The organism is Amycolatopsis stemonae (assembly GCF_054781455.1).
This window is the reverse complement of sequence record NZ_BAAGUJ010000010.1, coordinates 111,631-224,676: the sequence shown is the minus strand read 5'-3', so window position 1 is coordinate 224,676 and position 113,046 is coordinate 111,631. Positions and strand designations below refer to the sequence as shown.

At 71.6% G+C, this 113,046-nt stretch carries 110 protein-coding genes, 1 tRNA gene, 1 pseudogene and 1 riboswitch (2 of these 113 cut by a window edge); of the genes and pseudogenes, 74 read left to right on the top strand and 38 right to left on the bottom strand.

The genetic code is table 11. The features are described 5' to 3' along the window. Positions 1–70, top strand: the final stretch of a protein-coding gene (recG, locus tag ACYVLJ_RS32890) for an ATP-dependent DNA helicase RecG (RefSeq protein WP_451975002.1). 2,084 nt of this gene lie to the left of the window's left edge; only the last 70 of its 2,154 coding nucleotides appear in the window; its start codon lies off the left edge, out of view; its stop codon occupies positions 68–70. Continuing rightward, a complete protein-coding gene (locus ACYVLJ_RS32885; protein WP_451975000.1) occupies positions 67–534 on the top strand; it encodes a GNAT family N-acetyltransferase in 468 nt (155 codons plus the stop codon). Before recG ends, ACYVLJ_RS32885 begins: the two co-directional genes overlap by 4 nt. Here the strand turns inward: ACYVLJ_RS32885 and ACYVLJ_RS32880 are convergent. Then, positions 494–1,129: a TetR/AcrR family transcriptional regulator gene (locus ACYVLJ_RS32880; protein ID WP_460441584.1), complete on the bottom strand. Its 636-nt coding sequence runs from the start codon at positions 1,127–1,129 to the stop codon at positions 494–496. The two genes, ACYVLJ_RS32885 and ACYVLJ_RS32880, sit on opposite strands and share 41 nt — an antisense overlap. A 31-nt stretch (positions 1,130–1,160) precedes the next feature. Between ACYVLJ_RS32880 and ACYVLJ_RS32875 the strand changes: the two genes are divergently transcribed. From ACYVLJ_RS32875 to ACYVLJ_RS32855, 5 genes are all read left to right on the top strand, one after another. Continuing rightward, positions 1,161–2,291: an erythromycin esterase family protein gene (locus ACYVLJ_RS32875; RefSeq protein ID WP_460441583.1), complete on the top strand. Its 1,131-nt coding sequence runs from the start codon at positions 1,161–1,163 to the stop codon at positions 2,289–2,291. A 54-nt stretch (positions 2,292–2,345) separates the two neighbouring features. Continuing rightward, positions 2,346–5,015, top strand: coding sequence for a caspase family protein (locus ACYVLJ_RS32870; RefSeq protein WP_460441582.1), 2,670 nt, complete (start codon positions 2,346–2,348; stop codon positions 5,013–5,015). A 43-nt stretch (positions 5,016–5,058) separates the two neighbouring features. Then, a complete protein-coding gene (locus ACYVLJ_RS32865; RefSeq protein ID WP_451975205.1) occupies positions 5,059–5,946 on the top strand; it encodes a S8 family peptidase in 888 nt (295 codons plus the stop codon). 133 nt (positions 5,947–6,079) lie between these two features. Then, positions 6,080–9,457 carry a pyruvate carboxylase gene (locus ACYVLJ_RS32860; RefSeq protein WP_460441581.1) on the top strand — a complete coding sequence of 1,126 codons (3,378 nt, stop codon included), beginning with the start codon at positions 6,080–6,082 and terminating at the stop codon, positions 9,455–9,457. Further along, entirely contained in the window at positions 9,454–10,248 is a 795-nt protein-coding gene (locus ACYVLJ_RS32855; protein ID WP_460441580.1) for an arginase family protein, read from the top strand. Before ACYVLJ_RS32860 ends, ACYVLJ_RS32855 begins: the two co-directional genes overlap by 4 nt. On the opposite strand, the gene ACYVLJ_RS32850 is transcribed toward ACYVLJ_RS32855, so the two are convergent. Together ACYVLJ_RS32850 and ACYVLJ_RS32845 are read right to left on the bottom strand one after the other, a co-directional pair. Beyond that, complete coding sequence (locus ACYVLJ_RS32850) at positions 10,236–10,598, bottom strand: GntR family transcriptional regulator (RefSeq protein ID WP_460441579.1); 363 nt, start codon at positions 10,596–10,598, stop codon at positions 10,236–10,238. The genes ACYVLJ_RS32855 and ACYVLJ_RS32850 overlap by 13 nt on opposite strands. Then, entirely contained in the window at positions 10,595–11,290 is a 696-nt protein-coding gene (locus tag ACYVLJ_RS32845; RefSeq protein ID WP_460441578.1) for a hypothetical protein, read from the bottom strand. The genes ACYVLJ_RS32850 and ACYVLJ_RS32845 overlap by 4 nt, the downstream gene beginning before the upstream one ends. Before the next feature lie 284 nt (positions 11,291–11,574). Between ACYVLJ_RS32845 and ACYVLJ_RS32840 the strand changes: the two genes are divergently transcribed. Beyond that, positions 11,575–12,852: a PucR family transcriptional regulator gene (locus ACYVLJ_RS32840; protein ID WP_460441577.1), complete on the top strand. Its 1,278-nt coding sequence runs from the start codon at positions 11,575–11,577 to the stop codon at positions 12,850–12,852. Between the two features lie 79 nt (positions 12,853–12,931). Here ACYVLJ_RS32840 and ACYVLJ_RS32835 read toward each other — a convergent pair whose 3' ends face one another. From ACYVLJ_RS32835 to ACYVLJ_RS32825, 3 genes are all read right to left on the bottom strand, one after another. Beyond that, the gene (locus ACYVLJ_RS32835) at positions 12,932–13,513 is read right to left on the bottom strand and encodes a DUF6801 domain-containing protein (protein WP_460441576.1); all 582 of its coding nucleotides are present in this window, start codon (positions 13,511–13,513) and stop codon (positions 12,932–12,934) included. 60 nt (positions 13,514–13,573) lie between these two features. Next, entirely contained in the window at positions 13,574–14,974 is a 1,401-nt protein-coding gene (locus ACYVLJ_RS32830; protein ID WP_460441575.1) for a DUF6801 domain-containing protein, read from the bottom strand. Between the two features lie 76 nt (positions 14,975–15,050). Continuing rightward, positions 15,051–15,689, bottom strand: coding sequence for a DUF6801 domain-containing protein (locus tag ACYVLJ_RS32825; protein WP_451974978.1), 639 nt, complete (start codon positions 15,687–15,689; stop codon positions 15,051–15,053). A gap of 423 nt (positions 15,690–16,112) precedes the next feature. On the opposite strand from ACYVLJ_RS32825, the gene ACYVLJ_RS32820 reads away from it, so the two are divergent. Then, complete coding sequence (locus tag ACYVLJ_RS32820) at positions 16,113–17,003, top strand: RCC1 domain-containing protein (protein WP_451974976.1); 891 nt, start codon at positions 16,113–16,115, stop codon at positions 17,001–17,003. Positions 17,004–17,049: 46 nt separating this feature from the next. Here the strand turns inward: ACYVLJ_RS32820 and ACYVLJ_RS32815 are convergent, their stop codons facing one another. From ACYVLJ_RS32815 to ACYVLJ_RS32755, 13 genes are all read right to left on the bottom strand, one after another. Beyond that, a complete protein-coding gene (locus ACYVLJ_RS32815; protein ID WP_451974974.1) occupies positions 17,050–17,694 on the bottom strand; it encodes a hypothetical protein in 645 nt (214 codons plus the stop codon). A gap of 53 nt (positions 17,695–17,747) precedes the next feature. Continuing rightward, on the bottom strand, positions 17,748–18,515 hold the full coding sequence (locus ACYVLJ_RS32810; protein ID WP_460441574.1) for a hypothetical protein: 768 nt from the start codon (positions 18,513–18,515) through the stop codon (positions 17,748–17,750). Further along, positions 18,512–19,015 carry a hypothetical protein gene (locus ACYVLJ_RS32805; protein ID WP_460441573.1) on the bottom strand — a complete coding sequence of 168 codons (504 nt, stop codon included), beginning with the start codon at positions 19,013–19,015 and terminating at the stop codon, positions 18,512–18,514. Before ACYVLJ_RS32805 ends, ACYVLJ_RS32810 begins: the two co-directional genes overlap by 4 nt. After that, positions 19,003–20,202, bottom strand: coding sequence for an Mce/MlaD family protein (locus ACYVLJ_RS32800; RefSeq protein WP_460441572.1), 1,200 nt, complete (start codon positions 20,200–20,202; stop codon positions 19,003–19,005). Before ACYVLJ_RS32800 ends, ACYVLJ_RS32805 begins: the two co-directional genes overlap by 13 nt. Then, positions 20,202–21,260, bottom strand: a complete 1,059-nt coding sequence (locus tag ACYVLJ_RS32795) for an MCE family protein (protein ID WP_451974966.1) — start codon at positions 21,258–21,260, stop codon at positions 20,202–20,204. The genes ACYVLJ_RS32800 and ACYVLJ_RS32795 overlap by 1 nt, the downstream gene beginning before the upstream one ends. Further along, positions 21,257–22,291 carry an Mce/MlaD family protein gene (locus tag ACYVLJ_RS32790; RefSeq protein ID WP_460441571.1) on the bottom strand — a complete coding sequence of 345 codons (1,035 nt, stop codon included), beginning with the start codon at positions 22,289–22,291 and terminating at the stop codon, positions 21,257–21,259. Before ACYVLJ_RS32790 ends, ACYVLJ_RS32795 begins: the two co-directional genes overlap by 4 nt. Then, a complete protein-coding gene (locus ACYVLJ_RS32785) occupies positions 22,288–23,271 on the bottom strand; it encodes an Mce/MlaD family protein (RefSeq protein ID WP_460441570.1) in 984 nt (327 codons plus the stop codon). The genes ACYVLJ_RS32790 and ACYVLJ_RS32785 overlap by 4 nt, the downstream gene beginning before the upstream one ends. Next, on the bottom strand, positions 23,268–24,272 hold the full coding sequence (locus tag ACYVLJ_RS32780; RefSeq protein ID WP_451974960.1) for an MCE family protein: 1,005 nt from the start codon (positions 24,270–24,272) through the stop codon (positions 23,268–23,270). The genes ACYVLJ_RS32785 and ACYVLJ_RS32780 overlap by 4 nt, the downstream gene beginning before the upstream one ends. Further along, the gene (locus ACYVLJ_RS32775; protein ID WP_460441569.1) at positions 24,269–25,543 is read right to left on the bottom strand and encodes an MCE family protein; all 1,275 of its coding nucleotides are present in this window, start codon (positions 25,541–25,543) and stop codon (positions 24,269–24,271) included. Before ACYVLJ_RS32775 ends, ACYVLJ_RS32780 begins: the two co-directional genes overlap by 4 nt. Continuing rightward, the gene (locus ACYVLJ_RS32770) at positions 25,540–26,397 is read right to left on the bottom strand and encodes an MlaE family ABC transporter permease (protein ID WP_460441568.1); all 858 of its coding nucleotides are present in this window, start codon (positions 26,395–26,397) and stop codon (positions 25,540–25,542) included. The genes ACYVLJ_RS32775 and ACYVLJ_RS32770 overlap by 4 nt, the downstream gene beginning before the upstream one ends. A 3-nt stretch (positions 26,398–26,400) precedes the next feature. Beyond that, on the bottom strand, positions 26,401–27,195 hold the full coding sequence (locus ACYVLJ_RS32765; protein ID WP_451974954.1) for an MlaE family ABC transporter permease: 795 nt from the start codon (positions 27,193–27,195) through the stop codon (positions 26,401–26,403). 362 nt (positions 27,196–27,557) lie between these two features. Next, positions 27,558–28,550, bottom strand: coding sequence for an LLM class flavin-dependent oxidoreductase (locus tag ACYVLJ_RS32760; protein ID WP_451974952.1), 993 nt, complete (start codon positions 28,548–28,550; stop codon positions 27,558–27,560). A 57-nt stretch (positions 28,551–28,607) separates the two neighbouring features. Then, complete coding sequence (locus ACYVLJ_RS32755) at positions 28,608–30,722, bottom strand: HelD family protein (protein WP_460441567.1); 2,115 nt, start codon at positions 30,720–30,722, stop codon at positions 28,608–28,610. Positions 30,723–30,845: 123 nt separating this feature from the next. On the opposite strand from ACYVLJ_RS32755, the gene rsmD reads away from it, so the two are divergent. The 12 genes and pseudogenes from rsmD to ACYVLJ_RS32695 all read left to right on the top strand — a co-directional run bounded on the left by rsmD (position 30,846) and on the right by ACYVLJ_RS32695 (position 39,388). Continuing rightward, positions 30,846–31,406: a 16S rRNA (guanine(966)-N(2))-methyltransferase RsmD gene (rsmD, locus tag ACYVLJ_RS32750; protein WP_460441566.1), complete on the top strand. Its 561-nt coding sequence runs from the start codon at positions 30,846–30,848 to the stop codon at positions 31,404–31,406. Between the two features lie 43 nt (positions 31,407–31,449). After that, a complete protein-coding gene (gene coaD, locus ACYVLJ_RS32745; protein WP_451974946.1) occupies positions 31,450–31,935 on the top strand; it encodes a pantetheine-phosphate adenylyltransferase in 486 nt (161 codons plus the stop codon). Positions 31,936–32,077: 142 nt separating this feature from the next. Continuing rightward, positions 32,078–32,779, top strand: a complete 702-nt coding sequence (locus tag ACYVLJ_RS32740; RefSeq protein ID WP_460441565.1) for a ribonuclease domain-containing protein — start codon at positions 32,078–32,080, stop codon at positions 32,777–32,779. Positions 32,780–32,888: 109 nt separating this feature from the next. Then, positions 32,889–33,617: a DivIVA domain-containing protein gene (locus tag ACYVLJ_RS32735; protein ID WP_451974942.1), complete on the top strand. Its 729-nt coding sequence runs from the start codon at positions 32,889–32,891 to the stop codon at positions 33,615–33,617. Between the two features lie 93 nt (positions 33,618–33,710). Next, the gene (locus ACYVLJ_RS32730) at positions 33,711–34,313 is read left to right on the top strand and encodes a YceD family protein (RefSeq protein WP_451974940.1); all 603 of its coding nucleotides are present in this window, start codon (positions 33,711–33,713) and stop codon (positions 34,311–34,313) included. A 71-nt stretch (positions 34,314–34,384) separates the two neighbouring features. Next, positions 34,385–34,567, top strand: a complete 183-nt coding sequence (gene rpmF / locus ACYVLJ_RS32725) for a 50S ribosomal protein L32 (protein ID WP_003090635.1) — start codon at positions 34,385–34,387, stop codon at positions 34,565–34,567. Between the two features lie 13 nt (positions 34,568–34,580). Beyond that, the gene (gene rnc, locus ACYVLJ_RS32720) at positions 34,581–35,330 is read left to right on the top strand and encodes a ribonuclease III (RefSeq protein ID WP_451974938.1); all 750 of its coding nucleotides are present in this window, start codon (positions 34,581–34,583) and stop codon (positions 35,328–35,330) included. A gap of 197 nt (positions 35,331–35,527) precedes the next feature. Then, positions 35,528–35,836, top strand: a pseudogene (locus ACYVLJ_RS32715) (choice-of-anchor Q domain-containing protein); the annotation flags it as partial. A 41-nt stretch (positions 35,837–35,877) separates the two neighbouring features. Then, complete coding sequence (gene mutM, locus ACYVLJ_RS32710) at positions 35,878–36,747, top strand: bifunctional DNA-formamidopyrimidine glycosylase/DNA-(apurinic or apyrimidinic site) lyase (RefSeq protein WP_451974936.1); 870 nt, start codon at positions 35,878–35,880, stop codon at positions 36,745–36,747. A 58-nt stretch (positions 36,748–36,805) separates the two neighbouring features. Then, the gene (locus ACYVLJ_RS32705) at positions 36,806–37,240 is read left to right on the top strand and encodes a helix-turn-helix domain-containing protein (protein ID WP_451974934.1); all 435 of its coding nucleotides are present in this window, start codon (positions 36,806–36,808) and stop codon (positions 37,238–37,240) included. Between the two features lie 412 nt (positions 37,241–37,652). Then, positions 37,653–38,222 carry a hypothetical protein gene (locus ACYVLJ_RS32700; RefSeq protein WP_451974932.1) on the top strand — a complete coding sequence of 190 codons (570 nt, stop codon included), beginning with the start codon at positions 37,653–37,655 and terminating at the stop codon, positions 38,220–38,222. Further along, the gene (locus ACYVLJ_RS32695; RefSeq protein WP_460441564.1) at positions 38,219–39,388 is read left to right on the top strand and encodes an MAB_1171c family putative transporter; all 1,170 of its coding nucleotides are present in this window, start codon (positions 38,219–38,221) and stop codon (positions 39,386–39,388) included. The genes ACYVLJ_RS32700 and ACYVLJ_RS32695 overlap by 4 nt, the downstream gene beginning before the upstream one ends. Before the next feature lie 60 nt (positions 39,389–39,448). Here the strand turns inward: ACYVLJ_RS32695 and ACYVLJ_RS32690 are convergent, their stop codons facing one another. Beyond that, positions 39,449–40,351, bottom strand: a complete 903-nt coding sequence (locus ACYVLJ_RS32690; protein ID WP_460441563.1) for an SMP-30/gluconolactonase/LRE family protein — start codon at positions 40,349–40,351, stop codon at positions 39,449–39,451. A 129-nt stretch (positions 40,352–40,480) separates the two neighbouring features. Here ACYVLJ_RS32690 and ACYVLJ_RS32685 point away from each other — a divergent pair, with 129 nt between their 5' ends. The 3 genes from ACYVLJ_RS32685 (at position 40,481) to ACYVLJ_RS32675 (ending at position 43,164) form a co-directional block, all read left to right on the top strand. Further along, positions 40,481–40,804, top strand: a complete 324-nt coding sequence (locus ACYVLJ_RS32685) for a PadR family transcriptional regulator (RefSeq protein WP_451974926.1) — start codon at positions 40,481–40,483, stop codon at positions 40,802–40,804. Continuing rightward, positions 40,801–42,027: an HAAS signaling domain-containing protein gene (locus ACYVLJ_RS32680; RefSeq protein ID WP_460441562.1), complete on the top strand. Its 1,227-nt coding sequence runs from the start codon at positions 40,801–40,803 to the stop codon at positions 42,025–42,027. Before ACYVLJ_RS32685 ends, ACYVLJ_RS32680 begins: the two co-directional genes overlap by 4 nt. Before the next feature lie 237 nt (positions 42,028–42,264). Continuing rightward, positions 42,265–43,164, top strand: coding sequence for an alpha/beta fold hydrolase (locus ACYVLJ_RS32675; RefSeq protein ID WP_451975202.1), 900 nt, complete (start codon positions 42,265–42,267; stop codon positions 43,162–43,164). Between the two features lie 166 nt (positions 43,165–43,330). On the opposite strand, the gene ACYVLJ_RS32670 is transcribed toward ACYVLJ_RS32675, so the two are convergent. After that, positions 43,331–43,855, bottom strand: a complete 525-nt coding sequence (locus ACYVLJ_RS32670) for a YflT domain-containing protein (protein ID WP_451974922.1) — start codon at positions 43,853–43,855, stop codon at positions 43,331–43,333. A gap of 230 nt (positions 43,856–44,085) precedes the next feature. Between ACYVLJ_RS32670 and ACYVLJ_RS32665 the strand changes: the two genes are divergently transcribed. From ACYVLJ_RS32665 to ACYVLJ_RS32650, 4 genes are read left to right on the top strand one after another with little or no spacing between them, the layout of a single operon-like run. Then, positions 44,086–45,432: a glutamine synthetase family protein gene (locus ACYVLJ_RS32665; RefSeq protein ID WP_460441623.1), complete on the top strand. Its 1,347-nt coding sequence runs from the start codon at positions 44,086–44,088 to the stop codon at positions 45,430–45,432. Then, on the top strand, positions 45,413–46,123 hold the full coding sequence (locus ACYVLJ_RS32660; protein ID WP_451974920.1) for a gamma-glutamyl-gamma-aminobutyrate hydrolase family protein: 711 nt from the start codon (positions 45,413–45,415) through the stop codon (positions 46,121–46,123). The genes ACYVLJ_RS32665 and ACYVLJ_RS32660 overlap by 20 nt, the downstream gene beginning before the upstream one ends. Further along, positions 46,120–47,484: an aldehyde dehydrogenase family protein gene (locus tag ACYVLJ_RS32655; protein WP_460441561.1), complete on the top strand. Its 1,365-nt coding sequence runs from the start codon at positions 46,120–46,122 to the stop codon at positions 47,482–47,484. Before ACYVLJ_RS32660 ends, ACYVLJ_RS32655 begins: the two co-directional genes overlap by 4 nt. Next, positions 47,484–48,251, top strand: coding sequence for a 3-oxoacyl-ACP reductase (locus ACYVLJ_RS32650; protein WP_451974916.1), 768 nt, complete (start codon positions 47,484–47,486; stop codon positions 48,249–48,251). The genes ACYVLJ_RS32655 and ACYVLJ_RS32650 overlap by 1 nt, the downstream gene beginning before the upstream one ends. On the opposite strand, the gene ACYVLJ_RS32645 is transcribed toward ACYVLJ_RS32650, so the two are convergent. Beyond that, positions 48,248–48,445, bottom strand: a complete 198-nt coding sequence (locus tag ACYVLJ_RS32645; RefSeq protein ID WP_451974914.1) for a hypothetical protein — start codon at positions 48,443–48,445, stop codon at positions 48,248–48,250. The genes ACYVLJ_RS32650 and ACYVLJ_RS32645 overlap by 4 nt on opposite strands. 75 nt (positions 48,446–48,520) lie before the next feature. After that, positions 48,521–48,901: a hypothetical protein gene (locus tag ACYVLJ_RS32640; protein WP_460441560.1), complete on the bottom strand. Its 381-nt coding sequence runs from the start codon at positions 48,899–48,901 to the stop codon at positions 48,521–48,523. Positions 48,902–49,005: 104 nt separating this feature from the next. Here ACYVLJ_RS32640 and ACYVLJ_RS32635 point away from each other — a divergent pair, with 104 nt between their 5' ends. The 7 genes from ACYVLJ_RS32635 (at position 49,006) to ACYVLJ_RS32605 (ending at position 58,577) form a co-directional block, all read left to right on the top strand. Next, positions 49,006–50,298 (top strand): helix-turn-helix domain-containing protein, encoded by a 1,293-nt coding sequence (locus ACYVLJ_RS32635; protein WP_460441559.1) that lies wholly within the window; start codon positions 49,006–49,008, stop codon positions 50,296–50,298. Positions 50,299–50,467: 169 nt separating this feature from the next. Then, positions 50,468–50,566: riboswitch (glycine riboswitch) on the top strand. A gap of 40 nt (positions 50,567–50,606) precedes the next feature. After that, a complete protein-coding gene (gene gcvP / locus ACYVLJ_RS32630; RefSeq protein WP_460441622.1) occupies positions 50,607–53,438 on the top strand; it encodes an aminomethyl-transferring glycine dehydrogenase in 2,832 nt (943 codons plus the stop codon). A gap of 2 nt (positions 53,439–53,440) precedes the next feature. Further along, complete coding sequence (gcvT, locus tag ACYVLJ_RS32625; protein ID WP_460441558.1) at positions 53,441–54,532, top strand: glycine cleavage system aminomethyltransferase GcvT; 1,092 nt, start codon at positions 53,441–53,443, stop codon at positions 54,530–54,532. A gap of 13 nt (positions 54,533–54,545) precedes the next feature. Beyond that, positions 54,546–54,923, top strand: coding sequence for a glycine cleavage system protein H (gene gcvH / locus ACYVLJ_RS32620; protein WP_460441557.1), 378 nt, complete (start codon positions 54,546–54,548; stop codon positions 54,921–54,923). Continuing rightward, on the top strand, positions 54,923–56,197 hold the full coding sequence (gene glyA, locus ACYVLJ_RS32615) for a serine hydroxymethyltransferase (protein ID WP_451974904.1): 1,275 nt from the start codon (positions 54,923–54,925) through the stop codon (positions 56,195–56,197). Before gcvH ends, glyA begins: the two co-directional genes overlap by 1 nt. After that, complete coding sequence (gene lipA / locus ACYVLJ_RS32610) at positions 56,194–57,195, top strand: lipoyl synthase (protein WP_460441556.1); 1,002 nt, start codon at positions 56,194–56,196, stop codon at positions 57,193–57,195. Before glyA ends, lipA begins: the two co-directional genes overlap by 4 nt. Before the next feature lie 14 nt (positions 57,196–57,209). Then, the gene (locus ACYVLJ_RS32605; RefSeq protein WP_460441555.1) at positions 57,210–58,577 is read left to right on the top strand and encodes a serine dehydratase alpha family protein; all 1,368 of its coding nucleotides are present in this window, start codon (positions 57,210–57,212) and stop codon (positions 58,575–58,577) included. Here the strand turns inward: ACYVLJ_RS32605 and ACYVLJ_RS32600 are convergent, their stop codons facing one another. Next, positions 58,578–58,805: a hypothetical protein gene (locus ACYVLJ_RS32600; protein WP_451974898.1), complete on the bottom strand. Its 228-nt coding sequence runs from the start codon at positions 58,803–58,805 to the stop codon at positions 58,578–58,580. A 130-nt stretch (positions 58,806–58,935) separates the two neighbouring features. Between ACYVLJ_RS32600 and ACYVLJ_RS32595 the strand changes: the two genes are divergently transcribed. After that, positions 58,936–59,655, top strand: coding sequence for a FadR/GntR family transcriptional regulator (locus tag ACYVLJ_RS32595; protein ID WP_460441554.1), 720 nt, complete (start codon positions 58,936–58,938; stop codon positions 59,653–59,655). Positions 59,656–59,730: 75 nt separating this feature from the next. After that, positions 59,731–61,620, top strand: a complete 1,890-nt coding sequence (locus ACYVLJ_RS32590) for a transglycosylase domain-containing protein (RefSeq protein ID WP_460441553.1) — start codon at positions 59,731–59,733, stop codon at positions 61,618–61,620. A 1-nt stretch (position 61,621) separates the two neighbouring features. Here the strand turns inward: ACYVLJ_RS32590 and ACYVLJ_RS32585 are convergent, their stop codons facing one another. Beyond that, complete coding sequence (locus tag ACYVLJ_RS32585; protein WP_460441552.1) at positions 61,622–62,278, bottom strand: O-methyltransferase; 657 nt, start codon at positions 62,276–62,278, stop codon at positions 61,622–61,624. A gap of 153 nt (positions 62,279–62,431) precedes the next feature. Between ACYVLJ_RS32585 and ACYVLJ_RS32580 the strand changes: the two genes are divergently transcribed. Together ACYVLJ_RS32580 and ACYVLJ_RS32575 are read left to right on the top strand one after the other, a co-directional pair. Beyond that, entirely contained in the window at positions 62,432–63,754 is a 1,323-nt protein-coding gene (locus ACYVLJ_RS32580; protein WP_460441551.1) for an aminotransferase-like domain-containing protein, read from the top strand. A 108-nt stretch (positions 63,755–63,862) separates the two neighbouring features. Further along, complete coding sequence (locus ACYVLJ_RS32575) at positions 63,863–64,987, top strand: FAD-dependent oxidoreductase (protein ID WP_460441550.1); 1,125 nt, start codon at positions 63,863–63,865, stop codon at positions 64,985–64,987. Here the strand turns inward: ACYVLJ_RS32575 and ACYVLJ_RS32570 are convergent. The 3 genes from ACYVLJ_RS32570 to ACYVLJ_RS32560 form a co-directional block, all read right to left on the bottom strand. Then, positions 64,984–66,765: a hypothetical protein gene (locus ACYVLJ_RS32570; protein WP_460441549.1), complete on the bottom strand. Its 1,782-nt coding sequence runs from the start codon at positions 66,763–66,765 to the stop codon at positions 64,984–64,986. The genes ACYVLJ_RS32575 and ACYVLJ_RS32570 overlap by 4 nt on opposite strands. Before the next feature lie 271 nt (positions 66,766–67,036). Beyond that, on the bottom strand, positions 67,037–69,016 hold the full coding sequence (locus ACYVLJ_RS32565) for an SDR family oxidoreductase (RefSeq protein ID WP_460441548.1): 1,980 nt from the start codon (positions 69,014–69,016) through the stop codon (positions 67,037–67,039). An 88-nt stretch (positions 69,017–69,104) separates the two neighbouring features. Further along, on the bottom strand, positions 69,105–69,308 hold the full coding sequence (locus ACYVLJ_RS32560; protein ID WP_451974876.1) for a hypothetical protein: 204 nt from the start codon (positions 69,306–69,308) through the stop codon (positions 69,105–69,107). Between the two features lie 205 nt (positions 69,309–69,513). Between ACYVLJ_RS32560 and ACYVLJ_RS32555 the strand changes: the two genes are divergently transcribed. Next, positions 69,514–70,737 carry an NAD(P)/FAD-dependent oxidoreductase gene (locus ACYVLJ_RS32555; protein WP_460441547.1) on the top strand — a complete coding sequence of 408 codons (1,224 nt, stop codon included), beginning with the start codon at positions 69,514–69,516 and terminating at the stop codon, positions 70,735–70,737. Here the strand turns inward: ACYVLJ_RS32555 and ACYVLJ_RS32550 are convergent. Then, positions 70,706–71,923: a multidrug effflux MFS transporter gene (locus ACYVLJ_RS32550; protein ID WP_460441546.1), complete on the bottom strand. Its 1,218-nt coding sequence runs from the start codon at positions 71,921–71,923 to the stop codon at positions 70,706–70,708. The two genes, ACYVLJ_RS32555 and ACYVLJ_RS32550, sit on opposite strands and share 32 nt — an antisense overlap. 203 nt (positions 71,924–72,126) lie before the next feature. Between ACYVLJ_RS32550 and ACYVLJ_RS32545 the strand changes: the two genes are divergently transcribed. Genes ACYVLJ_RS32545 through ACYVLJ_RS32520 form a run of 6 tightly spaced genes read left to right on the top strand, consistent with a single transcriptional unit; the run spans position 72,127 to position 78,631 of the window. Beyond that, entirely contained in the window at positions 72,127–72,978 is an 852-nt protein-coding gene (locus tag ACYVLJ_RS32545) for a fumarylacetoacetate hydrolase family protein (protein WP_460441545.1), read from the top strand. Positions 72,979–72,980: 2 nt separating this feature from the next. Beyond that, positions 72,981–74,285 (top strand): enolase C-terminal domain-like protein, encoded by a 1,305-nt coding sequence (locus tag ACYVLJ_RS32540; protein ID WP_460441544.1) that lies wholly within the window; start codon positions 72,981–72,983, stop codon positions 74,283–74,285. After that, a complete protein-coding gene (locus tag ACYVLJ_RS32535; protein ID WP_460441543.1) occupies positions 74,278–75,024 on the top strand; it encodes an SDR family NAD(P)-dependent oxidoreductase in 747 nt (248 codons plus the stop codon). The genes ACYVLJ_RS32540 and ACYVLJ_RS32535 overlap by 8 nt, the downstream gene beginning before the upstream one ends. A gap of 36 nt (positions 75,025–75,060) precedes the next feature. Further along, positions 75,061–76,101, top strand: coding sequence for a sugar ABC transporter substrate-binding protein (locus ACYVLJ_RS32530; RefSeq protein WP_451974865.1), 1,041 nt, complete (start codon positions 75,061–75,063; stop codon positions 76,099–76,101). Then, a complete protein-coding gene (locus tag ACYVLJ_RS32525; RefSeq protein WP_460441542.1) occupies positions 76,098–77,621 on the top strand; it encodes a sugar ABC transporter ATP-binding protein in 1,524 nt (507 codons plus the stop codon). The genes ACYVLJ_RS32530 and ACYVLJ_RS32525 overlap by 4 nt, the downstream gene beginning before the upstream one ends. Further along, positions 77,618–78,631: an ABC transporter permease gene (locus ACYVLJ_RS32520; RefSeq protein WP_460441541.1), complete on the top strand. Its 1,014-nt coding sequence runs from the start codon at positions 77,618–77,620 to the stop codon at positions 78,629–78,631. Before ACYVLJ_RS32525 ends, ACYVLJ_RS32520 begins: the two co-directional genes overlap by 4 nt. A gap of 28 nt (positions 78,632–78,659) precedes the next feature. Here the strand turns inward: ACYVLJ_RS32520 and ACYVLJ_RS32515 are convergent, their stop codons facing one another. Further along, positions 78,660–79,382, bottom strand: coding sequence for a FadR/GntR family transcriptional regulator (locus tag ACYVLJ_RS32515; protein ID WP_451974859.1), 723 nt, complete (start codon positions 79,380–79,382; stop codon positions 78,660–78,662). An 80-nt stretch (positions 79,383–79,462) separates the two neighbouring features. Here ACYVLJ_RS32515 and ACYVLJ_RS32510 point away from each other — a divergent pair, with 80 nt between their 5' ends. From ACYVLJ_RS32510 to ACYVLJ_RS32500, 3 genes are read left to right on the top strand one after another with little or no spacing between them, the layout of a single operon-like run. Next, entirely contained in the window at positions 79,463–79,801 is a 339-nt protein-coding gene (locus ACYVLJ_RS32510; RefSeq protein WP_460441540.1) for an L-rhamnose mutarotase, read from the top strand. Positions 79,802–79,806: 5 nt separating this feature from the next. Next, on the top strand, positions 79,807–80,775 hold the full coding sequence (locus ACYVLJ_RS32505) for an aldo/keto reductase (protein ID WP_460441539.1): 969 nt from the start codon (positions 79,807–79,809) through the stop codon (positions 80,773–80,775). After that, entirely contained in the window at positions 80,772–81,623 is an 852-nt protein-coding gene (locus ACYVLJ_RS32500; RefSeq protein WP_460441538.1) for an amidohydrolase family protein, read from the top strand. Before ACYVLJ_RS32505 ends, ACYVLJ_RS32500 begins: the two co-directional genes overlap by 4 nt. Before the next feature lie 31 nt (positions 81,624–81,654). Here ACYVLJ_RS32500 and shbA read toward each other — a convergent pair whose 3' ends face one another. From shbA to ACYVLJ_RS32480, 4 genes are all read right to left on the bottom strand, one after another. Next, a complete protein-coding gene (gene shbA / locus ACYVLJ_RS32495; protein ID WP_451974851.1) occupies positions 81,655–82,311 on the bottom strand; it encodes an RNA polymerase sigma factor ShbA in 657 nt (218 codons plus the stop codon). Positions 82,312–82,564: 253 nt separating this feature from the next. Continuing rightward, a complete protein-coding gene (locus tag ACYVLJ_RS32490; RefSeq protein WP_460441537.1) occupies positions 82,565–82,861 on the bottom strand; it encodes a DUF202 domain-containing protein in 297 nt (98 codons plus the stop codon). A 556-nt stretch (positions 82,862–83,417) separates the two neighbouring features. Continuing rightward, the gene (locus tag ACYVLJ_RS32485) at positions 83,418–83,771 is read right to left on the bottom strand and encodes a YidH family protein (RefSeq protein WP_451974847.1); all 354 of its coding nucleotides are present in this window, start codon (positions 83,769–83,771) and stop codon (positions 83,418–83,420) included. Between the two features lie 11 nt (positions 83,772–83,782). After that, entirely contained in the window at positions 83,783–84,253 is a 471-nt protein-coding gene (locus ACYVLJ_RS32480) for a GtrA family protein (RefSeq protein WP_451974845.1), read from the bottom strand. A gap of 153 nt (positions 84,254–84,406) precedes the next feature. On the opposite strand from ACYVLJ_RS32480, the gene ACYVLJ_RS32475 reads away from it, so the two are divergent. Continuing rightward, positions 84,407–84,817, top strand: coding sequence for a hypothetical protein (locus tag ACYVLJ_RS32475; protein ID WP_451974843.1), 411 nt, complete (start codon positions 84,407–84,409; stop codon positions 84,815–84,817). Between the two features lie 83 nt (positions 84,818–84,900). Further along, on the top strand, positions 84,901–85,197 hold the full coding sequence (locus tag ACYVLJ_RS32470) for an iron-sulfur cluster biosynthesis family protein (protein ID WP_451974841.1): 297 nt from the start codon (positions 84,901–84,903) through the stop codon (positions 85,195–85,197). A 56-nt stretch (positions 85,198–85,253) separates the two neighbouring features. Here the strand turns inward: ACYVLJ_RS32470 and ACYVLJ_RS32465 are convergent, their stop codons facing one another. The 4 genes from ACYVLJ_RS32465 to ACYVLJ_RS32450 all read right to left on the bottom strand — a co-directional run bounded on the left by ACYVLJ_RS32465 (position 85,254) and on the right by ACYVLJ_RS32450 (position 90,413). Next, a complete protein-coding gene (locus tag ACYVLJ_RS32465; protein ID WP_460441536.1) occupies positions 85,254–86,375 on the bottom strand; it encodes a glycerate kinase in 1,122 nt (373 codons plus the stop codon). After that, positions 86,372–87,310: a 2-hydroxyacid dehydrogenase gene (locus ACYVLJ_RS32460; RefSeq protein ID WP_460441535.1), complete on the bottom strand. Its 939-nt coding sequence runs from the start codon at positions 87,308–87,310 to the stop codon at positions 86,372–86,374. The genes ACYVLJ_RS32465 and ACYVLJ_RS32460 overlap by 4 nt, the downstream gene beginning before the upstream one ends. Positions 87,311–87,340: 30 nt before the next feature. Then, complete coding sequence (locus ACYVLJ_RS32455; protein ID WP_460441534.1) at positions 87,341–88,228, bottom strand: SGNH/GDSL hydrolase family protein; 888 nt, start codon at positions 88,226–88,228, stop codon at positions 87,341–87,343. 106 nt (positions 88,229–88,334) lie between these two features. Continuing rightward, positions 88,335–90,413, bottom strand: coding sequence for an alpha-galactosidase (locus ACYVLJ_RS32450; RefSeq protein ID WP_460441533.1), 2,079 nt, complete (start codon positions 90,411–90,413; stop codon positions 88,335–88,337). A 76-nt stretch (positions 90,414–90,489) separates the two neighbouring features. Between ACYVLJ_RS32450 and ACYVLJ_RS32445 the strand changes: the two genes are divergently transcribed. The 23 genes from ACYVLJ_RS32445 to ACYVLJ_RS32335 form a co-directional block, all read left to right on the top strand. Continuing rightward, positions 90,490–91,659, top strand: coding sequence for an ROK family protein (locus tag ACYVLJ_RS32445; protein ID WP_460441532.1), 1,170 nt, complete (start codon positions 90,490–90,492; stop codon positions 91,657–91,659). 12 nt (positions 91,660–91,671) lie between these two features. Then, complete coding sequence (locus tag ACYVLJ_RS32440; RefSeq protein ID WP_460441531.1) at positions 91,672–92,952, top strand: ABC transporter substrate-binding protein; 1,281 nt, start codon at positions 91,672–91,674, stop codon at positions 92,950–92,952. After that, complete coding sequence (locus tag ACYVLJ_RS32435; RefSeq protein ID WP_460441530.1) at positions 92,949–93,902, top strand: carbohydrate ABC transporter permease; 954 nt, start codon at positions 92,949–92,951, stop codon at positions 93,900–93,902. The genes ACYVLJ_RS32440 and ACYVLJ_RS32435 overlap by 4 nt, the downstream gene beginning before the upstream one ends. Continuing rightward, positions 93,902–94,735 carry a carbohydrate ABC transporter permease gene (locus tag ACYVLJ_RS32430; RefSeq protein ID WP_460441529.1) on the top strand — a complete coding sequence of 278 codons (834 nt, stop codon included), beginning with the start codon at positions 93,902–93,904 and terminating at the stop codon, positions 94,733–94,735. The genes ACYVLJ_RS32435 and ACYVLJ_RS32430 overlap by 1 nt, the downstream gene beginning before the upstream one ends. Before the next feature lie 25 nt (positions 94,736–94,760). Beyond that, positions 94,761–96,068, top strand: coding sequence for a glycoside hydrolase family 27 protein (locus tag ACYVLJ_RS32425; RefSeq protein ID WP_460441528.1), 1,308 nt, complete (start codon positions 94,761–94,763; stop codon positions 96,066–96,068). A 164-nt stretch (positions 96,069–96,232) separates the two neighbouring features. Continuing rightward, complete coding sequence (locus tag ACYVLJ_RS32420; protein ID WP_451974821.1) at positions 96,233–97,042, top strand: CoA transferase subunit A; 810 nt, start codon at positions 96,233–96,235, stop codon at positions 97,040–97,042. Continuing rightward, a complete protein-coding gene (locus tag ACYVLJ_RS32415) occupies positions 97,039–97,797 on the top strand; it encodes a CoA-transferase subunit beta (protein WP_451975193.1) in 759 nt (252 codons plus the stop codon). The genes ACYVLJ_RS32420 and ACYVLJ_RS32415 overlap by 4 nt, the downstream gene beginning before the upstream one ends. Continuing rightward, on the top strand, positions 97,794–98,975 hold the full coding sequence (locus tag ACYVLJ_RS32410) for a thiolase family protein (protein WP_460441527.1): 1,182 nt from the start codon (positions 97,794–97,796) through the stop codon (positions 98,973–98,975). Before ACYVLJ_RS32415 ends, ACYVLJ_RS32410 begins: the two co-directional genes overlap by 4 nt. 13 nt (positions 98,976–98,988) lie before the next feature. Then, complete coding sequence (gene pcaH / locus ACYVLJ_RS32405) at positions 98,989–99,726, top strand: peptidase associated/transthyretin-like domain-containing protein (protein ID WP_460441526.1); 738 nt, start codon at positions 98,989–98,991, stop codon at positions 99,724–99,726. After that, a complete protein-coding gene (gene pcaG / locus ACYVLJ_RS32400; protein ID WP_451974815.1) occupies positions 99,723–100,277 on the top strand; it encodes a protocatechuate 3,4-dioxygenase subunit alpha in 555 nt (184 codons plus the stop codon). The genes pcaH and pcaG overlap by 4 nt, the downstream gene beginning before the upstream one ends. After that, on the top strand, positions 100,274–101,077 hold the full coding sequence (gene pcaD / locus ACYVLJ_RS32395; protein ID WP_460441525.1) for a 3-oxoadipate enol-lactonase: 804 nt from the start codon (positions 100,274–100,276) through the stop codon (positions 101,075–101,077). Before pcaG ends, pcaD begins: the two co-directional genes overlap by 4 nt. Then, positions 101,074–101,478 (top strand): 4-carboxymuconolactone decarboxylase, encoded by a 405-nt coding sequence (gene pcaC / locus ACYVLJ_RS32390; protein WP_451974811.1) that lies wholly within the window; start codon positions 101,074–101,076, stop codon positions 101,476–101,478. The genes pcaD and pcaC overlap by 4 nt, the downstream gene beginning before the upstream one ends. Positions 101,479–101,488: 10 nt before the next feature. Further along, positions 101,489–102,322, top strand: coding sequence for an IclR family transcriptional regulator (locus ACYVLJ_RS32385; protein ID WP_460441524.1), 834 nt, complete (start codon positions 101,489–101,491; stop codon positions 102,320–102,322). A gap of 34 nt (positions 102,323–102,356) precedes the next feature. Next, complete coding sequence (locus ACYVLJ_RS32380; RefSeq protein WP_460441523.1) at positions 102,357–102,944, top strand: nucleotidyltransferase family protein; 588 nt, start codon at positions 102,357–102,359, stop codon at positions 102,942–102,944. Positions 102,945–103,112: 168 nt separating this feature from the next. Next, on the top strand, positions 103,113–103,982 hold the full coding sequence (locus ACYVLJ_RS32375; RefSeq protein ID WP_460441522.1) for an AAA family ATPase: 870 nt from the start codon (positions 103,113–103,115) through the stop codon (positions 103,980–103,982). Between the two features lie 261 nt (positions 103,983–104,243). Continuing rightward, a tRNA-Arg gene (locus ACYVLJ_RS32370) sits at positions 104,244–104,317 on the top strand. 23 nt (positions 104,318–104,340) lie between these two features. Then, positions 104,341–105,453 (top strand): vWA domain-containing protein, encoded by a 1,113-nt coding sequence (locus ACYVLJ_RS32365; RefSeq protein ID WP_451974804.1) that lies wholly within the window; start codon positions 104,341–104,343, stop codon positions 105,451–105,453. After that, positions 105,446–106,558, top strand: coding sequence for an XdhC family protein (locus ACYVLJ_RS32360; RefSeq protein WP_460441521.1), 1,113 nt, complete (start codon positions 105,446–105,448; stop codon positions 106,556–106,558). Before ACYVLJ_RS32365 ends, ACYVLJ_RS32360 begins: the two co-directional genes overlap by 8 nt. Before the next feature lie 261 nt (positions 106,559–106,819). Further along, on the top strand, positions 106,820–107,344 hold the full coding sequence (locus ACYVLJ_RS32355) for a (2Fe-2S)-binding protein (RefSeq protein WP_451974800.1): 525 nt from the start codon (positions 106,820–106,822) through the stop codon (positions 107,342–107,344). Further along, positions 107,344–109,785 (top strand): xanthine dehydrogenase family protein molybdopterin-binding subunit, encoded by a 2,442-nt coding sequence (locus ACYVLJ_RS32350; protein ID WP_460441520.1) that lies wholly within the window; start codon positions 107,344–107,346, stop codon positions 109,783–109,785. Before ACYVLJ_RS32355 ends, ACYVLJ_RS32350 begins: the two co-directional genes overlap by 1 nt. Next, positions 109,782–110,636 (top strand): FAD binding domain-containing protein, encoded by an 855-nt coding sequence (locus ACYVLJ_RS32345; RefSeq protein ID WP_460441519.1) that lies wholly within the window; start codon positions 109,782–109,784, stop codon positions 110,634–110,636. Before ACYVLJ_RS32350 ends, ACYVLJ_RS32345 begins: the two co-directional genes overlap by 4 nt. Positions 110,637–110,723: 87 nt before the next feature. Next, on the top strand, positions 110,724–111,443 hold the full coding sequence (locus tag ACYVLJ_RS32340; protein WP_460441518.1) for an SRPBCC family protein: 720 nt from the start codon (positions 110,724–110,726) through the stop codon (positions 111,441–111,443). A gap of 673 nt (positions 111,444–112,116) precedes the next feature. After that, on the top strand, positions 112,117–113,046 hold the 5' portion of the coding sequence (locus ACYVLJ_RS32335) for a GGDEF domain-containing protein (protein WP_460441621.1). The gene runs 297 nt beyond the window's last position; the window shows 930 of its 1,227 coding nt (coding positions 1–930); it begins with the start codon at positions 112,117–112,119; its stop codon lies off the right edge, out of view.

The window sequence follows — 113,046 nt, the reverse complement described above, 5'->3', positions numbered from 1 at the left end:
CCGCGGGCTGGCGCAGATGGTCGCCGACGTCGTCGACGTCGAGCGCGCGGAGTACCTGGAGAAGAGTTGATCCGCCCGGCGACGGCCGCCGACGCCGCGGCGATCGGCGAGGTCCACGTGCGGTCGTGGCAGGCGGCCTACGACGGGCTGATCCCGGCGGACTTCCTCGCCGGCCTCTCGGCGCAGGCGCGCGCGACATCGTGGGCCCGGCTCATCGGAGAGGGCAACCCGGTGCTGGTCGCCGAGGAAGACGGCGTCATCGCGGGCTTCGCGGCGTTCGGTCCCGGCCGGCTCTTCGCGCTGTACCTGCTGCCGGAGTACTGGGGACGCGGCCTCGGCCGGGCCCTGCACGACCGCGTCGTCGAGGAGATGTCCGGCGACAGCGCCGTCCTGTGGGTGCTCTCGACGAACGAGCGCGCGAAGGCCTTCTACGTCCGGCAGGGCTGGGTCGACGACGGCGTCACCCAGACCGAAACGGTCGACGACGGCCGCGTCACGCTCGAGGAGACGCGGTTCCGGCGTCCGCTGCCGTGAACACGCCGGCTTTCGCGGCGGCCGCGGCGGCTTTCGCGGCCAAGCCCGCGTCTTTCGGCGTCACGCCTTCCCGCGAAACGAACAGGCGGTAGAAGATCGGCCCGCACGCGACGCGCACGACCTCGACCGCGTCGGTGTCCGCCGGGACTTCGCCGCGCTCGACGGCCCGCTCCACGATCGCGGCCGAGCGGGCGTGGCGGTCGACGTAGAACTCGCGCAGGGCGTCCGCCGCTCTCGCGGAGAGGAAGGCCGCCGAGATCGACGCCGTCGGCAGCTCGCGCTCGCCCGGCGAGGTGAAGTAGTGCACCAGCTCCAGGTTGACCTCGCGCAGGTCGCCCTCCAGGGAGCCGGTGTCCGGCGCTGTCCACGGCTGCTCGGTGCCCATCAGCAAAGCGGCCGCGACCAGGCCTTCGGCGGACTCCCACCGGCGGTAGAGCGTCGTCTTGTGCACGCCGGAGCGTTCGGCGACCGCCTCGACCGTCAGCTCGGCGTACCCGCGCTCGCCGAGCAGCTCGAGGGTGGCGTTCAGGGCGGCGAGGCGAGTCCGCTCGGTGCGGCCGCCCGGCCGTCTCGTGCCGGAAATCTCGGTTGCCAACTGCTACTCCTGTTGCGTTAGTGTGCTCAGTATGTCAGAAACCGAGTCCATCGTCGCGTCCGTCGCCGAGCTGATCGGTGACGCCGAGGTCGTCGCCATCGGTGAGAACAACCATCACATCCGGGAGTTCGGGGCGCTGCGCGACCGGCTGCTGCGGCACCTCGTGACCGAACGCGGGTTCACCGTTCTCGGGTTCGAAGGCGGGTTTCCCGAAGGACACCTGGTCGACGCCTGGCTTCGCGGTGGCCCCGGCGAGGTGGCCGACATCGCGCGCGAGGGCTTCACCTTCGGTCTCGGCGACTCACCCGAGGTCCACTCGATGCTGACGTGGCTGCGGGGGCGCGGCGTCCGGTTCTCCGGGCTCGACCTGCCGAGTTCGGCGGGGTCGCCGGTGCCTTCGCTGGAGGCGGTCCGCGAAGTCCTGGCGCGGGTGGATCCCGCCAATGTGTCCCTTGTGGACGCCGCACTGGCGGCGTGTGAGCCGTACGCGTCGGTGAGCAGCGCTGTCGCGCCGGGGCGTTACGGCGCGATGAGCGCGGAAGCGCGTGATGCGGCGACGGTCGCGCTGACCGTCCTCAAAGGACATGTCGAGTCGCTGGCGCCCGAGGCCGCGCACCACGCGGAGGGCGCGCTGCGCGTCGACCTGTACCTGCGGGAGCTGGACGCGCTGATGGCCGGCCGCGCGCCGGAGCCGCAGAGTTCTTCGCGCGACACGTACATGGCGGCGACGGTCCGGCTGCTGCGGCGGCTCCACCCGGGCGAGAAGATCGTGCTGATGCTCCACAACGGACACCTCCAGCGTGTGCCGTTCTCGCCGATGCCGGGGATGACGGCACCGTCGGCGGGCACGCACCTGGCCGCCGAACTGGGCGACCGCTATTTCGCGCTCGCCTTGACCGCGGTTTCGGGGACGACCACCGGTCTCGCGCCCGACGCGGAAGCCCCGCTCGGGTTCCGCATGTTCGAACAGGCATTGGCGGCACCCGCGGAAGGCAGCGTCGAGGCGATGCTGGCCGCTCGGGCCCCGTGCGTGGTCGCGCACCCGGCGGCGTCGAGCATCCGGCACGCGCACATGACGCCCACGGTGGACGTCGCGGCCGCGTTCGACGCGGTGGTCTGCCTGAAAGGGCAGGAAACGATTTACCATTCCGCTGCTGAATAGGTGTGCCCATTCGGCTGCTTGCCGCACCGCGATTCCGGGCGTTTTCTACCCGGTATGGCCGGGCGGAGGCGGGCGCTGATCGTTGCCAACGGCGAGTACGACAACGCGGGGTTGCAGCAGCTGGGCTCACCCGCGGCGGACGCGGACGCCCTGGCCGGGGTGCTCGCCGACCGCACGATCAGCGACTTCGAGGTGCGCGTCGTCCGCAACGAAGCGTCGCACGTCGTGCAGGGCGAAATCGAAGACCTGTGCGCCGAGGGCCGCCCGGACGACGTCCTGCTGCTGCACTTTTCCTGCCACGGCCTGAAGGACGACGCGGGCGGGCTGTACTTCGCGGCCCGCAACACCCGCCCGGACCGCCTGCGGTCCACGGCGGTGCCCGCGGACTTCGTGCAGCAGTGCATCCGCCAAAGCCGTTCGCGCAGCATCGTCCTGCTGCTGGACTGTTGTTACGGCGGCGCGTTCGGCCAGGGCGTGGCGGTGCGTGCGTCGGGCGACGCGAACGTGCTGGACAGCTTCCGCGGCGGCCGCGGCCGCGCGGTCATCACGGCGTCGAACTCGATCGAGTACGCCTTCGAGGGAGCGGCGCTGGCTTCGGACGGCCCGGCACGGCCGTCGGTGTTCACGTCGGCGCTGGTGGAGGGCCTGCGCACGGGCGAGGCGGACCGCGACGAAGACGGCTGGATCGCGCTGGGGGAGTTGTACGAGTACCTGTTCGACCGCGTCCGCGAACGCAACCCGAAGCAGACGCCGAGCCGCGACATCGAGATGCAGGGCGAGCTGTACCTGGCGAAGAGCCGGCGCCGCCGCATCAAGCCGTCCCCGATCCCACCCGATCTGGCGGCGGCGATCGGCGCGGAGAACCCGTTCACCCGGCTGGGCGCGGTGGCGGAACTGCGCCGTCGCCTCTCGAGCGGCAACCTCCCGGTGGCGATGGGCGCGTTCGAGGCACTTCGCTCGATGGCGGCGACGGACATCGAGCACGTCGCCGCGGCGGCTTCCGAAGCGATGGGTTTCGCGGTGGTGCGGGTGGAACCGTCGGTGGTGCGGTTGTCCGCGGCGGCGGGCTCGGTGGCTTCGGCGGCTTTGCGGGCGGTAGGGCCGCCGGTGGCCCGGGAGGTGCGGTTCGAGGCCTCGCACGCGTGGATCGAGGTGGCGGAGACGGCTTCGGGAGCCTCGCTGTCGGTCGCGGCGGGGCCGGCAGGGGTGCGGCGGGGGAAGGTGGTGGTCACCGGGCCGACCGGTGACGTGGTGGTGGAGGTGGAGATCGAGGCCGAGCCGGAGCCGGTCATCGCACCGGAGCCGGATGGGGAGTCGGCAGGCGAGTCCGAATCGGACCGGGAGCCGGTGGCCGAGCGAGGGCAGTCAGCCGAGTCGGAGCCGATGGCTGGGTCGGCGCGGGCGGGCGAGGCAGTGGCCGGGGTGGAGCGGGCGGGCGAGGCTGCGGCTGCGGCGGAGCGGGCAGGCGAGGCAGTGGCTGGGTCGGCGCGGGCGGGCGAGGCAATAGCTGGGGTGGAGCGGGCGGGCGAGGCTGCGGCTGCGGCGGAGCGGGCAGGCGAGGCAGTGGCTGGGTCGGCGCGGGCGGGCGAGGCAATAGCTGGGGTGGAGCGGGCAGGCGAGGCTGCGGCTGCGGCGGAGCGGGCGGCCGAGGCCGCGGCTGGGGCGGACCCGGCGGCCGAGTTGATCCCCGAACCCAGGCCGGAGCAGGCGACCGCGCCGGAGGCGGTGGCTGAACCGGCTCCGGCGGCCGAGCTGGTCCCGGAGCCCAGGCCGAAGCCGCCCGAGTCCGGGGCGCCCGGTCCGGTGGTGCAGTCGCCCGGGCCGGTCGCCGGGCACCGTGAGCCCGCGGCCGTCGCACCTGAGCCGGCCGAGGATTCCCCGGCCGCCTCGGAAGCCGCCGAAAAACCGGCGACCGGCGCCCGCGAAACCGCAGCGGATCCGGTTGCCGGGACCGCCGCCATCCTGGCCATCGGGGGTGCGGTCTTCGCCCTCAGCGGCATGGGCCTGAACTACCGCTACGACGAGTACAACCTGGCCTCCTACCGCCCCGGCATGCCCGTCTACGTCGGGGTCGTCGCGGCCTGTGCGCTCCTCGCCGGCATCCTCACGCTCGTCCCCCGCACCCGGAGACGCGTCGGGCCCGCGCTCGTGCTCGGTACCGGCTTCGCCGCGGCGTTCGGCTTCCTGCGGTTCCTCGGCGAATTCGTCACCCTGTCCCAGCACAGCTCGACCAACCTGAACGCCGGGTTCGCCTTCGAACTGATCGCCCACACCGGGCTGGTCGTCGCCGGCGGGTGTGCGCTGGCCGCCCTGCGCCGGAGTTCCGCCGCGTCGTTCGGCAAGCCGCGACGCTGGGAAGCCTGGACGGCGATCGTGCTCGGAGCCGGGATCGCGGCCGGGTGGATCACCCAGCTCTCCGAACTCGCCGTCTACGACGACAGCGATGCCGGACGGGCGGCCGCCTACTACGTCCTCGGTGCGCTGCTCGCCCTCGCGCTGCCCGTCTTCGCCGCCGCACTGCGTCCGCGGCGGGCCGCCGTCGCCGTGCTGGCCGCGGGGACGCTCGGCCTGGCCGGTGTGCTCGGGCCGACCTTCGCACCGCTGTTCTACGACTCCTCGCTGACCGTCGCGGGGCAGGTGATCGCGACGGTCGGTCTCGTGTTGCTCGCGGCGCTCGTCGTCGTCTGGGGAATCCGGAATCAGCCGAACGGGCGACAGCCCTGAGTTGTCCCCGCCGGGCCCCCGGGGTACCACGACGATCATGAAGATGCTTCTCGCGGCCGTGGCCACCGTGCTCGCCGGGCAGACGGCGGCGGGCGGGGTCCAGGTCGATCCGCCCAGCTGGGGGCTCGACCGGATCGACCAGCGGACCGGGCAGGACCACGCCTACCACTACGCGAACGACGCCTCGGGCGTCTCGATCTACGTGATCGACAGCGGCGTCGACGCGAAGCACCCCGACTTCCAGGGCCGGGTCGCGCCCGGCCGGGACTTCCTCGCCGGCGGCTCGGACACCGCCGACACCAACGGCCACGGCACCCGCCTCGCCGGGATCGCCGCGGGCAAGGACTACGGCGTCGCGAAGGGGGCGCAGATCGTGCCCGTGCGCGTGCTCGACAAGGACGGCGGCGGCGCCACCGACCAGATCATCGCCGGGCTCGACTGGGTCGCGCAGAACGCCCAGCAACCGGCGGTCGCCGTGCTGGGCATCGGCGGCGTCCCCAACGACCAGCTCGACGCGGCCGTGAAGCGCCTGGCCGCGGTGGTCCCGATCGCCGTCCCGGCCGGGAGCGAGACGGCCGACGCGAGCGGGTTCTCCCCGGGCCGGGTCCCCGAGGCGCTGACCGTCGGGGCGACCGACGCCCAGGACCACCCGGACAAGGCGTCGAACTTCGGCCAGGACGTCGACCTGTACGCACCGGGTGTCGACGTCCCGAGCCCGATCGCGGGCGGCACCGGCGCGGGCCCGGAATCCGGCACGTCGGTGGCGGCGGCGTTCGCGGCGGGAGTGGCGGCGATCTACCGCGCCCAGCACCCGGAAGCGACGCCCGACCAGGTGGACCAAGCGCTTGTTCAGGCGGCGACGCCAAACGTGCTGCAGGGTGTCCCGGAGGGCACGGCCAACCGGCTGCTTTACGCCCCGCCTGGATCCTGAGAAGCTGCCCAGACGCGCTCCCGGCCAACCCTTCGCGGCGCATGATGTCCATCACCCGGGACTGAACTCCCGCAGAGCGGGAAGAACCGGGTAACGTGCGTTGACTTACCGATCCAAATGGGAAGGACCGGGCATGTTCCGCAAGGTGCTGGTGGCCAACCGCGGGGAGATCGCGATCCGAGCGTTCCGCGCCGGCTACGAACTGGGCGCGGGGACGGTCGCCGTGTTCCCGCACGAAGACCGCAACTCGCTGCACCGGCTGAAGGCCGACGAGGCGTACGAGATCGGCGAACCCGGTCACCCCGTGCGCGCCTACCTCTCGGTCGACGAGATCGTCGCCGCCGCGAAGAAGGCGAAGGCCGACGCCGTCTACCCCGGGTACGGCTTCCTCTCCGAGAACCCCGACCTCGCGCGCGCCTGCGAGGAAGCGGGGATCACCTTCGTCGGGCCCAGCGCCGAGATCCTCGAACTCACCGGCAACAAGGCCCGCGCGGTCAAGGCCGCGCGCGAGGCCGGCGTGCCGGTGCTCGGGTCGTCGGAGCCCTCCAGCGACGTCGACCAGTTGGTCGCCGCGGCCGAGGAGCTGGGCTTCCCGGTGTTCGTGAAGGCCGTCGCAGGCGGTGGCGGGCGCGGCATGCGCCGCGTCGAGGACCCCGCCCAGCTGCGCGAGTCCATCGAGGCCGCCGCGCGCGAGGCCGAGTCCGCCTTCGGCGACCCGACCGTCTTCCTGGAGAAGGCCGTCGTCGAGCCGCGGCACATCGAGGTGCAGATCCTCGCCGACGGCGCGGGCAACATCATCCACCTCTACGAGCGCGACTGCTCGGTGCAGCGGCGCCACCAGAAGGTCGTCGAGCTGGCCCCGGCGCCGAACCTCGACCCGGAGCTGCGTGACCGGATCTGCGCGGACGCGGTCAAGTTCGCGAAGCAGATCGGCTACCGCAACGCCGGCACCGTCGAGTTCCTGCTCGACAAGCAGGGCAACCACGTCTTCATCGAGATGAACCCGCGCATCCAGGTCGAGCACACGGTCACCGAAGAGGTCACCGACGTCGACCTCGTGCAGTCGCAGCTGCGGATCGCCTCCGGCGAGACCCTCGACGACCTCGGCCTGAGCCAGGACAAGATCTACCTGCGCGGCGCCGCCCTGCAGTGCCGCATCACCACCGAAGATCCGGCCAACGGCTTCCGCCCGGACACCGGGATGATCTCCGCCTACCGCTCGCCGGGCGGCTCGGGCATCCGGCTCGACGGCGGCACCGCCTTCTCCGGCACCGAGATCAGCGCCCACTTCGACTCGCTGCTGGTGAAGCTCACCTGCCGAGGCCGCGACTTCAAGACGGCCGTCGGCCGCGCGCGCCGCGCCGTGGCCGAGTTCCGGATCCGCGGCGTCGCCACGAACATCCCGTTCCTGCAAGCGGTTCTGGACGACGACGACTTCCGCAACGGGCGCGTCACGACGTCTTTCATCGAGGAGCGCCCGCAGCTGCTCACCGCGCGGCAGTCCGCCGACCGCGGCACGCGCCTGCTGACCTACCTCGCCGACCAGACGGTCAACAAGCCGCACGGCGAGCGCCCGAAGACCCCGGACGCCACGCTGAAGCTGCCGAAGCTCGCGAAGGACGCGCAGCCGGCGCCGGGCTCGAAGCAGAAGCTCGTCGAGCTGGGCCCGGCCGGGTTCGCCGAGTGGCTGCGGAAGTCGCCGCACATCGGCGTCACCGACACGACGTTCCGCGACGCGCACCAGTCGCTGCTCGCCACGCGCGTCCGCACGAAGGACCTGCTCGCGGTGGCGCCGGTCGTCGCGAACACGCTTCCCGAGCTGCTCTCGCTGGAGTGCTGGGGCGGCGCGACCTACGACGTTGCGCTGCGGTTCCTCGCCGAAGACCCGTGGGAGCGGCTGGCGGCGCTGCGCGAGGCCGTGCCGAACATCTGCCTCCAGATGCTGCTGCGCGGGCGCAACACCGTCGGGTACACGCCGTACCCGACGGAGGTGACCACCGCGTTCGTCGAAGAGGCCACGAAGACCGGCATCGACATCTTCCGGATCTTCGACGCGCTCAACGACGTCGAGCAGATGCGCCCGGCCATCGAAGCCGTGCGCGAGACCGGCTCCGCGGTCGCCGAGGTGGCGCTCTGCTACACCTCGGACCTGTCCGATCCGGGCGAGAAGCTCTACACGCTCGACTACTACCTCAAGCTGGCCGAGCAGATCGTCGGCGCCGGGGCGCACGTCCTGGCGATCAAGGACATGGCCGGGCTGCTGCGCGCGCCCGCGGCGACCAAGCTGGTCACGGCGCTGCGCAAGGAGTTCGACCTGCCGGTGCACATCCACACCCACGACACCGCGGGCGGCCAGCTGGCCACCTACCTCGCGGCGATCAACGCGGGCGCGGACGCCGTCGACGGCGCGGTGTCGTCGATGGCGGGCACGACCTCGCAGCCGTCGCTGTCGTCGATCGTGGCGGCCACCGACCACTCCGCCCGGACCACCGGGCTGGACCTGCGGGCGATCGGGGACCTGGAGCCGTACTGGGAGAGCGTGCGCAAGATCTACGCGCCGTTCGAGGCCGGGCTGGCCTCGCCCACCGGGCGCGTCTACGACCACGAGATCCCGGGCGGGCAGCTGTCGAACCTGCGCACGCAGGCCATCGCGCTGGGGCTGGGCGACCGGTTCGAGGACATCGAGGCGATGTACGCGGCCGCGGACAAGATCCTCGGCCATCTGGTGAAGGTCACGCCGTCGTCCAAGGTCGTCGGCGACCTCGCGCTGCACCTGGTCGGCGCGGGCGTCGCGCCGGCCGACTTCGAGGCGGAGCCGAACAAGTTCGACATCCCCGACTCGGTGATCGGCTTCCTGCGCGGCGAGCTGGGCGACCCGCCGGGTGGCTGGCCGGAGCCGTTCCGCACCAAGGCCCTCGAAGGCCGCGCGGCGGCGAAGCCGGTCGTCGAACTGTCCGAAGAGGACCGGACGGCCCTGGCGGACGAACCGCGCCGGACGCTCAACCGGCTGCTGTTCCCCGGCCCGACGAAGGAGTTCGAGGCGCACCGCGAGGCCTACGGAGACACGTCGGTGCTGCCCAGCAAGGACTACTTCTACGGGCTGCGGCCGGGGGAGGAGTACCAGGTCGACCTCGAGCCGGGCGTGCGGCTGCTCATCGAGCTGGAGGCGATCGGCGAGGCCGACGAACGCGGCGTCCGCACGGTGATGTCGACGCTCAACGGCCAGCTGCGCCCGATCCAGATCCGCGACCGCTCGATCGCTTCGGACATCCCGGCGACCGAGAAGGCGGAGAAGGGCAACCCGAAGCAGGTCGCGGCGCCGTTCGCGGGGGTCGTCACGCTGCAGGTTTCCGAGGGTGACACGGTCGAGGCCGGCGCCACCGTCGCGACCATCGAGGCGATGAAGATGGAGGCGTCGATCACGGCGTCCGCCGGCGGCAAGGTGGGCCGGCTGGCGATCAACTCCGTCCAGCAGGTCGAGGGCGGCGACCTCCTGCTCGTCCTGGAATGACGCTGGTCAACGCGGTCCCGCAGCGCCAAGGCGCCGTGGGACCGCGGGCGGCGGAGCTGCCGGACGGCTGCCTGGCGCTCGCGGAGCTGGCCGGGCACGTGCTCGGCCGGCCCGTGCACCACGTCCGGCAGACGCGCGAAGTGTCCGAAGTGGACAAAGGCGTCGCGTCGCGGGCCGTGCTGACCGGGCCGAACCGCGCGGCGCAGCTGGCTGCGCTCGAGGCGCCGGGCGGCCCGGTGCTCACGATCGGCGGCGACTGCGGTGTCGAGCTGGTCCCGATCGGCGTGGCCCGGTTCCGGTACGGGCCGGGCCTGGGTGTCGTGTGGTTCGACGCGCACGCGGACCTCAACACGGCTGAGTCGTCGCCCTCGGGCGCGTTCCACGGGATGGTGCTGCGGTCCCTGCTCGGCGAGGGTGATCCGGACTTCGCGGCTTCGCCCGCTCTCGAACCGGGCCGGGTGGCCCTCCAGGGCACGCGCGCGTTCGACCCGGAGGAACACGCGGCGGTTTCGCGGGGGCTCGCGGTCACGTCGGTCGATGCCCTGGCGGGCGTGGAAAAGCTGTACGTGCACGTGGATCTCGACGTCCTCGACCCGGCGGAGTTCGCGGGCCTCAACTACCCGGAGCCGGACGGCTGGACCATCCCGCGACTCGTGACGGCACTCGACGCCCTGGCCGCGTACGACGTCGTCGGCGCGGGAATCACGGAGTGCGTGGGCACCTACGCCGAGGTCGCCGTGCTGGAGCCGGTGCTGGCGGCCGTGGGACGGCTGCTCGCTCACGATTCGTAGGCCGCGCGGACCGCATCCAAGGCTGTGGCGAGGTCGGCGCCGAGGTCCCGGGCCTGCGTGGCGTACGCGGTCGCGGCGGTGTGGAGCACTGTGGCGGGGTCCGGCCGGGTCGGCGGGATCGTCACGACCGTGCCGCGGGCCCGGGCCGTCGCCACCCAGCCCGCGGCCTCCAGTTCGCGGTACGCGCGGGCCACCGTTCCGGACGCCAGTCCCAGGTCCCGGGCCAGCTGGCGGATCGGCGGCAGCCGCGCCCCCTCGGGCAGCGCGCCCGTCGTCACCGCGCGGATCACCTGGTCGTGCACCTGCCGCCAGGGCGCGAGCCCGTTCTCCGTGTCGACGACGATCTTCACGCGGCCGCCGGCTGCCGTTTCACCGGCGCGGTGACGGCGAGGAACGCGGCCAGCCCGACCACCACGACCAGCAACGAGACGAAGTCGCCGCCCGGCCAGCCGAGGGCGGCGCACGCCCCGATGCCCAGCCCGACCGCCACCCGCGCGCTGCGGCAGCGCAAAGCCACGTCGGCCCGCGGCGCCCCGGCCGGCGGGCGGCGCACGGCCAGCAGGGTGATCGCCGCGCAGAGCACGACGGTGCCCACGGCCACGGCCAGGAGCTGCCACTGGGCGGTCAGCGCGAGGTGCACGACCGACCCGGCCGCGGCGAGCACGCCGAGCACCAGTGCCCAGGCCGGGACGATGCCCAGCAGCGTCCGCGGGGCGAGCTCGGCCTCGCGGCGCGGGCCCCGCGCGGGCCGCTGGGCGAACAGTTCGGCGATCAGGCCGCCGAGCAGCAGCGTGGCGAAGATCGTGCCGGCACCGGTGTCGCCGAGGACCGGCGGGAGGATCAGGAACAGCCACGGGTACCAGATCCGGCGCCGCTTGAGGTACCGGACGGCCAGTGCCACCTCGGCGGCGTCCGGGTCCGGGACGCCCCAGCGTTCGAGCAGGCGTTTACCGTGCTTCTCGCCCGGCCAGAGCACGATCAGGACCGCCAGGCCGATCAGCCCGGTGAAGAGCGCCACCGCCAGCACGTTGTCCCACGGCATGCGGACCTCCCTCGCTTGTATCAAGCACATGATACAAGCGGCCTGGGTGGGCCGCGACCCGCTCGTCCGTTCGTACGCACGATCCGGAGCAGTCGGCGGGGTACTTGTCAGCCTCCTGCAGACGTGGTCCGTGAAATTGTCACAAGGATGACAAGAAATCGGTTTCTCTTCGAAGGGGTGACACATTCGGGACTGTTTTTTCGATGTGTCCGGTGTCACCCCGCACCAGGCGGGGTGTCCGGCCGTGCGTGCCGGGAGTCCCGGGGCGGAGCGAAGGAGCTGCGATGTCGGTGGAGCGCGGATTCGATCACGCTGCGCCCCCGGCCGCACTACCCCGCAAGCTCGCCGACATCCTGCGTCCCGAGCTGGCCAGCCTCGCCGCCGAGATCGTCGACGAGATCCGCGCGACCATCCCGGCCTACGCGCGCCCGCTCGACGGCCCCTACGGCAAGTCCATCCGGGCCGGCGTCGAGTACGCGATCACGTTGTTCGTCGCGCAGATCGCCGACCCGACGGTGTCCAAGGAGCAGTCCCACGAGGTGCACCACCGCCTGGGGCAGAACGAAATGCGCGAAGGCCGCAGCCTCGACACGCTGCAGTCGGCCTACCGCGTCGGTGCGCGTGTGTCGTGGCGGCGGATCATGCGCGTCGGCCGGAGAAGCGGGCTCTCGTCGGCGGTGATGTCCCAGCTGGCCGACGCGATGCTGGCGTTCATGGACGAACTCGCGTCCGTCGCGCTCGACGGCTACCTGGAGGCGAAGGCACGCACGGCGGGCGCGCTCGACACGTGGCGCCGCAAGCTGCTGCACCTGATCCTCGAGGCGCCACCCGCGTCGCCCAAGGCGATCGCCGAGCTGGCCCAGCTGATCGGCTGGCCGGTGCCGACCGACGCGACGCCGGTGGCGGTCAGCCCGGCCGACGGCGTCGCCCCGGCCCGCCGCCACGCCGGCCTGGACGCGGACGTCCTCGCCGAGCTCGACACCCCCGACCCGAAGCTGGTGGTCCCGGGCGAGCTCAGCGGCGCCCGGCTGGCGACGCTGCAGGTGGCCCTGCCGGACTGCCGGCTCTCGATCGGCCCGTGCGTCCCGCTCGCGTCGGTGGCGGATTCCCTGCGGTGGGCCCGCAACGCTCTTCACCTGGCCGAGCGCGGGGTGCTGGTGCCGCGCCCGGTGCTGCGCGCGGAGGAGCACCTGGCGACGCTGCTGGTCAACTCCGACACGGGCCTGGTCGGCACGCTGCGCCACCGGCTGTTCGCGCCGCTGGCGGACATGACGGGCAAGCAGCAGGAGCGGCTGCTGGAGACGCTGCGGGCCTGGCTCGACAGCCAGGGCAACGTGGTGGAGATCGCGGAACGCCTGGGCGTGCACCCCCAGACGGTCCGCTACCGCATGCGCCAGCTACAGGCGACTTTCGGCGAGAGCCTGCGCGACCCGGCGGCCCGGTTCGAGATGGAACTGGCGCTGCGCGCGGGGGCGGCGCCGCTGCCGCTGCGGTACCCGGTGAGCGAGATCCTGCCCTCGCCGCGGTCGGGCGCCACGCGTCCACAGTGGACGTCCAACTAGGGCCCGGTCCGCGGTCGAACGCCGGGCAGACTCAGGCGCGCCAGTTCGGCGTAGCCGGGTGTTTCGCCGGCCGGGCGGCTTACCCGATCGGCAGCGCCGGACCGAAGGGCGTGACCTGGCCGTCCGGCTGGGTGCAGGTGAGGTCCACGCCGGTCGGGGCGGTGCTGCCCGGCAGCCGGTGCAGGGACAGCTGCAGGGCGAGCGCCTTCGTGCGGCGGAACGTGATCTCCCCGGACGGTCCCGCGGTGAACGGCTGCCGCCCGCCGCGGAACGTGATCGTCGCCGGCCCGGTGCCCCACGTCGCCGGCTGGACCAGGCCGAGGGTGCCGGTCCCGGTGGCGGTGGCGTTCGCGGGCGTGACGATCATGGCGCTCGCCCCGGCGGCGGTGCCGTCGTAACCGGCGGCCGTCAGGGCGGCGAGCGCGCCGTCGGACAGCGTGACGGTCCCCGAGAGGTTCGTGAGGGTGAACACCGCGCCGGGCGCGGCCGTGTCCGGGCCGGTGAACTCCTCCGTCACGGTCACCGGCTGCACGGACTGGCCCGGGAACACGCACGTGTAGCCGGCCGAGCCGGACTGGAACAGCGTGCTCGCGCGGGCGGGCCCGGCCACTCCGGTGACGGCGATCGCGATGGCGAGCGCCGCGGTCAGGCGGGAGCGCATGTGATCCTCCACAGTGGACAGTCAGGCCACCGGTAACGGTCGGGGCGAGGGAGCTTCCGCTCAGTTCGAGTGCTTGACCGTCTTCTTCGCCGCCGCCTCCGGCGGGGGTCCGTCGGACCCCGGCGGGCACTGGGTGTGGTCCGGCTCGGTGCAGACGATCAGGTTGTAGGTGTCGACGAACGCCTGGTTGCCCGGTCCGGAGCTCATTCCGGACAGCAGCGGGCTCAGCTCCTGGCCGCCGGCGCGGCAGCCGGTGAACTTCGGGAGCTCGAAACCGGTGTCCTTGTCCGTCCGGATGTGGCCGACGCCGAACGCCTCGTACGGGCCGTTCAGCGTGAGCTTCACCGCGTCCTCCGTCACGCAGTCCGGCCCCAGGTCCAGCGGGACGCCGTTGACCTTCGCGTTGCTGAGCCGGGCCATCACCTGGAGCGTCGTGTTCAGGAACGTGGCCCCGGTGTCCGGATCCGTCGTGATCTTGCCGGCGATCTCGATGACCTTGCTGTTCCGGTAGTCGACGGGCAGGAACTCGACGGTCGCCGTCACCGGCACGAAACCGAAGCCCAGGAACGTCGCGGTCGACGGGGCGAACGTGGTCGACCCGGTGACCCGGGAGTCGTTGGTGACCAGGTTGAGGATGAACAGCCCGTTGAACAGGAACGCCGGGTCGGCCTTGACGGTCGCGCCGAGCTTCTTGACCGTCGACGTCGTCAAGATCGTGACGAGGCTCAGCGGGACCGCGAACTCGTCGTCGGTCGGGGGATCGCCCGGGCCGGGCTCGTCGGCGGCCGCGGCCTGCTGCTGCTTCGCCTTCTGAGCCGGGGTCGCCTTCGGCAGCACCAGCACCTTGCCCAGCGTGGTCTGCTGCCCGGGGTCCACCGCGCACGCGACCGGCTTCGCGGCCGGATCGGCGGGCGCCGGGACGGCGGCGAGCGCGAGGGAAGGCGCGGTGACGTCGAAGGTGACGGCGCCGACGGTGTTCAGCGCGATGTCGGGCACGGTGCCGGTGGCCGTCAGGGTGAGGTCCCCGGTCTCCGGCAGCGCGGTGGCCGGCACGGTGAGGGCGACCGGGACCTTGTCCGCGCGGTCGTCCTGATGCACGTCGAGGTCGAACCGCAGCTCGCCCGCCAGGGAACCGGTGGTGGCGCCGGCCGGCAGGTACGACAGCGCGACGTCGCGCGGGAGCGTGACCTTCGTGGCCGGCGCGCCGAGGGTCAGCGAGGTCCCCGTCTTCGCCTGGGCGGGCAGGGTGACCGACGTTTCGGTGGTGAGCGCGCGGGCGCCGAGCGGGTCGGCGAACGGGCAGGTCACCGAAACCGCCGCCGTCGCCTTGGTGTCCGGCGGGACCGCGGGCGCGGGGGCGGCCGAGCCGACCCCGGTCAGCGCGCCGTTCACCGCGGAGAGCAGGCCGACGGCCGCCAGCGCGGAAACGGCGAGGGTGCGGGGCCGGGCTCGACGTGGCATCAGGTTCCCTGGGTGCGTGCGGAAAGGACGGGAGTCCCGGTGCGGGCCAGGGGACGGGCCCGCACCGGGAATCCGGTCAGGAGACGGTGATGCTCGGGCTGAACGCCGTGTTCTGCGCCGGGCTGGTCACCTTCAGGGTGCAGTTCATCGTCCAGGGCGACCAGGCGCCGGTGGACTTCTTGTGGAACTCCAGGTTCGCCGACAGCCCGCTCGTCAGCGACAGGGTGGCGCTGCCCGCGGTGGCCGGGGCGGTCCAGTTCGGGATGCTGGACGTCGCGACCTGCGAGATGACCACCGTGATCGGCCCGCCGGTCGGGTAGATCACCTCCGGGATGTCCAGCCCGGAGGCCGACGGCTGCGACAGCGTGCCCGCCGACGCCGTCACCGGCACCGTCGCGTTGCCGCGGATGCCGTCGTAGCCGACCGCGGTCAGCAGCGAGTGGACCGTCGCGCTGATCGTGGCGGTGCCGCCGACGTTGGCGGGGGTGACGGTGCTGCCCGCCGCGACCGTGTCGGGTGCGTCCAGGTGCGCGGTGATCGCGACCGGCTGCGGCGAGATACCGGGGAAGGTGCAGTTGTAGGTGAGCCCCGCCGTGCCCCCGGCGGTGTAGGTGACGGTGGCGGCGGCCGCGGTGCCCGCGGTCAGCACCGCGATGGCGCCGATCGCGGTCGCGGTGGTGGCGATACCGGCGGACAGCCTGCTGAGTCGGGACATGCCTGTCATCTCCTTTGATTCAGTTCAGTCTCGGCTTTGGCTGATCGATTTCCCGCCGCCGTGAGCCCCCATCGCGCTCACCGTCCCCATTGCCCCGGGCGGCGGGTCGCGATTCATCGGCAGGCGAGGTGGAGGTCCATCTGCCGGAATTGAGGCTACTCGCCAGTTCAGTAAGGGACAAGACTTCGTGACTGCGCGGGGGATACGTCGTTCGGCGGTATCGGTTTCTTGTCCACGACGGCGTAGGCTCGCGTGCGGATTTGGCGGATTTTGACAAAGAACGGCCGCCGTGGCGAAGTGCCGAGTGTGCCGGTCTACCATTTGTGATCTTGCCGGAGCAATCCCGGATAACGAAACCGGAGAAATGAGGCTACCGTGCCGGGTACTTCCCGTTGTGGACGGGTGTCGACCAGAGGTGCCGCAGTGGCCGTGACGGTGGTGCTGGCCGCCTCGGCGTTCGCCGCGCCGGCGTCCGCGGCCACCGTCGGCGGCGTGATCGCCTGGGGGAAACCGGATTACGACGTGACGATCCCGCCGGCGTCCGCGCTGGACGGCGTCACCGCCGTGTCGGCGGGCAGCACGACCGCGCTGGCGCTCAAGGGCGGCGCGGTCCTCGCGTGGGGCGCGAACAACTGGGGCGCCAACGAAATCCCCGCCGCGGCGACGTCCGGGGTCAGCCAGATCGCGTCGGGCTGGGGCCACGAGCTGGCCCTCAAGAACGGCCAGGTCCTGGCCTGGGGGAACAACTGGTACGGCCAGACCACGCTGCCCGCGTCGGTGTCCAGCGGGGTCATCGCGATCTCGACGTCCAACATGCACAGCCTGGCGCTCAAGCAGAACGGGCAGGTGGTGAGCTGGGGGACGCGGACCGACGTGCCGGCGGCCGCCCAGTCCGGCGTCACCGCGATTTCCGCCGGGGGCGACCACAACCTGGCGCTCAAGAACGGCGGCGTGCTGGCCTGGGGGAGCAACACCTACGGCCAGGCGACCGTGCCGGCCGGGCTTTCTTCGGGTGTCACGGCGGTTTCCGCCGGGTTCAACCACAGCCTCGCGCTGAAGAACGGCCAGGTCTACGCCTGGGGTCGCGACAACTTCCACCAGACCGAGGTGCCGCCGGAGGCGCTGTCCGACGTCGCGGGCATCGACGCCGGGTTCAACCACAACGTGGCGTTCAAGACGGACGGCTCGGTGGTGGTCTGGGGATCGAACTTCGTCGGCGAGTCCGCTTTCCCTTGGTGCGGGCCGGTGTTCGCCGTTTCGGCCGGGGACAACGACAGCTTCGCGCTGAAGGAAAACCCGGCCGCGCCCTGCTGACGCCGTCGGGTGGCGGGCTTCGCGGCCCGCCACCCGCGGCCCGGCGTCAGGAAGCGTCGCTGGCCAGGTCGAGCGAAATGGTGTTGCCCGGCCCCGAAACCAGGGCGCCGAGGGCGATGTCGGCGATGAAGCAGTTGGTGAACTCGGGGATGGTGTAGGTGCCGGTCACCGTGATGGCCGGCGCGGTGATGTCGATGTCCTGCGCGGACAGCGTCAGGTCGAGCGGGGTCTTCGTCTTGCAGCTGCCCGGCACGGTCGGCAGCGGGATGACCGGGACGATCGGGCCGGCCCAGATGTCGTAGATCTCCATGCTGGCCTGGGCGTGCGTGGTCAGGTTGCCGTCGGCGATGGTGCCGGTGGCCGGCCCGAGCGGGGTCACCTTGACCTTCGCCTTGATGCGGAAGATGCCGGACAGCAGCGAGATGTCGGCCTGCGACGGCGGCAGCGCCAGGTCGGCGCTGAGCCCGACCGACCCGGTCTGGTCGTCGATCAGCAGGTTGCCCTTGAGCGAGCCGGGGCCGAGCTTCATGGCGCTGCCGGTCTTCTTCACCGTGGTGCTGCCGGTGACCTTGTAGGACACGGGGATCGGGATGACGTCGGCCGACGCCGGCGTCACCGCGACCCCGGTCAGCGTGAGTGCCGCCGCCGACGTGAGCACGGCCAGTCTCCTCAGCTGCGTTGCCACGGACATGGTTGTCCTCCTTGTGCGTTGCCCGTCCGTTCCCGGGTGTTCCCGGAAACGGTTCAGCGCGGTTCGAGTTCGGTGACGACCCAGCCGTCACCCGTGTGTTCCGCGGTCACGGAAAGCTGCGCCGCGGCGCTGTCGGTCGCATTGTTGTCAGCCCGGACGGCCGATTGGTCGAGAAAGACGAGTAACCGCGCGTGACCATTCCGGAGTTCTTGGACGGCAATCGCCGAAACGCGCGAAGTGAGCACGAGTTTCTGCTCGGGCGCTTTTTCCCGGACTTGCGCGAAGAGCTGGTCGTAAGAGGTCTTGGCGTCCCCGCGCAACACCGCCGCGGCGGCCTTTTCGGTGACGTCGGTCTTGTCGTAGGAATAGGAGAAGATCCGGTTCATCGCGAGGCTGACCGCGGAGGTGACGTCGGCGGTGGCCCCGACGTCGGTGAGGGCGAGGTTCCCGGCGGCGGGGTTGCTCGAGGCGGAGCGCGCTTCGAGGGTGAACCAGACGCCGGCGCCGGTGAGCAGGAGTGCGGCGGCGAGCAGGAGGGCGGGAAGGCGCAGCCAGCCGGGGCGGGTTTTGGCTGGAGCATGCTCGGCAGCGGCTTCACCTTCGGCTGGCTCGGACTCAGTGCGGGACTCGCCGACTTCGGTCTCGGCGATCTCGAGCCGCCCGGCACCGGCCGGGGCGGCCTCGGCGGGGCTGCTCGAGCCTGCGGTGGTGGCCTGGTCGGTCTCGCCGTCGGCGAGCGGCTCGGCCTCAGCGGGGCTGCTCGAGCCTGCGGCGGCGACCTCGGCCGCCGACTCTTCCGGGATCGCCCGGGTGCGGCTCATCGGGCACCCACCGGCAGCTGGTCGAGCGCACTCAACTTCCACCCCTCAGCCGTTCGCGACAACGCCGCCGCGAAACGGTTGCGCTTAACCGTCGGTGCCGCCCCTTGGCGGGTCATCGTGATCTCCACCGACGCCAGCATCTTCGCCGTCCCCGCGTGCTCGTCCAGCTCGCTCAACGCCGCGTCCAGGACCCGGCCCGTCGCCACCGTCGCGTTCGCCGTCAGCGTCTTCTTCGTCGTGTCGTCCGTGCGGGCCAGCTGGTCGTGCAACGGGCCCGTCGAGGCCGCCAGCCAGCGTCCCAGCCCGCCGTTCACGTCGTGGTAGTCCAGCGTGTTCAGCTCCGCCACCAGCGTCCGGCCGCTCGTCAACGCCTCGTCGCGCGCGACGCCGTACGTCAGCGCCGAGTCGTGCGAAGCCGCGTACCACGCGTAGCCCGACCAGCCCGCGAAGACCGTGGCGGCCGCGAAGACCGCTACAGCGCCGTACTTCACCGCAGCCACAGCATCTCCTCGAGGCTCGTCGACGTCGTCAGCCCGTCGAGTCCGGTCAGGCCGCCCGGCAGCGCCGGTGCCGGGACCGGCGGGTGCGGTGCGTTCTGCGCGCCGCGCACCGAACTCGGGTTGCCGTACGGCAGGGTGCAGGCCGCGTCCGTGTTGAACGGCAACGGCGAAAGGTCGTCGCTCGACCGGTGCGGCGTGCTTTCGTAGCCACGCACGCACGGCTGCGGGTTGTCGAAGTTGAGCACCAGTTCCATCCGCAGGGCGTCGCCCTGGGGGTTCAGCGCCGAGCCGACGCCCGCGACCGCGCGCGGCACGTTCGCCAGCAGCGTCTCCTCCGCCGCCGTGCGGGTGCCGAACACCCGCGCCGTCGTCAGCAGGTTGGCCAGCAGGATCGGCAGGCCCGGGTCGTTCTCCTTCAGCAGCGTCGAAAGCTCGGTCGCCGCCGGCGGGGCGGTCGCGATCAGCCGCCGCAGGTCGCCGTCCGACCGCGCGAGCTGCTGGGCGAAGACGCGGGCGTTGCCGCTGAACGAACGCCACTCCGACGACGAGCCGACCTGGGTCCGCAGCACCGTCGCGCCGTCACCGATGAGCTTCGACGTCTGGGGCAGGTTCGCGCTCGCCTGCTGGGTGAACGCGGTCGCCGAGTCCATCAGCGTCTGCAGGTCGGGGCCGGCGCCGCGCAGGGCGTCGTCGAGCTCGTCCACCACCGTCCGCAGGTCCTGCGTCGGCACCGACGCGGTGAACGAGTCCAGGTCGGTCAGCAGGCTGTTCACCGGCAGCGGCAACGTCGTCGACTCGCGCTGGATGACCGAGCCCGCCTCGAGGTAGGGCGCGTCGGCCGTGCGCGGCTGCAGGTCGACGTACTGCTCGCCGACCGCCGACCGGTTCGCCACCACCGCCGCGGAGTTCGCCGGGATGGGCGGGGCGCCGTCGTCGATCAGCAGGTCGGCCTCGGTGCCCGTGGTGGTCAGCCGCAGCTCGCCGACGCGCCCGACCGCGACGCCGCGGTAGGTCACCTCGCCGTTGGTGAACAGCCCGCCGCCTTCGGCGAGCTCGAGCTTCACCGTGTAGCTGCCCGAGCCGAACAGCCGGCCGAGCCCGGCGTAGTTGGCTCCGACGAACGCCGTCGTGGCCAGGGCGATCACGACGAACGCGACCACCTGGACCCGCACCCTGCGCGTCAGCATCACTGGCCTCCCGAACCGAGCGGGAGCGTCGGCAGGCCGGGCGGGACGCCTTCGCCGGGCGGCGGCAGCGGCACGCCGGCCGCCGGGATCATCGACGTGTACACGTTGACGTAGTCGCCCTTGATCGCCGGCAGCACCGAGTCGGGGAAGGGGAACGTCGGCAGCATCTGCAGCGACTTCGGCAGCTTGTCCTCCGCGTCGGCCAGCCGGCCGAGGATGGGCGCGAGCGCGCGCAGGTCCGCCACCATGTCGTCGCGGCTGCGGTTCACGACGTCCGTGGCCACCGACGAAAGCCGGTCGAGCGACTGCAGCATCGAGACGAGCTGGGTGCGCTGCTCGCTCAGGCTCTGCAACCCCGGCGTGAGGTCGGTCAGCGCGCCCGACACCTGCTCGTGCCGGTCCGCGAGCGTCGCGGACAGCCGGTTGAGCCCGTCGAGCGCCTCGGTGATGTCCGAGCGGTGGCTGTCCAGGTCCGTCATCAGCGTGGTGACACCGGAGAGGAACGAGCGGATCTGCTCTTCGTTGCCGTCCATCACCTTGGACAACTCGCGGTTGATCGTCTGCAGCTGCCCGATCCCGCCGCCGTTGAGCAGCAGGGAAAGGGCGCCGAAGATCTCCTCGAACTCGGGGTTGCGGTTGGTGCGCGACACCGGGATCGTCGCGTCGTTCGCGAGCCGCGGGCCGGCGTTCGCGGCTTCGCCGTCCGGGGCGGCCAGCTCGACGAACTTCTCGCCGAGCAGGCTCGACTGGCGCAGCCGCGCGACGGCGTCGGCGGGCAGCCGGACGTCGCCGTTGACGTCCAGCACGGCTTCGGCGGTCCAGCCGTCGGCGCCGAGCCGGATCTCCCGCACCCGCCCGACCGGGACGTCGCCGACCTTCACCGCGGCCTGCGGCACCAGGTCGAGGACGTCGGCGAACTGCGCGGTCACCGCGTAGGGGTGGTCGCCGAGGTCGGCGCCGCCGGGCAGCGGCAGGTCGTAGACGCCCTTGAACTCGCCCGAAGAGCAGCCCGCGAGCAGGAGGCAGCCGACGCCCACAGCCGCGAGGATCCGCTTCACCGCCCACCCCCGTTGGTGTAGACGTCGCCGCTGAGCGGCAGGGGCGTCGGCGGGTAGTACTCGAGGACGTTGCCGCGGCCGCGCAGCGCGCCGGTGTCCGGGTCGATCGCGTTGAGCACGTTCGTCACCGCCAGCGGCGCCCCGTCCAGGGTCTCGGCCAGCGACTGGCGCTGCTCGACGAGCGTCCGCGTCGTCACGACCAGGTTGTCCACATTGGACTTCAGGACGGTGCGGTTGTCCCGGATGAACGCCTGGACGTCGCCGAGCGCCTGGCCGAGGCTGTTCAGCGCGTGGCTCAGCTCGCCGCTGTTGGCGGCCAAGGTCCCCGAGATCTGCGACAGCTGCTGGTTGACGCCGCTGACCTGCTGGTCGTTGGTGGCGAGCATGGTCGTGAACCGCTGCAGCTCGTCGACGGTGCCGAACAGGTCGGTCGAGTTGCCCGCCAGCGTCCGGGCGAGCTGCGCGAAGTTGCGGACGCTGTCGTTGAACGCCTGCCCGTTGCCCTGCAGGTTCCGCGCGCCGGTCTTGAGCAGGTCCGACAGGGCGCCCTGGGAGTTCGCGCCGTTCGGGCCGAGGGCCTTCGACAGCGTGTCGAGGCTGGCGTAGAGCTGGTCGAGCTCGACCGGGGTCGCGGTGCGGGCCACCGGGATCGACGCGCCGTCGGGCAGCCGGGGCCCGCCGCGGGCCGGCTTGGCGAACTGGACGTAGCGGTCGGCGACGACGCTCGGCGCGATCACCAGCACCGTGGTGTCCTCGGCGATCCCGACCGAGCCGTCGACCGTCATGTCGACCTGCACCTGGTCGCCGCGCGGGGTGACGGCGTCGACCTGGCCGATCCGGACGCCGAGCACGCGGACGTCGGAGCCGGCGTAGACGCCGACCGCGCGCGTGAAGAACGCCGTGACGTGGTGCTGCCCGGTGCCGGAGAACACCCACCACAGCGCGGCCGTGACGGCGAGCGCGAGCAGGAGCGCGGCGGCGATGAACCGGCTGGTCAGGACCCCGGCGCGGGTGGTGGTCAGCGCGCTCACTTCGTACCTCCCGGCGCGGTGCACGGGCTGTGGTTCTCGGGCAGCAGCCCGCAGAGGTAGGCGTCGATCCAGCGGCCGTTTCCGGTGGTGTTGGTGACGACGCGGAAGTACGGCCCGGCCAGCTGCAGGCCCTTGGTGAGGTTGTCGTTCTGCCGCCTCAGCAGGTCGGTGACCTGGTCGAGCGCGGTCAGCGCCTTCTTGAGCTGGTCGCTGTTGTCGGCGACGAGCCCGCGCAGCTGGTCGGCCAGCCGCGCCGAGCCGGTCAGCAGGTCGTGGATCGCGTCGCGGCGGTTGTTCAGCTCGGTGAGCAGCAGGTTGCCGTCGTCGATGAGGTTCTCGAAGTCGTCGTTCGAGTTCGCCAGCGTGGTGGTCAGCTTCCGCGCGTTGGCCAGGAGTTCGGCGATCTCGCCGTCGCGGCTGGAGACGGTCTTGGACAGCTGGGACAGGCCGTCGAGCGCGCTGCGGACGTGCTCGGGGGAGGTGCGGAAGGTGTCCGACAGCGTGGTGAAGCTGTCCGCGAGCTGTTTCGTGTCGATCGCGCCGACCGTGTCCGCGAGGCCGTTGAAGGCGTCGGTGACGTCGTAGGGCGTGACGGTCCGGGTGCGGGGGATCGGCCGGTTCGGGTCCTGCACGCCGTCGCCGGTGGGGTTCAGCGCGAGGAACTTGCGGCCCAGCAACGTCTTGATCTTGATGTCGGCCGTCGTGCGGTCGCCGATCCAGGCGTTCTTGACCCGGAAGGCCACCAGGACGTGGTCGTCGTCGAGCGTGACGTCGCGGACCTCGCCGACCTTGATGCCGGCGATCCGCACCTCGTCGTCCGGCTGCAGGCCCGCGGCTTCGGAGAACTCCGCCCGGTAGGTGGTGCCGCCGCCGACGACCGGCAGGTTGTCGTAGTTGAACGTGACGGTGAGCAGCGCGGCGAGCGCGACGCTGCCGACCACGCCGAGGGTGATCGGGTTGCGTTCCTTGAAGGACTTCACGAGCCGCACCTCGCCGCCGGGACGTACACCCCGCGCTGGGGCGTGGTTTCGAGCGTGGCGCGGCAGAGGAAGAAGTTCATCCACGTCCCGTAGGAGGAGACCCGGCCGATCTCGGTGAACTTCACCGGCAGGTCGGTCAGGAAGCTGTCCACATCGGACTGGTTCTGGCCCAGCGTGCTCGCCACCTCCTGCAGCCCGGCGATGCTCTCCTTGAGCGGCGGGCGCGCCTGCTCGAACAAGCCGGCCGTGGACTGCGTCAGGTCGCCGATCCCGCTGATGGCGTCGCCGATCGCGGCGCGGTCGCCGGCCAGTCCGGACACCAGCTGCCGCAGCGTGGACACCAGGTTCGCCAGCGCGTCGCCCTTGCCGTTGACGGTCTTGAGGACCGAGTTGAGGTTCCCGATCACCTCGCCGATCACCTTGTCGCGCGAGGCGAGCGTGGTGGTCAGGGAACCGGTGTGGGCCAGCAGGCTCTCGACGGTGCCGCCTTCGCCCTGCAGCACCTGGACGATCTCGCCGGACAGCTCGTTGACGTCGGTCGGCGAGAGCGCCTGGAACAGCGGCTTGAAGCCGTTGAACAGGTCGGTGAGGTCCAGGGCCGGCGTCGTGCGGTCCAGCGGGATCTCGCCGCCCTCGGGCAGCAGGTCCCGGGTGCCGGTCGTGCCGCGCTCGAGGGCGACGTAGCGCTGCCCGACCATGTTGCGGTACTTGATGACCGCCTTGACGTCGGCGGGCAGCCGGCGGCCCCGGTCGAGGGAGAACCCGACGAGCGCCCGGTTGTGGTCGCTGATCTCGAGCGAGGAGACCTGGCCGACGCGCACGCCGGAGATGCGCACGTCGTCGCCGACGTTGAGCGAGGTGGCGTCGAGGAACTTGGCCGAGTAGGTCATGCCCGCGCCGACGCCGGAGTTCGTGATGGAGACGGCCAGCAGAGCCGTGGCGACGGCCGTCACGGCGATGAAGACCAAGCTCTTGATGAGCGGCGAAGCGACGTTCCTCACTTGAGCTTCACCTCCGTGCCGCGGTAGAGCGGGCCGACGAGCACGCTGCTCCACGCCGGGACCCGCGCGGCCGGCACGCCGATCGACGGCGCGACCAACGTGGACAGCAGCTGCTGCTCCTGCGGCGAGTTCGCGACGCCGAGGTCGCCCTCGCCGCCGGGCAGCAGCGGGTGCCCGGCGGTGCCAGGACCCGCCGCGGCGGTGCCGACGGTCGGGGCGACGCCGGAGGGGTAGCAGCGCGGCTCGCCGCCGCCGGTGTAGCGCGGGTCGTCCCTGCCGGGCAGGTACTTGCCGCTGTCGGCGGTCACCGTGACTTCGGCGTGCAGGCCCGGCTCGTTCCGGGTGGTGCCGAGGACCTTGTCCATCGAGTCCTTCAAGGCGCTCAGCGAGCCGATGGTGCAGGCGAAGCTGGGGGAGTACTTCGCGGCGATCTCCAGCGGCGCGCGGCTGTCGGCGGCCAGTGAGATCAGGTTGTCGCGGTTGTTCTGCAGGAACGTCGTGACCTCCTGGGACGACGACGTCACCTGCTGGTAGACCCCGGCGAGGTCGGCCTGCTTCTCCTTGACCGTGTTGAGCGTGACGGCCGACGAGCTGAGCGCGTCGAGCAGGTCGGGGGCGATGTCGCCGTAGAGGTTCGAAACCGTGGCCAGGTCGTGGATGTCCCGGGTGAGCGTCGGCACGTCCGGGGTGAAGTCCTTCAGGTAGCCCGCGGCCGTGTCGAGGGTCCGGCCGAGCTGCTCGCCGCGCCCTTGCAACGCCGTCGAGACCGCGGTCAGCGTGGTCGCGAGCTTCTGCGGCTGGACGGCCTTGAGCAGCGGCAGCAGGTTGTCGAAGACGCGTTCCAGCTCGATCGCGTTGGCCGAGCGGTCCTGCTCGATGACGTCACCCGATTTCAGGTGCGGAGCCCGGGCGGTGTCCGGAATGGACAACTGGACGTACCGCTCGCCGAACAGCGTCTTCGGCACGAGCAACGCGGAGACGTTGCGCGGCAGCATGTCCACTTTGCCCGGCTCCAGCGCAAGCGCTATCTCGGCGCCCTGCGGCGTCGCCCGGACCTCGCGGATCTCGCCGACGAGCACGCCGCGGGCCTTGACCTGGCCGCCCGGGGAGAGCTGGTTGCCGATGCGGTCCGCCTTGAGCGTCACCGGGACGACGGTGACGAAGTCCTTGTCGTACACCTTGATCGAGAGCGTCACGAGCACGCCCATCACCACCAGGAACAGCACGCCCGCGGTGCGGATCCCGGCCTTGCGGCGGGTCTCCCGTCTCATCCGGCCACCTGCACGGTGGTCGTCGCGCCCCAGATGGCCAGGGACAGGAAGAAGTCGAGCACGCTGATCGCGACGATCGCGGTGCGCACCGCACGGCCGACCGCCACGCCGACGCCCGCCGGGCCGCCGCTCGCGCGGAAGCCGTAGTAGCAGTGGGCCAGCACCACGACCACGCTGAACACCAGGACCTTCCCGAACGACCACAGCACGTCGCCGGGCGGCAGGAACAGCAGGAAGTAGTGGTCGTAGGTGCCCGCGGACTGGCCGAAGAACCACACGGTGATCTGGCGCGAGGCGAGGTAGCTCGACAGCAGCCCGATCGCGTAGAGCGGGATGACCGCGACGAAGCCGGCGATCACCCGCGTCGTCACCAGGTACGGGACGCTCGGGATGCCCATGACCTCGAGCGCGTCGATCTCCTCGGAGATCCGCATCGCGCCGAGCTGCGCGGTGAAGCCGCAGCCGACGGTCGCGCTCAACGCGAGCCCGCTCACCAGCGGCGCGATCTCGCGGGTGTTGAAGTAGGCGGAGACGAACCCGGCGAACGCCGACGTCCCGACCTGGTTGAGCGCGGAGTAGCCCTGCAGGCCGACGACCGTGCCGGTGGCGACGGTCATCCCGATCATCACGCCGATCGTGCCGCCGATGACGGCGAGCGCGCCGCTGCCGAAGCTGACTTCGGCCAGCAGGCGGACGATCTCGCGCAGGTAGCGGCGGAGCGCGCGCGGCACCCACGCGATCGCGCGCAGGAAGAAGAGGATCTGGTCGCCGAGGGTGTCGAGGAAGCCGAAGCTCCGGTCGACGGTTTCGCGGACCCGCGCGGATCTCGATCTCGGGACGTCGGTGGTCACCATGGCTCAGCTCCCCTTCGGCGGCACGAGCTGCAGGTACACGGTGGTGAGCACCAGGTTCAGCACGAACAGCAGCAGGAACGTGATGACCACGGACTGGTTGACGGCGTCGCCGACGCCCTTCGGCCCGCCCTTGGGGTTCAGCCCGCGGTAGGCGGCGACCACGCCGGCGACGAAGCCGAAGATGACGGCCTTGATCTCGCTGATCCACAGGTCGGGCAGCTGCGCCAGCGCCGAGAAGCTCGCCAGGTACGCGCCGGGCGTGCCGTGCTGCATGATCACGTTGAAGAAGTAGCCGCCGAGCACACCGACGACGCTGACCATGCCGTTGAGGAAGACGGCGACCCCCATCGCGGCGAGCACCCGCGGCACGATCAGCCGCTGCACGGGCGAGACGCCGAGGACCTCCATCGCGTCGATCTCTTCGCGGATGGTGCGGGACCCGAGGTCGGCGCACATCGCGCTACCGCCCGCGCCGGCGATGAGCAGCGCCGTGACGATCGGGCTGGCCTGCTGGATGATGGCGAGCACGCTGGCCGCGCCGGTGAAGGACTGCGCGCCGATCTGCGTGGTCAGCGACCCGATGTGCAGCGCGATGACCGCGCCGAACGGGATGGAGACCAGCGCCGTCGGCAGGATCGAGACGCTCGCGATGAACCAGAACTGCTGGATCAGCTCACGCAGCTGGAACGGGCGCCGGAAGGTCAGCCGGACGACGTCGAAGCCGAGCCCGTAGAGCCGCCCGGTCTGCCGCAGCGCGGCGGCCCCGGGGAACGACGCCGTCGTCGTCCGTTCGGCCATGCGTGTGCCTCCCCAGTGGTTCCGGCGGCACGCCGAATACACCCGAGATGAGCAAGGGGAAATGGTCCGAACGGCGTAAAAATTGTCGGCCATTCACGGTCTCGGGGGACACCGTGCCGGTTCCTACTGGTCGGTACGCTAACGACGGGCCTGCTGGGAGACAAGAACTTCAGCATGATCACGCGGTCACGGGCTGGTAACCGCGCATTTCTTGTCGAGCGCTGACAAACGGACCGGATCTTGTTGTCAAAGAAGGAAAAGAAAATACCGACCCGGCTGCCGGAAGTGACGGATGGGCACCTTTGTAGCACCGGACGCGCCGGAGGGCACCTCCACGGCGAAGGTGCCCTCCGGGGTGCTCGTCAGGACTTGAGGCCGGCGACCAGCTCGTACGAGCGGACGCGGTCCGCGTGGCCGTGGACCATCGTGGTGATCATCAGCTCGTCCGCGTCCGTGTCGGCCAGCAGCTGCTCGAGTCCCTTGTGGACGGTCTCGGGCGAGCCGATGATGCTCGAGCCGAAGCGGTCGGCGAGGAACGCGCGGTCGATCTCCGTGTACGGGTACTCCGCCGCCTCTTCGGGGGTCGGCATCGCGATCGGGCGGCCGCGGCGCAGGCTGAGGAACGTCAGCCCGGACGGCCCGGCCAGGAACCGCGCGCGGTCGTCCGTCTCGGCCGCGACGACCGAAACGCCGAGCATCACGTACGGCTCGTCGAGCACGCCGGGCCGGAAGTTCTCCCGGTACAGCTGCACGGCCGGGATCGTGTTCTCGGCCGCGAAGTGGTGCGCGAAGGAGAACGGCAGCCCGAGCCGGCCGGCGAGCTGGGCGCTGAAGCCGCTCGAGCCCAGCAGCCACACCGGCGGCTGGTTGCCCTCGGCCACCACCGCGTTGACGCCCCGCGCCTCGGAGTGGGTGAAGTAGCCGATCAGCTCCTGCAGGTGCTCCGGGAAGTTCTCCGCCGACAGCCCGCCCGGCCCGCGCAGCGCGAGCGCCGTCCGCTGGTCGGTGCCCGGCGCGCGGCCGATGCCGAGGTCGATGCGGCCGGGGTGGAACGCCTCCAGCGTGCCGAACTGCTCGGCGACCACCAGCGGCGCGTGGTTGGGCAGCATGATCCCGCCCGAGCCGACGCGGATGCGCTCGGTCGCGTCGGCGACGTGGCCGATCAGCACGGCCGTCGCCGAGCTGGCGATGCCGGGCATGTTGTGGTGCTCGGCCAGCCAGTAGCGGTTGAAGCCCAGCCGTTCCGCGGCGCGGGCGAGGTCCAGGGTGTTGCGCAGCGTCTCGCCGATGCTGTTCCCCTCCGAAACGGGGGACAGGTCGAGCACGGACAGCGGCACGTCAGGCAGTGAGCTCACAACCGGGGTCAACGCCCCGGTGCCGCCAAAGCTTCCCGCGCCGCCGCCCGGGCGTGTTCAGCGCGCGGGGAGCCAGTCGGGGTTCGAGGCCAGCACGGTCAGCTGCTGCGTCGCCCGGGTCAGCGCGACGTACAGCACCCGCCGCCCGGTCGTCGACTCGACGATCAGGTCGTTCGGCTCGACGAGCACCACGGCGTCGTACTCCAGGCCCTTCGAGTCCAGGCTGCCCACGACCTTCAGCCGCTCGTCCTCGTGGTCCGCCAGCCAGCCGGCGACCTCCGGCACCCGGTCCATCGCCGTGATCACGCCGACCGTGCCCTCGACCGCGCCCAGCAGCTCCTTGACCGCCGCCTGCGTCGCCGACGCCAGGCCGGCCGCCTCCACCGGGCGGACCTCCGGCACGATCCCGGTCTTGCGCACGGCCACCGGCAGCTCGCCGGCCTCCGCGTGCCCGGTCACGACCTTCGCCGCCAGGTCGAAGATCTCGGCCGAGTTCCGGTAGTTCGTGCGCAGCGTGAACCGGCGCCGCGCGGTCTTGAGGCCGAACGCCTGGTCGCGCGCCTGCGCCGCCTCGGCCGGGTCCGGCCACGAGCTCTGCACGGGGTCGCCGACCACCGTCCAGCTCGCGTACTTGCCGCGCCGGCCGACCATCCGCCACTGCATCGGCGAGAGGTCCTGCGACTCGTCGACGACCACGTGCGAGTACTCGTCGTAGTGCTCGGGCCGCGTCGGGGCGCCGCCGGAGCGGTCCGGCTCGACCTCGATCACCTGGCGGCGCTTGCGCTTCGGCGGCGGCCCGATCAGCACGCGCAGCTCGTCCAGCAGCGCGACGTCCGCGATCGACCAGCCCCGCGAGCGGTCCGCGAAGTCCGCGGCCAGCATCGAGATCTCCTGCCGGTTCAGCACGCCCTTCGCGACCGAGGCCAGCCGCTTCTCCTCGCCCAGCCACTTCAGGACCTGCGCCGGGTACAGGACCGGCCACCAGACGACCAGGAACCGGTGGAAGTCGATCCGCTCGCCGAGGTCGGTGACCAGCTCGGCGCGGTCGATCTGCTTGCCGTCGGCCTTCGCGTACTCCTCCGCCTTCGACGCCAGCGCGTCGAGCAGCAGCTCGGCCGCCCGGATCCGCGACCGGTTCGGCGGCGCGCCCTGCGTGTGGGCCTTGCGGCGGACCTTCTCCAGCTCGCGCGCGGTCAGCTTGAGGACCTCGCCGCGGTAGACGATCCGCATCTCCTCCGGCGCGTCCGGCGGGGTGTCGCGCAGCGCCCGCAGCAGGATCTTGCGCATCCGCAGCGACCCCTTGACGGCGGCGAGCGGCGCCGCGTCCTGCCGCGTCGCCTCCAGGCCGTCGAGGACCTCGCCGAGCGCGCGCAGTTCGACGTTCGTCTCCCCCATCGAGGGGAGGACCCGCGAGATGTAGCTGGTGAACACCCCCGAGGGCCCGATCACGAGCACGCCGGCCCCGCCGAGCTGGCGGCGGTAGCGGTAGAGCAGGTAGGCCGCGCGGTGCAGCGCGACGGCCGTCTTGCCGGTGCCCGGCCCGCCGGTGATCTCGGTGACACCGCGCCACGGCGCCCGGATGACCTCGTCCTGCTCCTTCTGGATGGTCGCGACGATGTCGCGCATCTTCTCGCCGCGCGAGCGCCCCAGCGCGGCCATCAGCGCGCCTTCGCCGACGATCTGCATGTCCTCGGGGACGGCGTCGGCGATCAGCACGTCGTCGTCGACGTCCAGCACGTTCTGGCCGGAGCAGCGGATCACCCGCCGCCGCACGACGTCCATCGGCTCCTCGGCCGTGGCCTGGTAGAACGCGGCCGCGGCGGGCGCGCGCCAGTCCGTGACGAGGTTGTCGAACTCGGCGTCGCGGATGCCGAGGCGGCCGACGTAGGTGCGTTCGCCCTCGCGGTCGTCGAGCCGGCCGAAGACCAGGCCCTCGTACTCGGCGTCGAGCGTCTGGAGCGTCTGGTTGGCGTGGTAGACCATCATGTCGCGCTCGAAGAGCATCGACGCCTGCTCGAAGATCGCCTCGCGCTGCGCGCCCTGGCCGATCTCGTAGCCCTTCGTGCGCATCGCCTCGGCTTGGGCGCGCAGTTCGTCCAGACGGGTGTACACGCGATCGACGTGGGCTTGCTCGATGGCGATCTCGGCCCGTCTGACCCGAGGTTCCGACACGCATGGCTCCTTGACAGCTCTGGATCGCCTCCGAGGGCGAAGAACGACTCTACGCGTTGGCTCCGGCGGGCACACCGATGTCCCGGTTCTGAGTGCCACGTGTCATCGGCTCACAATCAGGGGGTGACCAGGATCGTGGCCGGGACGGCGGGCGGGCGGCGGCTGAAGGTGCCGCCGAAGGGCACCCGGCCGACGTCGGAACGCGTCCGCGAAGCGCTGTTCAACGCCCTCGAAACGGCGGGTGAGCTGGACGGCGCCCACGTCCTGGACCTCTACGCCGGCTCCGGCGCCCTCGGCCTCGAAGCCCTCTCGCGCGGCGCGGCGGACGCCCTGTTCGTCGAGGCCGACCGGCGGGCGGTGGACGTCCTGCGCGGCAACGTCGCGGCGCTCGGCCTGGGCGGCACGGTCCGCGCCGGGCAGGTCGAGACGGTCGTCGCGGCGCCCGCGCCCTCGTCGTTCGACCTGGTCCTGGCCGACCCGCCGTACGCCGTGGACGCGGCGGCGCTCGGCAAGGTGCTCGCTTCCCTGGCGTCGGGGGGCTGGCTGGGTTCGTCGGCGCTGGTCGTCGTCGAGCGCGCGGCCCGCGACGGCGAGCCGGACTGGCCGGCCGGTTTCGAGCCTTCGCGCGCGAAGAAGTACGGGGACACGGCGGTCTTCTGGGCCGAATTCACGCCTGTGGCGTGAGCCACGCGGCGGAAACCGGGTCCGGCACGGTAGCGTCCGCGCCATGCGGCGTGCGGTCTGTCCCGGTTCCTACGATCCGGCCACCAACGGCCACCTCGACATCGTCGAACGGGCCAGCGTGCTGTTCGACGAGGTCGTCGTCGCGGTGGGGGTGAACAAGAGCAAGAAGGGCCTCTTCGAGATCGAAGAGCGCCTGGAGATGCTGCGCGAGATCACGGCGAAGCTGCCGAACGTGCGCGTCGACTCGTGGGAGGGCCTGCTGGTCGACTACTGCCGCGACAACGACATCGCGGCGGTCGCCAAGGGCCTGCGCTCGGTCAGCGACTTCGACTACGAGCTGCAGATGGCGCAGATGAACCGCGAGCTGACCGGCGTCGAGACGCTGCTGATGGCGAACAACCCGGCGTACGGGTTCGTGTCGAGCTCCCTGGTGAAGGAGGTCGCGGCCCTCGGCGGCGACATCGAGCACCTGGTGCCGCCGGTCGTCTACGAGCGGCTCACCGAGAAGTTCCCGAAGCTCGGCCGCTGAACGGTCCTGATCGGACTTCCGCAACCCGGGGCGCCCGGTTCCCTTCGTTCGGCCCCCTACGTTCGTCGGGACTTCCGGCCGGGCGTGCCGGAGTTCACGTTCTCGCCTTCTGACGATCATCCGATCGGGTTACGGTCCGAAAATGACCAACTACCGATCTCGCCTGGTCGCGGTCCTTTTCGCGCTCCTGGCCACGTTGTCCATGGGGGTCACCGCCGCCGAAGCGGTGACGGATTCACCGGCCGTCGCGGCCCAGAACTCCTGCGGGAACCTCTCCGGGTTCACGCACACGACGCTCCCGGCGCTGCCGGCCGAAGCGACGACGACGTACAACCTCATCCAGAAGGGTGGTCCCTTCCCGTACCCGCAGAACGACGGCGTCGTCTTCGACAACCGCGAGGGCGTCCTCCCGTCCTGCGCGTCGGGCTACTACCACGAGTACACGGTGCCGACGCCCGGCTCGAGCAACCGCGGCACGCGGCGCATCGTGACCGGATCGGGTGGCGAGTACTTCTACACCGGCGACCACTACGCCACCTTCCAGGTCATCGACGTCGGCGGTGGCAGCACGCCCGCGAAGTGCGGCGATCTGTCGAAGCTGACCGGCATCGGCTACTCGCAGCTCTCGTCGGCGGCCCGCACGGTCGTGGACAACGCCCGCAACGGCACCTCGGCCGGCACGGCGTACGAGAACCGCGAAGGCGTCCTGCCGGCTTGCGCGTCCGGCTACTACAAGCTGTTCCCGGTGGGCACGAACGACCGGGTGATCACGGGCAAGGCGGGCGAGGTGGCCTACACGCCCGACCACTACGCCACGTTCAAGCGCGTCGACCTGAACTCCTGAGCCCCGCGCCGGGCGTGGACCACGGGGACACGCCCGGCGCCGGTCGCGTGCACCGGTTCGGCGCCGGATGCGGGCAGACTGATCTCAGCGACAGGGGATTGGAGTTGCCGTGTACCGGGTTTTCGAGGCGCTCGACGAGCTCGTCACCATCGTCGAGGAGGCGCGCGGCGTCCCGATGACGTCCAGCTGCGTCGTGCCGCGCGGCGACGTGCTGGAGCTCCTCGACGACGTGCGCGACGCGCTGCCGGCGGAGGTCGACGACGCCCAGGACGTGCTCGACAAGCGCGACGACCTGATCCACGCCGCCCGCAAGGAGGCGGGGGAGACGGTCGCCGGCGCGAACGCCGAAGCCGAGCGCGCGATCGCCGACGCGACGGACGAGGCGGAGCGCATCCTGGCCGACGCCCGCGCCCGCGCCGAGCAGATGCTCGCCGACGCCCACGACCAGGCGGACCGCACGGTCGCGGCGGGCCAGGCCGAGTACCAGAACCTCACGGACCGCTCCCGCGCCGAGTCCGAGCGCATGATCCAGGCCGGTCGTGACGCCTACGACCGCGCCATCGAGGACGGCCGCGCCGAGCAGGCGAGGCTGGTGGCCCAGACGGAGGTCGTCCAGGCGGCCCACGCCGAGTCGGCCCGCATCGTCGACGAGGCCCACGCCGAGGCGGACCGCCAGCGCCAGGACTGCGACGCGTACGTGGACGGCAAGCTGGCGGAGTTCTCGGAGCTCCTGGCCACGACGCTGCGCACGGTGGACTCGGGCCGCAACCACCTGCGGTCGCCGGCGAACCTCCCGAACTCGGGCGGCCGGCCGACGCTGTACGACTACCAGGTGTGACGAGTCTCTCGGGCCCGCGCTCGCGCACGTCACGCCCGGACCCGGGAGGGACCAGCTCAAAAGGGGTGGCGACCAGTGCGTACCCTGGAGTGGATGTCCGAGAACAAGACCCCCCAGCTCGACGACCGCAGCCTCTGGGTGTTCGACACCCGTGAGCTCGGCCGTCACGCCGGCCTCAGCCGCGCCGTCCGGCGCAGCGTGCCGGTGGAGACGCCGCTCGGCGTCCCCGACGTCATCACGATCGAGGCCGGCTCGGAGCTGGAACTCGACCTGCTGCTCGAGTCCGTCGTCGAAGGCGTGCTCGTCAGCGGCACCGCGACGGCCGTGGCGAAGGGCGCCTGCGCCCGTTGCCTCGACCCGCTGACCGAAGAGGTCGAGGTCGAGGTCCAGGAGCTGTTCGCCTACCCGGGGTCGGCCACCGAGGAGACCACCGAAGAGGACGAGATCCCCCGGCTGGTGGACGACAAGATCGACCTCGAGCCGATCGTCCGCGACGCCGTCGTGCTCGCCCTGCCACTGGCGCCGCTGTGCACCGAGGACTGCGCCGGGCTGTGCGTCGAGTGCGGCGTCAAGTGGGCCGATCTCGAGCCCGGACACGGGCATGAGAAGATAGACCCTCGGTGGGCCGCACTCGTGGAGCGATTCGACGAGAATGCGGGCGAGAAGCCTGCGCAGGGCCCAGCTGAGCAAGCCTGACGAGCGCCCAGCTCGTTCCGGAGGAAAGTTCGCTCGCCACCGCGAGCAGACCGTCATAAGGAGATCTACTCGTGGCCGTCCCGAAGCGGAAGATGTCGCGATCCAACACGCGCTCCCGCCGCAGCCAGTGGAAGGCGGCTCCGGTGCAGCTGGTGCCCTGCTCCAACCGCGCCTGCAAGCAGCCGAAGCTCCAGCACGTCGCGTGCCCGTCGTGCGGCCAGCACAACGGCCGCCAGGTCGTCGAGCCCGCCTGATCGGGTAGCCGACATGGGGGGCAAGACGCCCGGGGGACCAGCAGCCGATCCGGCACCGTTGCTCGAAGCGCTCGGGGTCACCTTGGACCCCGAGCTGCTCCGGCTTTCGCTGACCCACCGCTCGTACGCGTACGAGAACGGGGGTCTGCCGCCGAACGAGCGGCTCGAGTTCCTCGGTGACGCCGTGCTCGGCCTGGTCGTCACCGACCACCTCTACACCACCCACCCCGACCTGCCCGAAGGTCAGCTCGCGAAGCTCCGCGCCAGCGTGGTCAACATGCACGCACTGGCGCGGGTCGCCCGCGGGCTCGGCGAGGGCGGGCTCGGGGCGCACCTGCTGCTGGGCAAGGGCGAAGAGCTCACCGGCGGCCGGGACAAGGCGAGCATCCTCGCCGACGGCCTCGAGGCCGTCATCGGTGCCGTCTACCTCGCGCACGGCATCGAGATCGCCCGCAAGCTCGTGCACCACCTCTTCGACGGGTTGCTCGCCGAAGCGCCGTTGCGCGGCGCGGGCCTCGACTGGAAGACGAGCCTGCAGGAGCTGACGGCGTCGGCCGGTCTCGGCGTGCCCGAGTACAAGGTCGAAGACACCGGTCCGGACCACCGCAAGGAGTTCACGGCCACGGTGCTCGTCGCCGGCCGTCCCCTCGGGCACGGCACCGGCTCGACGAAGAAGGAAGCCGAGCAGAAGGCCGCCGAGACGGCGTGGCGCTCGCTGTCCGCCGAGCTCGAAGCCGAGAAGAAGGACGACCCGGAGTCCTGATCACCGGGACCGTCGTCGACGGTTTCCCGGACCGCTCAGTGGCGTGTGGCCATCCGCCGCGTTCGTGCTCACCGAGAGGGTGGCGGATGCGTCTTTCCTTCGTTCCCCTGATCGTCGCGGCGCTGGTCGTCGTGCCCGGACATCGTGCTGCGCCACGGCAACCGCAGCACCGTCGAGGGCAACCTGCTCTTCGGGTCGGGGATCCGGTGACGCTGCCGAACGGGTCGACGGTCGAGTACGAGGGCACCATCACGTTCGGTGCCGTGGCGGGCATCCCGTCCCGTTCGGTGGACCCGAAGCTGGTGAAGGACGCGGCCGGGCTCTACCGGCTGGCCGCCGGAAGCCCGGCGATCGACGCCGGCGTGGGTTCGTGCCCGTACGCGGCGAAGGACTTCGACCTGCAGGCCCGCACGGGCCCGTTCGACGTCGGCGCCGACGAGTACCACGCGTTCGGCACGACCCGGGTTCCGTCGACGAAGGCCGACGTCGGACCGGCCGCTCCGTAGGGGTTCCGGAAACTGTCGTACCCGCCGGGCACAATGACCGCATGCCCGAACTCCCCGAGGTCGAAGTCGTCCGCCTGGGCCTCCAGGCGCACGTCGCCGGCCGGACGATCCGCGAGGCGGAGGTCCTGCACCCGCGCGCCATCCGCCGGCACGCGCTGGGCGCGGAGGACTTCACGCAGCGGCTGGCCGGCACGCGCGTCGAGGCGGCGCGGCGCCGCGGCAAGTACCTGTGGCTGGAGCTGTCCGACAAGGAGGCGCTGCTCGCGCACCTGGGGATGAGCGGGCAGATGCTCGTCCAGCCCGAGGGCGCGCCGGACGAGAAGCACCTCCGGGTGCGGCTCCGCTTCGCCGACGACGGCCCCGAGCTGCGGTTCGTCGACCAGCGGACGTTCGGCGGCCTGGCGCTGGACGACCTCCACGACACGGGCGGCGACGTCCTGCTGCCCGACACGATCGCGCACATCGGGCGTGACCCGATGGACCCGGCGTTCGACCTCGACGCGGCGGTCCGGGCGCTGCGGTCCCGGCGCACCGAGATCAAGCGGGCGCTGCTGGACCAGACGCTCGTGTCGGGCATCGGCAACATCTACGCGGACGAAGCGCTGTGGCGCGCGAAGCTGCACTGGGCGCGTCCGACGGAGAAGCTGACGCTCGCGAAGGGACGCGAGCTGCTGTCCGCGGCCTCGGACGTCATGACCGCGGCGCTGGGCGCGGGCGGGACGTCGTTCGACGCGTTGTACGTGAACGTCAACGGGCAGTCGGGGTACTTCGACCGGTCCCTGGACGCGTACGGCCAGGAGGGCCTGCCGTGCCACCGGTGCGGCACGGCGATCCGGCGGGAGCCGTTCATGAACCGGTCGTCGTTCTCGTGTCCACGGTGCCAACCGCGGCCTCGGGCCAACTTGCGTTGATAAATGGTGTTCAGCTTTCAGCTAGGATGAATGTGCCTGGCAGCTGAGGGAGTGCATCGTGGTCAAGGAGCCCGGAAAGTCGACGCTGGCCGACAAGATCGACCGGCTGTTCCACGTGGTCCGCAGGCCCGATCGGGAGCCGTACAGCAACGAAGAGGTCGCGAAGGCCTGCCGCGAGGCGACGGGCGAGAGCTTCTCGACGACCTACCTGTGGCAGCTGCGCACAGGCCGCCGCGACAACCCGACCAAGCGCCACCTGGAGGCCTTGGCCCAGTTCTTCGGCGTGCCCCCGGCGTACTTCTTCGACGACGAGCAGAGCAGGAAGATCGCGGAGGAGCTGGCCCTGCTGGGCGCCCTGCGCGACGCCGGCGTCCGGGACCTGGCCCTGCGAGCGGTGACCCTCTCGGCGGACGGGCTGGACACGATCAGCGACATGATCGACGCAATCGCCAGGAGGGAGGCCGGCCGCGGCGGACCGAAGAGGGAATCCTGAGGTGCGGGCCGCAGCGCGGTCCCTCACGCGCGAGGCGCCTTACGGCCTGGATAGTCTGCGGGGCATCGGGGTGAGTGGATCCCGCCGCGGGTCGCGTTGCGGCGGAGCTGCTGCCGGGTGTGCGGGGCGCCGGATTGCCTGCGGGGTGCGGTCGTGAGCAGTCAAGGGTGCGCCGCGGCGAAGCGACTGTCGAGCGGTGCCGCGAATCGCCGGGAGTGCGCGGCGCGGCGCAGTGCTCTCAGCGGCCGGTCCCGCGCAGCCGGGATGTGCCGCTCCGGGGTTCGGCTCGCCGGACGGGAACCGGCTTTCGCGGCCGGGCGCCGAAAAATGCCCCGGCCGCGCAACCATGCGGGCGGCACCGCGTTGATCCGGCTGGAGCCGTTCGGCCGTGGCGTGGTGAAGGAGGCCTGAGGTGGCGCGACCATCGTGGCGGCGGCGGCCGAGCCGCGCGCTGTGGAAGCGGGCGCGTGAAGTCGCCGATGCCGTCAGCCTGCCCGAGCCCTTCGATGCCCGCGCCTTCGTCGCGAGCCTGGCCGCCGATCGCGGCCGGCCGATCGAGCTCATGCCCGTCAGCGCCCCCGAAGGCGCGCCCTGCGGCCTGCTCATGAGCACCGAACGCGCGGACTACATCCTCTACCCGACCGACACCACCGCCCTGCACCGGCGCCACATCCTGCTCCACGAGGTCGGTCACCTCCTCTGCGGCCACACCGGCCCCGACGGCAGCGCGGACGGCGTCGCGATCGACGCCGCCGCCGGGCGTCAGCTCATGCCCAACCTCTCGCCCGAGCTGGTCCGGCGCGTGCTCGGCCGCACCACCTACACCGAGGTCGAAGAGCGCGAAGCCGAGCTCGTCGCTTCGCTGCTCGCGCAACGCGTCGTGCGCCCCGAAGAGCCGCGCGAACCCGCACCCGACGTCCCAGACGGCGTCCGGCGCTTCGACTCCCTCTTCGGCGGCCGTTCCCGCCGTCGTACGCCGTGATCGAGACGCTGGCCTACTACCTCTGCGTCGTGGGCTTCGCCGGCTTCGGGTACAAGCTCGTCGAAGCGCGGCACAGCCAGCCGGTGCGCACGATGTGGTACCTCGCCGGCTTCGGGATCTGCATCGCCACCGGCATCCTCGTGCTGACGCCGGCGATGACCGCCCTCGTCGGCCCGGGCCCGGTCGCGGAGTGGGTCCTGACCCTGGCCGGTGACGAGCTGAAGCTCGGCGCGATCGGTTTCGCCGTCGCCTTCACGCAATCGGTGTGGCGCGGCGAAGGCGCCCGGCTCGCTCCGCACGCGTTGTTCACCGTCGCGACGATGGCGCTGCTCGCGGTGTGCTTCACGCTTTCCGCGCCGAAACGCGTCGGCGACGACACGGTCTTCTCGGGCAGCGGCCTGCCCTTCGCCCTGGCCGACAAGGCGTTGTTCCTGCTCTACAGCCTGGTCAGCCTCGGCCTGCTGATCGCGATCTTCGCCCGCAGCGCGTGGCAGGCCGAGCCGGGACCGCTGCGCACCGGGCTGTGGCTGCTGGTGGTCGGCGTCGGCGCGGCGGTCGCGTGGACGTTCTGGGACATCGACGACGTCCGCCGGCTGGCGGAGACCGCGCGGATCGGCGCGCGTGAGGACCTCCCGTCGTCGGTCCTGGCCGCGGCGACGATCGGGTTCGTCACGGCCGGCGCGACGCTCAGCGCGTGGTCGCCGGCGGTGTCGTCGGTGCTCGGGCGGGTGCGCGCGTACCGGGCGTACCGCCGCATCGAGCCACTGTGGACGGCGTTGCGCGCGGCGGTCCCGGGCATCGCGCTCGACCCGGGCCGCGAGCTCGCGGGCGGCGCCGAGTTCGCGCTGTACCGCCGGGTGATCGAGATCCGCGACGGTCACCTGGCGCTCCGAGCCCACTTCGACCCGGAGCTCCCACCCCGAGCCGAGGCGGCGGCCCGCAGGGCGGGAGTCCGCGAAGCCGACCTGGCGGCCACGGTCGAGGCGGTGACCCTGGCGGCGGCGATCGAGGCGGGCCGCGCGGGCCGGCGCTTCGAGCGCGGCGAGATGACGGACCCGCTCCCGGACGCGGACGTGACCACGGAGGCGGCATGGCTGGTCCAGGTGAGCCGAGCCTGGCGCCGCGACGCGGTGGTCGAGCGGGTCCGGGCAGGCGTACTCGGTTGACGTGCTGCGATGTGGTGGTCGAGCGGGTCCGAACCGGCGCACTCGGCTGATCCGCACCGGCTAGCGCGGGTAGCGAGCCCCGTTCACCGTGACCCGCAGCGTGTACACCGAGCTGGATGCCGTGATGAACAGTTCGTTCCCCCGGGCGCCGCCGAAGGTGAAGTTCGAGCAGATCTCCGGGATGCGGAGCTTGCCGATCGCCGTTCCGTCCGGCGCGAAACAGTGCAGGCCGTCGTGGGCCGCTGCCCAGACCTGGCCTTCGCTGTCCACGCGGACTCCGTCGAACACGCCCGCGTCGCACGTCGCGAACACCGCGCCGCCCGTCAGTTTGCCCTCCGCGCCCACCTCGAAGACCCGGATGTGGCTCGGCTGCTGCCGGGTGTCCACTATGTACAGCAGGGACTCGTCGGCCGAGAACGCCAGGCCGTTCGGCCGCGAGAAGTCGTCCGCGACGATCCGCACCTCGCCCGACGGGGCGACGCGGTACACGTGGCACGCCCCGATCTCGCTCTCCGCTTTGTACCCCTCGTAGTCACTGTCGATGCCGTAGCTCGGGTCGGTGAACCAGATTGACCCGTCCGAGTGCTCGACGACGTCGTTCGGGCTGTTGAACCGCTTTCCCTCGAACTCCGACGCCAGCACGGTGATCGAGCCGTCGTGCTCCGTGCGCGTCACCCGGCGGCGGCCCTGCTCGCAGCTGATCAGCCGTCCGTGGCGGTCGACGGTGTGCCCGTTCGCGTACTCGGACGGCTGACGGAACACCCCGACCCGGCCGGTCGTCTCGTCCCAGCGCAGTGTGCGGTCGTTCGGGATGTCGCTGAACACCAGGTAACGCCCCGCCGGGAAGTACGCCGGCCCTTCCGTCCAGCGGCAGCCCGTGTACAGGCGTTGCATCCACTCGTCGCCGTTGACGCGCTCGAAGCGCTCGTCGATCACCTGGAAGTCCGTCTTGACCAGATCCATCACTCACCCCTAGCAGCAGGACGCGGTGCTCGGAGCCCGGACAACCCCCGACACGCCCGTTCGGCGGTCTGCCGTGCGCACTACTGTGCAATGCGTGGTACCTTTCCAAGCGTAAGACTGGAGGGTGCAGTGGAGATCAGTCAGCTGCTCAAAGGGGTGCTCGATCTCGCCGTGCTCGCGGTGCTCCGCGAGGAAGACGGCTACGGGTACGACGTCCTGCGAAGACTCAGGAGCGCCGGCCTGGACGAGGTGGGGGACGCGTCGGTGTACGGGACGTTGCGCAGGCTGTACAAGGCCGGCCTGCTCACCTCGTACGTGGTGCCCAGCGAAGAGGGGCCGCACCGCAAGTACTACAGCCTGAACGAACCGGGCAGGCTCCGCCTCGCGGAGTCGGGGAAGACCTGGCAGAGCTTCGCACGGACGATGAACGTGCTTTTGGGAGAGGCAGCATGAGCGACAAGCCGACCGCCGTGCGGGTGTATCTGGCGCGGGTCCGCACCGCGCTCGCCGACCTGCCCGCGAGCGAGATCGAAGAAATCCTCGAGGACGTCCGGCCGCACCTGGCCGAGCTCGAGGCCGAACTGGGGGAGGGCGCCCGCGTCGAGGCCCTGATCGAACGGCTCGGCACCCCGGAGAGCTACGCGGCCGAGCTGCGCGCGTCCGGCGGGTACCCGCCACCGGCCGAAGGGGCCACGCAGGTGCTCGCCACCGCCACGAAGACGCCGAGCCTCGCGAAGCCGCGGGTCGCGTTCTGGGGCCTGGCGCTCTGCGCGGTGGCGCTCGCGCTGTTCGCGTTCGGCTCGGCCGTCAGCCTCCGACCCGAGGTGCTCCTGGGTGCCGTGCTCTTCCTGCCGGTGTTCCTCGTCAGCCTGTTCCTGCTGCTGCGGGGCGGCGTCGAGCCGGTGCAGGCGCTGCCGGAGGTGGGGTGGCTGCGGCGGACGCTGGCCAAGGGGCGCGAGCAGGAGGACTCCGGGAAGGCGCTGAGCTACCTGGCTTCGCTGAAGCCGGCGTGGTGGATCGTCTGCGCCGTCGTGCTGATCGCCTTCGGGCTGCTGCTCATGCTGCGCTCGCGCGGCGCCGTGCTGCTGCTGCCGTTCCTGCTCGTCGCGGGCGGCGCGGCGGTGTGGGCGGGCCCGCGGCTGCGCGGCGACCGGCGGCTGCTGTGGGTGGCCGTGCCGATCTCGGCGTTCGTCATCGGCGGCATCCTGGGCGGGTTCGGCGCCGCGGTCGACCTGATCTCGCACCGGAACTCGTACTCGAGCTCGCCGTCGTACTACCCGTCGTCGTCCGACCGGTACGGCAACGACCAGCTGACGTACGGCGGCCACGAGGTCGAGAACGTCTACGCCTTCGACGCCGAGGGCAAGCCGCTGACCGAGGTCTACCTCTACGACGAGGCGGGCAGGCCGCTCACGCTGACCCGCTACGGCTGCGAACGCTCCAGCGGCACCAAGGAGAAGATCGGCGCGGACAACCGGTTCCCGCGGCCGCAGGTCGAGCAGGGCGTCACCGACGACCAGGGCAACTACAACGGCTACAACGGGTACCGCTCGGCGTGCCGCGAGAACGGGGGCGTCCCGTTCAGCGCGGCGATCCCGAAGGTGACGGCGCCGCCGGCGACCAGCACCACCCCGCCGTCGCCGTCCTCGACGACACCGGCGCCGCCGACCAGGTGAAAGCCACCAGGAGCGGAGGTCGGGGCCGCTCCTGACGCGACGAAGGCCGCCTCCGGAAACCGTCCGGGGGCGGTCTTCGGTCTTCCGGCGCGCGGGGTGTTCACCCGATCCCAACGTGCGCGAAACGCCCCGCGAACGCGAGCGTGCTGAGCTGGGCCCGTGCCACTCACGGAGTCCGGGGCGGACCCCCTCGCCCCGCGCACACGGGTCGTCCACGGGTACGAGCGCGCCTACCGGATGGCCGGGAGCGGGCCCGCCCTGCTGTTCCTGCACGGCATCGGCGACGACTCGGCGACGTGGCTGGAGCTGCTGGCGTCGCTCGCGGCCGACCACACCGTGATCGCGCCCGACCTGCTCGGCCACGGCGCGTCGGCCAAGCCGCGCGCGGACTACTCCGTCGCGGCCTACGCGTGCGGCATGCGCGACCTGCTGACCACGCTCGACGTCGACCGGGTGACCGTGATCGGGCACTCGCTCGGCGGCGGCGTCGCGATGCAGTTCGCCTACCAGTTCCCGGAACGCTGTGAACGGCTGGTGCTGGTCGGCTCGGGTGGCGTCGGGGCGAGCGTGCACCCGCTGCTGAGGCTGGCCGCCGCGCCGGGCGCGGGACTCGTGCTGCCCCTGCTGGGCGCGGCGCCCGCGCGGCCGGTGCTGCGCGGGTTCGCCGAACTGCTGCGGATCTCCGCGGGACTGGACGCGGACCTCGAGTACGTGCTCACCCGCTACGCCCGGCTGGTCGAGCCGAGCACGCGTTCGGCGTTCCTGCGGACCCTGCGGTCGGTCGTCGACTGGCGTGGCCAGGTGGTCAACATGCTGGACCGCTGCTACCTGACCGAGGGGATCCCGACCCTGCTCGTGTGGGGGACCGACGATCGGGTGGTGCCGAGCGGCCACGCCCTGCGCGCCCACCGGGCGATGCCGGGCAGCAGGCTGGTGCTCTTCGAGGGAGCGGGCCACTTCCCGCACCGGTCCGACCCGGAGCGGTTCCTGGAAATCCTGCGCGAGTTCCTGGCCGAGACACCACCGGCCCGCTACGACCGCGGCCGGTGGGGCGACCTGCTGCGCGCGGGCCGGGCGCCCCAGCTGCCGGACCCGGCGGAACTGCCGGACGTGCCGGCGGTGTCGTCGGGGACTTGAGGGGTGCCCGGTGGTGGGGGCTGGGGCTGAGGTGTGCGCGGGGAGCTGGGGGCGTGCTCGCGCTGTGGTCGGGTGAGGGGTGCCCGGTAGGGGAGGCTGCGAGCTGAGGCGTGCCCAGGCACGACGAAGGCCACCTCCCGGGGGAGGTGGCCTTCGGGTCTCGGCGTCAGTGGCCGAACGCGCTGCGCGCCGCGAGGTCCGCCAGGAGGGCGCGGCCCTTCTCGGCGTTGCGGGGCTGGGACAGGACGTCGTACCGGCGCGCGACCAGCTGGCTCTGGGAGACGAACCCGCGCTTGTTGCGGCTGGCCGCGTAGCCCAGTGCGCCGAAGAGCAGGTTGAACCCGAGCCCGGCGACCAGGCCGATCACGATCGGGACGAGGCCGGCGCCCGGGTTCAGCAGGCTCAGCACCAGGCCGAGGAACAAGCCGAACATCGCACCGGACGTCGCCGCGCTGCCGAGGACGCGGCCCCAGGACATCTTGCCCGCGATGCGCTCCACGAGCATCGGCTCGACGCCCACGATCGTGACGTCGGTGACCGGGAAGTCCGCGCCCGCGAGGTGGTCGACCGCGCGCTGCGCCTGCTCGTAGGACTCGTACGAACCGATCGGCCAGCCGGTGGGCAGGGTGGGCAACTGGGGCCGCGCCTGCTGCTGTCCGAGCGTGCTCTGCTGCGTGAATGCTGTGGTCATCGATCTCACCTCTCCTGCCCCGTTCAACGTGGGAGTACCCCGGATTCCTCCCGGTCGAGCGGAATTCACAGACTCTTCTCAGCCGGGCAAACGGGGCATACCGGCCGTCCATCCAATGGTTCAGCAAAATACCTTTGTTCCGGTTGACCGCGCGGGCGCCACCGGGTAGGAAGGACCCGCAAAGGATTCGCATCAAACCTTTGGGGCGGCTGATGGCACGCAGACGAGGCATGCTCACGCTCGACGAACTCCGGTCGCGCGTGGAAGCGGGCACGATCGACACGGTGCTCGTCGCGATCACGGACATGCAGGGCAGGCTGCAGGGCAAGCGCTGCTCGGCGGAGTACTTCCTGGACGAAGTGGTCGGGCACGCGACCGAGGCGTGCAACTACCTCCTGGCCGTGGACGTCGACATGAACACCGTCGACGGCTACGCGCTCTCCTCGTGGGAGAGCGGGTACGGCGACTTCGTGCTGCGCCCGGACCTCGACACGCTGCGGGAGATCCCGTGGCACGAGGGCACCGCGCTGGTCCTGGCCGACGTCGAGCGCGTGCAGGGCGGCCCGGTCTCGGTGTCGCCGCGCCAGATCCTGCGCCGTCAGCTCGACCGGCTCGCCGAGCGCGGCCTCGCCGCCTACGTCGGGACCGAACTCGAGTTCATCGTGTTCGACGACACCTACGAGGCCGCCTGGGACAAGCGCTACCACGGCCTCAAGCCGGCCAACCAGTACAACGTGGACTACTCGATGCTCGGCACCGCGCGGCTCGAGCCGCTGCTGCGCCGCATCCGCAACGAGATGTCCGGCGCCGGCCTGTACCCCGAGTCGGCCAAGGGCGAGTGCAACCCCGGCCAGCAGGAGATCGCCTTCCGCTACACCGACGCGCTGTCGACCTGCGACAACCACAGCGTCTACAAGAACGGCGCCAAGGAGATCGCCTCGCAGGAGGGCAAGAGCCTCACCTTCATGGCGAAGTACAACGAGCGCGAGGGCAACTCCTGCCACATCCACATCAGCCTGCGCTCCACCGAGGGGCGCGCGGTGCTCGCGGGCGACCACGACCACGGCTTCTCGACGCTGATGGAGCAGTTCCTCGCCGGCCAGCTCGCCGGGCTGCACGAGCTGACCTACTTCTTCGCGCCGAACGTCAACTCCTACAAGCGGTTCGTGCCCGGCAGCTTCGCGCCGACCGCGATCGCGTGGGGCACCGACAACCGGACGTGCGCGCTGCGCGTGGTCGGGCACGGCGAGTCGCTGCGCGTGGAGAACCGCGTGCCCGGTGGCGACGTCAACCCGTACCTGGCCGTCGCCGCGCTGATCGCCGCCGGGCTGCACGGCATCGAGAACGAGCTGGAGCTGGAAGAACCCTTCGCCGGCAACGCGTACAACTCCGACCGGGGCACCGTGCCGACCACCTTGCCCGAGGCGGCCGCGGCGCTGGCCGGCAGCGAGCTGGCGCGGGAGGCGTTCGGCGACGACGTCGTCGACCACTACCTGAACGCGGCCAAGATCGAGATCGACGCCTACAACGCCGCCGTCACCGATTGGGAGCTCGTCCGTGGCTTCGAGCGCCTCTAAACCGGTCATCGGCCTCACCAGCTACCTCGAACCCGCGAAGTTCCTGGTCTGGGAGACCGAAGCCGTGCTGCTGCACCGGGTGTACGTCGACTGCGTCGTCGCGGCCGGCGGCATCCCGGTGCTGCTGCCGCCGGTGTCGGCCGAGCACGACCGGCTCGTGTCCACAGTGGACGGCCTGGTGCTGACCGGCGGCGCCGACGTCGAGCCCGAGCGCTACGGCCGGGAGGCGCACCCCGCGACCTACACCCGGCCGGACCGGGACGCCTTCGAGTTCGGCCTGTTCGAAGCGGCCCGGCGCGCCGGAAAGCCGGTGCTCGGCGTGTGCCGGGGCCTGCAGGTGATGAGCGTCGCCCTCGGCGGCTCGCTGGTCCAGCACCTGCCGGAGGCGACGGGGGCCACCGAGCACCAGCCCGCGCCCGCGACGTTCGGCCGCGGCACGGTCACGCTCGCCGAGGGCAGCCGGGCGGCGGCGATCCTCGGCCCGGAAACCAAGACCCTGTGCTACCACCACCAGGCGATCGACCGGCTCGGCGCCGGCCTGGACCCGGTGGGCTGGGCGGCCGACGGCACGATCGAGGCCGCCGAAGTGCCCGGCGAGTTCACCCTGGGCGTGCAGTGGCACCCCGAGCAGGACAGCGACGACGTGCGGCTGTTCCAGGCCCTGGTCGAAGCGAGCAAGGAGAAGCGATGACGACGTTCGACGTCCGGAACCCCGCCACCGAGGAGGTGGTGCGGACCGTCCCGCTGACGAGCGCGGAGGAGACCGACGCGGCGATCGCCCGCGCGCAGGCGGCGTTCCCGGCCTGGCGCGACGTCACGCCCGGCGACCGCGCGCGGCTGCTGCGGCGCTTCGCCGACGCCGTCGAGGCCGACATCGAGCACCTCGCGCGGCTCGAGGTCGAGAACTCCGGCCACACCATCGGCAACGCCCGCTGGGAGGCGGGCAACGTCCGCGACGTCCTCAACTACTACTCCGCCGCGCCGGAACGCCTGATCGGCAAGCAGATCCCGGTACCGGGCGGGGTCAACGTCACGTTCCAGGAGCCGCTGGGCGTGGTCGGCGTGATCGTGCCGTGGAACTTCCCGATGCCGATCGCCGGCTGGGGCTTCGCGCCCGCGCTCGCCGCCGGCAACACCGTCGTCCTCAAGCCCGCCGAGCTGACGCCGCTGACCGCCGTCCGGCTCGGCGAACTCGCCCGTGCGGCGGGCATCCCCGAGGACGTCTTCCAGGTGCTGCCCGGCAAGGGATCCGTGGTCGGCCAGCGGTTCGTCGACCACCCGGGCGTGCGCAAGGTCGTCTTCACCGGCTCCACCGAGGTCGGCAAGCAGATCATGGCCGGCTGCGCGGCGCAGGTGAAGCGCGTGACGCTGGAGCTGGGCGGCAAGAACGCGAACATCGTCTTCGCCGACTCCGACCTGGAGAAGGCCGCGGCGACCGCGCCCTACGGCGTCTTCGACAACGCGGGGCAGGACTGCTGCGCGCGGTCGCTGATCCTGGTGCAGGCGAGCGCGTACGACCGGTTCATGGAGCTCCTGGAGCCCGCGGTGCACGGCGTCGTCGTCGGCGACCCCGGCGACGAGAAGACCGAGATGGGGCCGCTGATCTCGGCCGGGCACCGGGAAAAGGTGGCGTCCTACGTGCCGGACGACGCGCCGGTCGCGTTCCGCGGCAGCGCGCCCGCCGGGCCCGGCTACTGGTTCCCGCCGACCGTCCTGACCCCGCCCGACCTGCGGCACCCGGCCGTGGCGGAGGAGGTGTTCGGCCCGGTCGTCGCGGTCGTGCCGTTCGACGGGGAAGCCGACGCGATCCGGATGGCCAACGCGACCGAGTACGGCCTGTCCGGGTCGATCTGGACCCGCGACGCCGGTCGCGCGTTCCGCGTGGCGCGCGGCGTCGAAGCCGGCAACCTGTCGGTCAACTCGCACTCTTCGGTGCGCTACTGGACGCCGTTCGGCGGGTTCAAGCAGTCCGGCCTCGGCCGCGAGCTGGGCCCCGACGCCGCGGCGGCGTTCACCGAAACCAAGAACGTCTTTCTCAGCACGGAGGAGTAATGGTCCAGCGTTTCGAAGGCCGCGTCGCGGTGATCACCGGCGGCGCGAGCGGCATCGGCCTCGCGTCGGCCCGGCGCCTGGCGAGCGAAGGCGCGAAGGTCGTCATCGGCGACCTGACGCCGGATTCGGGCAAGGCCGCGGCCGACGAGGTCGGCGGCGCGTTCATCCAGACCGACGTCACCGACGCCGAGCAGGTCGAGAACCTGTTCCACAGCACGGTGGAGCAGTTCGGCTCGGTCGACGTCGCGTTCAACAACGCGGGGATCTCACCGCCCGAGGACGACTCCATCCTGACCACCGGCATCGAGGCGTGGGAGAAGGTCCAGCGCGTCAACCTGACGTCGGTGTACCACTGCTGCAAGGCCGTCCTGCCGCACATGCAGCGCCAGGGCCGCGGCTCGATCATCAACACGGCGTCGTTCGTCGCGGTGATGGGCGCGGCGACGTCGCAGATTTCGTACACGGCGTCCAAGGGCGGCGTGCTGGCGATGAGCCGCGAGCTGGGCGTGCAGTTCGCGCGGGAGAACATCCGCGTCAACGCACTGTGCCCGGGCCCGGTGAACACGCCGCTGCTCAAGGAGCTGTTCGCGAAGGACCCGGAACGCGCCGCGCGGCGCCTGGTGCACGTGCCGGTGGGTCGCTTCGCCGAGCCGGAGGAGATCGCGGCGGCGGTGGCGTTCCTGGCGAGCGACGACGCCAGCTTCATCACGGCGTCCCAGTTCCTGGTCGACGGCGGCATCTCGGGCGCCTACGTCACCCCGATCTAACGTTTGGTCGGTTTCTTGACGCCGTACACCTCCCGGAGGTAGGTCCAGGCGGCGTTGAGCTTCTTGCGCTCCTCGGAGACGAGCCGTTCGCGCCGCCGCAGCACGCGAACGGCGATCTCCGAGGCGAGAAAGGCGCCGGCGGCGAAGGTGAGCACGCCGACGATGAGCGTCAGGGCGATGATGGTGGTGGTCATGCTCACCAGCGTCGACGCCGAATGGGCGATTCGTCCCTGCGCAAAGCTAGCGGGTTTCGTCAGCTTCGTGCGGGCCTATTTGCGAGAGCAGACGTTCCGCTCCATCGACGCGACCAGCATGTCGGCCTTCGCCTTGTCGCCCACCGATACGGCGGTGTACCCGACGACCTCGCTTCGCGGCATGTGGGCGAGGTTGTCGCACGCGATGTCCGTGGACCGCTTCGAGCTGGGCAGGAGCTCCTGCACCTGGTCCGCCGAGGCCACGGTGCCGGGAAAGATGATCGACACCGTGTCGCGGACCACCGCTTCGTAGTCCGGCTCGCTCCTGGCGGGACCGGAGCTCCGGTCCACGGCCAGTGCGATCGACACCGCGATGACGACCACCGCGGCGACACTTACGAGCGCGAGACCGGCGACCACGAGTCGGCGTCGGGGGGCGCGGGGTTCCGTCGTCATAGCCGGTCTCCTTCCGCGGACGGGACTGGTGTCGCGCCATCGGGGGCCGGTGTTGCGTCGGCTGCTCGATCGTTACGAGCCAGGAGCTGCGTTAGCTTTGTGAGGTGACGCACTGGCGCGCCGACGAGTGGGCGGAAGCGGTCCGGACGGGCATCCGCGCGAAAGGCCTCTCCCTCGACGAGGCCGCCCGGCGGATCGGCGTCCCGACGTCGACGCTGCGCAGCTGGATCGAGCACCGGCACGCGCCGAAGGTGACCGTTTTCGATCACTGGGCTCAGCTCGCCGAAGTCACCGGGCTCGGCGAGGCCGACCTCCTGCGCGTTGCCGGGGTGCTGCCCGACTCCCTCGCCAGTCCGGTGCACGTCGCGCACGCCGCGAAAGCCCTTCGGGAGGGCATCGACCGGGCCGGGCAGTTCCTGCGGCAGGCCACCGCGCTCGTCTACTCCTCGCCCGGCACCCAGGTGGCCAACGCCATCGCCGCGTCGCCGGTCGACTGGGAGATGCGGATCCGGTCCGCCACCCGCGGGGACGAGGTCCGCGTCACCTACCACCACTACGTCGGGATCGTGCCGCCGCGGGACTTCCCGCACGACGACGCCGAGGTGCGGCGGATCCTCGAGCACGACATCCTCGGCGAGCTGTGGCGGCCGCTCGGGCTGTACTGGCGGGTCGCCGAGGTGCACGACTGGCACGAGCCGCCGCGGCTGGTCATCCAGGTGCCCGAGCAGGAGGCGACGCGCCCGCCTGCGCCGTCGCCGGTGGTCTCCGCGCCGCCCGTGGTGGTGCTGTCGCCGATCTGGGGCTACGGCGAACTGCTCGCGTCGCTGGTCGCCGACGGCCTCGGGTTCGGCAACGTCGACTTCCGCTACTTCGGCCTCCCGGACGCGATGGCCGACCGCGTCCGGATCACCGCCCGCGAGCTGGCCGGGCCCGCGCCGCGGCTGGTGCACTCGGTGCCGCCGATCATGCTGCTGCACGGCCTGGCCGTGCCGGACCTGACCGGCCGGCTCCCGGTCGTCGTCCGCTACGGCCCCCGCATGCGCGAGCGGGCAGCGCGGATTTACCGCGAGCCGCTGCTCGAAGCCGGGTTTTCCGACCCCGAGGAGGGCGCGAAGGCGATCGAGGACGCGATCTCGGTGCCGCCGGGCTGCGAGTACTTCGAGGTGACGCTCGCCGACGAGGACGTCTTCGACGGCGACCACCCCTCGCTCGACCGGCTCAACGACGCGGTGGCGTGGCTCGCCGAGCAGATCGTCGAGCAGGTGCTGCTCGGCGCCGGGCACCCGCCGGTGCCGCTGGGCGGGCCGCTGAAACGCCTGGTCCTGCCCTCGGGGCGGGTGCGGCGCCCGCCCGCGCTGGCCGGGAGCGTCGTGCGTCGAGCCGCGCTCGAAAACTGATGTGGCGTTGCCCGGGTGAAGTAGACGGACCTCGAACGGGCCGGGTACCGTAACCGCCACAACTGCAGATCGGGCCGTAGAGCCGGGGCGGGAGAGTCCTCACGACGTCAGTGGGGCACCGAAGGAGCAAACTCCCCAGAATCTCTCAGGTACCTGTTACCGCTTCGCGCGAGGCCACTCTGGAAAGCAGGCGCACCCGCGCCTCACCCAAGGTGAAAGCCGTGTCTCCCACGGTGAAACTCTCAGGTGCCATGACAGAGGGGGAGTTCCCAGCGCACCGCTGTGTGCCCAGGCCCGAGGAGCTCCCCATCACCTCAACGCAGTTCGACGCCCGCCACATCGGCCCGTCCGAGGCCGAACGCGCGAAGATGCTGGCCGAGTGCGGCTACGGCAGCCTGGACGCCCTCGTCGGCGCCGCCGTGCCGAGCGCCATCCGCGCGACGAAGGAACTCACCCTTCCGCCCGCCGCGTCCGAAGAGGACGCCACCGCGGAGCTGCGCGCCCTCGCCGCGCGCAACCGGCCGATGACGCAGATGATCGGCCTCGGCTACTCCGACACCGTCACCCCGGGCGTGATCCGCCGCAACGTCCTCGAGAACCCGGCCTGGTACACGGCGTACACGCCCTACCAGCCGGAGATCTCCCAGGGCCGGCTCGAAGCCCTCCTCAACTTCCAGACGATGGTCGCCGACCTGACCGGTCTGGCCACCGCGAACGCCTCGCTGCTGGACGAGTCGACCGCCGTCGCCGAGGCCGTCACGCTGATGCGCCGCGCGTCCAAGTCGAAGTCGAACAAGGTCGTCCTCGACGCCGAGTGCCTGCCGCAGACCATCGCGGTCGTCCGGACCCGCGTCGAGGCCCTCGGCATCGAGGTCGAGGTCCGCGACCTGCTCACCGGCCTGCCGGACGAGTTCTTCGGCGTCGTCGTCCAGTACCCCGGCGCGTCCGGCGTGCTGCGCGGCCGCGGCTTCTACCACGCGATTTCCGAGTCGGCGAAGGCCGCGGGCGCGCTGTTCACCGTCGCCGCCGACCTCCTCGCGCTCACCCTGATCACCTCACCCGGCGAGTTCGGCGCCGACGTCGCCGCGGGCTCGACGCAGCGCTTCGGCGTCCCGCTCGGCTACGGCGGCCCGCACGCCGGGTACATGTCCGTCCGCGCCGGGCTCGAGCGCTCGCTGCCCGGGCGCCTGGTCGGGGTCTCGGTCGACGCCGACGGCAATCCGGCTTACCGGCTGGCGCTGCAGACCCGTGAGCAGCACATCCGCCGCGAGAAGGCGACCTCCAACATCTGCACGGCGCAGGTGCTCCCGGCCGTGCTGGCCGCGATGTACGCGGTCTACCACGGCCCGGACGGCCTGAAGAAGATCGCCCAGCGCGTCCACGGCCTGGCCGCGGGCTTCGCCGAGGCGCTGCGCAAGACCGGCGTCGAGGTCGTCCACGAGTCGTTCTTCGACACGGTCGTCGCGCGCGTCCCGGGGCAGGCCGCCGAGGTCCACGCGGCCGCCCGCGAGGCCGGGATCAACCTCGGCCACGTCGACGCCGACCACGTCCGCGTCGCGTTCGACGAGGTCAGCACCCCCGCGATCACGGCGAAGGTCCTGCGCGCGTTCGGCGTCGAGGAAGAGGCCCAGGACAGCGTCGCGCTGCCGAACGGCCTGGCCCGCGAGAGCGGCTTCATGGGCCACGAGGTCTTCGGCACCCACCGCTCCGAGACGGCGATGCTGCGCTACCTGCGCAAGCTGTCCGACCTCGACTACGCGCTCGACCGCGGCATGATCCCGCTCGGCTCCTGCACGATGAAGCTCAACGCCACCACCGAGATGGAGCCGATCAGCTGGCGCGAGTTCGCCGGCATCCACCCGTTCGCCCCGGCCGAGGACGCCGAGGGCTACCACGTCCTCGTCGAGCAGCTCGCCGGCTGGCTGGCCGAGGTCACCGGCTACGACAAGGTGTCGCTCCAGCCGAACGCGGGCAGCCAGGGCGAGCTGGCCGGGCTCCTCGCGATCCGCGCGTACCACCGCGCGAACGGCGACGAAGCCCGGGACGTCTGCCTGATCCCGTCGTCGGCGCACGGCACCAACGCGGCTTCCGCGGTGCTCGCCGGGATGCGCGTGGTCGTCGTGAAGTGCACCGATGAGGGCAACGTCGACCTCGCCGACCTGCGGTCCAAGGTGGACACCCACCGCGACACCCTCGCCGCGATCATGGTCACCTACCCGTCCACGCACGGTGTCTACGAGCACTCGATCGACGAGCTGGCCAAGATCGTCCACGACGGCGGCGGCCAGGTGTACGTCGACGGCGCGAACCTCAACGCCCTGCTGGGCCTGGCCAAGCCGGGCGAGTTCGGCGGCGACGTCTCGCACCTGAACCTGCACAAGACCTTCTGCATCCCGCACGGCGGTGGCGGCCCGGGCGTCGGCCCGGTCGCGGTGCGCGCGCACCTCGCGCCGTACCTGCCGAACCACCCGCTGCTCGACGCCGCCGGTCCCGGGACCGGCGTCGGCCCGATCAGCGGCGCGCCGTACGGCTCGGCGTCGATCCTGCCGATCTCCTGGGCCTACGTCCGGATGATGGGCGCGCCCGGCCTGACCGCCGCGACGAAGGTCGCCGTGCTGGCCGCGAACTACGTCGCCTCGCGCCTGGCCCCGCACTACCCCGTGCTCTACACCGGCCAGGACGGCCTGGTCGCGCACGAGTGCATCCTCGACCTGCGCCAGCTCACCAAGGAAACCGGCGTGACGGTCGACGACGTCGCGAAGCGGCTCATCGACTACGGCTTCCACGCGCCGACCATGTCGTTCCCGGTCGCGGGCACGCTGATGGTCGAGCCGACCGAGTCCGAGGACCTCGGCGAGATCGACCGGTTCATCGCCGCGATGATCGCCATCCGCGCCGAGATCGACGAGGTCGCTTCCGGCAAGTGGAGTGCGGAGGACTCGCCGCTGCGGGGAGCCCCGCACACCGCGGAGACGCTGGTCGGGGAGTGGGACAAGGCCTACGACCGCGAGCTGGCCGTGTACCCGGCCGGGGTGTCGCGCAAGCACAAGTACTGGCCGCCGGTCCGCCGCATCGACGGCGCCCGCGGCGACCGCAACCTCGTCTGCTCCTGCCCGCCCCTCAACGCTTACGAAGGCTGACAGTGTCGAAGGAAACCTCCCTGCACGGAGTCCACAAGGGACTCGGTGCGCTGTTCACCGACTTCGCCGGCTGGTCCATGCCGGTCCGCTACGCCAGCGAGCTGGCCGAGCACAAGGCCGTCCGCGAGGCGGCCGGGCTGTTCGACCTCTCGCACATGGCCGAGATCCACGTCACCGGCAAGCAGGCGGCCGACGTCCTGGACTTCGCGCTGGTCGGCAACCTGACCGGGGTCAAGCCGGGCCGCGCGCGGTACACGATGATCTGCGACGCTTCCGGCGGGGTCCTGGACGACCTGGTCGTCTACCGGCTCGCCGACGAGCACTACCTGGTCGTCGCGAACGCGGGCAACGCGCAGGTCGTCGCGGACGCCCTGGCCGAGCGGGTCGCGGGCTTCGACGCCGTCGTGGACGACAAGTCCGAAACCACGGCCCTGATCGCCGTCCAGGGCCCGAACGCCGCGGCGATCCTCGGCGCGGTGACCGACGCCGACCTGGCCGCGCTCAAGTACTACGCGAGCGTCCCGGCGGTCGTGAAGGGCCACGAAGTCCTGCTCGCCCGCACCGGCTACACCGGCGAGGACGGCTTCGAGCTGTTCGTGCCCGCGGACGAGGCACCGGCGGTCTGGCGCATCCTCACCGAGGCGGGCGAGGGCCACGGCCTGGTCCCGGCCGGCCTGGCCTGCCGCGACACGCTGCGGCTGGAAGCCGGGATGCCGTTGTACGGCAACGAACTCACCCTCGACCAGAGCCCGTTCGAAGCCGGGCTCGGCCGCGTGGTCAAGTTCGAGAAGCCGGGCGACTTCGTCGGCCGCGCCGCTCTCGAGGAGCGGTCAAAGGCCGACGTCCCGCGCGTGCGGGTCGGGCTCAAGGGCGCGGGTCGCCGCGCGCCGCGGCACGGCTACAAGCTGCTGGCCGACGGCGTCGAGATCGGCGAGGTCACCAGCGGCGCGCTGTCGCCCACGCTGGGGTACCCGATCGCCATGGCGTACGTCGATCGGGCGTACACCGAGCCCGGCACCGAGCTGTCCGTCGACATCCGGGGCAGGATCGAGCCCGTCGAGGTCGTCGCCCTGCCCTTCTACTCCCGCGCGTAAAGGACCCCCAGCTGTGAGCATCCCCGAGAACCTGAAGTACACCAAGGAACACGAGTGGCTGTCGGTCGAGGACGGCGTCGCCACCGTCGGCATCACCGCCTTCGCCGCCGAGTCGCTCGGTGACATCGTGTTCGTCCAGCTGCCCGACGCCGGTTCGACGGTGACCGCGGGCGAGGTGTTCGGCGAGGTCGAGTCGACCAAGTCGGTCAGCGAGCTGTACGCGCCGGTCTCCGGCGAGGTCGTCGAGGTGAACGAGGCCACATCGGACCGCCCCGAGGTCATCAACGAAGACCCGTACACGGAAGGCTGGCTGCTGAAGGTGCGTCTCTCCGGCGACGTGCCGGAACTGCTCGACGCCGCCGCCTACGCCGCGCTCACCCAGGAGAACTGATGACGACCTTCGACGCCCACCTCGCCGACGTCGACCCCGAGGTCGCGGCGGCCGTCGCCGACGAGCTCACCCGCCAGCAGTCCACCCTGGAGATGATCGCCTCCGAGAACTTCGCCCCGGTGGGCGTGCTCGAGGCGCAGGGCTCGGTGCTGACCAACAAGTACGCCGAGGGCTACCCCGGCCGTCGCTACTACGGCGGCTGCGAGCACGTCGACGTCGTCGAGCAGCTCGCCATCGACCGCGCGAAGGCCCTCTTCGGCGCCGAGCACGCCAACGTCCAGCCGCACTCGGGTGCGCAGGCCAACGCGGCCGCGATGTTCGCCGTGCTCAAGCCGGGCGACACGATCCTCGGCCTCGACCTGGCGCACGGCGGCCACCTGACGCACGGGATGAAGATCAACTTCTCGGGCAAGCTGTACAACGTCGTCGCGTACCACGTCGACAAGGAGACCGGGATCGTCGACCTGGCCGAGATCGAGCGGCTGGCCGTCGAGCACGAGCCGAAGCTGATCATCGCCGGCTGGTCCGCCTACCCGCGTCAACTCGACTTCGCCGAGTTCCGCCGCATCGCGGATCTCGTGGGTGCCCGCCTGATGGTGGACATGGCGCACTTCGCCGGGCTGGTCGCGGCCGGTCTGCACCCGTCGCCGGTGCCGCACGCCGACATCGTCACGACGACCACGCACAAGACCCTCGGTGGTCCCCGCGGCGGGCTCATCCTCAGCCGCGAGGAGCTGGCGAAGAAGATCAACTCGGCGGTGTTCCCCGGCCAGCAGGGCGGCCCGCTGGAGCACGTCATCGCGGCCAAGGCCGTCGCGCTGAAGATCGCCGCGAGCGACGAGTTCCGCGAGCGCCAGGAGCGCACCCTCGAGGGTTCGCGCATCCTGGCCGCGCGGCTGTCGCAGGCGGACTGCGCTGACGCCGGTGTGCGCGTGCTGACCGGCGGCACCGACGTCCACCTGGTGCTCGTCGACCTCGTTCAGTCCACTCTGGACGGTCAGCAGGCCGAGGACCGGCTGCACGAGGTCGGCATCACGGTCAACCGCAACGCCGTCCCGTTCGACCCGCGCCCGCCGATGATCACCTCCGGCCTGCGGATCGGTACCCCGGCACTCGCCACGCGCGGCTTCCGGGCCGAGGACTTCACCGAGGTCGCCGACGTCATCGCCGAGGCCCTGAAGCCGGACTTCGACGACGCCGTGCGCTCGAAGCTGCGCGACCGCGTCGAGACCCTCGCCAAGAAGCACCCCCTGTACGCGGACCTTTCGCGATGAGCGCGCTGCCCGAGGGGCGGAAGCTGCTGCGTCTCGAGGTTCGCAACAGTGAGACGCCGATCGAGAAGAAGCCGTCGTGGATCAAGACGCGGGTGCGGATGGGTCCGGAGTTCACCGAGCTCAAGGGTCTGGTGCGTCGCGAAGGTCTCCACACGGTGTGTGAAGAGGCGGGGTGTCCCAATATCTATGAGTGCTGGGAGGACCGTGAGGCCACGTTCCTGATCGGTGGGGATCAATGCACGCGTCGGTGTGACTTCTGCCAGATCGACACCGGCAAGCCCGCCGCCCTTGACCGGACCGAGCCGCGGAAGGTCGCGGAGTCGGTGCAGGCCATGGGGCTGCGGTACTCCACGGTCACCGGCGTCGCCCGTGATGACCTTGAAGACGGTGGCGCGTGGCTGTACGCGGAGACTGTGCGCCAGATTCACGCGTTGAACCCGGGTACCGGTGTGGAGCTGCTGATCCCGGATTTCAACGCCGATCCCGCGCAGCTGGGTGAGGTGTTCGGCTCGCGGCCGGAGGTCTTGGCGCACAACGTGGAGACGGTGCCGCGGATTTTCAAGCGGATCCGTCCCGGGTTCCGCTATGCGCGTTCGCTGGAGGTCATCACGGCGGCGCGTGAGGCCGGTTTGGTGACGAAGTCGAACCTGATCCTGGGTATGGGTGAGACCCCGGACGAGGTGGCTCCGGCGATGCAGGACCTCGTCGACGCCGGGTGCGAGATCCTGACGATCACGCAGTACTTGCGTCCCTCGCCGCGGCATCATCCGGTGGATCGGTGGGTGAAGCCGGAGGAGTTCGTGGAGCATTCGAAGGCGGCGGAGGCGATGGGCTTCGCGGGTGTGATGGCCGGTCCGCTGGTGCGATCGTCGTACCGCGCGGGACGGCTCTACGCCCAGACCAAGGGCTACCGTGGGGAGGAGCTGCCGGACAACCTGCGGCACCTCGCCGACCAGGGCCCGGCCGCGCAAGAAGCCAGCTCCCTGCTGGCGCGATAGGAAGGGGCGGATCAATGGCGATCAGCGTCTTCGACCTGTTTTCGATCGGGATCGGGCCGTCGAGCTCGCACACCGTCGGGCCGATGCGGGCCGCCCGGACCTTTGTGGACGGACTCGGCGACGACCTCGGCCGCACGGCCCGCGTCCAGGCCGAGCTGTTCGGCTCGCTCGGCGCGACCGGCTTCGGCCACGGCAGCGACAAAGCCGTCCTGCTGGGACTTTCCGGTGACCGGCCCGAAGAGATCGACACCGACACCGTGCCGGGCCGCATCGCGGCGATCCGCGAGTCCGGGCGCCTCCTCCTGGGCGGCACGCACGAGATCGCGTTCGACGAGGACAACGACCTCACCATGCACCGCCGCAAGTCGCTGCCGGCGCACCCGAACGGCATGGTGTTCCGCGCGTTCGACGCGTCCGGTGGCCTGCTGCGGGAGCGGACGTACTACTCGGTCGGCGGCGGCTTCGTCCGCGACGAGTCGTACGAGACCGACACGGTATTCGTCGAGGACTCGACGCCGGTGCCGTACCCGTTCCGCACCGGCGCGGACCTGCTCGGGCACTGCGCGGAGACCGGGCTGCCGATCAGCGAGATCATGCTGGCGAACGAACTGTCCTGGCGTTCGCGCGAGGAGGTGCGCGACGGGCTGCTGGCGATCTGGGCGGTCATGGCGGAGTGCGTCCGCAACGGCTGCACGCACGAAGGCGTCCTGCCGGGTGGCCTGAAAGTGCCGCGGCGCGCGCGTTCGCTGTACGAAAAGCTCCTGGCCGAGGACGGCGCGGACGACCCGCTGTACGCGATGGACTGGGTGAGCCTGTACGCCTTGGCCGTCAACGAGGAGAACGCCGCGGGCGGCCGCGTGGTCACCGCGCCGACCAACGGCGCCGCGGGGATCATCCCGGCCGTGCTGCACTACTACCAGCGGTTCATCCGGCACTCGTCGGACGACGGCATCGTGACGTTCCTGCTCACCGCGGGCGCGATCGGCTCGATCCTCAAGCAGACGGGCTCGATCTCCGGCGCCGAAGTCGGCTGCCAGGGCGAGGTCGGTTCGGCGTCGGCGATGGCGGCAGCGGGCTTGACCGAGGTCCTCGGCGGCTCGCCGGCCCAGGTGGAGAACGCGGCGGAGATCGGCGTGGAGCACCACCTCGGCCTGACGTGCGACCCGGTCGGCGGACTGGTCCAGATCCCGTGCATCGAGCGCAACGCGGTGGGAGCGTCGAAGGCGATCCACGCGGCGAGGATGGCGATGCGCGGCGACGGCAGCCACGTGGTGACCCTGGACAAGGCGATCAAGACGATGCGCGAGACGGGCGCGGACATGAGCGTCAAGTACAAGGAGACGGCCCGCGGCGGCCTGGCGGTGAACGTCATCGAGTGCTGATCAGCTCCGCCGTTCGTCCTCCGTGGCCAGCTTCAGCCCCACCTCCACGAGGGTCCAGCCGAGCTGCTGCTTCCTCGTGCCGATCCGTCTGAGCGGCGCCTCCCGGCCGGAGGCGTCGCTGCGCACGCCGTGGCGCAGCTCGTCCTCGCGTTCGTGCACCAGGTCTTCCGCCATCAGGAAATGCACCGGATCGCCCCCTGCGTCGATGTTCGGTGTCGGTCGTCCCATGGTCGCCGACCGTGGCCGTCCGGTTCCACCGGTTTTCCGCAGCGCGAACGTTCGCCGCTGACATCGTCGACACAGTGTGACTGTCTCGCGTTCCCGGCACCACTCCGTGAGTGCGGCCTAAACTCGCGGGATGGAGTCGACGTCGGTGGTGAATGCCGGGGAAGCGCTGTTCCGGCCGGTCCGCGCGGGCAACGCCTTCGAGGAGACCGTCGAGCGGCTCCTGCAGGCCATCCGGCTCGGGGTGGTCGGCGCGGGGGAGCGGCTGCCGTCGGAACGCGAGCTCGCCGAGCGGCTCGGGGTCAGCCGCGTGACGCTCCGCGAGGCCATCCGTGCCCTCTCCGACGCCGGTTACGTCGAGTCACGGCGAGGGCGGTACGGCGGCACCTTCGTGAACGACACCCTGCCCGGCCCGCCCGAGCCCGACGGCGAGATCGACGCCGTCGGCCTGGAGGACGCGCTGTGCCTCCGGTACGTCCTCGAGACGGGGGCCGCGGAGATGGCCGCCGCGCGCTCGCTGAGCCCGGCCGACCGGCAGCACCTCACCGGCACGCTCGCCGAGGCGTCGGGCGCGAACCTCGACGACTACCGCCGCAGGGACTCCCGCCTGCACCTGGCGATCGCCGAGGTCACCGCCTCCGGCTCGCTGACCACGGCGATGGCCGACGCGCGCACCCGCGTCAACCAGCTGCTCGACCGCATCCCGCTGCTGCCGCCCAACCTCGAGCACTCGAACGCCCAGCACGAAGCGATCGTCGACGCGATCCTGGCCGGCGACGCGGTGGCCGCGCGGCAGGCGATGGCGGAGCACATCGAAGGCACGGCGTCGCTGCTTCGGGCCTTCCTGGCCTGAGTCGTCTTGACAGGATTCGAACAACCTCGTTAGTTCTCCACAGAACCTTCTCACCCGTTCGGCCGTCATCCGTTCGTGACCTTGGTGACCGAGGAAAACGACGAAGAAGCCGAACAGCCGGACACCCCGCGCCGACGGCGGTGGCGGCGGATCCGGCGGATCGGGTACTGGACCTCCGGGCTGCTCGTCGGCGTCCCGCTGATCGCCTTCTGGGTCGCCTACCTCGTCCTCGACGTCCGCAGCCCGCAGGAAGTCCTCGCCGGGCTCGACAAGACCGTCGTGCTCGAGTATTCCGACGGGTCCGAGCTGCTCAAGGTCATCCCCGCCGACGGCGACCGGACCTTCGTGCCGTACGCGCAGGTGCCCGAGAAGCTGCGCGACGCCATCATCGCGACCGAAGACCCGACCTTCTGGGACAACCAGGGCTTCGACCCGACCGGCATCGGCCGCGCGTTCCTCACCGGCGTCGGCGGCGGGTCCGGGATCACGCAGCAGTACATCAAGAAGTCCACCGGCGACGACGACGCCACGATCGGGCGCAAGTTCGCCGAGCTCGTGCTGGCCACGAAGATCACCCAGGAACAGAGCAAGGAACAGATCTTCGAGAGCTACGTCAACATCATCTCCTTCGGCCGCGGCACGTTCGGGCCCGCCGCGGCGATGAACGCCTACTTCGGCAAGCGGCTCGACGACTCGATCACCTGGAGCGAGGCCGCCTTCCTGGCCGGGATGATCCAGTCGCCGTCGGTGCACGACCCCGCCGCGTCCGGCGACGCCCACGCCGCGCGGCGCTGGGAGTACGTGCGCGACAAGCTCAAAACCCGCGGTTACGTGAAGAGCGACGAGCCGATGGCCTACCCCGGCGCCGGGATCCAGCCGCCGTCGGAGACCCGCGCGGGCCGCCTCACCTACGACGAGTTCCACATCAAGCAGCAGGTCCTGGCCGAACTGGAGCAGGACGGCTTCCCGCTCGGTCGGCTGCAGCAGGGGAACATGACCGTCGAGACGACGCTCGACCGCGGCCTGCAGGACGCCGCCCGCAAGACCCTGCAGGACCGGCTGAAGGGCGAACCGAAGGAGTTCCGAGGGGCCGTCGTCTCCGTCGACCCGAAGAGCGGCGCCGTCCGCGCCTACCAGGGCGGCGACCAGGGCGTCCGCGACTACGCGAGCACCCCGCACGCGGCCGGCTCGGCGTTCTACCCCTTCACGCTCGCCGCCGCCCTGCGCCGCGGCTACGGCCCGGACGTGCCGGTCCCGGCGCCGGAGGAACAGGAGTTCCTCGGCGAGAAGTTCAAGTACCCCGAGGTCTGCGGCCCGAAGTGCACTCCGCGCGTGGCGATGCAGGCCCACGCCGACGGCCCGTTCGTCGCGCTGGCGAAGAAGCTCGGCCCGGACGCGCTGAGCGACGCCGCGCGCCAGGCCGGCATCCCCGAGACCGTCGACGGCACGCCGACGATGCGGGAGAAGGACGGCTACCTCATCGGGGCCGGCATCGCGATCGGCCGGTACCCGCTGCGGCCTCTGGACATGGCGGGCGCCTACGCGACCTTCGCGAACGACGGGCAGCGCACGACGCCGCACCTGGTGGCGCGGGTCCGGGACGAGAGCGGCGCGGTCGTCTGGGAGCACACCGACACCGCGCGCCCCGCCTTCGACGAAACCGGCGACGACAGCCGCCGCATCGCCGAGGACGTCACGGGCACGCTGACCACGGGCGGGAGTGCCGCACTGCGCACCGGCGAGGCCGAGCACGGCACCAGCCCGGACTTCCAGGACGCCTGGGCCGTCGGCTACACCCCGCAGTTGGCGACGGCAGTCTGGATCGGCTCCGACGACGACCGGCGGCTGACCGACGCGAACGGCGCCAAGCTGACCGGCGACGTCGTCCCGGCCGACGTCTGGCGCGGCTTCATGGCGGCGGCGCACCAGGGCCGGCCGGTGCCCGTGGTGCGGCCGCCGCGGTGAGTCAGCGGACGATGCCGAGCACGAACCCGTCGTGGCCCTTCGAGCCCACGGTCTGGACGGCGGTCGCGTCGATCCGGTCTTCGGCGGCGAGGAGATCGAACATCTCCCGCGCGCCGACGACGTTCGGGTCCGTGCTCGCCGCGTCGGCGACGGCACCCTGCCGGACGACGTTGTCGACCACGATCGTCGTGCCCGGCCGCGTAAGCGGGAGCACCGCGCGCACGTAGTTGGCGAGGTTGTTCTTGTCGGCGTCGACGAAGACGAAGTCGAACGGCCCGCTCAGCCCGGGCAGCGTGTCGAGCGCGGCGCCGACCCGGATGTCGACGACGTCCTCGCCGAAGCCCGCCCTGGCCAGGTTGGCCCGCGCGACTTCGGCGTGCCGTGGCTCGTATTCGCAGGTCACGAGCTTGCCGCCGGACGGGAGCGCGCGGGCGAGCCAGATCGTGCTGTACCCGCCGAGCGTGCCGATCTCGAGGATCGAGCGGGCGCCGGCGAGGCGGGCGAGCAGGTTGAGCAGTTTGCCCTGGTTGGGGGCGACGGCGATGTGAGGCAACCCGGCGGCGGCCGAGTCGGCGAGCGCGGCGTCGAGCACCGGGTCGGCGGCGAGCAGCGCGCCGGTGAGGTAGTCGTCTACTTCGGCCCAGGTCTTGTCGGTCATGGCACCTCCACCGCCAACTTAGCGGCTGAGCACGCCGGGTACAGGGGGACGGCAGCGTGCTGCGGTGGACGTGCAGGGCGGCCGCGGGTCCGTGTCCCGCCGGTTCCAGCGTGAGATCATGCTGACCGACGGACCGCAGGCGGAAGGGACACAGTGGACGACTACCGCGTCGTCGCGGACGCCCTCGCCGCCGACATCGAGGCCGGCCGGCTGCGGCCCGGCGACCGGCTCCCGCCGCAACGCCGGTTCGCGCGCCAGCGCGGTATCGCCGGCTCGACCGCGGCCCGCGTCTACGGCGAGCTCGTCCGGCGTGGCCTGGCCGTCGGGGAGGTCGGCCGCGGCACGTTCGTCCGGGCCGCGAAACCGGCACCCGAGCCCGCGCTCGCCGAGCCCGGTGACGCCCGCGTCGACCTCGAGCTCAACTTCGCGGTCCTGCCGGACCAGTCGGCGCGGCTGGCGAAGGCGCTGGAACCGTTGCTGCGCACTGATGTCCTCACCGCGGCCCTGCACCCGATCGGCGCCGCGGGCACCCCGGCGGCCCGCGACGCGGCGGCCGCGTCGCTCACCCGCGGCGACTGGCGGCCCGACCCGGCGACGGTCCTGTTCACCGGCAACGGCAGGCAGGCCATCGCGGCGGCGATCGCCGCGTTCGTGCCGGTGGGGGAGCGGCTCGCGGTGGAGTCGCTGACCTACCCGGTGGTCAAGGCGCTCGCCTCGCGCCTCGGCGTGGAGCTGGTGCCGATCGAGACCGACGAGTCCGGCCTGGTCCCGGCCGCCCTCGCCGCGGCCGGCCCGGTCCGCGCGCTCTACGTCCAGCCGACCCTGCACAACCCGCTCGGCACGACCATGCCGCCCCGGCGCCGCGAGGAGCTCGCCGACGTCGTCGCCCGGCTGGACCTGCCGGTCATCGAGGACGGCATCTACACGTTCCTGCGCGACGACGTCCGGCCGTTCGCGGCGTACGCGCCGGAGCGGACGGTGTTCGCCGACAGCCTGTCTAAGCGCGTCGCACCCGGCCTGACCGCGGGATTCCTGGTGACGCCGCCCGCGTGGACCGCGCGGCTGGCGTCCTCGGTGCGTTCGGGCGCGTGGGCCGCGTCGCGCTTCTCCGTCGAGGCGGCGACGCAGTGGATCGTCACCGGAACGCTGGCCGAGGTCGAAGCCGCGAAACGCCGGGACGCCGCCGGACGCGCGTCGGTCGTGGCCGCGAAACTGCCGTGGCTGCGCGGCGACGCGGCGTCGTACCACCGCTGGTGGGAGCTGCCGGAGCAGTGGCGCGCGGAGACGTTCGTCGCGGCGGCGGCCCGCCGGGGCATCGCGCTGCTGCCGGCGGCGGCCTTCGCGGTCCTGCCCGGCCACGCGCCGAACGCCGTGCGGATCGCGGTGTCCGCGCCGCCCATGGAGATCCTCGGCCCGGCCCTCGACGTCCTCGCGACGCTGGCGAGCGGCAGCCCGGACGACCTGCTCGCCGACTGACAGAGCCGGCTGACAGGGCCTGCCAGCGGCGTGCCAGCGCGGTGTGCGGCCCGCACCAGGCAGCAGCGCCACTCTTCGGTTGTCGCAGCACGAACCGAAGGAGCACCCATGAACGTCACGATCATCGGCGCCGGCCTCGGCGGCCTCACCCTGGCCCGGGTCCTGCACGTCCACGGCATCCCGGCCACGGTCCACGAAGCCGAGGACTCGCCGATGGCGCGGATGCAGGGCGGGATGCTCGACATCCACGACTACAACGGCCGGCTCGCCGTCGAAGCCGCCGGCCTGGTGGCCGGGTTCCGGGACCTCGTGCTCGAGGGCCGCCAGGCGTTGCGGATCCTGGACCAGGACGGGAACCTGATCTTCGAGAAGGCCGACGACGGCACGGGAGGCCGTCCCGAAGTGCAGCGCGGGGAGCTGCGGCGGATGCTGCTCGACGCGCTCCCCGCAGGCACCGTCCGGTGGGGCCACAAGGTCAGCGGCACCCGCACGCTCGACGACGGCCGCCACGAGGTGACCTTCGCCGACGGGGGCACGGTCGTCACGGACCTGCTCGTCGGCGCGGACGGAGCCTGGTCGAAGGTCCGGCCGCTGCTCACCGCCGCCACGCCCGAGTACACCGGTGAGGCCTTCGTCGAGACCTACCTCTTCGACGTCGTCGCGAAGCACCCCGCCACCGCGGCGGCGGTCGGCGGCGGGTCGATGGTCGCGCACGGCGGCTCGCGCGACGACGGGATCAACGCCCACCGCGAAAGCGGCGAGACCGTGCACACCTACGTGGTGCTCAACCGGCCGCTGGACTGGTTCGCCGCCATCGATTTCACCGACCCCGCGGCGGCCGCCGCGCGGATCGCGGCGGAGTTCGAAGGCTGGGCCCCGGAGCTGCTCGCGCTGATCACCGACGGGGACACCCCGCCGGTCTTCCGTCCCCACTACACGCTGCCGGCCGGGCTGCGGTGGGACCGCGTGCCGGGCGTGACCCTCGTCGGCGACGCCGCCCACCTCACGGCGCCGAACGGCGAAGGCGCCAACCTGGCCATGCTCGACGGCGCGGAGCTGGGCCAGGCCCTCGCCGCGCACCCGGGCGACGTCGAAGGCGCGATCGCGCAGTACGAAGAGACCATGTTCCTGCGCAGCGCGAACCCGGTCGACGACGCCGTCGTCCTCGAGAGCCTCTTCGGCGACGACGCTCCGGAGAGCCTGCTCGCCCTCGTGCGGGGCGAGGAGAGCTAAGGCGCGTACTTCCCGACGAAGCTGCCGCAGGTGACGGCCCGTCCGGTGAGCCGGCCCTGGATCGCCTTCTCCAGGCCCAGGTAGTCGAACACCGGCGTGTCGGGCGGGATCGACTCCGGCACCGGGCCGCCCGTGGCGAGCATCCGGATCGAGTCCGTCTCGAACAGCACGAGGTAGCCGCCTTGGCGGTTGAGCTCGTCGGCCGTGGCGAGCATGCGCTCGGGCGCGTCGCCGACGATCTCCAGCGGCAGCGGCCACTCCAGCGGGAACGGGTTGCGCAGGCCGAACGCCGGGTAGGCGAACGGGCTGTCCGGGAGGATCGCCGTCCGCGCGGCGGGGAAGCGGTCGAGGCAGTCGCGGATCTGCCGGACGAACGTGTGCGTCGAGGGGTTCGTGCGGATGCCCGCCATCGCCGGGGTGACGTCGCCGAGGTCCTCGGTCAGCCGGTCGTGCCCGACGTCGAGGTAGGCGGCGCGGTCGTGCTGCGCGACGACGAGCCAGCCGCACAGGGCCACCGCGGTGAGGCCGGCCGTGGCGGTCACCCAGCGGCGCGTGAGCCGCGGCCGCGCCGGGACGACCTGGCTGAGCAGCAGCAACGCCGTCAGGGCGAGGGTGCCGGTGAGCAGCGTGGGGGTGTCGTTGCCCCACGACAGGCTGGTCATGAAGCCCGTGGCGAGCACGAGCAGCCCGGCCCACGGCACCTTCCGCCGCACGGCCGCGTTCACCGGCACGCTGACCGCGACGATCCACCACAGGACGTCCGCCCAGCGCGAGGAACCGGTGAACCGGCCGTCGACGACCGTCCAGGCCACCGCCGCGGCGCCGGCGAGCACCAGCACCCAGGACGCGGCGCGCCCGGCCGCGCCGAGCCGGTCGCCGGGCAGCCGGACGGCCAGCAGCACGACGGCGATCGCGGCGAAGAAGGTCAGCTCGCGCACGGGCGCGCGGGTCAGCGCCTCGGGGTCTTCGAGCCAGAGCCCGAGCAGCCGTTCGCCGTAGGCGGGCACGCCGCCGGTCAGCTGCTCGACCATCTCGGCGAACCCGCCGCCGAGGCTCACCCAGGCGACGTAGAGCAGCCCGGGCGCGCCGAGCGCGAGGAGGTCGAGAACGAACCGGAGCCCGCGGCGCGTCCCGGCGCGGGTGGCCGGGTGCAGCAGCAGCCACAGCACGCCGATGACCGCGGCCAGCACGAAGCTCTGCTTGACGAACACCGCGCAGCCGAGGAGCACCAGCCCGCCGCGGCGGGCGACCGCGAGGTTCTTGGTGAGACCGGCGTCGAGCGCCCAGGCGCCGCACGCGGTGAGCGCGATGCCGTCGACGGTGTGCCAGGCCATCAGCGGGAAGGCGTTGAGGTTGATCAGCGACGCCGCGGCGACCATCGCGGTCAGGCCCGGCCCCCAGGTGAGCACCCGGCGGCGGGTGACGAGCGCGGCGAAGGCGATCGTGGCGACGATGATCTCGATCATCGACAGGAAGCTGGAGCCGAAGAACAGCGGCATCGGCAGCGCGAAGTCGACGACGTGCAGCACGGCGGACCCGAGCGGGCGCGCCGAAATGATGTCGGCGTGCGGGACTTCCCCCTGCAGCACGCGCCAGGCCTGGGCGAGGATGAAGCCCTGGTCGGAGGGGTGGAAGCCGAACCGGCCGACGCGCAGTTCGGTGGCGAGGGCGAGCAGCACGACCCAGCCGGCGTGCAGGCCCCACCGCAGCAGCGGCCGGGTGGTTTCGGCGGGCCGGGGCTCCGGCGCGGCGGTGCGCGCAGGACTCGCCACGTCCACGCCTGCCCGCCTTCCGCTCCCGATCACACCCGGACAGCGATGGTAGCGGCCGTGGCCGTCACCGGCATGAACCCCACCACCCGGCCGCGGCAGCGCCGGCTACCTGGCGGTGCCGATGGCGGCCGGCTCGTCGGCGTCGGCGGTTCGTTCCCCAGCGTGGTTGACGGACATTGCGAACTCCCCAGTTCACGCCCGCACCGGTGTGCGGGACTTGCGCGAGGGTAGAAGTACCGTCGTCGTGAAGCCAGCGTTCGGGCGGGATTCGCGGGGATCAAGCACGACGGCGCCAAATCAGGCGGGTCACCGCCGACGCGACGGACGCGGACGCGGGCCGGCGGGGCAGGGCGCGGGCCTCCGGCGCGGACTCCCGCATCGCGCGGTACGCGAGGTGCGCGGTGAACCGGGCGAGCTTCGGCGCGGCGAGCGTCGCCAGCTCGGCGGCCCGGCCTTCGGGCAGGCTGAGGATCTCCGGACGCTCTTCCAGGGCCTTCACCACGAGCGCGGCCGCGCGTTCGGGGCTGCTCGACGGGATGCCGCGGTAGCCGGTCGGCGCGATCATCGGTGTCCGCACCAGCGGCATCCGCACGGACGTGAACGTGATCCCGTCCGAGAGCGTCTCGCGCCCGGCCGTCAGCCCGAACTCCTCCAGCGCCGCCTTCGACGCCAGGTACGCGGAGAAGCGCGGGGTGTCGGTCTGCAGGCCCTGGGTCGTCACGTTGACGACGTGCCCGAACCGCCGCTGGGCCATCGACGGCAGGAAGCCGAGGATCAGCCGCACCGGGCCGAAGTAGTTGATGGCCATCGTGCGCTCGTAGTCGTGGAAGCGTTCCGTGGACAGCGCGACCGAGCGCCGGATCGACCGGCCCGCGTTGTTCACCAGCATGTCCACCGCGCCGTGCTCGCCCAGGACGTCCTTGACCAGCGCGTCGACGGCGTCGCCGTCGGTGAGGTCGCACGGGTACGCCGCCGCGACGCCGCCGGCCGCGGTGATCTCGTCGCGCACCTCGTCGAGTTCCGACGCGCGGCGCGCCACGAGGACCACCTTCGCGCCCTTGCGGGCCACGGCGAGCGCCGTCGCCCGGCCGATCCCGGACGACGCGCCGGTGACCAGCACCGTCCGCCCGGCCAGGCCGTGCCCGCGGCGCGCGCGGTCGGGGTCGAGGTGGGCCTGCCAGTACCGGTAGAGCGGCGCCGCGTAGTCCCGCAGCTCGGGCAGTTCGACGCCGCTGCCGAACAACGCCGTCGTGGTGCGCGCGGTGTCGAAGACGACGTCCATCGTCAGGTGCGGCAGCACTTCGAGGGGGATGCCCAGCTCTTCCAGGACGGCGGCGCGGGCGGCCCGCCCGCCGGGCACGCGGTCGACGCCGGACGCCGCCGCGTGCGCGAGCCGGGTGCCGGCGCGCCGCACCACGCCGGACGGCCGCGCCGGCAGCACGGCCCGGATCACCGGCCCGCCCGCGGCGCGCGCGAAGGCGTTGTAGACGGAGTTGAGCGGCTGCGGCCGCGCGGCGGCCAGGTGGTAGGTCGCCCCGGACGGCGCGTCCCGGTGCATCAGGTGGTCCATCGCCTCGACGACGTAGTCGACCGGCACCAGGTTCGTCGCGCCGAGGCCGGGCGCGGCGAGCGGCAGCCGCGCGGGCAACGCGGAAAGCCGGGAGATCGCGGGGAGGAAGTAGTACGGGCCGTCGACCTTGTCCATCTCGCCCGTGCGCGAGTCGCCGACGACGGCCGAAGGCCGGTAGACGCGGAAGGGCAGCGACTGCTCGCGGACGAGCTTCTCGGCCTGGAACTTCGTCGCGTGGTACGGCGAAGGGAAGTGCTGCCCGAGGTCGAAGTCGGCCTCGGTGAACCGGCCGGCGTGGTCGCCCGCGACGGCGATCGAGGACACGTGGTGCACCAGCCCCGCCCCGGCCGCGGCGGCGAAGGCGAGCAGGTGCCGGGTGCCCTCGACGTTGGCACGCCGGTTGGCCTCTTCGCCGGCCGTGAGGTCGTAGATCGCGCCGAGGTGGACGACGTGGTCGAGGTGCGGCAACCCGGCGGGGTCGACGCCGAGCCGCGGTTCGGTGAGGTCGCCGACCACCGGGTGCAGCTTGTCCGCGCCCGGCCAGTCCTGGGCCGGCGTGGCCAGGCGCTCGCGGGAGGTTTCGCGGACCAGCGCGTACACGGCGGACGTCTCCGGCCGCCGCAGCAGGCGCGCGACCAGGCGCTTCCCGATGAAGCCCGTCGCGCCCGTCACGAAGTAGGTCGTCATGGCCGGTCCCTTCCGTCGTGGGCCGACTCTAACCTACTGGAAAGTAGGAACGGTAGTTGTCAGTGTTGTCCGGGGGTCGGACCCCCGGTCAGGTTTCGGCCTTGTCGTCCGCCGTCGCCACGACGGCGTCGCGCAACGCCGCTCGCAGCCGCCCGACGTCGAGCGGGCCCAAGACGGCCGCCTCGCCCGGCGGCGCGACGAGCACCACCTTGTCCTGGCTGACGAACACCGTCACGTCCCTGCGCCTGCCGGCCAGATCCCGGCAGCCGATCGACCACTCGCCCCGACTCATGGTCGCCGCCCTCCGATTTCTCCTCGTGGTCCTGCTCCGTGCGGGGATGGGAGGGCGCCGCCCCGGGGCTATGACGCCGGTTCACCCGATCTGCCTACTCGCGGGTTTTCTCTTGCGCTTCGCGGATTTCCGGCGTATCCCCCGGTCGTGGCCGGGCTCGTTCGGGAGTACCGTCCGCCCCACGAACCGTCGTGGGAGGTCTGGGATGTCGGAGCCGCGGAAGATCGTCATCGTCGGGGCGGGCCTGGGCGGCGCGTCCGCCGCGGCCGCGTTGCGCGAGCGCGGCTATCCGGGCGAAGTGCTGCTGATGGGCTCGGACCCGCACCGGCCGTACGAGCTGCCGCCGCTGTCGAAGGGCGTCCTGCTGGGCACCACCGACGAACCCGACTGGGTGCACGAAGAGAAGTTCTACGCCGAGAAGGACATCCGGTTCACCCCCGGCGTCACCGCGACCCGGATCGAACTGGGCGCCCGCCTGGTCCTCGACGACGCGGGCGGCGAGCACCGCTACGACCGCCTCGTCCTGGCGACCGGCTCCCGGCCGCGGTCGATCCCGGTGCCCGGCGGCGACCTGCCCGGCCTGTACACGCTTCGCAGCCTCGACGACTCCCTCAAGCTGCGCTCGGCCTTCGCCGAGGCGGAACGCGTGGTGATCGTCGGCGCCGGCTGGATCGGCTCCGAAGCCGCCGCGGCGGCCCGCGTGCACAACGCCGACGTGACGGTCGTCGACCCGGTTGCGGTGCCGCTGGCCACGGTCATCGGCGAGACGGTCGGCGGGGTGTTCCGGGACCTGCACACGGAAAAGGGCGTCCACTGGCGCCTGGGTGAGCAGGTCACGGAGATCACGGGCGGCCCGGACGGCGTCCGCGGCGTCCGGCTCGGCAGCGGCGACGAGCTCACGGCAGACGTGGTCCTGATCGCGGTCGGCGCGGCCCCGCGGGTCGAGCTCGCGCACGCGGCGGGCCTGGAGCTGTCCGACGACGGCGGCGTCTGCGTGGACGCGGGCCTGCGCACGGCGGCCCCGGACGTCTACGCGGTCGGCGACATCGCGGCCCACTTCCACCCGCGCTACGGCCACCGCATCCGCGTGGAGCACTGGTCGAACGCGAAGGAGCAGGGCACGCACGTGGCGCAGAACCTGCTGGGGGAGAACGAGCCGTTCCTCGCCTCGCCGTACTTCTTCACCGACCAGTACGACCTCGGCTGCGAGTACCGAGGCCTGGCCGACCCGGCGACGGACGAGCTGGTGGTCCGCGGCGACCTGGGGTCGCGCGAGTTCACGGCGTTCTGGCTGCGTGACGGCGAAGTGGCGGCGGCGATGAACGTCAACACGTGGGACGACGGCGATGCCTTGTCGGCACTGGTGGACGGCCGCGCGAAGGTGACGGCGGACCAGCTCAAGAACGCGGATCTGGCGTCGCTGGCCTAGCCAGGACGAGGAACGCCACCAGCGCCAGGACCGCGAACCCGGCCATGGTCGCGGCCATCGGCACGGCCGTTCCCGGGCCGCCGAGGCCGACCAGCGGGGTCGCGACCGCGCCCACGACGAACTGCAGCACGCCCAGCAACGCCGACGCGGCCCCGGCCGAGCGGGCGTGCTCCGCCAGAGCGAGCGAACTCGCGTTCGGCATGACCAGCCCGATGCTCGACACCAGCAGGAACAACGACACCAGAAGGAAAGCCAGCGGCGCCCGGGTCAGCGCGGCGGTCAGGACCGCGGCGCCGCCGAGCACGCCCAGCGAAAGCCCCCAAGCCAGCAGCACGCGCTCGCGGACCCGGCCTACCAGCCGTCCGTTGAGCTGGCCCGCCAGCACGATCCCGACGCCGTTGGCCCCGAACACGACGCTGTACGCCTGCGGGCTGAGCCCGTACACGCCCTGCAACGCGAACGAAGAACCCGAGATGTAGGCGAACATCGACGCGAACAGCAGCCCGGCCGACAGCGCGTACCCGGCGAACGACCGGTCCCGCGCCAGGCGCCCGTAGGTGCGCATCACCTCACCGAGCCGCGCGGGGGTGCGGACCGCGGACGGCTCGGGCAGGAAGAAGACCACCACGACGAGCAGCAGCGCGCCGAACGCCGTCAGGACCACGAACACCCCGCGCCACGACGTCCAGTTCAGCAGCTGCCCGCCGATCAGCGGGGCCAGGATCGGGGCCAAGCCGCTGACCAGCATCAGCGTCGAGAAGAACTTCGTCATCGCGGTGCCGGAGAACAGGTCCCGGACCGTCGCGCGGGCGATCACGATGCCGGCCGCCGCGCCGACGGACTGGACCAGCCGGGCCGCGACCAGCAGCCACGCGTCCGGGCTCACCGCGCACAGCACCGAGCCTGCGACGTACAGCACCAGGCCGGCCAGCAGCGGGCGGCGACGGCCGAGGGAGTCCGACAGCGGGCCGATGACCAGCTGGCCCAGCGCCAGGCCGACGATGAACGCGCTGAGGGTCAGCTGGACGGTGGCGTCCGCCGCGCGGAGGTCCTCCGCCATCCGCGGCAGCGCGGGCAGGTACATGTCGATCGACAGCGGCCCGAACGCCGTGAGCCCACCCAGGACGAGGACGAACTTCAGCTGCGCCCGTCTGCTCGTCGCGGTACCTTCCGCCGTGGTGGTCATGCGCCTCCTAGTGTCCCTGAACCGACCAGCGACGTCGTGACCTGCGCTATTCCGGCTGTGATCGGTGACACCCCGTGCTCATCTGAGCACTGAACCGGTACTGATCCGATCAATTTTCCGGCCGATTGGGCCACGGCTCTGGATCGAGACTCCCGACTGCGATATACATCGGATGTCTGGTCGGGCGGGTGAAGGGAAAATCCGTGCAGCTTGTGCGCCTCGGGGAGCCGGGAAGTGAGCGTCCGTTCGTGCGTGCCGACGACGGCACGACCTACGAGCTCGGCGGGCTGACCGCCGACATCGACGGCGGTTTCCTCGCCGCGGACGGCATCGCCCGCGCGGCCGCCGCGCTCGCCGCCGGGGACCTGCCCGTCGCCGCCGAAGCCGGACTCCGGGTCGGCCCGCCGATCGCGCAGCCCGGCAAGGTCGTCTGCATCGGCATGAACTACCGCCGCCACGCGGAGGAAACGGGCGCGACGCCGCCCACCGAGCCGGTCGTCTTCATGAAGGCGCCGGACGTCGTGGTCGGCCCCGCCGACGACGTCCTCATCCCGCGCGGCTCGGCCAGCACCGACTGGGAAGTCGAACTCGGCGTCGTCATCGGCAAGACCGCGCGCTACCTCGACAGCGTCGAAGACGCCTTGGACCACGTCGCCGGCTACGTCGTCTCGAACGACGTTTCCGAGCGCGCATTGCAGTTCCGCACCGCGCAGTGGGACAAGGGCAAGTCGTGCGAGAACTTCAACCCTTTGGGGCCGGTGCTCGTCCCCGCGAGCGAGGTGCCCGATCCGCAGGACCTCGGCCTGCGCCTGTGGATCAACGGCGAAAAGAAGCAGGACTCGTCCACCAAGGACATGATCTTTTCCGTGGCCGAGATCATCCACCACCTGAGCCAGGTCATGGTGCTGCGGCCCGGCGACCTGATCAACACCGGCACGCCCGAAGGCGTCGCGCTCGGCCAACCCGACCCGAAGCCGTACCTGCGCGACGGCGACGTCATCGAGCTGGAGATCGACGGGCTGGGCCGCCAGCGGCAGACCGCGAGGCAGGCCTGACCATGGCGAAGATCATCGGCATGGAGGTCCTCGACGTCCGGTTCCCGACGTCGAGGGAGCTCGACGGCTCGGACGCGATGAACCCCGACCCGGACTACTCGGCCGCCTACGTCGTGTTGCACACCGACGGCGGCCCGGACGGCTACGGCCTCGCGTTCACCATCGGCCGCGGCAACGACGTCCAGGCGGCCGCGATCCGCGCGCTCGCCCCGCACGTCGTCGGCCGCGAAGTTCCGGAGGACGCCGCCGCGCTCGGCGACCTGTCCCGCACGCTCGTCGGCGACTCGCAGTTCCGCTGGCTGGGCCCGGAAAAAGGCGTCGCGCACATGGCCGTGGGCGCGATCGTCAACGCCGCCTGGGACCTCGCCGCCCGCCGCGCGAACCTCCCGGTCTGGCGGTTCGCGGCGCGCATGACGCCCGAAGAACTCGTCTCGCTCGTGGACTTCCGGTACCTGTCCGACGCGCTCACCGAAGCCGAGGCCCTGGAGATCCTGCGCGCCGCCGAGCCCGGCCGCGAGGAGCGCGCGAAGCAGCTCGAAGCGCACGGCTACCGCGCCTACAGCACGTCGCCCGGCTGGCTCGGGTACGCGGACGCGAAACTCGTGCGGCTCGCCGAACAGGCCGTCGCCGACGGCTTCGAGATGATCAAGCTCAAGGTCGGCGGGAACCTCGAGGACGACGTCCGGCGGATGAAGCTCGCCCGCGAGACGGTCGGCCAGGACGTCCGGATCGCCGTCGACGCCAACCAGCGCTGGGACGTCCAGGCCGCGGTCACCTGGATGACCGCGCTCGCGCCGTACGACCCGTACTGGATCGAGGAACCGACATCCCCGGACGACGTCCTCGGGCACGCCGCCATCGCGAAAGCGCTTGCGCCGATCCGGGTCGCCACCGGCGAGCACGTCCAGAACCGCGTGATCTTCAAGCAGCTACTGCAGGCGAACGCGATTTCCGTGCTGCAGCTCGACGCCGCCCGCGTCGGCGGGTTCACCGAGAACCTGGCGATCCTGTTGCTGGCGGCCAAGTTCGGCGTGCCGGTGTGCCCGCACGCCGGTGGCGTCGGGCTCTGCGAGCTCGTCCGGCACCTCTCGATGTTCGACTTCGTGGCGGTCTCCGGCACCGACGCGGACCGGTCCATCGAGTGGGTCGACCACCTGCACGAGCACTTCACCGACCCGGCCGTCGTCGAGCGCGGCCGCTACCTCGCCCCGACCGCACCCGGGTTCTCCGCGCGCATGCACGACGCGACGCTGCGCCGGTTCCGCTTCCCGGACGGTCCCGAGTGGACGGAGACCGCAAGTGAGTGAATTCGAGGGCCTGGTGGCCGCCGTCACCGGAGGCGCCTCGGGTATCGGCAAGGCCGTCGCGGACCTGCTGGCCGAACGCGGCGCGCAGGTGGCGGTGCTGGACCTGAAGCCGGGCGACGACGGCATCCGCTGCGACGTCTCGTCGGACGACGAGGTCCGGTCGGCGATCGACGCCGTCGTGGAGCGCTTCGGGCGCCTCGACATCCTGGTGAACAACGCCGGGATCGGCGCGCAGGGCGACGTCACGGCCAACGACGACGACGAGTGGCACCGCGTGTTCGACGTCAACGTCGTCGGCATGGTCCGGCTCGCCCGGGCCGCGCTGCCGCACCTGAAGAACTCGCCGTCCGCGGCGATCGTCAACACCTGCTCCATCGCGGCCTGGGCCGGCCTGCCCAGCCGCGCGCTGTACTCGGCCAGCAAGGGCGCGGTGCTCTCGCTGACCTTGGCCATGGCGACCGACCACCTGCCCGACCGGATCCGCGTCAACTGCGTGTGCCCGGGCACGGCGGACACCCCCTGGGTGGGCCGGCTGCTCGACGCCGCCGACGACCCGGCGGCCGAACGCGCGGCCCTCGCGGCCCGCCAGCCGATGGGCCGGCTGGTCACCGCCGACGAGGTCGCGAACGCGATCGTCTACCTCGCCAGCCCGCTGTCCGCGTCCACCACCGGGACCGCCCTCGCGGTCGACGGTGGCATGTACGGCCTGCGCCCGCGCGGTCCCGTGAACCACGACTAGAAGACTTGATTCCCCGCCGTCATCAAGGAGGATGCTGTGCGCACGAAGGTGATCAAGGTGGCCGCCGTCGCCGCCTGCGGCCTGGTTCTGGCCGCCTGCGGGTCCACTAAGGACAATGCGTCGGCACCCGCGGCGGGCGGTGGCTCCGGCGGCAAGGTCGGGGCCACCCTGCCGCTGCTGACCTCGCCGTTCTGGCAGGCCTACAACAACTACGTGCCGCAGATGGCCAAGCAGGAGGGCGTCGACGTCCTCCCGACGGTCAACGCGGACAGCGACCCGGCGAAGCTGATCACCGACATCGGCACCTTCCTCAACCAGGGCGTCAAGGGCCTGGTCGTGACGCCGCTGGACTCCGCCGCGATCGTCGCCGGGCTCAAGCAGGCCGAGAACAAGGGTGTCCCGGTCGTCGCGGTCGACGTCGCCCCCGAGAGCGGCAAGGTCGCCATGGTCGTGCGCGCCGACAACAAGGCCTACGGCACCAAGGCGTGCGACGCGATCGGCGAGAAGGTCAAGTCCGGCAAGGTCGTGCAGATCATGGGCGACCTCGCGTCGGTCAACGGCCGCGACCGCTCGGAAGCCTTCCGCGACTGCATGAAGCAGAAGTACCCGGGCATCCAGGTGCTGGAGATCCCGGCCGAGTGGAAGGCCGACAAGGCGTCTTCGGGCCTGGACAGCATGCTGACGGCGAACCCGGACATCAAGGGCGTCTACATGCAGGCCGGCGGCGTCTACCTGGCCCCGACCGAGCAGGCCCTCAAGCGCAAGAACCTGTTCTTCCCGGTCGGCGACCCGAAGCACATCGTGCTCGTGTCGAACGACGGCATCCCGCAGGAACTGGCCGCGATCCGCGCCGGCGAGCTGGACGCCACCGTGTCCCAGCCGGCCGACGCGTACGCGAAGTACGGCCTGTACTGGCTGAAGAAGGCCATGGCGGGCGAGACGTTCAAGCCGGGCCCGACCGACCACGACAGCACCATCGTCGAGATCAGCCCCGGCATCCTCGAGGACCAGCTGCCCGCGCCGGTCATCACCAAGGCCAACGTGGACGACAAGGCCCTCTGGGGGAACAACCTGTGACCGCGCTGCCCGCCGGCGAATCCGCCGTCCCGGTGGTCAGCGCCGTAGGTGTCGGCAAGCGCTACGGCCCCACCGTGGCGCTCCACGACGTCAGCCTCACCGTGCACCCGGGCGAGTCACACGCGCTCGTCGGGCGCAACGGGGCCGGCAAGTCGACGCTCGTCTCCATCCTCACCGGCCTGTCCGCCACGGACACCGGGCACGTCGAGTTCGGCGGCGAGCCGGCCCCGCCGCTGTCCAAGCAGGACGACTGGAAGGCGCGCGTGGCCTGCGTGTACCAGCACGCGATGGTCGTCCCGCAGCTCACGGTCGCCGAGAACCTGTTCCTCAACCGGCAGGCGGGCGGCGGGTTCGCCATCGGCTGGAAGTCGTTGCGGCGCAAGGCCCGCGAGCTGCTCGACTCGTGGGACGTCCACGTCGACGTCGAAACGCCCGCGGGGGAGCTGTCGGTCGAGGACCGGCAGTTCGTCGAGATCGCCCGCGCGCTGTCCTACGGCGCGAGGTTCATCGTCCTCGACGAGCCGACCGCGCAGCTGGACAGCCAGGCCATCGAGCGGCTCTTCGAGCGGATGCGCCAGATGCAGGCGGGCGGGGTGACGTTCCTGTTCATCTCGCACCACCTGCACGAGGTGTACGAGGTCTGCCAGGCCGTCACGGTCCTGCGGGACGCGAAGCACGTGCTCACCGCACCGGTGGCCGAGGTCGGTCGCGCGGAACTCGTCGACGCGATGACCGGCGAACCCGGCGGCCTGTCCGTCCGCGACGCCGCCACACGCGAGTCCCTCGAAGCGGACGCCGCGGAAATCCTCTCGGTCGACGGCCTGTCCGGCGACGGCTTCCGCGACGTCTCGTTCCGGCTGCGCCGCGGCGAGGTCGTCGGGCTCGCGGGCAGCAACGCCAGCGGGAAGCACCAGGTCGCCGAGACGGTCTACGGCCTGCGGACACCGTCGGCGGGCACGGTCCGCGTCGACGGCTCGCCGTTGCGGCCGGGCGACATCCCCGCGGCGCTGCGCGCGGGCATCGGCTGCGTGCCGCGCGACCGGCACCACGAGGGTCTCGTGCTGGAGCACTCCATCGCGGACAACACCACGCTGTCCATTTTGGACCGAATGGGCCGCCACGGGATCGCGTCGCCCACCGCCCGGCGCGCGAAGGCGTCGCAGGCTTTGAAGGACTACGACATCGTGGCCGCGAGCGCCGAGCAGCCCGTGTCGGACCTCTCGGGCGGCAACCAGCAGAAAGTGGTGCTGGCGCGGGCCCTGATCGGCGATCCGCGGGTCGTGGTGCTGATCAACCCGACCGCCGGCGTGGACGTGAAGTCGAAGGAGGCGCTGCTCGCGGTCGTCGACCGGGTGCGCGCCGAAGGCAAGGCGGTGCTGATCGTCAGCGACGAGCTCGACGACCTGCGCCTGAGCGACCGGGTCCTGGTGCTGCGCGCCGGGGCCGTGGTCGCCGAACACCAGGCCGGGTGGTCCGACGGCGACCTCGTGGCCGACATCGAAGGAGTCGAGCTTTCGTGACCGACGTGATGACCTCTCCGCAGACGGAGCTGCCCGCCCCACCCCGGCGTCGCAAAGCCGTCTGGCTGCGTGAACTCGCCCTGCTGCCCGCCCTGGTCGTCGTGTTCGTCATCGGCGGCCTGGTCGACGACACGTTCGTCGGCTGGAGCAACATCGTCAGCATCCTGACCGCGTCGGCGGCGCTCTCGCTGGTCGTGCTCGGCGAGTCGCTCGTGCTGATCACCGGGAAGTTCGACCTGTCGCTGGAATCCACGATGGGCCTGGCGCCCGCGCTCGGTGCCATGGTCGTGATCCCGGCGGCGTCGGCGGGCTTCGGCGTCGAACTGCCCGCCGCGGTCGGGCTCCTGGTGATCCCGCTGTGCGGCGCGCTGGTCGGGTTCGTCAACGGCTTCCTGATCGTGAAGCTGAAGCTGAACGCCTTCATCGTCACCCTGGCCATGCTCACCGTGCTGCGGGGCGTGCAGGTCGGCTCGACCAAGGGCAAGACGCTGTTCAACCTGCCGGACTCGTTCACGAACCTCGCGACGACCACGTTCGCCGGGCTGCCGATGTCGGTCTGGCTGGCGGCGGTGCTGTTCGCGGCGGCCGGCTGGGTGCTGCGCTACCACCGCGTCGGCCGGGCGCTGTACGCGATCGGCGGCAACCGCGAAGCCGCGCGGGCGGCGGGTGTGCGCGTCGACCGGATCGCGTGGGCGGTGTTCGTCGTCGCCGGGATCCTCGCCGCGATCGGCGGCCTCGCCTACACGGGTTACGTCGGGGCCTTGGGCGCGAACCAGGGTTCCGGCATGATCCTGCAGGTGTTCGCGGCGGCGGTGATCGGCGGCGTCTCGCTCGACGGCGGCAAGGGCACGCTGGTCGGCGCGCTGACCGGCGTCCTGCTGCTGTCCTCGGTGTCGAGCCTGCTCAACTACGCGCACGTCACGGCGGAGTGGCAGGGCGCGATCTACGGCGCCATCATCCTGGTCGCGCTGATCATCGCCCGGTACGCGGGCGGGAAGCCCCAGACCTGATGGTCAGCCTGTGATCATCGGATCACTGTCAGGAAGCTGCCGCGGCCGGCCCGTCGTCCGCCGTCGGGTCGTCCGCGGTGCCGAGGGCGTTGCGCAGCCACTGCTCGACGCCCGCGACGTGCACGGTCGCCCACGAGCGCGCCAGCTCCGGCTCGCGCGCCGCGATGGCCTCGTAGATCGCCGTGTGCTGCTCCCGCGTCTTCGCGACCGCGCCCTCCTGGGTGAGGCCGCGCCAGATCCGGGCGCGGGCGGTCGGCCCGGAGAGGCTGTCGAGCAGCGAGCAGAGCACGGGGTTGCCGGAGCCGTCGGCGATCTTGCGGTGGAACTGCAGGTCGTTGGCGACCAGCGCCTCGACGGTCGGCGAATCCTCCAGCTCGCCGAGCAGCTGGCCCAGCTCGGTGATGTCGTCGTCGCTCATGTGCAACGCGGCCAGCGCGGTCGCGGCCGGCTCGAGGATCCGCCGCACGGCGAGGAAGTCGAGCACGGTGTCGTCGCGGTGGAAGTCGACCACGAACGTCATCGCGTCGAGCAGCAGGTTCGGCTCGAGGCTGGTGACGTAGGTGCCGTCGCCCTGCCGGACGTCGAGCACCCTGATCAGGCACAACGCCTTCACGGCCTCCCGCAGGGAGCTGCGCGAGAGCCCGAGCCGCTGGGCCAGCTCGGCCTCCTTCGGCAGCCGGTCGCCCGGCGCCAGCTCGCCGGAGATGATCATGTCCTTGATCTTGTCGATCGCGACATCGGTGACGGGCATCGCGTCCGCCCTCCCTGCAACAGACCTCTGATGTTTCGGTGTTCCTCCCCAGCGTGCCATGCCCCGGCCAAGGAGTGGTGATGACCCACCAACGCGAACCACAAAGGGTGGCTCTGCACACCCGGCTCAAGCCCGGCAAGGAAGCCGAGTACGAGACCGTCCACGCCGTCATCCCGCCCGAGCTGGACACGGCGCTGCGCGAAGCCGGCGTCCGCACCTGGCGGATCTGGCGTAACGGTCTCGACCTCTTCCACGTCGTCGAAGTCGACGACTACGCGGCGATGCGGGCGGCGTTGCGGGACCATCCCGCCAACGTCCCGTGGCAGGCCAGGATGGTCGAGCTGCTGGCCGTCGAGGACGACTACTCCGGCGACGACACCGGCATCGGGCTGGTCTGGGAACTGCCGGAAAAGGAGTGACGGCGTTGGAACTCTCCCTGTCCCCGCTGGGTCTCGGCTGCGCGCAGCTGGGCAACCTCTACCACGCGATCAGCGACGAAACCGCGGCCGCGACCGTCCGCCGCGCGTGGGACGAGGGCGTCCGGTACTTCGACACCGCGCCGCACTACGGCCTCGGCCTGTCGGAGACCCGGCTCGGCGCGGCCCTGGGTTCGTTCCCCCGCGACGAGTACGTGCTCTCGACCAAGGTCGGCCGCGTGCTGGAGCCCAACCCCGACGGCGCGGGCGCGCGGGACGACCAGGGCTTCGCGGTCCCGGCCGCGTACAAGCGCCGGTGGGACTTCAGCCGCGACGGCGTCCTGCGGTCCCTCGAGGACAGCCTGACCCGGCTGGGCCTCGACCGCGTCGACATCGTGTACGTCCACGACCCGGACGACCACTTCGAGGACGCCCTGCGCGGCGCCTTCCCGGCGTTGCGCGAGCTGCGCGAGCAGGGCGTGATCGGAGCGTTCGGCGCCGGGATGAACCAGGCGCCGATGCTCGCGGAGTTCGTCCGCCGCACCGACCTCGACGTGCTGCTGGTGGCCGGCCGGTACACGCTGCTCGACCAGCCGGCCCTCGACGAGTTGCTGCCGCTCTGCCTCGACCGCGGCGTCTCGGTGGTGGCCGGCGGCGTGTTCAACGGCGGCATCCTCGCCACGGCCGAACCGGGCCGCGTCTACGACTACGCCGAAGCACCGCCGGAGCTGGTCGAACGGGCCGGGCGCATCGCCGAGGTCTGCGCGCGCCACGGTGTCGAACTGCCGGAAGCCGCGCTGGCCCTGCCCATGGCGCATCCCGCGGTGGCATCGGTCGTCGTCGGCGCGCATGATCCTTCGCAGGTCAGCGTCAACGCCCGGCGGGCGCGGGCGGTGGTGCCACCGGAGCTGTGGACCGAGCTGGTCGACGCGGGACTGCTGCGCGCCGACATCGTGATCGCCGAAGGAGTCTCATGATCGACGCGCACCACCACCTGTGGGACCCGTCGCGGCGCGAGTACCCGTGGATGGCGGGGGAGGCGCTCGACCCGATCCGCCGTCCGTACACCGTGGACGACCTGCGCGCGGTGACCAAGGCGGCCGGCGTCCGCGCGACGATCCTGGTCCAGACGGTGTCGTCCGCCGAGGAGACCGCGGAGTTCCTCGCGACCGCTTCGGCCGAGCCGGTCGTCGCGGGCGTGGTCGGCTGGGTGGACCTCGCGGCACCGGACGTCGCGGACCGGCTGGCCGCGCTGGACGGTCCGCTGGTCGGCATCCGGCACCAGGTGGAGTCCGAGCCGGACGACGACTGGCTGCTGCGCCCGGAGATCGTCGCCGGACTGAGTGCGGTGGCGTCGGCGGGCCTGGCCTGCGACCTGCTGGTGCGCGTCGGCCAGTTGCCCGCGGCGGCCGAGCTGGCCCTGCGTCAGCCCGAGCTGCGCCTGGTGCTGGACCACGCGGCGAAGCCCCCGATCGCGTCGCGGGAGTGGGAGCCGTGGGCGTCGGGGGTGGCCGCGCTGGCGGCGCACGAAAACGTCGTGTGCAAGCTGTCGGGCCTGGTGACCGAAGCGGACTGGTCCGGCTGGGAGGTCGGGCACCTGCGCCGCTACGTCGACCACGTCCTGGACGTGTTCGGCCCGCCGCGGCTGCTGTTCGGCTCGGACTGGCCGGTCTGCGAACTGGCCGCGTCCTACGAGGTGGTCCTGGACGCGGCGATCGCGCTGACCGGCTCGCTGTCCGACGCCGAGCGGCTGGGCGTCTTCGACCACAACGCCCGCCGCGTCTACGGCTTGGATGCGAGCGGGGAAACCTCTTCCAGGGGGTAAAAGAGGTTCCCCCGCCCGCCGCTGGGGTGGCTCAGAACTCTTCGTCGCGGATCATGGCGCGCAGCCGGGTGAGCGCCCGGTGCTGCGTCACGCGCACGTTCCCGGCGGAGATGCCGAGCGCTTCGGCGGTTTCCTGCGCGGAGAAGCCGACCGCGATGCGCAGGGTCAGGATCTCCTGCTGCACCCGCGGCAGGGAGGCGAGCAGCCGGCCCAGGCGGGCGCCGAGGTCGAGGTGCAGGGCGTGCGTCTCGGGCTCGTTGCCGTTGGCGAGCGGGCGCTCCGGGAGCTCGGGGACGGGCTCGGAGCGGTCGCGGGCGACGGCGCGGTAGGCGTCGGCGACCTTGTTGGCCGCGATCGCGTGCACGAGGTAGAGGAAGGAGCCGCCGCGGTCCTGGTAGTCCGGCAGCGCCTTGAGGACCGCGAGGCAGACCTCTTGGGCGACGTCGTCGGCCGACAGGTAGGACAGGTCGCGCCCGCCCATGCGCGCGCGGCAGTAGCGGACCACCACGGGCTCGATCATCTGGAGCAGGTTGTGGATCGCGGCGGGGTTGCCCTCGCCCGCGTCCTTCACCAGAGGGTCGAGGTCCTCCTTCGTCAGGCGTCCGCCCGGCCTCGGAGATGACTCCAGAGTGCGATAATCGCGAACGTCGGAGGCGGGTTCCTCGGTGATCCTCGGCGGTGCTGTCATGGTCGTCTCCCCGGCCGACCCTCGACCGTCGCTGCCGGGGGCTCCACTCTCCGTGACTTTTCGGTTGCAGATACTCCGGGAGAATCCGGCTGACCTGCGCTCCGTGCGACGCTGGGTAATCGTAAGCACCTCATGGCGGATCAGTCCAGATTTCAACGACCAATACCCCATAAGCAGGAGCGACCGTGATGTTCCCGCGACCAGCCCCCGCACATTGCGATTAATCGGTTTCAGGATGTGCCGAGTTCACCCGTCAGTGGAGGATGGCCACGGAAGCGGCAGTCGCGGTCACGGCGAGCGACGCGATCGCGGCCAGCGCGGGGTGCATCGCAGCGGGCCGCCCGGCCCGTAATGCCCGTTCCCGGCGTACGGCCACCGCCGCGAGCAGGGCGGATGTAACGCCGGAGAGCAGAACGGGGACCAGAGTGGTACCCCAGTGCCGCTGGGCGGCGGAGTGCAGGAGCAGCGCGGTGCAGGCGGTGGCGGCGAGCGCGGTCCGCCGCCACGCGAGCCCGGTCCGTTCGGCCTGAGCGCCGGCAGGGGTGGTCACGGAACATTCCGGGGGGCCATGACGGTACTTCTGACGTCGCGATAATCGCGAAGCCGCGGTATTCGAGGGCGGCGGCGAGGCCCGGCGGTGCTGCGCCGAACGGCCTGAACCACGTCCGGGCGAGTGCCGGTGAGCCGTTCGGGTGGGGTAGCGGTGAGTGTCCACGCGTGCGACCCGGGTTGGCGCAGGCGCTGGGCATGGAGGTGCCGAGCGGTGGGCGTGGTCGTGGGCCGGGTGGGGCGAATAATCGCGGAGGCTCGCGAGTCGGGGGCCGGTCGCCTGGGGCGGACCCCGGTGGCGCTGGTGCGGGTCGGTCGGTTGGGTCGAACCCTGGTGGCGAGGGTGCGGGTCGGTCGGTTGGGTCGAACCCTGGTGGCGCTGGTGCGGGTCGGTCGGTTGGGTCGGACCCCGGTGGCGCTGGTGCCGGTCGGTCGCCTGGGTCGGGCCTCGGGGGCGAGGGTGCGGGTCGGTCGGTTGGGTCGGACCCCGATGGCGTTGGTGCCTGCCAGCCGGTCGCGTCCGGGCCTGGCAGCTCGCCCGGCCGCCACCCGGCCGCTCACGACAGCACCAGCAGCACCGCCGCCGCGACGATGAGCAGGAGCAGGCCGGCCGTGAGCACCACGATCATCCAGCTTCGCGGCAGCGGCTCGCCCGCGCGCATCGCGATCTGCACTCGCCGCCACCGTGGGTACGCCGTCGCCGCCAGGACTGCCGCCAGCACCACGCACAGCGCCGCCAGTACCGCGCTGGCCGCCGCCGGGGCGGGCACCAGCTGGTGCACCGCGACGCCGCCCGCCACCAGGCCCAGCGCCGTCCTGAGCCAGGCGAGGAACGTCCGCTCGTTGGCCAGCGTGAAGCGATAATCCGGTTCGGTGCCGCCCGAGTGGGGCGTGATGTCTTCCCGGTCCACGTCCGCAGACGCTAGCGGGCGGGCGCCGGCTCGGCTCGGTGCGCGAACACCCACCAGCGCAGCACCGCGAACCGCACGAAACCGCCGACCAGGCTCGCCAGCAGCAGCGTGCCGGTCTCCTCCCACGACGTCGGCCGCTCGACGACCGCGTCGAGGATCGCCAGCACCGCCGAGCCGTACCCGGCGTAGAAGGCGAACGTCAGCAGGTCCTGCAGGTGCCGCTTGCCCGCGTTGCTGCGCCGCCCGGCGAAGGTGACGCGACGGTGGAACTCGGTGTTCCCGAGCGTCGTGAGCGCGATCGCGACCAGGTTCGCCAGCTGGGCGCCGAGCCGGTCGCGCAGCAGGAGGAACAGGAGGGCCTGGACGCCCGTCGTCACCACGCCGGCCACGACGTACCACGCGGCGTGCGTGCCGAGCTCGTGGTGCCGGTCGGGGTCGGTGGCGAGCAGCCGGTGCCCCGGTGCGCACCTGGTGGTGGCCATGATCAGAACCTACTCTGCGTTCACAAACTTGTGAATATGTTAAACCAGTTGAAGAAATGTGATCCCGGCGACACCGCCCGGGTTTGAGGCCCCCGGCGAGCCGGGTAGGTCACCGACGACGACCTATTGCTGCCTACGCGCCGGGAGAGACCAGTGAGTGACCGTGACGCGGCCGAACCGGAAAGCTTGGCCCCCAGTGAGGCGCTGGACGAGGACGAGCTGCGCGTCGACCCGCTCGAGGCGGGCGTCGAGCCGCCCGAGCGGTGGAGCGCCGCCGACCGCTACGGCACCACGCCCAGCGAGGTCCGCGAAGGCGAGCCGATGGACCAGCGCCTCGCCGAAGAGGTGCCGGACACCGAGCCGGAGCCGGTGCCGGAACGGCCGATCGCCGCGACGCCGGCCGACGAGCTCGACGAGACCGTCGAGGACGCGCCGCCCGACTACGAGCAGGTGTCCCCGGACGACGAGCTGCCGCACCGGCACGCCGACCCGGATCCGGGCGAGCGGGCGGACTTCGCCGGCGGATCGGTGGCCGACGCCATCCGCGAGGCCCGGCAGGGCTGATCCGCTCAGGCTGCACACCCGAACGGACGCCCCTAGCGTGGGTGGCCACAGTGCATCGGACCGCGACGAAGGGAAGGCCGAAGATGCTGACCGTCACCGAAGCCGCCGCCGAGGCGATCACCGCGTTGACCAGCCAGGGCGAAGGCGATGCCGGACTCCGCCTGGCGGTTCAGAACGCCGATGGCGAAAGCGCCCAGCTGGCGCTCTCGGTCGCCCCGGAACCCACCGAGGGCGACCGCGTGCTCGGCAACGAAGAGGGAGGCCCGAAGGTCTTCCTCGAGCCCCAGGCTGCGGCGTTGCTCGACGACAAGGTGCTCGACGTCCAGGAAGACGAGGCCGGCGGGGTGGCTTTCGCCGTCCTGCCGCAGCACACCAGCTGACCGCGGCGGACGGGCCTTTCGCAGTGTCGCGGGAGGTCCGTTCGCGGCGTGCCGCCTCAGCGACCACCCCATTCCCGCACCAGGACCGCCGCGCGCGCCCGCAGCAGTTCCGCGGCGTGCGCCCGCGCGTGGTCGAGCGACGGCGCGTGGTCGATCAGCGCGCTGCTCCCCACCACGCCCAGCCGGTCCAGTCCGGCGGAATCGAGCTGGATCCGGCCCGCCAGCGCGAGCAACGGCACTCGACGCGGCCGCGCTCGCTCGGCGATGCCCGCGGGCGCCTTGCCGTTCAGGCTCTGTTCGTCGAGTGATCCTTCGCCGGTGATGACGAGGTCGGCGCCGTCGAGCGCCCGGTCGACCCCGGTCAGCCCGGCGATGAGGGCGAACCCGGATTCGACGGTCGCGCCGACCGCGATCGCACCTGCGGCGACACCGCCGCCGGCACCCGCGCCCGGCACGCGCGTGACGTCCGGAGCGCCGCCCACCTGCAGCGCGTGCGCCCACCTCGTCAGCGCGTCGTCCAGCACCGCCACTTCCGACGGCCCCGCGCCTTTTTGTGGCCCGAACACCGCCGCCGCGCCGTCCGGGCCCAGCAGCGGGTTCGTGACGTCGGTCGCGACGGCGACGCGCACACCGTTCAGCCGCTCCCGTACCGGCGTCAGCTCGCTTGAAGCGACGCGCGTGAGCGTGCCGCCGCCCAGGCCGACCGGTGCGCCGAACGCGTCCAGCACCCCGGCCCCGAGCGCGCCGAGCATCCCGGCGCCGCCGTCGGTGCTGGCCGTGCCGCCGACCGTGAGCACGAGCCGCGTCGCGCCGTTCGCCAGCGCGTGCCCGAGCAGTTCGCCGACGCCCCAGGTGTGCGCGGCGAGCGCGGTTTCCGGGCTGGGGTCGACGAACTCGATCCCGCACGCGCGCGCCGACTCGACGTAGGCCGTGCCGTCCAGGACCGCGTACCGGGCCTCGACCTGGTCGTCGAGCGGGCCGCGGACGGACAGCCGGACGATCCGCGCGCCCGCCGCTTCGAGGACGTCGAGGGTGCCTTCGCCACCGTCGGCGACCGGGCACGAGACGATTTCGGCGTCCGGCAACGCGTCTCGCACACCGAGTGCGATGGCCTCCGCGGCCTCGACCGCGGTGAGACTGCCCTTGAACTTGTCGGGCGCGATGACGACCCTGGTCACGGTTTCACCTCCGTCAGCGGGGGACGCCCGGCGAGCACCGCCGCGACGTTGCGCGCGGCCAGCACGGCCATCGCGGTGCGGGTTTCGACCGTGGCGGACCCGAGGTGCGGGCTCAGCACGACGTCGTCGCGGCCGAGCAGCCGCGGCTCGACCTCCGGCTCCTTCTCGAACACGTCGAGCGCGGCGCCGGCGATCTCCCCGGCTTCGAGCGCGTCCGCGAGCGCGGCTTCGTCGACGACCGGGCCGCGCGTGGTGTTCACCAGGTAGGCGCCGGGTTTCATGGCCCGCAACGCGGCCGCGTCGATCAGGTGCCGTGTCTCGGGTGTCAGCGGACAGTGCAGGGAGACGACGTCCGAGCGCGCGAGGAGCTCTTCGAACGACACGTGCCCGCCGCCGCGGTTCGTCCGTCCTGAGTAGACGACCTCCATGCCGAACGCCTCGGCCCGCTTCGCCATCGCCCGGCCGATCTGCCCGAGCCCGACGATGCCGAGCGTCTTGCCCTGCAGCCCGGAGCCGAGCAGGAAGCCGAGGTGGAACGACCACGGCGCGCGCGAGCGCAGCAGCCGTTCGCCCTCGCCGATCCGCCGCGTGACGGCGAGCAGCAGGCCGAACGCGAGGTCGGCGGTCGCGTCCGTGAGCACGCCGGGCGTGTTCGTGACGACGACGCCGCGTTCGGCCAGCGCCGGGACGTCGACGTTGTCGTAGCCGACCGCGACGTTCGCCACCACGCGCAGCCCCGGCCCGGCGGCGTCGGCCAGCGCGCCGTCGAGCCGGTCGTGCAGCATGCCGACGACGGCGTCCGCGCCGGCCACGAACTCGTGCAGCTCGGCGGGCGTGAGCGGCCGGTCGGCCGCGGACACCTCGACCTCGCCTGCCTCGGCCAGGACCTTCACCGCGTCGTCGGGAATCCATCGGGTCACCGCGATCTTGGGCACCCCGACAGCCTAGTTCACGGCACCGACAGTTCAGCCGCGCCGAACGGCGTCGAGGACGATCTCCGACTGCGCCGCGGCGCCGGCACCGTTGGGGTGGAAGGGAAACGCCAGCAGCAGCGGGTTGCTCGTGGAAACCGGGATCAGGCCCTCGGCGTAGCGGACGGTGGGCGCCTGGCACGCGTCGTGCCCGACCGTCGGCGTGTACGTGTCGACGAGTTCGACGCCGTTGCCCGCGGCGACGCGCGCGAGCATCGCGTTCATGTGGAGGAACTTCTCCTGCAGGTAGGCGACGTCGCCGTCGGCGATCGGGATGACCGGCCAGCACCCCTTCCCGGAGGCGGGCAGTCCCGCGAGGTAGTTCACGAGCAGGATCCGCGCCCGGGGCGAACGGTCCTCGATCTGCCGCAGCGCGGCCGTCATCTTCGGTTCGGTCGCCGTGATCGCGTTTTCCAGCTGGTCGACGCCGCCCGCGGTGAACTTCGCCTTGCACGTGCTCACCGGCAGGAGGGTGAGGCACTTCGTCACGGCCGAAGCGAGCCCGATGTCGTTGCCGCCGATGCCGACGGTCACCAGGTCCGTGGTGGGCGTGAGCCGGTCGAACTGCGGCGCGTTCGTCCCGCCCAGCGGCAGCTTCTGCGGCTGCGTGAAGTCGGTCGTCGTCGCGCCACCGCAGCTCGCGTCGCGGAAGGTCTCGACGCCGAGCGCGCCGGCCACCTCGTGCGGGTAGTCCGAAGTGGACTGCGCGCAGTCGAGCGGGGTGAACTGCGTGGCGGGCGGCAAGGTGACGAAGACGTCGGCGGTCCAGGAGTCGCCCAGGGCGACGTACTCGCGGTAGCCCGTGCTCGCCGACGCCGGGGCGGCGAAGGCGAGCACGGCGAGCGCGGGCACGACGAGCAGAGCGGACAGGCGCTTGCGCATGCTGCCTCCGTTGGCGAGCGAAGTGAAGGACTTTCACATTCAGCTCACGGCCGGTGAAAAGTCAATGCGGCTCACCCGCCCCGGTCACGCCGATCGGCGTGGGTAATCAGACCCTGGTCAGCCGCAAGACCGCGCTCGCGTAACCGCTTCCCGGCAGGTCGACGCCGAGGCCGTGGCTCAGCAGCACCGCGCCGTCGTGGACGGCGCCGTCCTGGTCGCGGTAACGCGCGTCCGGCGCGAGGCCGGCGAGCCGGGGCGGGGTGCAGGGCCGCGCGAACTCCGTCGGGCGGCGCCAGAAGAAGACCACCACCTCGCCGCCCAGGACGTACTGCACGGCGGTCAGCGCCGACGTCGCCGGGTCCGCCAGCCGGTACAGCTCGCCGTGCTGCACGACGGGCCGGATTTCCTTGTACAGCGCGACAAGCTCGGCCGCTTCGTCGAGTTCGCCGTCGCTCCACTTCGGGAGGTCGCCGCCCAGGCCGAGCACGCCCGCCATCGCGACGTGGAACCGGAAGCGCAGCGGCGCTTCGCGGCCGGTGGTCGGGTTCGGGCTGTCGGTGACCCAGGCGGACATCGTGCCGGCCGGGTAGAGCTGGCCGTAGCCGTGCTGGATGGTGATCCGGTCGGCGGCGTCGGTGTTGTCGGACGCCCAGATCTCGTCGGTGCGCGCGAGGATCCCGAGGTCGGTGCGCCCGCCGCCGCCCGCGCAGCCCTGGATCCGCAGGTCCGGGTGGTCGGCGCGGAGCCGGTCGAGGATGGCGTGCACCGCGCGCACGTGGTCGACCCAGACGCGTCCGGCGTCCTCGCCCGGCCAGCCCGCCTCGGTGAACGCGCGGTTCATGTCCCACTTGAGGTAGTCGATGCCGTGCTCGCCGACCAGGCGGTCGAGCCACTTGTGGGCCCAGTCCGCGACGTCCGGCCGCGCGAAGTTGAGCACGAGCTGGTTCCGCAACGTCGTCCGCTCGCGGTGAGCCATGTGCAGCACCCAGTCCGGGTGCGCGCGGTAGAGGTCGCTGTCCGGGTTGACCATCTCGGGCTCGACCCAGAGCCCGAACCGCATGCCCCGCGCGTGGACGGCGTCGACCAAGGGCTGCAACCCGGCGGGGAAGCGCTGCTCGTTGGCGGTCCAGTCGCCGAGCCCGGCGGTGTCGCCGGTGCGGGCGCCGAACCACCCGTCGTCCATGACGAACAGTTCCGCTCCCAGGCGAGCGGCCGCCTCGGCCAGCTGGGTTTCGGTCTGCTCGTCGACGTCCCACCCGGTGGCTTCCCAGGAGTTGTAGACGATCGGCCGCAGCTCTTCCGGATGCGGCTGGACGAACTCGCGGACGTACGCGTGCCAGCGCCGGCTCGTCCCGCCGAAGCCGTCCGGCGCGTAGAGCCCGGCGAACACCGGCGTCTCCCAGGTCTCGCCCGGCTGCAACGACCAGCTGACGTTCTCGTGGCCGAACCCGCCGGTCCACGTGACGCGCCCGGTGTGCGTGTGCTCGACGGTGATCCGCCAGCTCCCGCTCCACGCGAGCGCGGTCGACCAGACCTCCCCGGACGTCTCGGTCGCGTCACCGGCGTCGAGTATCACCCACGGGTTGACCTGGTGGCTGGACACGCCGCGACGGCTGGTCAACGTCGTCTCGCCGACCGGCAGGGCTTCGCGCAGCACGCCGTACTCGGCGCTCCACGCACCCGACGTCCGGCTCAGCCGGGCGCCGTCGCGACGGGGGAGCGTCCACGACGCGGAATCCGTGCGCAGCAGGGAAACCGGCTGGTCCGCGCGCAGCGACGTCCAGCGCTCGATGACGTCGCCGCGAACCCGGTAGTGCAGCGAAAGTTCCAGGGGGTAGTGCCGGTCGACGAGCCGCACGACCAGGGAGTCCTCGGTGCCGGAATGCCCGTCGTAGCGCCACTCGAGCGCCGACGTCCCGTCCTCGTACCGGACGGCGAGCGCCGCTACGCCGAAGAACGCGCCGCCCTCGGCCGGGAGCTCCTGCCGCTCGTCGCCCGGTTCGTCGAAGCTGCTGTCGGCCGGGTTGCGGCGCGCGGCGACCTGCGTGGCCTGCGCCAGCGTCAGGGGCGGGCCCCAGTGGACGTGCCGCGGCCGGTCGTCGGCGTCGAGGCGGAAGGCGTACGAGCTTTCGGGGGTGCGCAGCAGCCAGAGCCGGTGCTCAGGGTCGTGTTCGACGAGCGACATGGTCCCGAGCGTAGGCATGACCAGCGGAAAAATAAATTCTTGACGAAGTTAATTAATAGTTCCTATCCTTCCGGCCATGCCTCGCAGTGCACCGGCAAGGGCGCCGATCACCAGTCCCGCGGCGGCGACCGTGTTCACCACGGTCCTGACCGAGGGGCCGGTCTCGCGCGTCGACGTCGCCCGGCGCACCGGTCTGTCGTCGGCCGCGGTCACCAAGGCGGCCCGGCCGTTCATCGAAGCCGGTTACCTCGAAGAACTCGCTTCCGAAGGCCGTACCGGCCCCGGCGCCGGCCGCCCCGCGAACCCCCTCGCGATCCGCCCGGACCGCGAGTACTTCGTGGGCGTCAAGATCACCGGTGACGACCTCATCGGCGTGGTCACGGACCTGCGCGCCGACGTCCGCGCCAGCGCCCACCACGCGCTGAAGAGCCACGACGTCGAGCACGTCGTCGGCGCGCTGGCCGACCTCGTCGGCGAACTGCTGACCGGCGACCTCCGCGAACGCGCCTACTGCCTGGGCGTCGCGGTGTCCGGTGACGTCGACCGCGCTTCGGGCGTCGTCCGGTACTCGCCGTTCCTCGGCTGGCGGGACGTGCCCCTGGCGGCCCTCCTGGAAGAGGCCACCGGGCTCACGGCGACGCTGGAGAACGACGTCAAAGCCCTCGCCGTCGCCGAGCAGTGGTTCGGCGAAGGCGTCGGCGCGTCCTCGTTCGCGCTGGTCACGGTGGGGACGGGCATCGGCAGCGCGCTCGTCGTCAACGGCGACCTGGTCCGCGGCGCGCACGGCGTCGCGGGCGAGATCGGGCACGTCCCGGTCGCCGACGGCGGCCCGTCCTGCCACTGCGGTGGCCAGGGCTGCGTCGAAGCGATCGCGTCCACCGAAGCGATCCTGACGCGCGCCCGGGAAGTCGCCGGCGAACCCGCGCTGACCATGGGAGACGCCGTGACGCGCGCCCGTGGTGGCGACGACTCGCTGCGCGAGGTGTTCGCGGGGGCCGGGCACGCGATCGGGCTCGGCCTGGCCGCGCTGGTCAACCTGTTCGGCCCGGAGCGGGTGGTCGTCTCGGGTGAGGGCGTCGCCACCTACGACCTGTTCGAGGACCAGATCCGCCGGACCTTCGCGGTCCAGGCGTTCGGCAGCGCCGCCCGCTGTGGCCTGGTGATCCGGCCGCTGCCGTTCGAAGAGTGGGCGCGGGGCGCGGCCGCCGTCGCCATCCAAAGTCTTTTCGTCGCCGAGAGCGTTTAAGGAGTGAGCCCTGTGACATCCAAGCTGAATCGCCGAAGCTTCCTGGTCGGTTCCGTCCTCTTCGCCGGTGGCGCCGCACTCGCGGGCTGCACGAGCGACCCGCTGAACAAGAACGCGGGCGCGTCTTCGGGCGCGAAGGTCACGTTGCAGCAGTGGTACCACGCGTACGGCGAATCCGGGACGCAGCAAGCGGTCCAGCGCTACGCCCAGGAGTTCACCAAGGCCAACCCGGACATCGCGATCAACGTCAGCTGGATCGCCGGCGACTACGAGACCAAGCTCAACTCCGCGATGCTCACCGCGCAGGCGCCGGACCTGTTCGAGCTGGGCGACTTCCGCTACCAGAACGTCAAGAACGGCCTGCTCGCGCCGCTCGACGACATCGTGGACCCGGTCAAGGCCGACTTCAGCGCCGCCGCCCTGGACACGGTGACCGTCGACGGCAGGATCTACGGCGTCAAGATGATCGACGACGTCATGATGCTGTACTACCGCAAGAGCGCGCTGCAGGCCGCGGGCGTTCAGCCGCCACAGACGTTCGCCGAGCTCCTCGAGGCGACGCGGAAGCTCAGCAACGGCAAGCAGAAGGGCCTGTACGTCGGCACGGACGGCGTCGGCGAGGCCGCGACGCTCCTGCTCTGGTCGTCCGGCGGCGACTTCTTCGACTCGAGCGGCAAGAAGGTCGCGTTCGCCTCGCCCGAGGCGATCGCCGCGATCGGCGGCCTCAAGCAGCTGCACGACACCGGCGGCCTGCTCCAGGGCTACCCGACGGACTGGTCCGACCCGGGCGCGTTCGCCAACGGCGCCACCGCGATGCAGTGGGGCGGCCTGTGGTCGCTGCCGGACATCAAGAAGGCCCTGGGTGACGACTTCGGTGTCGTCGCGTGGCCGAAGTTCGGCGACGCCGGCAAGCAGGTCGCGCGCGTCGGCGGCTGGTACCAGCTGGCCAACGCGAAGAGTCGGAACCTCGACGCCGTCAAGAAGTTCATCGACTGGCTGTGGGTCAAGAACGCCGGCCTGCAGAAGGACTGGTGCGTCAAGTACGGCTTCCACATCCCGGCCCGCAAGCCGGTCGCCGCGCAGACGACCGAGTTCTCCAGCGGCCCGGCGAAGGACGCCGTGACGATCTCGCAGCAGAACGGCAAGTCCTACTCGGGGCTGTGGAACAAGGCGTCGGCGACGCTGTTCCTGCAGGCCGCGACGAAGATCGCGAACGGGCAGGCCGATCCGGCCGCCGAGCTGGGCGACGCGGCGAAGAAGGCACAGGCCGAAGTCGACAAGCAGCTGGCATGACGGCCTTGCTGGAGGCACCGACCGTCTCGGCGCCGGCGAAGAAACGCCGCAAGCGCCGTGACTGGCGGGCGATCGGCGCGTTCGCCGTGCTCACCGGGCCGGTGGTGGTCGGGCTGGGGCTGTTCAAGTACGTCGCGATCGCGTGGAGCTTCCTGCTCAGCTTCAACGACGCGCGCGGCACGATCACCATCGGCCACTGGATCGGCTTCGACAACTACGCGTTCCTGCTGGGCGACGACGCCTTTCTGACGTCGCTGTCGACGATCGCGATCTTCACGGTGTTCATCGTGCCGATCACGTTCGTCGCGTCGCTCGGGCTCGCGGTGCTGATCAACAGCATCAAGCGCGGCAAGGCGTTCTTCCGGACAGTGTTCCTCATCCCGGCCGCGGTGTCGTACGTCGTCGCGGCGCTCGTGTGGAAGATGGCCCTGTTCAACGGCCTCCCGTCCGGCGTCGCGAACGTCGTCGGCGGGCTGTTCGGGGCCGATCCGGTGCCGTGGTTGTCGGAGACGAGCCCGCCGGTGTACTGGGTCGCGGTCGTGACACTGCGGCTGTGGCTGCAGGTCGGGCTGTACATGATCCTGTTCCTGGCCGGGCTGCAGGCGATCTCGCCATCCCTCTACGAAGCCGGCGAGCTGGACGGCACGACGAAGTGGCAGGCCTTCCGCTACATCACCCTGCCGCAACTGCGGAACACGTCGGTCGCGGTGCTGCTGCTCATCCTCATCGCCGCGTTCCAGGCGTTCGACGAGTTCTACAACCTCTTCGGCACCGGGCTTTCCGGCACGGCGACCGCACCGGTGAAGCCGCCGCTGGTCTATCTCTACGACTCCGCGCTCGGCGACCAGAACTACGGCGTCGGCTCGGCGGGCGCATTCCTGCTCACCGTGATCATCGTCGTGATCACGCTGCTGCAGGGCCGGTTCGTCGGCTTCGGGAAGAAGGACTGATGGCCGTTCTGACCGCGCCCCGCAAGGCGCCGAAGTACGTCCTCGCCATGGTGCTTTCGGTGATCTTCCTGCTGCCGTTCTACATCATGCTGCGCAACGCGCTGATGACGCGGCAGCAGGTCAGCTCGCCGGACTGGTCGTGGCTGCCGGACCCGCTGTCGTGGGTCAACTTCGGCGCCCTGTTCGCCGACGCCTCGGTCCCGATGGCGCATTCACTCTGGAACTCGTTCCTGGTCGCGGTCGTGACAGCTCCGGTCGGCACGCTGTTCGGCTCCATGGCCGGGTACGCCCTCGCCCGGATCCCCGTGCCGGGACGGCGTGCGGTGTTCACGTACGTGCTGGTCACGCTGATGATCCCGCAGTCGGTGACGTTCGTGCCGACGTTCGTCGTCGTGGGTTCGATGGGCGGGGTCAACACGGAGTGGGGGATCATCGCGCCGAACCTGTTCAGCGCGTTCACCGTGATCCTCTTCCGCAACTTCTACCTGCGGTTCCCGGCCGAGATCGAGGAGGCCGGGCGCCTCGACGGGCTCGGCTACCTGGGCGTCTACCGGCGTCTCGTGCTGCCGAATTCGGGGAGCATGCTCGCGTCGCTCGGCGCGCTGATGTTCATCGAAAGCTGGAACGCGTTCCTGTGGCCGCTGGTGATCGGGCAGGACCCGTCGTCGTGGACCGCGCAGATCGCGTTGTCGACGTTCCTGACCGCGCAGTCGGTCAACCTGCCGGCGCTGTTCGCCGGCGCCCTCGTCACCATCGCGCCGCTGGTCGCGATGTTCCTGGTCGCCCAGCGGTTCATCGTCCGCGGCATCGCGGCGAGCGGGCTCAAGGAGTAGGTCCCCTTACCGGAGGAGTGTTCCTTTGAAGCGCTTCTTTTCCGTCTTCCTCGCGGTGCTCGGTTTCCTGTCCTTCCTGGTGCCCGTGGCCGGCGCGCGGACGCCGTTCGTCAAGCCGTTCATGGGCTGGAGCAGCTGGAGTCTCGAGTCGTCGACCCGCGCGGGTTACGGCACTTCGTGGCTGAACGAGTCACACGTCCGCGACGCGGCCGGCGCGCTGGCGTCGAAGCTCAAGTCCGCGGGCTACACCTACGTCAACATCGACTCGGGCTGGAACGCCGACCTGTCGTGGGTCTTCCACACCGACGTCAACGGCATTCCGACGCCTGATCCAGGCCGGTTTCCGTCCGGGATCCCGGCGCTGGCGTCCTACGTGCACTCGCTCGGGCTGAAGCTGGGTCTGTACTCCGTGACCGGCCTGGAGAAGGAGGTCTACGCCAAGAACGCGCCCATCCAGGGGACGACGTGCCACGCGCAGGACATCGCGTACCAGCCGTTGACGCCGTCGAACATGTGGGGCGGCAACTGGAAGGTCGACTTCTCGAAGCCGTGCGCGCAGAAGTACTACGACTCGATCGTGGCGCGCTTCGCGTCGTGGGGCGTCGACTTCGTCAAGGTCGACGGGACCACCGAGGACAACGTCGCCGACATCGCCGCTTGGTCCCGGGCGATCGACCACTCGGGACGGCCGATGTGGCTGACGGCCAGCGCGTGGCCGGTCCCGCGTGCGGCCGGGCCTTCGCTCGCTCCCTACGCGAACGGCGTGCGGGTGAACACCGACGTCGAGTGCTACTGCGACACCGTGTCCACCTGGGACAGTTCGGTGAAGGCGCGGTGGGCGGACCTGCCCGGCTGGCTCGGCGTGTTCGGCCCGCAGTACCGGCCCGACCTGGACTCGATGCCGATCAGCAACAACACGGGCTCCGGCATCCAGGACGGCATCTCCGACGTCGAGCGGCAGAGCGTGATGACGTTCTGGTCGATGGCGTCTTCGCCGCTGTACGTCGGGGGAGACATCTATTTCCTGGACGCGTCCGCCGTGTCGATCCTGACGAATCCCGAGGTCATCCGGGTCGACCAGGCCGGCTCGTACCCGACGCGGGTGACCGGCGGCGACCACCAGGTGTGGAAGAAGCGCGCACCCGACGGCAGCTGGTACGCGGCCGTCTACAACCTGGGTTCGACGCCCGCGGACATCACGGTGGACCTGGGTGTTCCCGGGGCCCGTCCCGTGCGTGACCTCGTCGCGCGCAAGGACCTCGGGCGGGCCCGGGGCTCGTGGACCGCGACCGCCGTCCCGCCACACGGCTCCCGGCTGGTCCGGATCGGCTGATTCTCGGCCTCGAAGGGGACTTTTCCCGTGCGAACGGCGGGAAAAGTCCCCTTCGTCGTGCGTGCGTCATCCATTGGGTGGAAGACGTCTGGTCGGCGCGCCGGTCGTCGTGCTATGTTCGGTGGCAGAACGAGTGTGCGTGATGCGAACAGTTTGGAGACGTGATGGCGGAGTTGCTGTCGCTCGAGGAGGCCGTGGGCCGGCTGGTGCACGACGGCGACACCGTCGCGCTCGAAGGCTTCACGCACCTCATCCCGGTCGCGGCCGGGCAGGAGATCATCCGGCAGCGCAAGCGTGGCCTGACGCTGGTGCGGATGACCCCGGACATCGTGTACGACCAGCTCATCGGCGCGGGCTGCGCGAGCAAGCTGATCTTTTCGTGGGGCGGCAACCCCGGAGTTGGCTCGCTGCACCGCTTCCGTGACGCGGTCCAGCACGACTGGCCGGTGCCGCTGGAGATCGAGGAACACAGCCACGCGGGCATGGCGAACCGGTACGTGGCCGGCGCGTCCGGCCTGCCGTTCGCGGTGCTGCGCGGCTACACGGGCACCGACCTGCCGGGGCAGACCGACACGATCAAGCCGATCACGTGCCCGTTCACCGGCGAGCGGCTGACGGCGGTGCCGGCACTGAACCCGGACGTCACGATCGTCCACGCGCAGCGCGCCGACCGCGAGGGCAACGTCCAGATCTGGGGCATCACCGGCGTCCAGAAGGAAGCCGTCCTGGCGGCGAAGCGCTCGATCGTGACGGTCGAGGAGATCGTCGACGAGCTGGAACCCCGTCCGGGGGCGATCGTCCTCCCGGCCTGGGTGGTCACCGCAGTGGCCGAGGTCCCGGGCGGTGCGAAGCCGTCGTACGCGGCCGGGTACTACGAGCGGGACAACTCGGCGTACCAGGCGTGGGACGAGATCGGCCGCGACCGCGAGGAGTTCACGAAGTGGCTGAACGAGCTGACGGGGGTTTCGGCATGAGCGCCGGCTACACCGCCGACGAGATGATGAGCATCGCGGCGGCCCGCGCCCTCGGTGACGGCATGTCGTGCTTCGTCGGCATCGGCCTGCCCAGCAAGGCGGCCAACCTCGCCCGTCGCACGCACGCCCCGGACCTGACGCTGATCTACGAATCGGGCTGCCTGGGCGCGAAGCCGTCCCGGCTCCCGCTCTCGATCGGCGACGGCGAGCTGGCCGACACCTCCGACGCGGTGGTGAGCGTGCCTGAGGTATTCAACTACTGGCTCCAGCCGGGCCGCATCGACGTCGGCTTCCTCGGCGCCGCCCAGCTGGACAAGTTCGGCAACATCAACACAACGGTGATCGGCTCGGACTACCACGACCCGAAGGTCCGCCTCCCGGGCGCGGGCGGTGCCCCGGAGATCGCGGCGTCGTGCGGCGAGGTGTTCATCGTGCTGCGCCAGAGCCCCCGGGCGTTCGTCGACAAGGTCGACTTCGTGACGTCGTTCGGCCACGGCTCGGGCAAGGGCGACCGCGAGAAGCTCGGCCTCCCCGGCAAGGGCCCGACGCTGGTCGTCACCGACCTCGGCCTGATGCGGCCGGACCCCGAGACGGCGGAGCTGACGCTGACCGAGCTCCATCCGGGTGTGGAGCTGGATCGCGCGGTGGCGGCGACGGGGTGGAAACTGAAGGTCGCCGACGACCTGAAGGTCACCCCCGCCCCGACCGAGCAGGAGCTCAAGGTGCTCCGAGACCTGGAGAAGGCAAGCGAATGACCGACGTCTACGTCCTCGACGCGATCCGCACCCCGTTCGGCCGCTACGGCGGCGCGCTGGCCGGCGTCCGCCCGGACGACCTGGCGGCCGGGGTGCTGCGCGCCCTGCAGTCCCGCAACGACCTCGACCCGTCCACAGTGGACGAGGTCGCCCTCGGCGACGCGAACGGCGCGGGGGAGGACAACCGCAACGTCGCCCGCATGGCGGCGCTGCTCGCGGGCTGGCCCACGAGCGTCCCGGGCACCACCGTGAACCGGCTCTGCGGTTCCGGTCTCGACGCGGTGATGCAGGCCAGCCGCGCGATCCAGGTCGGCGACGCGTCGCTGGTGGTCGCCGGCGGCGTCGAGTCGATGACCCGGTCGCCGTTGGTCATGCCCAAGCCGGAGAAGGCTTTCCCGGCCGGGAACCAGACGCTCTACAACACCGCGCTCGGCTGGCGCATGGTCAACCCGGCAATGCCGTCCCAGTGGACGATCTCGCTGGGGGAGTCCACCGAGAAGCTCGCCGAGCGCTACGGCATCGGCCGCGACGAGCAGGACGCTTTCGCCGCCCGCAGTCACGTCAACGCCGCCAAGGCGTGGGACGAGGGCTTCTACGACGACCTGGTCGTCCCGGTCGAAGGCGTCGACCTCGCCCGCGACGAGGGCATCCGCCCGGACTCCAGCCCCGAGAAGCTCGCCAAGCTGAAGCCGGCCTTCCGCAAGGAGAACGGCACCGTCACCGCGGGCAACGCCTCGCCGCTGAACGACGGCGCGTCGGCGCTGCTGCTCGGCGACGAAGCGAGCGCGAACCGGCTGAACGCGACTCCGCTGGCCCGCATCGCCGGTCGCGGCGCGGCGGGCGTCGACCCGGACGTGTTCGGCATCGGCCCGGTGCGCGCGGCGGAGATCGCCCTCGAGCGCGCCGGCATCGGCTGGGACGACCTGGCCGCCGTCGAGCTGAACGAGGCGTTCGCGGCGCAGTCGATCGCCTGCCTGCGCGACTGGAAGAAGCTCGACCCGGAGATCGTGAACACCCACGGCGGCGCGATCGCCATCGGCCACCCGCTCGGCGCGTCCGGCGGCCGGATCCTCGGCACCCTGGCACACGACCTGCACCGCCGCGGCGGGGGCTGGGGCCTGGCCGCCATCTGCATCGGCGTCGGCCAGGGCCTGGCCGTCGTCCTCGAAGGCCGGTAAGGGAGAGAACAACGTGGCCACTCCGACCGAACTCAAGCTGCCGCGCTACGGGGAAGACCCCGAAGGCACGCATCCCCCGCTCGGCTACCCCGGCTACCGCTCGACGGCGCTGCGGCACCCGAAGCAGGAGCTCGTCCTGCTGCCGCAGATGCTGACCGAGGTCACCGGCCCGCTGCTCGGCCCCGGCCGGCTCGGCGAGCACGACAACGACCTCACCCGCCAGCACGCGGGGGAGCCGCAGGGCCAGCGGATCATCGTCACCGGCCGGCTGCTCGACGGCGACGGCCGCCCGGTGCGCGACTCGCTCGTCGAGATCTGGCAGGCGAACGCGGGCGGCCGCTACCGGCACACCGGCGACCGCTGGCCGTCCCCGCTCGACCCGAACTTCGACGGCCTCGGGCGCACCCTGACCGACAGCGACGGCCGCTACACGTTCACCACCATCAAGCCCGGCGCGTACCCGTGGAAGAACCACGACAACGCCTGGCGCCCGGCGCACATCCACTTCTCGGTGTTCGGCTCGGCGTTCACGCAGCGGCTGGTCACCCAGATGTACTTCCCGGACGACCCGCTCTTCTACCAGGACCCCATCTTCAACTCGATCCCCGACGAAAAGGCCCGTCAGCGCATGGTTTCGCGCTACGACCACGAGATCACGCAGGCCGAGTGGGCCCTCGGGTTCCAGTTCGACATCGTGCTGCGCGGGCCCGAGGCGTCGGTGTTCGAAGAGGAAGAGGACGAAGACGAATGACCAAGCTGCTCCCGACCCCTTCGCAGACCGTCGGCCCGTACCTGTCGATCGGGCTGCCCTGGCCCGACGGCCCGTACGTCGTGCCCGAGGGCACGCCCGGCGCGTTCTGGATCCGCGGCACGGTCCGTGACGGCAACGGCGACCCGATCCCGGACGCGATGATCGAGACGTGGCAAGCCGACTCCGACGGCGGCTTCCGCCACCCGGACGACCCGCGCGGCGAGGCGTCCGGCGACTTCCGCGGCTTCGGCCGCTGCCCGACCACTCCCGAGGGCACCTACGGGATCCTCACCCTGCTGCCAGGTGTCCTGCCCGGCGAAGGCGGTACCACGCAGGCCCCCCACATCGACGTCTCGGTGTTCGCGCGCGGCCTGCTCAACCGGTGCGTCACGCGGATCTACTTCGAAGACCAGGACAACTCGGAAGACCCGGTGCTGGCCACCGTCCCGGAGGACCGGCGAAGCACCCTGATCGCGTCGAAAACCGAGGACGGCTACCGCTTCGACGTGCGCCTCCAGGGCGAAGGCGAGACGGTGTTCTTCCGGGTATGACGAACGTGAACGGAGGTGACGTCGTGGGAGCCGTGCGGCTGCACCGGGTCGTCGAAGGGCCCGAAGACGGGCCGGTGGTGGTGTTCGGCGGGTCGCTCGGCAGCGACCTCCGGATGTGGGAACCCCAGGTCGTGCCGCTGCTGGAGCGCGGCTACCGCGTGGTCCGCTACGACACGCGTGGCCACGGCGCCTCGCCGGTGCCGCCGGGCCCGTACGACCTCGACGACTTGGGCGCCGACTTCCTCGCGTTGCTGGACGACCTCGAGGTCGGCACGGCGCACTTCGTCGGCCTGTCCCTCGGCGGGATGACCGGCATGTGGCTCGGCGTCCACGCGCCCGAGCGGATCGCGAGCCTGGTGCTCTGCTGCACGTCGGCGAAGCTGGGGCCGCCGGAGATGTGGCGGGACCGGGCCCGGACGGTCCGCGAGGAGGGCACCGCCGCCGTGGCCGCGGCCGGCGTCGCCCGGTGGCTGACCCCGGCGTACGCCGGGAAGCACCCGGACCGCGCCGCGTACCTGCGATCCATGATCGCCGGGGTCCCGGCCGAGGGCTACGCGGCCTGCTGTGGCGCGATCGAGCGGATGGACCTGCTGGACGTGCTGCCGAAGATCACCGCGCCGACCCTGGTCATCGCGGGCGCCGAAGACCCGTCGACCCCACCGGAAGGGCACGGTGACCTGATCGCGGCCGGCATCCCGGGCGCGCGGATGGAGGTCGTGGCGGACGCCGCGCACCTGGGCAGCTACGAGCGGCCCGAGGAGTTCACCCGGCTGATCCTCGGGCACCTGGAGGCGAAGTGACGACCGAACGCCACGAGCAGGGCATGAAGGTCCGGCGCGAAGTGCTGGGCGACGAGCACGTCGACCGCGCGGTCGCGGGCACCACGGACTTCAGCCGCCCGTTCCAGGACTACATCACCGAGGGCGCGTGGGGCTCGGTGTGGTCGCGTGACGTCCTGGACCGCCGGACCCGCAGCTGCGTCACATTGGCGGCGCTGACCGCGCTGCAGGCGCACAACGAGCTGGCGATGCACGTCCGCGCGGCGGTCCGCAACGGCCTGACGGCGGCGGAGATCGGCGAGGTTCTGCTGCACACGGCGGTCTACGCGGGCGCACCGGCGGCGAACGCGGCGTTCGCCATCGCGCAGCGCACCCTGGCGGAGCTCGGCGAGCCGACGGCCCTGCCGTCCGACGCCGGATAGGCTGCCGGGCATGGACACGGGGAGGCCGCGGATCGAAGCCGAGCTCGACAGCGAGCCGGCGCACCGCGGCGCCCACCACGTCCAGTCGCTGGAGCGCGGCCTGGCGGTGATCAAGGCGTTCCACGCGGACGCGTCGGAGCTGACCCTGAGCGACGTCGCCCGCGCGACGGGCTTGACCCGCGCGGCGGCCCGCCGCTTCCTGCTGACCCTGACCGACCTGGGCTACGTCCGCACGGACGGCAAGTACTTCTCGCTCACGGCCCGGGTGCTGGAGCTGGGTTACGCGTACCTGTCGAGCATGACGCTGCCGGAGGTGGCCCAGCCCCACCTGGAACACCTGTCGGCACGGGTGCACGAGTCGAGCTCGGTCTCGGTCCTGGAGGGAACGGACATCGTCTACGTGGCGCGGGTGGCGGTCTCCCGCATCATGACGGTGAGCATCAACGTGGGCACCCGCTTCCCGGCGCACGCGACGTCGATGGGCCACGTCCTGCTGTCGGGCCTGAGCAGGGCGGAGCTGGAGGCGTACTTCCTGGTGGCGAAGCTCGACCGCCTCACCGACCGCACGGTGACGGCCCCGGAACGCCTGCGCGCAGAACTGGCGACGGTCGCCGGCCAGGGCTGGGCCATGGTGGACCAGGAGCTGGAGGAAGGCCTCCGCTCAGTGGCGGCCCCCATCCGCGACCGCAGAGGCCGGGTGGTGGCGGCGGTGAACCTGTCCACCCACGCGAGCCGCACGACGGCGGAGTCGGTGGAGAAGGACCTGGTCCCACCCCTGCTGGAAACGGCCCGGGCGATCGAAGCCGACCTGGCGGTGGGCGCACCGGGCCGAGCCCATGGCTGACCGGCCCCCACGTGCGTTCACCTCCGTCCCGCCCATGACCTCGGTCACCGAACCCGTCGCCGGGCTGCTGCTCGCCGCCGGGGCCGGCCGTCGTTTCGGTGGTCCGAAGGCCCTCGCCGAACTCGATGGCGAGCCGCTCGTGCTCCGGGCCCTGCGCACCCTCGATGCCGCCGGTTGCGCGCCGATCCGTGTCGTTCTCGGCGCGGCTGCCGACGAGGTCCGGGCGCTCCTGCCCGATCCTGGCCAGGGCGTGTTCGCCGAAGGCTGGGAAACCGGCATGGGAGCTTCGCTCAAGGCGGGCTTGGCGGCACTGTCCGAAGAGCCCGAACCCGTCGCGGCGGTGGTTCACCTGGTCGACCTGCCCTGGGTCGGCACCGACATCCTGACCCGGGTCACGGCCGACGCGACCACGGAAACCGTCGCCCGCGCGGCTTACGACGGGGTCCCCGGCCACCCGGTCCTCCTCGGCCGCCACTGGTGGCCGCAGATCGCCGAAACCGCCCAAGGCGACCGCGGAGCCCGAGACTGGCTGGCCACCCGAGCCGACCTGACCCTCATCGAGTGCGCCGACCTGGGCAGCGGCCGCGACGTCGACCGCCGAGCCGACCTCCCCGGCCGCTGAGCCCAGCACTGACCCGCGGCCGAGAACCTGCCCGGCCCAGAAGCTGCCTGTTCGAGAACCTGCGCGGTCGAGAACCAGGGCGGTCGCCGGAGGGCCGACCTGCCCGCAACTCGCTCCAGCCCCGCCGGTGAGCCGCGCGCGGGCGCGCGGCCGCCTACGATCGACTCCGTGACCGACTCGCCTGAAGAACTTGCCGCCGCCCTGGATGCGACCGGCTATCTTGCCGATGATGGGCTGGCGACCGCCGGGTTCCTCGCCCTGCGGATGGGGCGTCCGCTGTTCTGCGAAGGCGAACCCGGCACCGGCAAGACCTCGCTCGCCCTGGCCCTCGCTACCGCGCTCGGCCGGCCGCTCGTGCGCCTCCAGTGCCACGAGGGCATCGACGCCGCCCAGGCGCTGTACGAATGGGACTTTCCGCGCCAGCTCCTGCACCTGCGCGCGCTCGAAGCCGCCGGGGATGGGCGGGTCGATGTCGAGACCGCCGAGCGGTCGCTCTACACCGAACGCTTCCTGCTCGCCCGGCCGCTCCTGCAAGCCCTCATCACCGCGCCGTGCGTGCTGCTCGTCGACGAGATCGACCGCGCCGACGACGAGTTCGAAGCCTTCCTCCTGCAGCTGCTCGACGAGCACGCCGTTACCATCCCCGAGTACGGCGAAGTGCGTGCCGAAGAGCCGCCGCTCGTGGTGCTGACCTCGAACCGCACCCGCGAAGTGCACGACGCCCTCAAGCGCCGCTGCCTCTACCACTGGCTCGAACACCCCGACCTGGCGCGCGAGGTCACCATCCTGCGCCGGCGGATTCCCGACGTCGGTGAGCTGCTGGCCCGGCAGGTCGCCGAAGCCGTGCACCGCCTCCGCGAGATGGACCTGCTCAAGCCGCCGGGTGTGGCGGAATCGCTCGACTGGGCCCGTGCCCTGCTGGCCCTGCACCGCGACGAGCTCGACGCGGCATCGGCGGCCCGCACCCTCGGCGCCGTCCTGAAGTACAGCGAGGACCTCGACCGGGTCCGCGCGAAACTCGACGCCCTGTTCGCCTGAGTCCACAGTGGACCGTCGTTAATTGCGTTGACCCCGGTGCGGGCGCTCCGGCATCCTTTTCCCAGCACAGCAGGCAACACCCCGAAAGGAGGAGATCGTGACCGAAACCCGGAAGCACCGATGCGGCGCGATCTCCCGTGCCGTTCGCTGAATCTTCCTGAAGGCTCTTCGCGCCCACCCCTCGCTACCTCGGGTCGGCCGCGGCGAAGAGCGCGGTCTGCGCGGCACGTCCGGGGAGGGACGCTCGCGCAGGCCGCCCCCGTCCCGGTAGCTCAGCCGGACAGAGCGCGGCGCTACGAACGCCGAGGTCCGAGGTTCGACTCCTCGCCGGGACGCCGAGAAAGCGCACAATGGAGTCATGACCACCGCCGCCGACCCCGTCGCCGGGTATGCCGGCTTCGCCGCCGCGCTGCGCGAAGCCGGGGTTGCCTGCGACGCGCACCGCGTCCAGGCCTACCTGAGCGCCGTCGGCGAGATCGACGTCGCCGAACCCACCCAGCTCTACTGGGCGGGACGGCTGACGCTGTGCTCCAGCCCCGACGACCTCCCGTGCTACGAAGAGGCCTTCAGCCAGTGGTTTTCCATCGAAACCACCAAGCCGCAGCGCGCGAAGGCCGCCGCGCCGAAGCAGGCGCGGATCGCGCCGCTCGTCGATGCCGAGGGCGGGGACGCCGACGGTGGGGACGGCCCCGACCAGCTGAAAGTCGCCGCGAGCGCCCAAGAGGTGCTGCGCCACCGAGACCTTGCCGAACTGACGACGGCCGAACGCGAGCACCTCCGCGAACTCCTCGCCACGCTCCGGCCGGCGCCGCCGAACCGGCCCGCCGCCCGGAAGACGCCGTCGCGGCGCGGCCGGCTCGATCCCTCCCGGACCCTGCGGGCGATGCTCGCCAGCGGCGGTGAGCCCCTGAAGCTCGCGCACGTCCGGCGCGGCAGCAGGCCGCGCCGGGTCGTGCTGCTCATCGACGTCTCCGGCTCGATGAGCCCGTACGCCGACTCGCTGCTGCGGTTCGCCCACGTCCTGACGCGGTGCGCGCCGCAGTCCGTCGAGGTCTTCACCCTCGGCACGAGGCTGACGCGGGTTTCGCGCCAGCTGCGCCAGCGCGACCCGGAACGAGCGATGCTCGCGGCCGGATCGGCGGTGCCGGACTTCGCCGGCGGCACCCGGCTCGGCGAGACGCTGCAGGCGTTCCTCGACCGCTGGGGCCAGCGCGGTGTCGCGCGCCGCGCGGTGGTCACCGTGTTCTCCGACGGGTGGGAACGCGGCGACACCAGCCTGCTCGGCGAGCAGCTCGCCCGCCTGCGCCGGCTCGCGCACGCCGTATTCTGGGTGAATCCGCACGCCGGCCGGGCGGGGTACGCTCCGGTCCAGTCGGGCATCGTGGCCGCGCTGCCCCACATCGACCGGCTGCTGGCCGGGCACACCCTGGCCACTTTGGAACGACTGCTCGGGGAGATTTCCGATGCGTGACGTACTCGACGACGTGTTCCGCCGCTGGTCCGACGGGGAAACCGTCGGACTCGGCACCGTGGTCGCCACCTTCTCGTCGGCGCCCCGCGCGCCCGGTGCCGCGATGGTCGTCGCGCCGGACGGCACGGTGGCCGGCAGCGTCTCCGGCGGCTGCGTCGAAGGCGCCGTCTACGAGCTCGCGCAGGAGGTCGTCGCCGAACGCAAGCCGGTGCTGCAGCGCTACGGCGTCACCGACGACGACGCGTTCGCGGTGGGCCTGACCTGCGGCGGGATCATCGACATCTACGTCGAGCACGTGGACCGGGAGTCCATGCCGGAGCTCGGCGACGTCGTCGCTTCGGTGCGCGGTGGCGAGCCCGTCGCGGTCGTCACGGTCATCGAGCACGAGCGCGAAGGCCTGGTCGGCGAGCACATGATCGTGTGGCCGGACCGCACGGCCGGCTCGCTGGGGTCGTCGCGGATGGACGACGCGGTGGCCGACGACGCGCGCGGCCTGCTGGCCAGCGGCCGCACCGGCACCCTGCACTACGGCCCGGACGGGCAGCGCCGCGGCGAGGGGATGGCGGTGTTCGTCAACTCCTTCGAGCCGCCGCCCCGGCTGCTCGTGTTCGGCGCGATCGACTTCGCGGCCGCGATGGCGCGCATGGGCGGCTACCTCGGCTACCAGGTCACGGTGTGCGACGCGCGGCCCGTTTTCGCGACCAGCAGCCGGTTCCCGGACGCGCACGAGGTCGTCGTCGACTGGCCGCACCGCTACCTGAAGGCGGAGGCCGAGGCGGGCCGGATCGACCAGCGCACGGCGATCGCGGTGCTGACCCACGACCCCAAGTTCGACGTGCCGCTGCTGGAGGTCGCGCTGCGCCTGGAGGTCGGCTACGTCGGCGCGATGGGCTCCCGCAAGACGCACGACGACCGCTTCGCCCGCCTGCGCGAAGCCGGGATCACCGAGGCGGAGCTGGAGCGGCTGTCGTCGCCGATCGGCCTCGACCTGGGCGCCCGCACGCCGGAGGAGACGGCCGTTTCGATCGCGGCGGAGATCATCGCGCTGCGGTGGGGCGGGGGCGGCAAGCGGCTCGCCGAACTGACCGGGCGCATCCACGGCTGAGCCGTCCGGCGGGACCGCTTCCCCCGGTGGTCGGCGGCGGATCGCGTCCGCTCGGCGCGGTTCGGGTGCCCCACAAAAGTTCACCCATCCGGAATTCCGCAGATGCGGCTTTCCTTTGTGGATCGCCGCGCATCTGCGGAACAGGTAGTTGAACGTGTGACATCAGGACTTGTCCGCGCGAAGGTCGCGTAGCACGCTCGGAGGTCTGTGAGCCCGATCACGGTCGGGCAGGCCGCTCCCGAACCGGCTTTTGGAGGCCTGATGCGCATCACCGTCACTGTCGACGGGACGAAGTACACCGACGAAGTCGAGCCCCGCACGCTGCTCGTCCACCACCTGCGCGAAAAACTCGGCAAGGTCGGCACCGTCGTCGGCTGCGACACCAGCAACTGCGGCGCCTGCACCGTCCACCTCGACGGGCACAGCGTGAAGTCCTGCTCCGTCCTGGCCGTGCAGGCCGACGGCTGCGAGGTCACCACCATCGAAGGCCTCGCCCGCGACGGCGAGCTGCACCCCGTCCAGAAGGCCTTCAACGACAACCACGCGCTGCAGTGCGGGTTCTGCACGCCCGGCATGATCATGCAGTCGATCGACCTGCTGGCCGACAACCCCGATCCCGACGAGCAGGCCGTCCGCGAAGGTCTCGAAGGCAACCTGTGCCGGTGCACCGGCTACCAGAACATCGTCCGCGCGGTCCGGGACGCCGCGCAGCACATGAGTCCCGGCGCCGGCCCCGAAGCCGAACGCATCGCCGAGAACAAGCACGTCGGTGTGGGTGGTGACTGATGACCGCCACTATCGAACCCGAGGTCGGCAAGTCCCGCCGCCGCAAGGAGGACGAGCGGCTGATCACCGGCCGCACCCGCTGGACCGACAACCTCACGCTGCCGGGCCTGCTGCACATGGCGGTCCTGCGCAGCCCGTTCGCGCACGCCAAGATCGTCTCGATCGACACGTCGGCGGCCAAGAGCGCGCCCGGCGTCATCGCCGTCTACACGGGCAAGGACCTTGACCCGGAAGGTGCGGTCGGCATGCCCTGCGCGTGGCCGATCACGCCGGACATGAAGGCGCCGCGCCGCCCGGTGCTCGCCGCCGACACCGTCAACTTCGCCGGTGAAGGCGTCGCGGTCGTCGTCGCGCGGTCGTCGGCCGAAGCACACGACGCGCTCGAAGAGATCGACGTCGAGTACGACGAACTGCCCGTCGTCCTCGACATGGAAGCCGCGATCGCCGACGGCGCCCCGCTCGTCCACGAGGACCTGGGCACCAACACGAGCGCGGTCTGGAAGTTCGACTCCGCGGAGGCGGGCACCGGCGGCAACGTCGAGGACGCGATCAGCTCGTCCGAGGTCGTCCTCAAACGCCGCTTCCGCCAGCAGCGCCTGGTCCCGGCGTTCATGGAGCCGCGTGCCTGCGTCGTCGACCCGACCGGCACCCAGATCACCATGTGGTCGGCCACCCAGGTGCCGCACATCCTGCGCGTGATGTCGGCGCTGACGCTCGGCATCCCCGAGCACAAGCTGCGCGTGATCGCCCCGGACGTCGGCGGCGGCTTCGGCGGCAAGATCGGCGTCCTGCCGGAAGAGATGATGTCGCTGCTGGTCGCGCAGAAGCTCGGCAAGCCGGTCAAGTGGAACGAGACGCGGTCGGAGACCATGCTCGCCGCCCACCACGGCCGTGACCAGATCCAGGACATCACCATCTCGGCGACGCGCGACGGCCAGGTCACCGGCCTCAAGGTCGAGCTGCTCGCCAACCTCGGCGCGTACAACGGCCTCGTCGGCCCCGGTGTGCCGATCCTCGGCGCGTTCATGTTCAACGCGATCTACAAGTTCCCGGCGTACCACTTCGCGTGCACCAACGTGTACACGACGACGACGCTGACCGACGCCTACCGCGGCGCCGGCCGCCCGGAGGCGACGTTCGCGATCGAGCGGATCATGGACGAGCTCGCCGTCGAGCTCGACCTGGACCCGATGGAGCTGCGCGAGAAGAACTGGATCAAGCACGAGGAGTTCCCGTTCACCACGGTGTGCGGGCTGACCTACGACTCCGGCAACTACGAAGCCGCCACCGAGAAGGCCAAGCAGCTCTTCGACTACGACGGCCTGCGTGCCGAACAGGCGAAGCGCCGTGAGTCGGGCGACAAGGTGCAGCTCGGCATCGGCATCTCGACGTTCACCGAGATGTGCGGGCTCGCGCCGTCGCGGGTGCTCGGCTCGCTGGACTACGGCGCCGGCGGCTGGGAGTACGCGTCCATCCGGATGCTGCCCACCGGCAAGGTCGAGGTCACCACCGGCGCGTCCGCGCACGGCCAGGGCCACGAGACGGCGTGGAGCCAGATCGTCGCCGACCAGCTGGGCGTCGCGTTCGAGGACGTCGAGATCCTGCACGGCGACACCCAGTCGTCGCACAAGGGCATGGACACCTACGGGTCGCGGTCGCTGGTGGTCGGCGGGATCGCCGTCATCAAGGCCGCCGAGAAGGTCGTCGCCAAGGCGAAGCCGATCGCGGCGCACCTGCTCGAATGCGCCGAGGACGACCTCGAGTTCGCCGGCGGCAAGTTCACCGTCAAGGGCACCGACACGTCCACCACCCTGGGCGACGTCGCGCTCGCGGTCTTCGCGGCGCACAACCTGCCCGACGGGATCGAGCCGTCGCTCGACTCGGACGCGACGTTCGACCCGGAGAACTTCTCGTTCCCGCACGGCACGCACCTGTGCGCCGCCGAGGTGGACACCGAGACGGGCCGGATCAAGCTGCGCTCGTACGTCTGCGTCGACGACGTCGGCGTCGCGGTGAACCCGCTGATCGTCGAGGGCCAGGTGCACGGCGGGCTCGCGCAGGGCATCGCGCAGGCGCTGTTCGAGGGCACGGAGCACGACGACAGCGGGACGCTCACCACGGGCACGTTCGCCGACTACCTGCTGCCGTCGGCGGCCGACCTGCCGTCGTTCACCACCGACCGCACGGAGACGCCGGCGACGTCCAACCCGCTCGGCGCCAAGGGCGTCGGCGAGGCGGGCACCATCGCCTCCACCCCGGCGGTGGTCAACGCGGTGATCGACGCGGTGCGGCACTTCGGCGTGAACGACATCGAGATGCCGTTGACGCCGATGCGGGTGTGGCACGCCATCCAGCACGGCACGACCGACGCGGGCGGCCCAGGCCGCTCCGAAGCCGGCGGCGGGCTCGGCTCCATCGACGCTTCCGGAGGTGCGCAGTGATCCCGGCTTCCTTCGACTACGTCCGCCCGTCCACAGTGGACGAAGCGGTGCAGGCCCTGGCGGCGGCGGGCGAGGACGCCAAGGTGCTGGCCGGCGGGCAGAGCCTGCTGCCGGTGCTGCGGATGCGGCTCGCCGCGCCGACGACGCTGATCGACCTCGGGCGTGTCGCGGAGCTTCGCGGCGTGCGGGAGGAGGGCGACGAGCTGGTCATCGGCTCGATGACCACGCACTACGACGTCCAGCGGGACGCGTTGGTGGCCGAGCACGCGGCGTTGCTCAAAGAGGCGACGGACACGGTGGCCGACCCGCAGATCCGCCACCGCGGGACGTTGGGCGGCGCGATCGCGCACGCCGACCCGGCCGGGGACCTCCTCGCGCCGGTGCTGGCGCTGGACGCGTCGCTGGTGGTGGCCGGCCCTTCGGGGCGCCGGAGGGTGCCGGCCGCGGAGTTCTTCCAGGACCTGTTCACGACGGCGCTCGCGCCGGACGAGTTGCTGGTCGAGGTCCGCGTGCCCAAGCACACCGGGTGGCGGGCGCACTACGAGAAGTTCAACCGGGTCGCCCAGGCGTGGTCGATGGTCGCGGTCGCGGTCACCGTCCGCACCGAGGCGGGGGTCATCGAGGAGGCCAGGGTCGCGCTGACCAACATGGGCTCCACACCGATCCGCGCCTCGGGCGTCGAAGCTGCGCTGGTCGGCGTCCAGGCCTCGGCCGACGCGATCCGCGCGGCGGCGTCCCACGCCGCGGAAGGTACGAACCCGCCGGTCGACAGCAACGCCGACGTCGAATACCGCCGTCACCTGGCCGAGGTGCTGACGGGTCGCGCGATCGCGGCGGCGGCCGGGGCCTGACGCTCCGGGTTCGCCACCCTGGCCGCCGTCGCGGCGGCGGCTAGGGTGGGGACCGGACCCGTCCGTCATCAGGAAGGAGGTCGGCCCGTGCGGCTCGACCACGAATTCACCGTCCCGGCTCCGATCGGCGAGGTCTGGCAGGCGGTCGTCGACCCCGAGCGCGTCGCCCCGTGCATGCCGGGAGCCACGCTGACCAAGGTCGAAGGCGACCGCTTCAGCGGCACGGTGAAGGTCAAGCTCGGGCCGATTTCCCTGCTGTACAAGGGCAACGGCGAGTTCCTCGAGAAGGACGAAGCCGGCCACAAGGTCACGATCAAGGCCTCGGGCAAGGACGCCCGCGGAGCGGGCACAGCGGCAGCGACGGTGACCCTGACCTTGACGGAAACCGACGGCGGAACCCACGGCGCGGTGGCCACGGACCTGTCGATCACGGGCAAGCCGGCCCAGTTCGGCCGCGGCTTGATCACCGAGGTGGGCGGCAAGATCCTGGACACGTTCGCGGGGTGTTTGTCGGGCAAACTGGCCCCCGCGGCCGAGCCGGCGGCCGCGCCCGGTCCCGCTCCCGAGCCGGTGGCCACGCCGGAGCCGGCGGTGAAGCCGGCCCCGACGACACCGGAGATCAACACGGACCCGAAGCCGGCGGCGGAGCGCCCAGCGCTGCGAAGCGTCCCGGCAGCCCCCGAGACCGAGGCGATCGACCTGCTGGACTACGCGGGAGAGTCGGTGGTGAAGCGGCTGGTGCCGGTGCTGGTCGGCATTGCCGCGGTGGTCGGCTTGGTGGCGATCATCCGCGCGCTGCGGAAGTAGGCTTCGCCGCGCGGAGTTGGCTTCGCGACGTGCGGTTGCTCGCGCTGCCCTGCGTTGCACCGCGCCGCTGCCTGCGCTGCTGCCCCGAGCTGCAGCGCTGACCGCCCTGCTGCCCTACGCCGCGACGCGGGGTGGGTGCTGCGGTGTGCGGTTGTCGCGCCGCTGCGGTGCCCCGACCGCCCGTGCACCGCCGTGCTGTGTCGCCGCGCGGAGTTGGCGTTGCGGTGTGTGTGGTTGCCCGTGTTGCTGCGCGGCCCTGCTCGCCCGACCGCCCGTTGCACCGCCGCGCGTGGGTTGCTCCGCGACGGGTGTTCGCGCTGCGGCCAGTAACGCATCGCCGCCGCCGTGGTGGGTTCTGCACGCGAGTCGGGGCGCTCAGGCCGGATCGGGCGCGGCTGCGGGTGTCTTGGTCGATGATCCGCTCGTGGGGCGCTGAGCTGCGCTGATCTACCCTGCGCGTGTCTTTGGGCAGGGGCGTTGCCCGCAATTCGCCCGGACTGGCGACGCGCGTCGTTGGAACGGCTACGCTGGGCTACCTGGTCGGCCGAACTTCGCGCAAGGGGTACGTCACGATGCCGGTCCGTCACTTCTGTGGCTTCGGCTCTTGAGAGCCCAGGCCGCCGTGCGCCGGGAAGCGCTTTCCGCCTGGCCGGGCTGGCCCGCGCGCTGGGAAATGTGGGGCGGCGCCAAGAACCGCTGGATCACCTACGCCCTCGGCTGTGAACTCGTCGCCGTCCTCGCCACCGGGACCGCGCTCGTCACCGGGTTCGGCGGGCCCGTGCGGCTGGTGTGGTTCGCCGTGCTCGTCGCGCTCGGCGTGGCCCAGGCCGAGATGTCGCGCCGGATCGAGCGGCTGCGCCGGTGGATGAGCGGGCAGACGCACATCAACGTCACCTCCGTCTGGTACCTCGCGGGCGTCGTCCTGCTGCCGCCCGCCTGGGTCGCGCTGCTCGCCGTCGTGCTCTACACCCACCTGTGGGTGCGCGTGTGGCGTCAGGTCCGGACGCGGCCCGCGCACCGCTTCGTCGCGAGCACGGCTTGGGCGATGCTCTCGTGCTTCGCCGCTTCGTCCGTGCTCGCGGTCTCGGGGCTGCACGGCTCTCAGATGCAGACCGCGCGCGGGTTGGTCGCGCTCTGCCTGGCCGCCGCGGTGTTCGAGCTGGTCAACGTCGGTCTCGTCGCCGCCGGGATCTACCTCTACACGAGCCAGCGTTCGGCCGCGGACCTGATCGGCACCTGGGAGGACAACGCGTTCGAGCTGGCGACGCTCTGCCTCGGTGGCCTCGCCGCGCTGGCGCTCGTCGAACAGCCGGTGCTCGTGGTGTTCGTCGTCGCGCCCCTGCTGCTCCTGCACCGCTACCTGCTGCTGAAGCAACAGCTGCAGGTCACGGCCGTCACCGACGAGAAGACCGGGCTGCTCAACACTGCCGGCTGGCACGAGTCCGCGGTCCGCGAGCACGCCCGTGTCCTGCGCCGGGGTGCCACCGGCAGCGGCTTCGCGGTGCTGATGATCGATCTCGACCACTTCAAGCGCATCAACGACACCTACGGCCACCTGACCGGCGACGACGTCCTGGCTGCGGTCGCGGTCGCGATCTCCGGC

Coding starts and splice junctions, on each gene's coding strand:
- ACYVLJ_RS32875 (WP_460441583.1), top strand. CDS start 1,161: ATGTCAGAAACCGAGTCCATCGTCGCGTCCGTCGCCGAGCTGATCGGT.
- ACYVLJ_RS32870 (WP_460441582.1), top strand. CDS start 2,346: ATGGCCGGGCGGAGGCGGGCGCTGATCGTTGCCAACGGCGAGTACGAC.
- ACYVLJ_RS32865 (WP_451975205.1), top strand. CDS start 5,059: ATGCTTCTCGCGGCCGTGGCCACCGTGCTCGCCGGGCAGACGGCGGCG.
- ACYVLJ_RS32860 (WP_460441581.1), top strand. CDS start 6,080: ATGTTCCGCAAGGTGCTGGTGGCCAACCGCGGGGAGATCGCGATCCGA.
- ACYVLJ_RS32855 (WP_460441580.1), top strand. CDS start 9,454: ATGACGCTGGTCAACGCGGTCCCGCAGCGCCAAGGCGCCGTGGGACCG.
- ACYVLJ_RS32845 (WP_460441578.1), bottom strand. CDS start 11,290: ATGCCGTGGGACAACGTGCTGGCGGTGGCGCTCTTCACCGGGCTGATC.
- ACYVLJ_RS32840 (WP_460441577.1), top strand. CDS start 11,575: ATGTCGGTGGAGCGCGGATTCGATCACGCTGCGCCCCCGGCCGCACTA.
- ACYVLJ_RS32835 (WP_460441576.1), bottom strand. CDS start 13,513: ATGCGCTCCCGCCTGACCGCGGCGCTCGCCATCGCGATCGCCGTCACC.
- ACYVLJ_RS32830 (WP_460441575.1), bottom strand. CDS start 14,974: ATGCCACGTCGAGCCCGGCCCCGCACCCTCGCCGTTTCCGCGCTGGCG.
- ACYVLJ_RS32825 (WP_451974978.1), bottom strand. CDS start 15,689: ATGTCCCGACTCAGCAGGCTGTCCGCCGGTATCGCCACCACCGCGACC.
- ACYVLJ_RS32815 (WP_451974974.1), bottom strand. CDS start 17,694: ATGTCCGTGGCAACGCAGCTGAGGAGACTGGCCGTGCTCACGTCGGCG.
- ACYVLJ_RS32810 (WP_460441574.1), bottom strand. CDS start 18,515: ATGAGCCGCACCCGGGCGATCCCGGAAGAGTCGGCGGCCGAGGTCGCC.
- ACYVLJ_RS32800 (WP_460441572.1), bottom strand. CDS start 20,202: ATGCTGACGCGCAGGGTGCGGGTCCAGGTGGTCGCGTTCGTCGTGATC.
- ACYVLJ_RS32775 (WP_460441569.1), bottom strand. CDS start 25,543: ATGAGACGGGAGACCCGCCGCAAGGCCGGGATCCGCACCGCGGGCGTG.
- ACYVLJ_RS32770 (WP_460441568.1), bottom strand. CDS start 26,397: ATGGTGACCACCGACGTCCCGAGATCGAGATCCGCGCGGGTCCGCGAA.
- ACYVLJ_RS32765 (WP_451974954.1), bottom strand. CDS start 27,195: ATGGCCGAACGGACGACGACGGCGTCGTTCCCCGGGGCCGCCGCGCTG.
- coaD (WP_451974946.1), top strand. CDS start 31,450: ATGCGGCGTGCGGTCTGTCCCGGTTCCTACGATCCGGCCACCAACGGC.
- ACYVLJ_RS32740 (WP_460441565.1), top strand. CDS start 32,078: ATGACCAACTACCGATCTCGCCTGGTCGCGGTCCTTTTCGCGCTCCTG.
- ACYVLJ_RS32730 (WP_451974940.1), top strand. CDS start 33,711: ATGTCCGAGAACAAGACCCCCCAGCTCGACGACCGCAGCCTCTGGGTG.
- rnc (WP_451974938.1), top strand. CDS start 34,581: ATGGGGGGCAAGACGCCCGGGGGACCAGCAGCCGATCCGGCACCGTTG.
- mutM (WP_451974936.1), top strand. CDS start 35,878: ATGCCCGAACTCCCCGAGGTCGAAGTCGTCCGCCTGGGCCTCCAGGCG.
- ACYVLJ_RS32690 (WP_460441563.1), bottom strand. CDS start 40,351: ATGGATCTGGTCAAGACGGACTTCCAGGTGATCGACGAGCGCTTCGAG.
- ACYVLJ_RS32680 (WP_460441562.1), top strand. CDS start 40,801: ATGAGCGACAAGCCGACCGCCGTGCGGGTGTATCTGGCGCGGGTCCGC.
- ACYVLJ_RS32675 (WP_451975202.1), top strand. CDS start 42,265: ATGGCCGGGAGCGGGCCCGCCCTGCTGTTCCTGCACGGCATCGGCGAC.
- ACYVLJ_RS32670 (WP_451974922.1), bottom strand. CDS start 43,855: ATGACCACAGCATTCACGCAGCAGAGCACGCTCGGACAGCAGCAGGCG.
- ACYVLJ_RS32665 (WP_460441623.1), top strand. CDS start 44,086: ATGCTCACGCTCGACGAACTCCGGTCGCGCGTGGAAGCGGGCACGATC.
- ACYVLJ_RS32655 (WP_460441561.1), top strand. CDS start 46,120: ATGACGACGTTCGACGTCCGGAACCCCGCCACCGAGGAGGTGGTGCGG.
- ACYVLJ_RS32650 (WP_451974916.1), top strand. CDS start 47,484: ATGGTCCAGCGTTTCGAAGGCCGCGTCGCGGTGATCACCGGCGGCGCG.
- ACYVLJ_RS32645 (WP_451974914.1), bottom strand. CDS start 48,445: ATGACCACCACCATCATCGCCCTGACGCTCATCGTCGGCGTGCTCACC.
- ACYVLJ_RS32640 (WP_460441560.1), bottom strand. CDS start 48,901: ATGACGACGGAACCCCGCGCCCCCCGACGCCGACTCGTGGTCGCCGGT.
- glyA (WP_451974904.1), top strand. CDS start 54,923: ATGACGACCTTCGACGCCCACCTCGCCGACGTCGACCCCGAGGTCGCG.
- lipA (WP_460441556.1), top strand. CDS start 56,194: ATGAGCGCGCTGCCCGAGGGGCGGAAGCTGCTGCGTCTCGAGGTTCGC.
- ACYVLJ_RS32605 (WP_460441555.1), top strand. CDS start 57,210: ATGGCGATCAGCGTCTTCGACCTGTTTTCGATCGGGATCGGGCCGTCG.
- ACYVLJ_RS32600 (WP_451974898.1), bottom strand. CDS start 58,805: ATGGGACGACCGACACCGAACATCGACGCAGGGGGCGATCCGGTGCAT.
- ACYVLJ_RS32595 (WP_460441554.1), top strand. CDS start 58,936: ATGGAGTCGACGTCGGTGGTGAATGCCGGGGAAGCGCTGTTCCGGCCG.
- ACYVLJ_RS32585 (WP_460441552.1), bottom strand. CDS start 62,278: ATGACCGACAAGACCTGGGCCGAAGTAGACGACTACCTCACCGGCGCG.
- ACYVLJ_RS32575 (WP_460441550.1), top strand. CDS start 63,863: ATGAACGTCACGATCATCGGCGCCGGCCTCGGCGGCCTCACCCTGGCC.
- ACYVLJ_RS32565 (WP_460441548.1), bottom strand. CDS start 69,016: ATGACGACCTACTTCGTGACGGGCGCGACGGGCTTCATCGGGAAGCGC.
- ACYVLJ_RS32560 (WP_451974876.1), bottom strand. CDS start 69,308: ATGAGTCGGGGCGAGTGGTCGATCGGCTGCCGGGATCTGGCCGGCAGG.
- ACYVLJ_RS32555 (WP_460441547.1), top strand. CDS start 69,514: ATGTCGGAGCCGCGGAAGATCGTCATCGTCGGGGCGGGCCTGGGCGGC.
- ACYVLJ_RS32550 (WP_460441546.1), bottom strand. CDS start 71,923: ATGACCACCACGGCGGAAGGTACCGCGACGAGCAGACGGGCGCAGCTG.
- ACYVLJ_RS32540 (WP_460441544.1), top strand. CDS start 72,981: ATGGCGAAGATCATCGGCATGGAGGTCCTCGACGTCCGGTTCCCGACG.
- ACYVLJ_RS32515 (WP_451974859.1), bottom strand. CDS start 79,382: ATGCCCGTCACCGATGTCGCGATCGACAAGATCAAGGACATGATCATC.
- ACYVLJ_RS32510 (WP_460441540.1), top strand. CDS start 79,463: ATGACCCACCAACGCGAACCACAAAGGGTGGCTCTGCACACCCGGCTC.
- ACYVLJ_RS32500 (WP_460441538.1), top strand. CDS start 80,772: ATGATCGACGCGCACCACCACCTGTGGGACCCGTCGCGGCGCGAGTAC.
- shbA (WP_451974851.1), bottom strand. CDS start 82,311: ATGACAGCACCGCCGAGGATCACCGAGGAACCCGCCTCCGACGTTCGC.
- ACYVLJ_RS32480 (WP_451974845.1), bottom strand. CDS start 84,253: ATGGCCACCACCAGGTGCGCACCGGGGCACCGGCTGCTCGCCACCGAC.
- ACYVLJ_RS32470 (WP_451974841.1), top strand. CDS start 84,901: ATGCTGACCGTCACCGAAGCCGCCGCCGAGGCGATCACCGCGTTGACC.
- ACYVLJ_RS32455 (WP_460441534.1), bottom strand. CDS start 88,228: ATGCGCAAGCGCCTGTCCGCTCTGCTCGTCGTGCCCGCGCTCGCCGTG.
- ACYVLJ_RS32450 (WP_460441533.1), bottom strand. CDS start 90,413: ATGTCGCTCGTCGAACACGACCCTGAGCACCGGCTCTGGCTGCTGCGC.
- ACYVLJ_RS32445 (WP_460441532.1), top strand. CDS start 90,490: ATGCCTCGCAGTGCACCGGCAAGGGCGCCGATCACCAGTCCCGCGGCG.
- ACYVLJ_RS32435 (WP_460441530.1), top strand. CDS start 92,949: ATGACGGCCTTGCTGGAGGCACCGACCGTCTCGGCGCCGGCGAAGAAA.
- ACYVLJ_RS32430 (WP_460441529.1), top strand. CDS start 93,902: ATGGCCGTTCTGACCGCGCCCCGCAAGGCGCCGAAGTACGTCCTCGCC.
- ACYVLJ_RS32420 (WP_451974821.1), top strand. CDS start 96,233: ATGGCGGAGTTGCTGTCGCTCGAGGAGGCCGTGGGCCGGCTGGTGCAC.
- ACYVLJ_RS32415 (WP_451975193.1), top strand. CDS start 97,039: ATGAGCGCCGGCTACACCGCCGACGAGATGATGAGCATCGCGGCGGCC.
- ACYVLJ_RS32410 (WP_460441527.1), top strand. CDS start 97,794: ATGACCGACGTCTACGTCCTCGACGCGATCCGCACCCCGTTCGGCCGC.
- pcaG (WP_451974815.1), top strand. CDS start 99,723: ATGACCAAGCTGCTCCCGACCCCTTCGCAGACCGTCGGCCCGTACCTG.
- pcaD (WP_460441525.1), top strand. CDS start 100,274: ATGACGAACGTGAACGGAGGTGACGTCGTGGGAGCCGTGCGGCTGCAC.
- ACYVLJ_RS32385 (WP_460441524.1), top strand. CDS start 101,489: ATGGACACGGGGAGGCCGCGGATCGAAGCCGAGCTCGACAGCGAGCCG.
- ACYVLJ_RS32380 (WP_460441523.1), top strand. CDS start 102,357: ATGACCTCGGTCACCGAACCCGTCGCCGGGCTGCTGCTCGCCGCCGGG.
- ACYVLJ_RS32365 (WP_451974804.1), top strand. CDS start 104,341: ATGACCACCGCCGCCGACCCCGTCGCCGGGTATGCCGGCTTCGCCGCC.
- ACYVLJ_RS32360 (WP_460441521.1), top strand. CDS start 105,446: ATGCGTGACGTACTCGACGACGTGTTCCGCCGCTGGTCCGACGGGGAA.
- ACYVLJ_RS32355 (WP_451974800.1), top strand. CDS start 106,820: ATGCGCATCACCGTCACTGTCGACGGGACGAAGTACACCGACGAAGTC.
- ACYVLJ_RS32350 (WP_460441520.1), top strand. CDS start 107,344: ATGACCGCCACTATCGAACCCGAGGTCGGCAAGTCCCGCCGCCGCAAG.